Here is a 115,343-nt window from a genome sequence, read left to right on the forward strand (position 1 = left end):
GAACCGTTTTGCCATCTACAGTAGTATCCGGCTTTAAAAGTGCTGGCGAATGTTGTGGCCATTTAACCACTACTCGTTTTTTTGCTTTTGTTTTTGCTAATTGTATTAATTCATCAGTTTTGTCATCGCGCTTAACAAGCTGCTGCAGCACTTGCAGGTCTTTTTTTACCAAAGCAGTTTTTTGCCGTTCAGGATGCATGGGATCAATATAAATTACATCAGGATAATATTCCTGGGTTAAATCCTGCAAATAATTAAAAGCATCAACCGCATGCAATTCAAGTTGCAAAACCTGCTTTGAATGTTCATCACGACGCATTAAAGCATCAGCCAATAAAGTGGCCAAAACAGGCTGTCGCTCCAGCATAATCACGTGTGCTCCAAAACTCGCCAGTACAGCCGCATCACGTCCCCATCCTGCTGTTGCATCAAGAATACGAACGCCAGCCCCTGGTTTGCAAGCACGAACAATCCCTTGCTGCTTACCAGCATTGCGACGTTTCTGCCAGGTTGATGCCGTAAAATCTGCATATAAAGGAGAAAAACCACCTATTTTTAAAGCAAGTTTATCAGCTGTCACTAACAACTGTTGCCGAGCATCATTATTAATTTTTAACTTTAGCAGCTTGGATAGCTCTTCTGCCCGGACTAACTGCTGCTCTCCCTCGTATGCAATTGCGATGTCGTTAGTCATGTTCAGTCAGTAAAAAATCAACACAATCTTCTAATGAAGTAAAAACAGGAACATGCGGATAGTGTTGTAAGCCAATACGATCTGTCATCGGTGAAAGCACAATCATGGGCTTTGCACCTGCAGCTTCAGCTGCCTGAATATCGGATACTCTGTCTCCCACATAAGGAATATTATCTAGAGAACAATTCAGGTGCCTGGCTAACGCCTGTAGCATCCCGGGTTGAGGTTTACGACAGGAACAGCCCTCATTCGGCATATGAATGCAATATTCAATTGCTGCAATCTTTCCTCCAGCCGCATGCACTTCATTGATTAATTTTTGATGTATCGTCGCCAATTCTGCTTCTGTATAATACCCGCGAGACACACCTGACTGGTTAGTAGCCACACCGATGCGGTAACCAGCTTCAGTTAGCCGTACAATCGCTGCAATACTCCCAGGCAAAAAAATAAATTCCTCTGCAGATTTTATGTAGTGCAAGGAGTCTTGATTAATGACACCATCTCTATCCAGCAGAATTACCTTGTTCATCAGTTTAACTGCAATAAAGAAATGTCAGCAACCCCCTGTAGCAGGGCTTGCAGACGGGTCAATAATTGCAAGCGATTTTTTCTAATTGTCTCATCATCAACCATCACCATTACATGTTCAAAAAATGCATCAACAGGCTCGCGCAAACTGGCAAGCTGAGTAAGAATAGTCTGATAATCTGCTGCAGCATAAAGTGGCTCCACTGTTTTTTCCATGGCACAAAGATGAGCAAACAGAGACTTCTCAGCGCCCTCTTCCAATAAGTTTTCATCAATGACAGCAGCATTTAATTGTCCTGCCTGCTGTAATAAATTATTCACCCGTTTGCAAGCCGCAGATAATACCGTGGCCTCTGGCAATAAAACAAACGCTGAAAGAGCGAGAATTCTCTTATTAAAATCATAAAGCCAATTTTCTTGCCGCGCTCGTACAGCATGGAATAAATCAATGCTAATGTTTTGACTATGATAATAGGATTGCATACGTTCTAAAATAAAAGACTGTACTTCTTCAATCAGATCCTCATTTATCGACAATGTATTGGTATAGCTATGAATTGTCTCCGTGATAAGGGCTGATAAATCAAGTCTTGCCGGTGTTGAAATTAAGAGCCGAGCAATAGCCAGGGCATGGCGTCTTAATTTAAAGGGATCTTTTACCCCTGAAGGTTTCTGTCCTATAGCAAAGATACCAACCAGTGAATCCAGTCTATCAGCTAATGACATTGCAAGACCTAAGGGTGTGGATGGTAACTCATCTGCCGCAAAACGTGGCATGTATTGCTCATTAAGTGCAATGGCCACTTCCTTTGCTTCCCCATCATGACAAGCATAATAATAACCCATCAACCCTTGTAATTCCGGAAACTCCCCTACCATACCCGTCATTAAATCACATTTGGATAATTGGGCTGCACGAATAGCTTGCTGCTTATCCAGTGCCAGAGAAGGAGTTAAACTTATCATTAATTTTTCAATCCGTTTAGTCTTGTCACGCAAGCTACCTAGTTTAGCTTGAAATACCACCTTCTCTGTTGTTGAAATTCGCTGACTTAGCGGTTCTTTCTTATCTTGATGAAAGAAAAATGCCGCATCACTTAAACGAGCACGCATTACTTTCTCATTGCCGGATACCACTTGTTTGGGCTCTAAGCTGGTAATATTCGCTACAGTAATGAAATGCGGTAAAAGTTGACCTGACTTATCTCGCAGGGCAAAGCATTTTTGATGAGATTGCATGGAAGCTATCAACGCCTCTGAAGGTACACTCAGAAACTCTTTTTCAAAATTAGCGAGCAGTGCCTGGGGCCATTCGACGATGGAAGTGACTTCATCCAGTAAGTTCTCTGGCATAATGGCATTGGCATTATGTCTTTCCGCAAGTTGCTCAACCTGTTTAACAATTTCTTTTCTACGGCTAGCAAAGTCTGCAATTACATAGGCTTCCTGCAGTAGTGATTCATAGTGGCTAGGCGCAGGGATTTCAATAGCCTGTGGATGATGGAAACGATGTCCATAAGTAACTCTTGCCGTTTGTACTCCTAAAATGGTGGTGGCAATGACTTCATTCCCATACAGCAACACTGCCCAATGCACTGGACGGGCAAATTCAGCATCACCATCACCCCACCGCATAGGTTTGGCAATAGGTAAACTGGCAAGTGCTTGCGTAATTAACTCAGGCAATAAATTTCTGGTTTTAGCGCCCTGAGTCACAGATTCATAAACCAGCCATTCTCCTTTATCCGTTTTACTCACCGATAATGCATCCACTCCCACACCACAAGATTTGGCAAAACCAAGTAGAGCAGGAGTAGGTTGGCCGTTAGCATCATAAGCAGCAGCAACAGCGGGGCCTCGACGGGACACAGTTTGACTAGGTTGCTCATCCTGGAGTTCAGTGATTCTTATTGCCAAACGCCGGGGTGTGGCAAATGAATGAGTAATTCCATAATTAATCTGAGCTTTATCAAGCGCTGCAAGAAGATTAGCTGTTAAGGCCTCGGTTAAAGGCCATACAGCACCTGAAGGGAGTTCTTCACATCCTAATTCGAATAAAAAATCATTGACCATTACACACCTTTAGCATCGGAAAACCCAGCGCTTCACGCGCATCATAATAAGCCTGTGCCACTGCTCTTGATAAGTGACGGACTCGAAGAATATATCGTTGTCGTTCGGTAACTGAAATAGCGCGTCTGGCATCTAATAAATTAAATGCATGGGAAGCTTTCATTACCATTTCATAAGCTGGTAGCGCAAGATTCAGGGCAATTAATTTTTGCGCCTCTTCTTCATAATAATCAAACTGCTTGAATAACGCTTCAACATTAGCATGTTCAAAATTATAGGCAGACATTTCAACTTCGTTTTGATGAAATACATCACCATAAGTCACAATGCCATTAGCAGTCTTACTCCAGGGTAATGCAAATAAATTGTCTACGCCTAAAATAAACATGGCCATGCGCTCAAGACCATAAGTCAACTCACCAGTGACCGGCTTGCAAATCAAACCACCAACCTGCTGAAAGTAAGTAAACTGCGACACTTCCATACCATTTTGCCAAACCTCCCATCCTAAACCCCACGCTCCCAAGGTGGGAGACTCCCAATTGTCTTCAACAAAGCGAATATCATCCGTCAAAGGGTCTACTCCCAAAGCACGTAAAGAATCAAGATATTTTTCCTGAATATCCAACGGGGATGGCTTCAATACCACCTGAAATTGATAATAATGCTGGACGCGATTTGGGTTTTCACCGTAGCGGCCATCAGTAGGACGACGGGAGGGTTGTACATAAGCCGCATACCAGGGTTCAGGGCCTATTGCTCGCAAGAAAGTAGCAGGGTGAAATGTTCCTGCACCTACCTCCATATCCAAAGGCTGCAATACCACACACCCCTGTTCAGCCCAAAACTGCTGCAATGTTAAAATAATCTCTTGAAATGTACTTGGCTTTGTCATATCTGTCTCATTACTGCTAGGTGTCCCGATAGTAACATTTTTGACTTTGTTAAAGAAGAAAATCAGCTTGAGTATATACAGTATAACCTGGATGAGCAGGCCCTAATTCCTCTATATCAGATTTATTGCAAAATAATTCCTGCGCTCATAAAAGCGAATAAACTCTGGACGTACTTACATGGATAATAGCGGCGATTGCATCCAATCGCCGCTTACTATTTAATTGTTAGATGCTTTTTTGATAAGCTCTTGCAGAGATTCTTCACTGGCAGCACCTGGTATAAAGGCCGGTGTACTACCTTCTTTTAAGTGTCCTGCTGGTGTGGCTGCAATAATAAATGCCGGTGTACCCATGAGATGCAGTTTTTCCGCTAACTCCCGATTGGCATCCAGGGCATCAGTCACTGCTTTACTGTCCATATCTGTTTTTAGTTTGGCCATATCCAAACCAATGGATTTGGCAGCATCCATAATCACTTGTTCATTCAAGCGCTTGTCCTGCTTGATTAGAGCATCGTGCATTTCTTTATATTTACCTTGCATCGCTGCTGCTAATGCGGCACGGGAAGCCATGTCAGAGCTTTTTCCAAAAATAGGAAATTCCTTAAGTACGACCCGTAAGTTCTTATCTTTTTTAATCAATTCGCTGATTACAGGCGCCATCTTCTTACAGTGGATGCATTGATAGTCAAAAAATTCAACCAGGGTGACATTCCCCTTCGGATTCCCCAAGACAGTCAAATTATCATTCAGTAATTGATTGGCATTATCTTTAATAGCCGCTTGTGCCTGCTGTTGCATTGCCTGTTGCTGTTTTTGTTGTAATGCCTGAGACGCTTCCAGTAATACTTCAGGATTATTCACCAAATAATCATGGATTACTTTTTCAATTTCTTTCTTTTGCGTTTCAGACATAGTACCAGACTGAGTAGTTGATGAACTTGCTGCAATAGCAAATGGCGATGCTATGGCTGTTGCCAATACCCCGGCTGTTAACAGATTTGTAAATTTCACACCCTTCCCCTTATTATGAATTAACGTATTATGAAATTATTAGGGATCTATCGGTATTGATAGCGTCCAGAAGCACCGAATGCTACTTATTTAATGATCAAAATCAATCATCTCAACCCTTCCTACAGACGACGCGGTTCTGTGTAGAAAATACAGGGACAAGCCGCAGTACGTAGGGACAAGAAGGCTTATTTGCTTTAATCTTAATCATCCGGTGCTCTAGAAAGTGGCCTACCGACCCTAAATTTTTCGCACACAGAAACGTAACACCTGTATGCGCTAAATTCAATATTTAAGTGATTAAAAGAGGGCGTAATCTTTAAGACCTGTTATTATTAAATAAGCTTCTATTAACACACTGCTTTTATGGGGTAAAACTCAAACTCGGTCGTGAGTCTTTGACAATCGTTTGCAAGCTGCTTTTATTTTCAACAGCATTAAACGTGGCTAATTTTTTCTTCCAATAATTAAAGGGGTCTAATAAGTATTTGCACAATGTAGCCTCTAAAAATGAAATTACAGGGTCTCTCTTATGTCTCCAACTAGTTTGCATTTTCAAGATGTACTCAAGAAGGAGCTGGTCCATAGTATGGCTAGATTTAGCTCCTACAGAAGACAATGCCATTTTAATTAAGGCATGATGCACTATATCGGAGTCGTCCCTCCCCAACCGACTATATAAAATATTTACATATTTCTTTACTAAGGATTCTATTAACTGAGGGGAAACGTTTACATTTAATTCTTCGATGGAAACAAGAATCTTAGCCGCATCTATAAAATCAAAATTGTTCTCTCCTGAATTGGTTAGCACATTTAATACCAAATTATAGGTCGTGTTGTTAATTTTTTTAGGCTGGACTTTAGCAAGACACCGAAGGATTACTCTTCTCACTGTTGCTTTGTCAGATAGGGCTAATTTTTTCTCCAATATACCTACTATTCTAGGAGTAGCAACATCTTCTTTGGTTGGAATACCCCAAAACAGTATTTTATGATAGGCTAAAGTACATCGCTTTTCTTCAATTTGTTGAGCTACTTGATGTCTATCAAATCCGTGTTTTTCATAATCTTTAATTATATTGGAGAGGATGAGATCAGTCCTAGCATCTACCCTGGTTTTTAGTTTGTTATAAGTATCTCTATATTGGATGTATTGTCTTTTGCTGCTTAAAAATGATTGATCATGTTCGCAGATTGTCTCGAAACAGCTTATATAAAAATTCATACTTTGCTCAAAACTTGGCTGATGAAAATTCACATATTTATAGTGAAGCAATGGAATTCCCTTATGATAATGAACTGTAATGTACTTATGCACTGCAGCTTCAAACGAATAAGGTAGTTGCTCCTCGAATTTGATGATAGCATTTATAAGCAAACTAAACTCCACCGCTGTATTTAAATCCGTTGTCGTTATAAATGCACAATCTTCCAAATCACTACATAATTTTTCTTCAACCTCTGGCTTAATCCTCTCTTTTTTTACTGAAGGAGGATTTACAAACTGCACCTCTTTCTCCTCTAGGGAAAATGAGACAGCATTTTTTTGAAACTGTTTAGTGACAGCATGCAAATAATCAGCATAGAGATTTAACTCTTTCTCTAACCATGAGACAAAATCAGTGGTGTGAACAGGAATTCGTTGACTCTTTTCCATAATTATCCTGCATAAGATATTACTGACATCCTTAGGTATTCTTTTCCAGGAGAGTGTCAATAACACTGGATTTTTCCGATAGAGACGAAGGGGAATAGGAAATGCGTTTCTAGTGCAAGAAAAATTTTCTAGTCCAGGTGAGTGATCAATAATCGTTTTAATTGTCTCTATACTTATTAAAGGACAGTTTTCAATGATTAATTGATTTAATCTATTGTCTTTTAAATATAAATTGGTTAATTGATTACAGCGATTAATGGTTGTAGATGTAAGTTCTCTGCTGTCACTGATTATCTCTTGTAACATGTGGCAATCAGCAATACCAAGCGATTGCAATCTGGCTGCTTTTAATAATATTTTTCTTAAATTAGGATTATTTCTAATGGTAATAGAACGAAGTTCATTCGCACAAAGTCTTATTTCTTTTATTTGCGGGCAATGGGTAATCGTAAGCGTTTTTAGGCTGCGAAATAAGGTAAAAAACGATGCCAGAAATAAATTACTTGCCTCAGCAAAAACCAAGTAGTGAACGTTAAGGTGGCTTAAGTGAAGGGTCTCCAGCTGAGGGCATTTTTGCGCGATATCAGGAATAATGCGGCCACTAAGATTGGTGCATTCCTTCAAAGATAAAGACATAAGAGTGGACGGTAAATTCCCTAAAACAGTAATTAATAACTCATTCGTTAATAAACTGCTTCTACTCAATTTAAGTGTTAATTTATTATCATCTTGTTTAATTTCATACTTAAACTGCGGCTCCTGCTGGATAATTTCTGCTAAAAGCCAGCTTAGATTTTTTTCAATTAGCGTGATGGGCTGTAAAAAAACCTCCTGCTTTTGTGCTTCTTGCTCGCTTGCAACAGGTATCCCTTCTATTTTTTGCAGTTTAAGGCACCCTTTAATTTTAATATTAATTTCCGCTGATTTTTTAGCGCCTGTGACAATTTCTTCAAGCTCGACGCACTCTTCTACATTAATGTGCGTTAATTCCGGTAACTGAGCATTAATTTTCTTGAGTTGATGACAGTCAGCGATGTTTAAGGAGGTTAATTGCTTTAAATGCAGAGTAACCGTTTTTAATTGCGTACACTGGCTTAAAGATAATGCCTTAAGTCCAGGGCAGTATTTTTCAATCCCCTCAATGCCCTTCTCCGTCACATGCAGACACTGACTTAAATTTAAAGCGTCAAGTGCTTGGCCTGTTGATTTTAACAATGCGAGTAAATGAGAATCTTGCAGCACATGGCGAAATGCACTTAAGTCAAGCACAGGAAAAACAATACCTGAGGCTAACAGTTCTAAAACCGTTTCCAATGTTTCTTGTTTTAGGGCATAGGATGCTTGATTGGCCAGTTTAAATAAATGCGTGATGATGACAACTTGTTGGTTTGCAGCCAACAATTTAAACTGTTGCAAGGAATTGGGAACATTCGTGAGCAACATCTCTGCAAGACGCAGAGAGTCAACTTTCCTCATTGTTTTAAGTTCACTGACAGCAGTTTGAGCTGATTCACGTTCTCCTCGGTACATTGCCAACGCATCATCAACAGTAAGTTTTTGTGCGGGACGCTGTTTAAAGAAATTGGAGTTTTTGGTAATGGCTATAAGCGCTAAGGTATTAGTTTGTCGACGGTTATCAGCTGTTAATAGATAGGCACCTGTGCCTGCAGTCACAAACTTGAATCGCTCTTCTGCTAATTCAGGACGATTAGCATCATAGGGAAAACGATCAAAGGCAGGTAAATAATAGCTGGCAAGCGTTCCTTGAATTTCTTTAAGTAGTTGCATGCCCGTAAGCGTCGGCTCAATTTGGCTAGTTGACGTTTTAGAGGAGCCACTTGAGGCTTGTGCTAGCTTGATTAAAGATTGGGCGGCTTCAATGCGACTCCAAATGCTCCTAATCAATCCTTGGGGCAGAAAAACAGCCAGCAAAGTCATGTCCACATCTCGGCGATTAAAATGCTCTTTTACCTCTTCCGGCGTAAACAGATTACGATAAAATTGTTCTTCGGTTTTGGCAAAATGAAGCCAGCGGCGTAAGACCTGCTCTGTATTCAATTTTGCAAAAGCCATTAAAGTAGCGTTATCCAGAGGCTCTTGCGTCTGATTTAGGCAGTATAAGATACTTTTTACTAATAAAATTTTTTTACTACTGAAGCCAATATACGTTTTTTGTGTTTCATCGGGTTGATAATATTTTCGTTCTCGATCAATCCGTTTTAAAGACAGTGATTGAGTTGTATTGCCACCAGGTGCGTGTGTCAAAAAATAATCACACCCATTATCGTCCTCGGGATTACTTATCAATACACTCAGGAAATGACGAGTAAAGGAAGCCTTATCAATTTGTCCTAACATCGCAGCATGTTGTTTAATATCCTGCGCAGACAAGGTGATACCTGTGACGCCTTCAACCAGTTGCACAATCTCTGTCTGCAGCTTTCCTGTAGTGACCTCTTTGCGAATCACCTTTAAGACCAAGGTATTAGGATGGGCCTCACCAGTTAACAACCAAGTGAGCTCTTCATCCAAGGCTTCAGCAGCGGGCTGTTCAGGAGACAACTTCCAAAAAACGCGGTGCTCTTGCTGCCGCTCATCTTTAGTAACGACTGTCAGAGCTGTATGGCGGCCATCCTGTTGCTTGGCGGAACGAGCCTTAAAATTGCCTTGGTCAAACAACTGGCTATAAGCTTTTTTCGTTAGCTGATAGGTTTGGCAAGCAGTACTTGCAGGGTTATCTAAATTACGGGTTTTGATGAGAGGCAATCCTGCCTCCAATACTGCCGCTTCATCATATACTGGATGAAATAAGGTTTTTACTACTTTGCACCAGGCTTTGCGTTGAATATCACGCAGTGGCCGCCAGCCGTCAGGCTTTGCACGATGTATTAGCTCATGTGTGATGGGTGCCAACTCTTTAAGATTTAGCTCATGCAGATGCATGGCGAATTGGCGTTGACCCTCTTCATTTAAACGCTCGTAAAAATGATAATAAATTTCAGGTGTCGCGTTAGTATAGATAAGATAACTGATGAGATATTTACTAAATTCGGCGATAGAAAGGCTACCTGGATTTGCTAAAACCTGATTAAATAAGGCGTCAAAAGTATCCCTAAGAGGATTGAGTTGCTGTAATAAGAGTGGCTGCATCGATTCTTTGCCCTTTAGTACTAGCAACAAGGGACGCAGAAATAACCATTCAAAGGATGCTAAGTCAAAATAACAATCTGGATGCAAATCATAAATGCTATCAATATCAGGATGCGGAACAATAAATTTAAGCTGCTCGATTAAGCTAGGAGGCTTATAATAGTGATCTTTTTCTCCCTCAAGTCCATGTCCCCACCATCCGGATGGTGCTTCCCAAGTCAAGGCAGTTTTACGCGCTTTAGCTGAAGTAGCCACCAGTTCCGGTTTAAGTTGTTGCTGATAATGCTTCTGTGCCAAAATACGGATTGCCGAACAGTTAGCAAAACCGCGTCGCAAAAAATGAAAGGTGGCCAAATCAATAATGCCGTTTTTCTGCAGGGCCTGCCAGATGTCCAGGGAATGCTGAATAGCATTAACCCCTTTGAGCATTGGCAAATCATAATAGTAGGCAAGCGCAAAGCCTATACAGCTGATTAAATTTAAATAAGTTTCTTTAATGGCAACGACCGACATCGTATCAATAACGTTAACCAGTTTTTTTTCTAGATCCGCACGATGTGACATTAACTGCATCATACCCACAGCTTTACGCATGGATAAATTGTTAATTTTATTGTCCAATGTGATAAGCGCTTTCAACTGTTGATCTAGCTGTATTTGAAAATCTTTAAATAAACTTGCGCTTGTCCAAGGGCTACTTATATAGGGCGATGGGAGGCTATTGCCGCCGATATAGGCAGAATGTAGAAATGAAAATAGTTCAGCACTGACCAAGGTTGCACGCTTGTACTCTGAGCCGATGTCCTGATTACCAAGTGTTTTAAAATTGCTTTTTATAATTTCTGCCGGCGTACCAAAGGTGAATGGGCTAGCCGCTAAGTTTGGATTGACTCCTCTATCAAAATTAAACTTAGGCGAATATCCGCTATCGATCATTAACCCTTTTCCATTGCCTCGCAGAGCAATTTCTCCCAAGCTTCGAATTTTAAAATCAAAAAGTTGTAACCATGCGTCAAAATAGGCATGGACTAAGGGCTTAATTGCTGTATAAGGTTCTACCATTAAAATAAATTCAAGATCAGAGTATTGAGCGGCCTCATCTCGACTAATAGAACCAACGCCCACTACGGCATAAACACAAGGGGCAGGACCTAGTACTTTTTCACAATCGGCAGCTATTTCAGCCAAAAAGCGTCGTAATTTAGTGTTGTAAGTTCGTTGGGCTGTTACTATCTGTTCAATACTTTTCTCATGCACAGCAGGCAATACTGGTAAGGCTTGACAAAGCTCTTCACGAATAGATTGCAATGCTTCACGATAACATTGCCAATCCGGACTTTTGGGTATCGCCTGACCGTAATTATCGTGCCGAATAAGTAAATTCCTTAACCACGCTAAAGCATTTAAGTAATCTTCTTTCCCAGGATTTTCTTCTATGACGCGCAAATAAGTTTTCCAGGCAATTAAAGCCGCTTGGCTCAATACATCAACTTCCAGATTGGTGATTTTCTGCGCGGCTTTCTTGACCTGCTGCTGGTTATCCTGCGAGGGATTGATTTTGCTCAGACGCTGTGCAATCTGATAACTACTCGTGAAATGATGCAATTGATCAACATTAAAATCAAACCCCGCGAATGCTTCCTCTTGCAAGGGTGTACTGCTGCCAATGACACGTAATTTAGATTGCTTAAATTCAGCGATATAGAGCTCTAACTCAGACGTATCCAAACTAATAGGCTGTTGTTCAATAACCGCCTCACACCAATCAATAACCTGTCCTAAAATAATGGGGTCGAGAAGGTTCTTAACTAGAGGCGTGGTCTTTGTGATAAATCTTTTGGAGAGCTCTAATGGCAGAAAGTCCCTTTTCACCGCGAGCCAAAGTGCTTGCCAGATCAGTAACGCTTTTTCAGTTTGCTTTTGCTTGAGCAAATTACAATATAAATCGTTTAGACTCTCAAAAATTTCGTATAACACTGGCTCAGTAAACATCCCACACCTAATTGATTCTATGACAATAGGGTTTAATTTTTCATGCTTCCCTTTTGCTCTTATTAATCAACATACTAGAGCAATGAATTAATCCATTTTTAACTTGACCATTTCCATTCAAATTTGACTTCATCTTGCGTGGCTTTTTCCAAGGACGCCAGCATAACTTCTTGCAGTTCTTCATCTTGCGCATCATCACTTGGAGTACGAGTACCTGGCGAGTGAAAATGCGTCATGCCAGGATATGCCCCACGGTATGAAAATGAGGTAGGCGTCGAGTCTTCACCCGGTTGCACTGTTCTGGGCAAGCAAGTTTCCAGGGACAAAAGCTGTTGATTTAAAAGTTGTTTGATTAATTCAATAACCTCTAAATGACCGCTTTTTTTCCCCTCTTCCATTAATCGCTCCAGATCCTTCCTGGACAGCCAGTAGCCTTGCTCTAAAAATAGTTGGGCTGTGGATAGATGGCCGGCTCGCAAGGCTTCATATAAAGGCGTTTCATTGGCTTTGTTCCGAGCTCCTACATTGGCATTGGCATTGAGCAAAAGCTCTACCACCTGGTTATGTCCCTGGCTAGCTGCTGAATGCAAGGGTGTCCTGCCAGATCCTTCCTGAGTTTCTTGGGCATTGACATAGGCCCCTAAATTTAGCAAACATTCCACTGCGACTGTGTTACCAAAAAAAGCGGCCGTATGTAACGGCGTGATACCGTAGGGCCCCACCAGATTAACATCACCCTCCTTTTTGACGAGCAATTTCACTAGATTGCTCAAATTTGAGTGAGATTGCTCTAGCGCAAAGTGTAAAGGCAAATATCCCTGTTCATCTGGTTTTCGATAATCGGCACCCTGTTGTAGCAAAAACACTACAACTGACAAATGGCCATTGCGACAGGCCGCGTGCAAAGCGTTATAGCCATTAATACCTAATTGATTAATATAAGATTTTTTCTGAAAAATGGATTGCTTTTCAATCAACGATTTCACTAAATTCAGATTACCTTGCGCAGCGGCTTCCGGCAGACTTTGCTCAATACTCTGTCGTTGTTTTTGAAAAGAATTATTTATGCTTACCGAACGTTTACCATAAGTTACCTGACGGTCTTGTAAGCGTTGAGATAGCTGTGCTTTTTGCTGGGATAATGCAAACGCTTGCTCTTGTTTCTCTGTTAATGCGGCTTTTAAAGTGGCTAACTGCTCAGCTAAACTGCGACTGGAATCATAAATAAAATTTGCATAGCTCTGCATCTCTACTTGCATCGCTTTGCAAAACGATTCAAGCAACTCAGTCTGTCTTGGTTTAATATCAAGAAATTGGTTGTTGATATAAATCCGATCGCGAGCTTTTAATAGTGCATGATAGCCTTCGATGAAGATTTGCTCTTGCTTTTTAAGTGCTTGTTGATAGCGCTGATTTAGATCTTCAAGATTATCAGTATTGTTGTTGGATTGCTCACTTGGTCTTTTATGATACTCTTCCAACAATTCGATACGCAAACTAAGAACTTCACCTTCACGTACTAGTCGCTTTTCAATATCATCGATAGGCAGAATTACCTGCATAACAGATAATTCTTCAACCTCTAGACGTTGAGCCAGCGTTTCTAATTCGGCGCTGACCTTATTTTTTTGTTCAATAAGCGCATATTGCTTAAGCATGTTATGAAGCTCCAATAGAGGATGGTTATGCAATCCTATGAATCATTATTGACATTCGAACCAATAAGATTATTTCTTAAGGATTGGGCATTAAACTTAAAATTTGAGCAATTATAGAGCATTGATTTGAATAATTGTATGGGTAAGAATACCCATTTCCTGGTGCTCTCAGAGGATCGCGAACGAGTTATAGGCAGGATAAGAGTGAATGAATAACACCTGAACAATAAATTAAAACATCCTGTTCTAATTTAAATCATAGGGCGCTAGAGAGTAGCGATGACGACTTAAAGCAAATCGTATCATCAGCATATCGTGCTTAATTAAAAGGTACATAATCTTCATGCGGTGTTAAATTGGCGTAAGCCAATACCAGCCATTTAGCACCATGATCAGCAAATTTTACTTGCACACGCGTGTGGGCACCACTGCCTTCCACAGCCAATATGACTCCATGACCAAATTTGGGATGACTAACATTTTGACCAAGCTTCAGGCCCACTTCTTCAGCGGCAACTGAGGATAAAGTCTTAGGCGACAGAGGCGCTTGAAAACGTGCTTTAACCCGAACCTCATCCAGTAACTCTTCAGGCAGTTCACGAAGAAAACGTGAACGACGGTGGTATTCTTCACGCCCATACTGTCTTCGCACTTCCGCATAAGACATGATTAATTTTTCCATGGCACGGGTCATACCGACGTAACAAAGCCTGCGTTCCTCTTCAAGGCGACCAGCCTCTTCCAGACTTTGCTTGCTTGGAAATACACCCTCTTCCATTCCTGCCAGGAACACTAATGGGAACTCCAAACCTTTCGCAGCATGAAGAGTCATCAAGTGCACAGAGCGCTCATGAGCCTCTGCCTGCATTTCGCCCGCCTCCAAAGAGGCATGGGCAAGAAAAGCCACCAGTAAAGGTAATTCTTCGTCAATTTCCTGCTCATAGCGAAATTGTTTGGCAGCATTCACAAGCTCTTGTAGGTTATCCAGGCGAGATTCTGCTTTATCCCCTTTGATTTTTGCAAAATGGGCGTACAAACCACTACATTCAATGACAGTACCAATTTGCTCATCCAATTCTTGATGAACTGTTTGCCTTTGTAAGGTTTCAATCAATTCAATAAACTTTGTCAGAGCAGTTGCTGCACGCTGTGGTAGTTGCTTTGCTTGTAAAACAGCATTTGCCGCTTGCCATAAAGAAATATCTTCTGCTTTAGCAAGATGGCGTAATTCCTCCAGTGTTTTTTCACCAATTCCCCGCGTAGGAAAATTAACTATACGTTCAAAAGCAGTATCATCATAAGGATTGGCGATTAATCGCAGATAGGCGAGCGTATCTTTTACTTCTGCGCGTTCAAAGAAACGAACGCCACCGTAAATACGGTAAGCGATACCTGCGCGTAGTAAGGCTTCCTCAATGACGCGTGACTGCGCATTAGAACGGTAAAGAATTGCAATTTCATCTGCACTGCGTCCATTATTAATTTCCATTACAATGCGTTCACCAAGAAAGCGGGCTTCATCCAGCTCGTTAAAAGCGCTATAAACCACAATCTTTTCGCCTGCTTTACCTGCAGTCCATAAGTTCTTGCCCATCCTGGAATTATTGTTAGTTATCAGGGCGTTTGCGGCATCCAAAATAGTGGAGGTTGAGCGATAATTCTGTTCAAGGCGGATAAGTTGAGTATTCCTAAAATCCTGTGAGAATCGTTGGATGTTTTCCACCTTTGCGCCGCGCCAACCATAAATAGATTGATCATCATCCCCAACGGCCATTACAGCAGCATGCTCACCAGCAAGTAAACGAATCCACGCATATTGAATCGTATTGGTGTCCTGGAATTCGTCAACCAGAATTGCTTGAAAGCGGTGGCGATAATGCAACAAAATATCTGGATTATCCCGTAACAGCTCGTGTGTACGTAGCAGCAACTCGGCAAAGTCAATGACGCCGGCTGTTTGACAAGCCTGTTCATAAGCTTTATAGATTTGCACTAAAGTACGGGTTGGTCCATAGGACAAAACAGGAATGTGCTCTGGTCGTAAACCTTCATCTTTCTGACCATTAATAAATGCTTGCGCCTGCTTAACTGGCCATTGATCTTCATCAAGATTCAGCGATGCTAAAACGCGTTTAATGACTCTTGCCTGATCCTCACTATCTAGAATATGAAACTGCTCAGGTAATTTTGCAGCGTCATAGTGGCGGCGTAATAACCGATGACATAAGCCATGAAAAGTTCCAACCCATAACCCTGTCAAAGGGATTTCCAACATACTAGTTAGACGCGCTTTCATCTCCCCGGCTGCTTTATTAGTAAAAGTCACTGCTAAAATCGCGTGAGGAGAAATATGCTCTTGCTCAATAAGCCAGGCAATACGACTGACTAACACGCGAGTTTTACCACTGCCAGCGCCTGCCAAAACCAGTGTACTCCCTAACGGTGCAGCCACCGCTTCCCGTTGTTTCTCATTTAATTCCTTAAGCAGTGCTGTCATGCATTAAACCCAATAACTCAAAACAAAAAACTATTATCTTAAATTTAGCAGTGAAAAACAAAGCCTGATTTGCAACGGTCTCCACCACAATCGATATAGTATCAAATGTAGCACAATTATCTGGATTTAATAATTAATAAACATGGCATGTTCTATACTCATGGAAGACGATAAATACACACTTATTCCTTCAAACGTCTTTGCTTCTGATTATTGACAGTATAAGATTTAAGAAAAAACGAGGAATTTATGCATTCCCTTTACCCAGCAATTAAACCTTACCAACGTCACGAGTTACCTGTAAGCACACCTCACACGCTTTACATAGAAGAGATTGGTAATCCTCAGGGTAAACCAGTCATTGTTCTACATTCAGGGCCTGGTGCTGGTGGAAACAAATGTCTACGACGTCTTTTTGATCCAATGCTATATCGCATCGTTTTATTTGATCAGCGAGGTTGTGGCCGTTCAACCCCGCACGTTGAGTTGCAAAGCAATACTACCCGCGATTTACTGGATGATATTGACGCTATTCGGGACTATTTGGGCATAACACGATTTGTTTTATTTGGTAGTGGTTGGGGCTCTTTGTTAGCGTTACTGTATGCACAGCAATTCCCACAGCAAATTGGCGCTATGATGCTGCATCAAATTTTTCTAGGGCGAAAAAAGGATATCGATTGGTTTTATCAAAATGGTGCAAACTGTATTTTTCCTGACTATTGGCAAGATTTTATTAGTTTGGTGCCTGAATCGGAACAGGATAATCCTGTAAAATATTATGCACAATGCTTGCAAGGCGATAATGAATTAGCACGAATGGCAGCTGCCAAACATTGGGCATTATGGGAAGCACGTTGTAGCAGCCTGCATCCTCATTTAAACGTTATTGATCAATATTGTAATCCCCATTTTGCTTTGGCATTGGCTAAATTGGAGTCACACTACATCAGCAATCATTTTTTTATCAAAGAAAATCAAATCTTAGAGCACGTCCATAAAATAAGACACATTCCTGCTTATATCATCCATGGTCGTTATAACATGATCTCTCCTATTGGCGCAGCCTGGGATTTACATCAGTCATTACCCGCTTCGAATCTAAGGATTATCCGGGATGCCGGTCATTCTGAGCGTGAAGCAGGAATCATCGATGCTCTGGTATCTGTCAGTAAAGAGATTGCTGGTAAGGATTTGGATGTATGCTAATCGTTATGCAGCGAGTACATGAAGCTCATGTAACGGTTGATGAGAACGTTGTGGGCGCAATTTCTCAGGGACTTTTAATCCTTTGTGGTTTCGAGCAGAACGATAATCAACAAACACTAAAGCGTATGTTAGAAAAATCCTTAAATTACCGAGTTTTCAGTGATGCAAAGGGCAAGATGAATCTTAGCCTAAAGGAGATAAGTGGCGGTTTGTTGCTGGTTCCTCAATTCACCTTGGTAGCAGACACACAAAAAGGATTGCGCCCCAGTTTTTCTGCAGGAGCATCCCCTGTAGCAGGTCAGGCATTGTTTGAAGCATTAATCATGCTTGCACACCAGCAGCATAATAAGGTTGCAAGTGGCCAATTTGGAGCCGATATGCAGGTCCATCTTTGTAATGATGGGCCCGTAACATTTATCCTTCAGTTTTAGTAAGGCAAACTCATACCATCCTGAATGGAGTGAAATTCAATATGAATCGGGGCCTTGTTTGTGGGATCCTTCAAGCAACTTCGCTGCTCCCCAAGACGTACGTCATCCCTGGGGTTCGTCATCCTGAAAACGACGTAGTCGCTTGAAGGAACTCCTGAATATGACACTGTTATGTCTCGGTTTTAGTTTTCAACCGCTATAAACTGGTGTAACATCACTTCATGCAGCAATAAAAAGTTAAAGAATCATGCGCTTAATTGTCACGCTTGCAACAGTAATCGGCTCTTTGATGCTCTCTGCTTGCATAACCAAAGGTTCTAATCCAGCCGACCCTTACGAATCCATTAATCGCAAGATTTATAATTTTAATATGGCTGTTGACGCCACTGTTTTAAAGCCAACAGCCAAATTTTATAAAGTGATTCTACCACCACCAGTTCGTAGCGGAATTAATAATGCGTTTAATAACGTTGCCATGATACCAACGGTCGCTAATGATCTCCTGCAAGCAGAATGGCGCTATGCCATTAAAGATGCCTGGCGATTTATGATTAACTCAACGTTTGGTATAGCAGGTATTTTTGATATGGCAGACAAGCATTTTAGTCTACCTCCGCACTACAACGATATGGGCCTGACTTTTGCCAAATGGGGAGATAAAAAATCACCCTATTTAGTAATTCCTTTGTTAGGCCCTGCAACGATTCGTGATGGTATGGGAATGGTGTTTGATTATACCGTGTTAAGCCCTTATGCCTATATTGACCATGCTGGCGTAATTTGGGGATTAGCAGCCATAAGGTATGTAGACTTGCGTTCCCAAATGTTTGAAACAGAAGCGTTAATGGCGCAAGCTCTCGATAAATATGCTTTTATCCGTGACGCCTATTTACAGCATCGTAATTTCCGTATTACGGGTGAGCAACAAGAAACAGGTTCACTGTACATCGATGATGAAGACAATGAAGAAGACATTGGCGATTACATTGATGATGAGCCTCTACCTGCCAAAAATTCTGAATCGACTGGTACCAATCCGAATGCTTCACATAGCCCTGCATCAGCCTGAAATCCCACCGAATACTGGGAACATCATTCGCTTGTGCGCCAATACTGGTGCACAGTTGCATCTTATTCATCCTTTAGGGTTTACCTTAGATGATAAACGCATGCGACGAGCAGGCCTTGACTACCACGAATGGGCTAACATCATTCATTATGAAAATGAGCAGCATTTCATGGAAAAAAATCAACAGCGCAGAATTTATGCTTGCTCCACGAAAGGAACTCAAGGTTATCATGAAATTAGCTATCAGGATGAAGATATGCTTCTTTTCGGGGCTGAAACCCGCGGCCTACCCGCTCATTTAAGGGAGCGGTATACTGCCATTCGCATTCCTATGTGTCCTCACAGTCGCAGCCTTAACTTATCAAACTCTGTCGCTATTATTTTGTTTGAAGCCTGGAGGCAGCTACAGTTTGATGGCAGTGTTTAGTACCATTGCCCAGCTATTAACAATTAATTAGGTTATTATTTGTCTGTTCGGCATTTTGCTCAACAATCTCGGAAATAAAAACACTTTGACATAAAATTGAATGCCTTATTAAAGGGGATTGAATCTTCTGAAATTGCTGGTTGGCCTGCTCCTTGCGATACTCAACGTCTTCAACATTGACTCCAGAAGTCACTTGACAATAAGCCTTGGCTAAACCTTCATTACTCAAACATGCAAGCTGATAATCATTGTCGTTATAGTTTTCAAGATCACTTTGCAAATTTAGAACTTTATGAAAATGCTTAATTGCCTTTTTTGTTTCCGGATCATCTACCTTCACAACATTCTTCAGATGTTTTTTGGCAGACGCGTAGGTTTTTCCTACTTTTTCTCTAATCTTCTCTTGAGTTGGCATTCTAATTGTCCGTTTAAATTAATACGGACCGAATGATACTTTATTCCTCAAAAGTCTTCACTCTACAATGCTAGTTTTCTCTGGTTACCGATTAAATCGGATTTTCGTTCAAGGTACACCCCATACCGCCGTTCCTGATAAGGCTTAGACCATACATGTAGAATTTATTAGGTTAAACCTGCCGAATCGGCCCAGGATACTGGGCTACTAGGGTATCCGCTGTAAGTAAAGTTATGCCTTCCACGGTAGCTTGTGCTACCAATATTCTGTCAAAAGGGTTTTTGTGTATTGAGGGTAAGCTTTGAATAAATACAGTGTGAGCACTTGTTATTGCTAACTCGTAATAGCCGTTATCCAGTAGATTTCGTCGAAGAACCCTGGTATCCACCTGAAAATTCTCCTTTTGTAAACTACTTTTAATGGCAATTTCCCAAAGGTTTGCAGGGCTAAAAAAAAGCTCATTAGCCTCATCATTGATAAGTTGACATGCCTCTTGAGACAAATCATCAGGGGAGCTGGCTGCCCATAGAATTAAATGCGTATCGAGCAGGAATTTCATGAATTACAGCCAAAAATATCTTCTATTTCTTTACTACCCATTCTATCGAAATCTTTGGGAATGGTAATTTGCCCCTTCATGAATCCTACACGACGTATTTTATTGCTAGCAGAAGATGATAGTGCTGTTACTTTTACAAGAGGTTTACCTGATTTCGCAATGATAAAGGGTTCTCCTCGAACAGCTTCTTCAATTAGTTTGGATAAATTCGTTTTAGCTTCATGGATATTTACTTTATGCATAGTCTTACTAAACTAAGTCTATTTAGCTTAGTTTAACAAAAAACTTACCATTACACAAATAGCCCAGTCGACACGAGTCTTAGTTTCTAATCAACTTCTCTAGACAACGCAAATAATCGCCGGCTATATCCAACCCCGTTTCTTTGGCAATTTCTTGCAAACAAGTCGGACTGGTTACATTTATTTCTGTTAAATAATCTCCAATTACATCTATCCCTACAAAATAAAGTCCTTTCGCCTGCAATGTAGGACCAATCTGTTCACAAATCCAGCGGTCTCTGGCCGTAATAGGTACTACTTCTCCTTTGGCTCCTGCGGCAAGGTTACCGCGTAATTCTCCTTTGACAGGGATACGGGCCAAAGCATAGGGGACTGGTTTGCCATTAATTAATAAAATTCGCTTATCACCGGAATGGACAATTTCAGGAATGTAGTGCTGGGCCATAATACTTACTGTTTGGCCCTTGGTTAGCACCTCCAAAATAACGGACAGGTTCAGGGCTTTTTCATCAACATGAAACACCGAGTTACCGCCCATTCCTTCAAGCGGTTTAAAAATGACATTGCGGTGTTCTTGCCAAAAGGCGCGTAAATGCTCGATATCACGGCTTACCAAAGTTGGAGGGCAACATTGCGGAAAATTTAGAGTAAAAAATTTTTCATTGGCATCGCGCAAGCTTTGCGGTTTATTGGCCACAAGAACGTCTTCTTTTTCCGCCAAATCCAGGGCATAAGTAGAATAGATATATTCCATGTCAAAGGGCGGATCTTTTCGCATGAGCACGATGTCCATTTCACTTAATGCTTGTTCTCCAAGTTCTGCCACTTGCGCCCAATTTTTGCTGGATAAGTCGCCAAGATGAATGGATGATAATCGTGCAAACGCACGTCCTTGCCGGCAAAACAAATCAGCTTGCGTAAAATAAAAACAAGACCACCCCAGCGCTTGTGCTGCCTTTAACATGGCGAGTGTTGTATCTTTATAAGGTTTTAAATGATGCAGAGGATCCATCAATACCGCAAGCTTCATTCGAACTCCTAAATTTTCAGATTGAAATAGCTGCAATTTCCCTTGCAGCGGCCAAGGCTGCAAGACGCGCGATGACGCCATAGGCATAGAATCGATTTGGACAATCAATGGCATCAAGATCCCGTCGCGGTGTATTACAAGCTTGTGCGAAAGCCAGAGGCTCAAAGTGCATGCCCGGGGCATTAAGATTTTCACTTGTCCCTCGTCCCTGATGTACACGGTAGAAACCTCCCACAACAAATTGCCCTATCATATAAACGACAGGTTCAGCAACAGCGCCGTTAGGCATGGTCTCAAAGGTATACACCCCTTCTTGTATCATTACTCTATCCACTTTGCGACTACCTTTACTGGCGGACATACGCGTGCGCTGTTTACGGTTTAACTGTTTCAATTCTTCGGCGCTATAGGCCATCATGACACTCATGCCGTAAGTACCATTATCTGCCTTAACCACGATAAAGGGTTTTTCCGTAATGCCATAGGTAACGTATTTATCGTTTATTTGAGACAGTAATTTATCGGCTTCCTCTGCCAAACTATCCAGTCCCTCCTGAGCCATAAAATCAATGCCGCCGACTGCAGTAAAATAAGGATTAATGAGCCAAGGGTCCATATTCACTAATTTGGCAAACTCCGAAGCAACCTCATTAAAAAAATGAAAATGGCTGGATTTTAATCTTGTTGCCCAACCTAATTTTGCGGTGGGTCGAATCGGTTGCTCCAAATCTTGTAAAATATCGGGTATACCAGAAGACAAATCATTATTGAGCAAGATAATACAAGGATTAAAATCAGAAAGCCCAACACGATTTCCGAAGCGCTTTATAGGTTCTAAGCGTAAGCTGTTACCTTGCTCCAGCACAATCTCTTGAGGTTCTGTTACTTCAGGATCCAAACTTCCAATACGAACGATAAAACCTGCGTGCACAAAGATATCGCGTAATATACTCAGGCTATGTAAATAAAACTTGTTTCGCGTATGACTTTCAGGAATCAATAAAATGCGCAGGCAATTAGGGAGTGCGTCAACCATAACTGACTGCACTGCCTGAACGCATAACGGTAAAAAATCACGATTAAGATTATTAAATCCTGCCGGAAACAGGTTGGTGTCTACCGGAGCAAGTTTAAAACCAGCATGACGTAAATCGACTGAAGAAGTAATCGAAGGCGGCGTTTCCTGCCATTTTTCCCTAAACCAAGATTCAATAGTGGCCACCTGATTTAATAGAATTTTTTCTACATGATGTAGAGGTCCACAATGTGCCGTTATCAAATGAGGTACGGGTACATCACTCGCTTGCATGCTCTCTCTCCAGCAAAAATTATCAAAGGATGGTAACCTAAGGTGTAGTTAGAATCAAAATATGAAACTTCTTGGGTGCATAATTTAAAATCTCTACGTTCTGCGCTTTGTGCACGGCACACAGGTAAAAGATAAATTTACATTAAATACGATCTATTAACATATAAATGATAGACTAACTGAATTAATTATTTAATTAGCTTTTATCGTGAACAAACACACCTTACTTTCTCTGTGGATTCTAATTCTGTTAGGATTTATTTGGGGTTCCGGCTACACACTGGCGAAATATGCAATGACTCATGACGTACCCGCGTTAGGTTATGCCTTTTGGCAATCTGCAGGCCCTGCTTTATTATTAACTTTACTTTGCCTACTCACAGGCAACACCGCTATTTTTCAGTGGAAGTATTGGTCTTATTTTTTAATTTGCGGATTAGTAGGTATTACTATTCCCAACACTAATATGTACTTCATAGCCAGTCATATCCCTGCAGGCCTGCTTGCTGTTTTGGTCAATACGGTGCCTTTGCTCGTTTATCCAATGGCATTACTTGTAAAGCAGGAATATTTTGATAGCTGGCGCATGATGGCTTTAGTTATTGGTGTTTCCGGCATTTTATTAATTATAGGCCCTACCTTTTATGGTCTCTTATCGGGGTGGGCTTTGTTGGCATTACTTAGTCCTTTTGCCTTCGCTCTTTGCTCAATCTACATCACGGCTAAACAACCCTCCTCAATGACAGCCCTTGAAGCAGCAACGGGGATGCTATTGGCATCAACCTTGTTGCTTTTTCCTCTCATTGTTCAGCAACAGTCGTTTTATTCTTTGGCAGGCTCCTTTACCCTGGTAAAGCAGGTCATTTTATTGGAAATCATCTTATCAAGCTTGGGGTATTTGCTCTTTTTTAGCCTTCTTCGTTTAGCCGGCCCCGTTTTTTACAGCTTAACGGGTGGCATGGTGGCCTTAACCGGGTTATTTTGGGGGTTTATTGTTTTTCATGAAATTCCTAATCGTGTACAAGTACTGGCTATCTTTATGATAGTATTTGCCCTTTTTCTGTTATCATGGCGACAATCCAAACAATTGCAGGAGGCCATGTGACATTCACGGAAATTATTAATCAGTATGAAGGGCAGATACTCACCTTGCAGTATTTGTTAATGTTAATTAATGCATTATTGCATGTGCTATTCGCAGGAGCTGTGGCGCGTGACGCAGGGAATTTATATCAACTCGGACAACGTCCTGCTTTGGTATCCGCTGCAACCTGGGCTTTTGCAACCCTCCTTGGTGGTGTAATTACAGCGACTATCTATTGGTTTATTCACCACTCAACCCTTACAAGACCAATGATTCGAGAGGATGCTTATGAGCGAAAATAATATAACTGTTACTGTACAAGAATTAAAGCAACGATGGGATGAAAATCCCTCTTTGTGCCTCATTGATGTCCGGGAGCTCCACGAATGGCAACATAATCGAATTCCTGGTGCCATTCATATTCCTAAAGATGAACTTCTGCAACGCATTGGAGCGCTTGTTGCCGATTTAAATGAGCCTATTTACCTTCACTGTAAAAGCGGAGTTCGCTCACTTTATGCAGCAGGTTGTTTATTGGAGAAAGGGTATAAAAACGTTTATTCAGTAAATGGGGGTATTATTGAGTGGGTAATGTCAGGTTATCCAGTTGAAGAAAAATAACACCCTGCATCAGGCAGGGTGTTGTTATGATTACACAGTCGCTTTATTATCACTACTTAAATCTTCCTCATCATCATACTCTCTTTCTTCTTTTTTGGAAGAACCACCAATCCAATCTAAAAGATTGTAGGGGGAAGAAGTACTTTTTTTGCCTTCTTTACGTTGACGCTCTTCTTGTTCGCGTTCTTCCCGTTCACGTTTCTGAATGTCACGCTCCGTAGTAGTCCGAGCCCCTCTCCTAGACAGCTTACGGTTTGCACTACACATATCATCGCCCCTGTCTTCAAAAGCAGTTAAGTCCAACTTCTCAATTTTAGAAAAGGGATGATTCTCGTGCATTTTTTCCATGTCAGGAGTAAAAACCAAACTCGTATAAAATTTCATCGCTTCAGAAGTCATTTTTACAGCACTTCTAGGATCAATTTCATTTGGGGTTAGTTTTTTTTCTATATTTTGGTTAGTCTTCATAACGACGCCTATTGCATCAAGTAACAGATCACGAAGATAACTGCTATTGGGGGGAAGCCCTTCCGATACGATATATATGAAGCCACTAAGGATACAAGACTTCGATTTTTTTTGAGCCTGAGTTTCTTCCGGCAATTTATTGACTTCGGTGATAACCGCCTTTAGAAATTCAATATGAGGACGACGAGTATCTTTTAATTGCTCAATTCTAGTCTTGCCATAATACCCCATATACTTGATGACCGCTTGCTCGAATTTGGCTGTTATTGTTTCATATGCTGCTAATTCAAAACCCATCTTACTCTCCTTACTCCATGAATAGGTTATTATTGGTGCAATCATTCACCGCCAACCAGTGTAAACTAAATAAAACCTTTCGTCATGTGTTTTCTTTAAACGGTTTAATCAATTTACAATCTACTGATTTGATTTAAAAATTACTGTCTAGCAGCCTACTACTTACTTAATAAGTTTTTGACATTTCGTTTTTCCTGTTTTGGGTAAGGTGCCTCTTTCGCCCGCAATTGTGGTTCCCGGAAAAGCCTGAATATTCTTACATTCTGCCTACACCCACGGCTTTGTTCCTGATATCACAAATTTTATCTCTACGTAGAGATATATGAAATTTGAGGAGCTCTCAGGAACAAAACCGTGGGACGTGAGAAAGTAGAGTTTTTTTGCACAAAATCCAACTATTTTTAAGTAATTTCCATTTACCCATTCATGAATCTGCTTTAGGATGCCACTATTTTATTTTTTATGAGAAAACCATGAAAAAAGCCTTAACTCTCTCTTTGTTATTAATAACTACTCTGGTTTCAGCAGCGACCAAACCCAAATTGGTTGTTCAACTTGTCATTGATCAATTAAGGGGAGATTTAATCAGTCGCTATCAGCATAAATTTGGTCCCGATGGGTTTAATTACCTCTTAAGCCATGGTCTTGATTACCAGAACGCTCACCACCCACACGCCAATACCGTCACTTGTGCAGGACATGCCACGATTGCTACAGGCAGTTATCCCGCCTTGCATGGCATTGTAAGCAATGAATGGTATGACAGAAAAACAAAATCAGAGATTAATTGCGTGGAAGATTTGCAAAGTATCCTCTTACCGACTGCCCGCTCACGAAAACCCTTAGCGGGTCGCTCACCACGCAACTTAATGGCTTCTACCTTAAGCGATGAAATCGTATTGGCACAAATTGGTCAGGCTTTTGCTGTGTCATTAAAAGATCGCGCTGCCATCACTTTGGCAGGTCATGCTGGAAAAGCCTTTTGGTTTGACAAAGAAAATGGTGGATTTATTACCAGTAAATATTACTATTCAACCTATCCTGTATGGGTTAATGATTGGAATAAGCACTATGAAGCCAAAGAGATAACTTGGCAATTAAGTGCTCCTGTGGCCAATTATACTTATGCCAAAACACCTGTGTTTAAAAACCGTTTTCAGGAGTTTGGAACGACTTTCCCACATCATTCAGGTTCTCCTCAATCAGAAACTTATTACAAGTTTTTCTCAATGACCCCTTACGCTGACGAATTAACTGCTGATTTTGCCATTAATCTGCTGGTTAATGAAAAACTCGGCAGAGCTGACGGAAAAGTAGATTATTTAGGCATTAGTTTTTCTGCCGTTGATGTGATTGGCCATCAATTTGGGCCTAATAGCCTTGAGTCGGAGGATAATCTTTTAAGATTGGATAAAACCTTGGCCAAATTACTGGCGGCCATCGACAAACAGGTGGGTCTGGATGATACCTTAATCGTGTTAACCGCCGATCATGGCGTGAGTGATTCTCCCGCTTATTTGGCAGCGCATCATATTAAAGAGAACCATTCTTTAAAGCTGCCACAAATGCAGGAGATTATTGAACAAACACTCGTTAAACATTTTCAACTGCCTGCCAAGGCATTACAAGCTATCTCCTTACCCTATATTTACCTGAATCATGAAATCATTAATGAACATCAATTGTCTAATCGTCAGGTTAGTGCTTATTTGGCAGAAACGTTGCGTCAACACGTGGGCATTTTTCAGGCTTACCCCATGCCATTGGCAAATACCGAACACGATTGGCTCAGTGCGAAAGTGGACAAAATGGCATTTCCTGATCGCTCAGGAGATATTTATCTCGTTCCCCCGCCTTATCAAGCCTTGGCCGATAAAAGTGAGCAGCGTGTAGCCCATGGGACTCCCTGGCAATATGATAGCTATGTCCCTTTATTGTTTGTCAATGGCAAGTTTAAAACAAAACATATCACAAGGCCTGTCAATACCACGGATATTGCCTCTACTTTAGCGGTTATTTTGTCAATTAAATCTCCCTCCGCCTCCGTAGGGCAACCCCTAACAGAGGTGATTGAAACATTCGAAAAGAATGCTTGAAATTCACTCGAAATGCCCCTATTTTTTACCTAATAGGGCATTTTTAAATGGACTTCATCGATGAACAATGTAAAAACTTTTATCTTACTGGCGGCGCTAACGGCCTTATTGTTGGTTATTGGTAATTTATTAGGCGGGAGAGCAGGGTTAATACTGGCTCTAGGCTTTGCCGTTATCATGAATTTTAGTGCTTATTGGTTCTCTGATACTATTGTTTTAAAGATGTACAATGCGCAACCGTTAGATATGAGTCATCCCGTTTATCGCATTGTCAGAGAATTGTCACAACGCGCGCAAATTCCCATGCCCAAAGTTTATGTCGTGGATAATCCCACTCCAAATGCCTTTGCAACGGGCCGCAATCCAGAACATGCAAGTATCGCGGTTACCACAGGTCTTTTAACCCGCTTAACAGAAGAAGAATTAACAGGGGTTTTGGCCCATGAAATCTCTCACGTGACCCATCGTGATACCTTAATTAGTGTCATTGCTGCCACGTTAGCAGGGGCAATCAGCGGGATTGCCAATATGTTTATGTGGACTTCCATGTTTAGTCATGGTGACGAAGAAAGACCCAATGGTTTCGTGGCATTGCTCATGATGATTCTAGCTCCTTTGGCAGCTGCACTTGTACAAATGGCCGTTTCTCGTTCACGAGAATATGAGGCGGATACAGCAGGGGCCAAATTGTGCGGACACCCTTTATGGTTAGCCAGTGCCCTGGGTAAGCTGGAAATGGCTAATCAGCAAGGTCAATTTCATCAGGCTGAGACCCATCCAACAACCGCCCATCTATTTATCGTGAACCCCTTAAGCAGTGAACACTTGTCCAGCTTATTTGCCACGCATCCCCCCATAGGTGAGCGCATTAAACGTTTACAGGAAATGGCTGGGGGTTACCGTTAACTACCCCAGTTACAAGGAGAATTTGCATGGAGAGCAAACGTTATGAAAGAGCATTTGCTTTTGTTAATTTAAAGCAACTGCCACCCAAACCCCGCCGTACCGGGCTCATTGAAATTAGAGGACCTTATTATGAAGCCTTTACTATCAATCAACTTAAAGATCTATTAAACACTTGGGGTTATTATATTGACGGGTTTAAGTTTGCCGGAGGGACGCAAGCCTTATTGGATAAAAAAACTGTTAAATCATTCACCAACCTTGCTCATGAACATCAAGTCTATGTCAATACCGGCGGATTTATAGAACGCATTCTCATTCAAGATGTTTCCCTGATTGATGCATACCTTGAAGAAACCCAACAATTAGGATTTGATGTGGTTGAAATATCAAGCGGTATGTTTCAACATGCTGATGATTTCACGCTTGCTGATCAAATTAAACTGGTAAATAAAATTGAAAAAGCAGGGTTAAAAGCGAAACCTGAAATCACTATTATGAGCGGTGTAGGCGGAGGCGTTAAGGAAATTGGTTATCAACAAAAAGTCAAAGCAATTAAAACTAAAGCTCAACTACTAGAAGAAGCAGAACGTTTTTTTGATGCAGGTGCTTTTATGCTAATGGTTGAGTCAGAAGGTATTACTGAAGGCATAAAAGACGTCAATGATTGGCGTAGCGATATTATTTTTTCCTTAATAGAACGGTTTGGGCACGAGAAATTGATGTTTGAAGTATCCCCGGAAGATGATGAAGCGCGCCAAACATTTAAATGGTATTTAAAAAATGTGAGCCTTGAGATTAATCTAATGATGAATGCTAAAAATATAGTCGAGTTCAATGCCTGGCGACTGCACTTATGGGGTGACCGCGAATTGTGGAACAATAAAAAAATTAATCTTACAGGCAACAGCTGAAGAATTTAGACAGCGTATTTCCTCTCATGCTCAATGAGCCAGCGCTTACGAGCCAAACCTCCGCCGTAACCGCCTAAATCGCCATTGCTGTTAATAATTCGATGACAAGGGACAATGATAGCCAGTTGATTAGCACCATTCGCATTGGCTACTGCCCGAGAAGCGGTAGCACGGTTTAAGGCTATCGCCTGTTCGCGATAACTGCGAGTTTCTCCATAAGGGATAAGGCGTAATGCTTCCCAGACCTTTTTTTGAAAAGGACTTCCTAGCAAGGCTATAGGTGTTTTAAATAATTGCAGACTACCTTTAAAGTAAGCTTTTAATTCTTGTGCAATGCTGTTAATTGGTAATGTCGTTCCTGGAATAACCGCTGCTTTTAGCCGTTGCCTTACTCGTTCGACCTCTCGCTCCAGACCACGCCTATCTACGAACTCTAAAAGATGAAGTACTTCTTCATCGGCTATAGCCAACATTGGTCCTAAAGGGGTATCTAACCAGGATGCTTTTAAAATTTGACATTCTTTCCTGGAAAAAGAAGGAGGCCCCCCCATAATTTTTGTAAAGGCATCCCGAAAACCACTACCCGATTCAAATCCAACCTCTAACTGTGCCTCAATAATGGAATCACCCTGACGAATTTGTTTTAACGCCAAGCCTAAGCGCCTTGCGCGCGCATATTCCACAAAGGTCATGCCAAATCGTTTTTTAAATTGTCGGCGGGCTGTGGATGCGTCAATGGATAATTCATCAAAATCTTTATCTTTCCATCGTTTTGTTGGATTTAGCTCTACTGCCTCGACCAATAATTGAACTGTCGCTGATACTTGATGGGGATGCGAAAGAGGACGGCAGCGTTTACAAGGACGGTAGGAAGCCAACAATGCCTCCTGGGCTGTTTGATAAAATTCACAGTGCTTAAATTTTGGCTTTCTCGCGGGACAGCTTGGTCGACAAAAAATCCCTGTCGTTTTAACCGCGACATAAAAAATGCCATCATACTCGGTATTTTTATCCAGTAAAGCCTGATAATAATTTTTTTTAGTCGTGTCAGTGAGCATAATCATTGCCTTACAAACGTTATAATTCAACTATATCAAACTTTAACGAAGGGCATGACCGAAATTCGAGCATTGTATTTTTATGTGCAACAGAAGCTTATCCCACCTAATTTTTTCTTAATCTTAGTTCTATATAATTTGTAATCAAATTGAACATATAAAGCACAAAATATCAATTTTGAGGATCTATGAAATTATTTGCAAAGCTACTCGAAGCTACCTTACTTCCAGAGAGAAAAGACGGATTTCTTTTTCCTTTCCCACAATCATTCTTATTTTACGATGTAAAAATAGATCACCCGAACCAATTTTTAATTCACGGAGAACCAGTCAGGAAATTAAGATTACTTTATCAATCCCAAAATCAGCACAATCCCCTTCTTCCCTCTCCTGCAGCATGCTATATCCATTATGAACATGGCAAAAAAGAAGTGAGGTCAATCGACCCGGATAAAGTGCAAGAAGTATTGAAATCTTTCAGAAAATATTCGGGTAATTCAATTCAAACCTTCTCTAGGATGAATGAAGATCAGCTGAATTGGCAAGAAAATTCAATGCGATGTGTTTATCAACAACAAACGAAAGACCCAGAGGTATTTTATACAGAGTTACATGAAAAAATTATAACCGGTATTGAAATGATAGCCGCCCGGGAAAGTTTACAAAGATTGAATATTGTCGATGGTGGCTGTGGTGATGGGAAACTTTTAAAAAAAATAGAAGGGAGATTCTCTGGAAATATAACATTTAAAATGAAATTGCTGGGATTTGATTTTAACCAGGAAAATGTTGCAGCATGCCGTCAGAACTATGCAGGTCAGTGCAATTTTATTGAAGGTGATTTGTTACAAATTCAGAGGCTCATCCAGGATTCTAAAGCGAAAGGATGGATTAATCCTGACTGGCCTATCCTCCTAACGTTATCCGGTTCATTAACCCGTCTGGTTTTAAAAAATGGTTTTGATGCCAGTCATGTATTAATGCAAACGTCTGCAAGTCAAGTCAACTACTTAGTAGGGGGCGGTGTAGGTGAACCTTTGACTACTTCCTGGATGCTAAAACAGGTTGGCTACAAGAGCAATCCTATACCTGTAAGCGAAGGCCATCATTTTTTCTCCTATCAACAACAGCAAAGATTAGACTTTCTCGCAGCAAAACTGGCCAGACTACAAAAAACCAATAGGCTAGAGCTGGCGCTTTGCCCGAATCCCGTAGAAGCATTATTGGCGATGCAACCTTATTTACAACATGATTCATCAATAGATTTATCATTCTTGCCTTTAACGAAAGAGCTTATAGAGGCTTTAACCAAGGTTCTCGAATTACGTCCTACATTAAAATTGATTTTTTGGCATCCTCAACAAGAGGCGGTCAAACAATTTTTGGAACATTTTTTTCTAAAAGCAGAAGTGACCGTAAAAATTCTCAAACAAGATGCAACTTTGCTTTCTTCTCATCGATTTTATACGCTTTTAAAAGGGGCTAACCCTACAGATTTCATTGATTATGAAACCATTTATCAATTTATTCTGGGTTATTTTGATAAAGCCCTTTCCATGGAAAGGATAAACTATGAGAAATGCGAAATGGTTTTGATGCATAAAATCATTAAAAGTATCACTGAGCCAAACACCATTGTGCTGAAGGAAACGGATGATGATAGACCACGAGTACTTGTTATTACCAAAAGTGCAGAAGATGAGGAACTTATTAAAAACTATTTTTTTAATTTTATTGCCTCTTGCGAAAAAGAAATCATGGCAAATAATTTAAGGATGCTACCGCTGGTTATATTTTGGTATCAAAAGGGATTTAATTTAGGCTCCCCCTTCGGTGACTATGATGTCCAAGAGGTTAATCGTTTTATACCCGAAATTAATCTTTATGCCTATTTAGCGAAACACCACACTAAAAAATTTGACAATAAAGCAATGGAAATGTTGGCAAAATGGACCATCATGACTAAAACAAAACCCGATTCTGAAGCACGGAAAGCAGGTATGGCAGAATTGGAATTGCTATGGCCTACTGAGAGTAACACATCCTCTTTAGGATATACAGGCTAACTATAGGGCATCTATAATCATCTTTTGCATTTAAAAAATAAGTAGGAGAAAAACCCAGAACAAATCATAAGTACGATGGCAAAGAGATAACCCCATTTCCAGGATAGTTCCGGCATGAATTTAAAATTCATCCATAAATACTGGCGATAAGTGTAGGTGGCAGCAAAATCACAGCTGCGATTAAAATATTTTAATGATTGCGCTTTGATCTATATTGATAAATCCTAAAGTAGCGTCCAGTAGAAAATTTACTTTATTGGCAATAAATCGGCAAGTTAGCTTCTAATATCATGTCCTCCTCCTTGTGCTAATTTTTTTATCGGCAACTTCTGAAAAATCTGTACTAAAAGTGAAAAATTAGTCAAATAATTTACTCCATTCTTATACACCGAATAAAAATATTGTTTATGATAAACCAAGCAAATCATTTAGGCTGATTACTTGCTTTAGATCGGTATTCTTAGGATAATTCGCCAATTTGTTGTTATAATTTGGATAGACGTATGGGGCAGCTCGGGCAATTCATTATAAATCATTGGGTACTTTGGCTTGCGTTAATTATTATTTTACTTTTAATCTTTATTAACGAAGCACAAGCTCAAAAAAAGCGGGCTAAAGAATTGTCACCCCAGGCAGCTGTTGATTACATTAATCATAAAGAGGCAGTTGTTATTGATTTACGTGATGTAGAAACTTTCCGCAAAGGTCATATTGTTGATGCTATCCGTGCCAGCCATAAAGATTTCGATGAGCAACGCATGGATAAGTATAAGGAAAGACCAATAATTCTTGTTTGTGCACGCGGTTTGCAATCAGCTCAGCTGGCAACAAAATTACGCGAGAAAGGGTTCTCAGAGCCGCTAGTATTAGCTGGCGGTATTGCCGCATGGCAAGCGGCTGATCTTCCCATGGTTAAAGGAAAATAAGAAAAAGGAAGGATACTATGGCTGATGTAATTATGTACAGTACTGCCTATTGCCCCTATTGTGCGCGGGCTCGAGATCTATTAGATAAAAAGGGAGTTACCTATACTGACATTCGTATTGATAATGAACCTGACAAACGTGATGAAATGATTACTAAAAGCGGTCGACGCACAGTACCACAGATATTTATTAACGGTCAGCATATTGGTGGTTGTGATGATATATATGAGCTGGAAAGACAAGGGCATTTAGATAAACTTTTACGAGGATAAAAAAACAATGACAGATCAAACAAGTAATACACAACAGCAAGAAGCCCAATTCATGATTCAACGTGTGTACATGAAGGATTCTTCTTTCGAAGCACCCAATACACCAGCCATTTTCCAGCAAAAATGGGAACCGGAATTATCTTTGGATCTAAATACGCAGAATACGCAGCTCGAGCAAGATGTCTATGAAGTAGTCCTTACTGTTACAGCCACTGTTAAAAATCAGGGCACTAATGCTTTTTTAGCTGAAGTAAAACAAGCTGGCATCTTTACTATTCAAGGTCCTTCAAAAGATCAACTCGATCATTTGCTCAATAGTTTCTGCCCCAATATTCTTTTCCCTTATGCACGTGAAGCAATTACATCACAAGTTATTCGTGGCAGCTTCCCTCAGTTAGTATTAGCGCCAATTAATTTTGATGCTTTATACATGCAACAAATGGAAGAGAAACAGAAGGCTGCCAAAGAACAAGTTGAAAAAACACATTAATTATGAAAGCAAAAGCGATTGCCATACTTGGAGCCGGCTCTTGGGGAACTGCCGTTGCAATCCATCTGGCCAATTGTGGTAATCCTGTCATGTTGTGGGCTCATAACCCACAACATGTACAAGAAATGCTAGCAGAACACTGCAATCGACGTTATTTACCGGATGTTTCTTTCCCTGGCTCACTTGTTCCTGTGGCCGACCTGGAACAATGTCTTGAACAAGCAACTGAAGTGATTATAGCCGTTCCTTCTCATGCCTTTGCCAGTTTACTCGCTCAGATTCCCAGACCTTCTCATGGATTATCCTGGTTAACTAAGGGAATAGATCCCGTTACCAATCAATTACCGAGTCAGTTAGTTGCTGAGCGTTGGGGAGAAGAGTTTCCGGTTAATATTATCTCTGGGCCCTCTTTCGCACGAGAAGTAGCTAATTTTCTACCCACCGCATTAACCTTAGCCGGCAATAATAAAGATTATCAAAAAAGGATTCGTTCACTACTGCACCATGAGAATATCAGGGTCTATTTAAGTAATGACGGGGTGGGTATTCAGTTATGTGGGGCCGTAAAAAATGTTTTAGCCATTGCTTGTGGTATTAGCGATGGTTTAGGTTATGGCGCTAACGCAAAAGCAGCTTTAATAACTCGAGGTCTTGCTGAAATGACTCGCCTGGGAATTAAAATGGGAGCCAAGGAAGAAACGTTTATGGGTTTGGCAGGCGTGGGGGATCTGGTGTTAACCTGTACAGATGATCAGTCGCGAAATCGCCGGTTTGGTCTTTTTTTAGGACGAGGAATTAGTGTTTTGGAGGCGACGCAACAAATAGGACAAGTTGTAGAAGGAAAGCATAATGCTGCTCAGGTTTGTTCACTTGCTGCAAAATTTCACACTGAAATGCCGATTTGCGCCCAGGTGAATGCTGTGTTAGAAGGAATGATTACTCCACAACAAGCAACACAGAATTTAATGAATCGCTCTCCACGCGAGGAATAAGTCAGAAATTGAGTAGGTGTATTGAGAATGATGACGCTTTCATTTACATCACTGGATTTTATCTATGCAACAATTGATTGTATACCTCCTTCTGCTTTTTACCACTGCCCCAGCCTTTGCTAATCCTGCAATTTTTAAAACGAAAAAATTCTATACCATTTCAGGAAATAATGAAGAAGAATTACGTCAGCAAATGAATGCGCTAGGACCTAAGATTAATGAGGCGCATTTTGATGCGCAGACCATCTGGCATATTGGATGGCATTATACCTGGCAGATTGATAACCCCTCACAAAATCCTTGTTACATTATCCATAATAGTGTTACCGCCACCATCACCCTTCTGCTCCCTCGTTGGATTAACCAGACCTCGGCTCCAGCAGACTTAAAAAATAAGTGGGCACATTATTTAATTGCCTTGGAAAATCATGAAAAACAACATGAAATTAATGGAATAAACGCAGCAAAGGCGATTGAATATGCTTTATTAAAAATTCCTGCAATGCCCAACTGTAAAGCATTAAAAGAAAAAATTGACGAAACAGCAAAGGCAATTCTGAATCAACATCACCTTTGGGATCAACAGTATGATAGTGAGACTCTCCATGGAAAAAATCAAGGTGCGACTTTTCCCTGATAATGCCCTTTCAGTGTTTAGTTGTCGCTCTTTTTAAAAATAATGGTCGCTTTTAATCTGGCTCTCAGGTGTAAGAATCAGAACAGAGTGAAATTATTCTCCACATCCCCAGGGAGCACCACAACCAAGATCAAATTGTTGCAAGTCAAACTGCTGTTGTTGCTCCTTTTTTTCCTGGTTTAAAGCGCACAATTGTCGTATAGGTTGCTGAAACATGGATTGATGAATTGTTTCTTCGAGCTTCTCTAAACGCTCTATCGATGAAAACTCAATCTGATTAAGCTGTTTTAAGTGCAAATGAATACAAGGGCTGCACTCCAGGCTCGCATGTGATAAAGGGTCAAAACCAGCACGCCTTATTAATTGCACAAATTCTTTGTCTGTCGCTTGCCATAGGGGATTCCACAAGGTTCGACCTTGGTACAACTCATTTTGATAATCAAATTCCTGTAAATCCGCATAGCGTCGTGAATCACAACGGCGCTTTCCAGAGACTATCAAGGCTTCGCAAGAGGGGTCCTGTTCATCCAGATGGGTAAGTATCGTTAATCCTTTTAAGAAACTGGCACACCACTGAAATTTCGGATTGGGAAATTGCTTGCGAGCAGTTACCATTTCCATGAAAGTAGCTTGCGATCTCAACTGATGCACTTCCACACCTTGCGCTTTAGCATACGCTGAACAAGCAGCAACTCGCTTTGGCCAGGAAGCAGCAGCCCATCCCGTATCTACATACACGAAATGCACTTCGGCTAAATTTTTTTCAATAAGAGCCTGCATGGCCGCCAAAGAATGATTACCAAAATTACCGAGGATTACATACATAAAATTATAAATAATGCCCAAACCTGAACCTGAAGACAACGCATTGGTTTTGACTATTAAGAGGTTTAAATTTTACCCAAACGGCATATAATAAACGATTTAAAAAGTTACTAGAAGAGAGTAATAAAAAATTGCTCTGTACATGACAGATTTTTTGTCATATACAAAGAAAAAATTGTTCAAATTCTATGACTTCTGCGAAAAAAAATTCCTCTAACCATGTATTCCTGAAGAAATGATTCACTTGTTTAGCATTAAAAAACTGGATTTTGAGAGAGTTCAGGAAGTTCCTGTTCTAAAAGCCGCTCAAACTCAGAAACACTATGAGGTTCTGACCAAAAATGAAAGAAATTTCGTTTCATTTTGCAAATTTTTCTGACCTCATGAATACATTGTCCCACATCGGAATCGGGATTATTCTTTAAACGGTTTTGCAGGGTAGTTAGCAGCTCTCTTTTCCAGTCACTGTTTCGTACTGTTTTTCGTCCATTCCTTTGATGGGCAATATTTTCTTTAAGTGCTGTTATGATTGTTGTCAATTTAACGGTATTTGCATTCATATCTGATGCTTCAGTGGTTAAATCTTTGTTAGTATTGAGTTGCAATGGTTCTTTTATGTCTTCATCTACACGAATTTCCCTATAGAAATTGTCTTTAGCATCCCATAAATTTTTATCAGCTTCTGCTTCGCCTAACATTCGATAATCATAGAGATAATTGGCAGTATTAATTATATTTTTTGGAGAAGCCTGCACGATTAAAAAACAATACTGCCCTTGAGCATAACCCCATGTTGCGAATGGCGATAATAATCCTAATCCTTGTTGCGTTAGGATAGCACCCTGGGTTAACTGAAAATTATTGACTTCACTTGAATAAATAATCCAGCCTTTCGTTCTATTGAAATATAGAATTTGCCAATGACCGGGACCACCATTGCTGCCTGTGCGCAAAAAATAGACCATCCTTTTATCCAGTTTTTGCAGGTCATGTTCTAAATTTTCTCTCTTATCACCACTGACCCAGTATTGTTTTTCTTCGTCTTCACTAAATAAAAAAGCAGGACTAATATCTACCTGAACATCTTGCGTTACTTTCGAGTACTGAAACTGGACATTTTTCTTTAAAACTAATTGAGCTGCCTTTATAAGCATTGCTTCAGCGCAGTTTTGATTAGTAGCAGGCTTAATAAGGTGTGAATTTTTAATAGCTTTCCCCAAATTAATTAGCAAAGACAAAATTATTGAGAATATTAACAGAAAAAGATTAAGAAAAAATTAGGCTCTACCCCAAATGTAGGGGCACTTTAATCAGATTATAGTAATCTAACTCTTTGATTCCGCAATCAAAAGAGGATTAAAGTGCCAAGAAAAGATATTATCCTAAATTTACCTGGCTATACAATAGTCAAGGTGACAGGAAACAATCCTGTTTATATTGAAGTAAGATATACTCGAGTTGTGCGTTGTATTTACTGCAATGGCAAGCGATTAAGGAAGAAAGATAGTTTTGAACGCAAGATACGTCATGAATCGATAGGATTGCGTTATAGCTATTTACTTATTAAGTCGCATAAGTTTCAGTGCTATGGGTGTAAGCGCTATTTTAATCAGCGTTTTCCGGGGATAGGTAAATACCAGCGAGCTACAGAAAGCTTGCGTAAAGAGGTGTTTCACCATCATACAGAGGGTGTTAGTCAAAAGGATTTAAGCCGTCATTTCCATACAGGCAAATCAACGATAGAACGTTGGTATCATTATGGTTATGAACGGCAAGAGAAAAGGATTACATCACCCTTATGTCCTCGTGTATTGGGTATTGATGAACACTCGTTTACAAAGAAGCAGGGCTATGTAACTACCTTATGTGATTTAGGTAAGCATAAGGTTTTTGATATTGTTAAAGGCCGCTCAGGGCGAGATTTAGAGGCTTATTTTAAAACATTGGAAGGCAAAGAGCGTGTACGTGTCGTGTGTATCGATTTAAGTAGCAGCTATCGGGCTTTGGTGAAACGCCACTTTCCTAAGGCCAAGATTGTGGCTGATCGCTTTCATGTCATCCGATTAATTAACCAACTGAGCATGCAAACCTTTCATCAAATTGATCCCACAATGAAGTATCAAAGAGGCACACTCATGGCTTTGAAGACAAAGCCAGAGAATCTAACGTCATTACGTTTAAGCAAACGCGACCAATACCTGAAACAACAACCCGCGATTGCTGCGATTTATGATTTTAAACAACAGTTGCATGAACTATTAACTAAGAAGCATTGTACAGCAAAAGAGTGTAAACGCTTATTACCGCAATTCTTGGAAATGGTTAAAGAACTAAAGCAAAGCGCTTTTCAATCGCTTAGAACTTTAGGAAATACACTATTTAAATGGAGAGAGGAAGTCGTTAGAATGCTTCGTTTTACTAAGAATAATGGAATAACTGAAGGGTTTCATCGAAAGATGAAATTGATTCAACGCAGGGCTTATGGGTTTAGAAATTTTGAAAATTATAGATTAAGAGTTAGAGTGCTTTGTGGATGAGTAAAGTGCCCCCGGATTTGGGGAAGACCCTTATTATTATGGACCGTAATTGGTGCCCAGGGCCGGAGTCGAACCGGCACGGAGTTTAAGCTCCGAGGGATTTTAAGTCCCTTGCGTCTACCTGTTTCGCCACCTGGGCATTTATCTTGGAGGCTGAGGCCGGAATCGAACCGGCGTACACGGCTTTGCAGGCCGCTGCATAACCACTCTGCCACACAGCCAAAACTAATTTATTAAAAAAAAAGCGACTGCCGCGTCGCTTTAATTTGGAGCGGGAAACGAGACTCGAACTCGCGACCCCAACCTTGGCAAGGTTGTGCTCTACCAACTGAGCTATTCCCGCCTGTCTACGGGTTGCAATTCTACCGTAAATTAAAACGCTGTCAATAAATTAAAATTATTTTTTTTATTACTGTTTAATTAAACTCTAAACACGATGCAAAACGTTTATATTTAACCCAACTTAGCAACCTTCAGGTGTGCCATTACTCCAAAAATTTGCAACCGTTCCTCTCATTCATTTAAAGAACAGTTCATGGTTTCCCTGGAGTAAAATCGAATATAACTGACTTTCATGATCCGACGCGAAATTCTGCAAGAACAGTCCTGATTAAAAATAGACTACTCCATGAAAAATTGCTAGGAAGCTGCGGGTTGTTTATTGACTAACTGCGGCCATGCTATTGTCAAATATATTATCATAGACCAAATGGTTAAAATTGCAGCTACATAAAGTAAAATAAATCCCAACACGCCCCAACCTGATTGAGCAGGCGTAAAAGCAACCAATAGGAAAAGAGCAAACATTTGTAAGGTAGTTTTTATTTTGCCGATGTAACTGACCGTCACGCTAGCTCGGCTACCGATCTCCGCCATCCATTCCCGCAATGCTGAAATTACAATCTCCCGTCCCACAATAACGATGGCTGGGATGGTAATATAATTCATTTCTTTCGCCCCAACGAGTAACAACAAACAACAAGCAACCAGTAATTTATCCGCCACCGGATCAAGAAAGGCACCAAAAGGAGACATTTGCTTCAGCTTGCGTGCCAGATAGCCATCAAGCCAGTCAGTAAAACTGGCTAAAGCAAAAATGGTTGCAGCCAACCCATGAGCCCAACTAAACGGTAAATAAAATGCAATAATAAACACTGGTATAAGCATTATGCGCATTAATGTCAGTAAATTGGGTAAACTGGTTAAGGTACTCACTTGAGCCCTCCCTTTTTAGGCAAATGTAAATAATCCGCTAAATGCTGATAATCATCGAAAACTGCCTTTGCTCCAGCAGCAAGTAAAGCATCTTTCTGTTGATGATAAAAATCAACACCAATTGCATCCACACCAACACTCTCAGCCATTTCCATGTCGGTAATTGAATCACCCACCATAACGGCCTCTTCTGGCGTGATGTCAAAAGCATCTAAAATTTCTTCAAGCATTTGTGGAGAAGGTTTAGCTGCAGTCTGGCCAGCTGAGCGTGTTACCTTAAAAAACACATCCAAACCAGAGATGTGTAAAGCACGTTGTAAAGATTGCTGCCCTTTATTAGTAGCAATTGCTATATCAATCCCCGCCTGGTGTAGTTGATTAACAAACTCTCTGGCACCAGGTATTAAATAAACCTCCGTAGTGCGTGAAATTAGTGAATGCTGTACTGCATTCAATAATTGCTCGTGCTCGCTCTCATTTAAATGAGGAAAAATTTTTCTCAGCGCCTTTATTAAACCTAACTCTACAGATTGACGCGCTAGCTGCTCATCAATTTCACCAAAATTCAAACGCCTGGCTTCCGTTGCAACACTATTGAAAATTTGTCCCAGCGTGTCTCCTAAGGTCCCTTCCCAATCAAACACCACCAGACGATATGATTTACTCATAAGTTAACAAGTTCCTCGCACCTAATTTTTTTAGTGTCTCAATGAATCGCTCATCCAAATCGGCTTCGAACCGATAATTTTTTCCGTTCAGGTTAAATTGAATTGCCCTTGCATGCAAATAAAGTCGTAACTTTATTGTTTCTAAACCTGCTATTGGCTCTGTTTTACCATATTTTTCATCACCAACGATGGGATGTCCAAGAGAAGCACTGTGCACCCTGATTTGATGAGTCCGTCCTGTCTTTGGTACTGCTTCAACCAGACAAGCTTGTTGGTAATTTTCAAGCAATTTAAAAGCAGTTTGAGACGGTTTACCTTCTGAATGTACAGAGACAATGCGCTCACCAGACTTTAAAATATTTTTTAGCAGTGGCACGTCTATCAGAACCCTTTTTTTATCTTGCCATGAACCCTGCAACAAAGCCCAATAAATTTTTTGTACCTGACGTGCCTCCAATAAAGCCTGGATAGCACGTAACATGCTTCTTTTTTTAGCAAGTACCAGGCAGCCTGAAGTTTCTTTATCCAAACGATGCACCAGTTCCAGATAGGAAAGATCGGTACGTGTTTTACGCAATGCCTCAATGACTCCAAGACTTAAACCACTTCCTCCATGTACGGCGATACCTGCCGGTTTATTAAGTACTAAAAGTGTACTGTCCTCAAATAAGATACTATTTTGCAGTTGCTGTTCAAGTCTGGTGCCTACGAAAATTTCTTGAGTTTTGGCAATACGTACGGGAGGAATGCGCACTACATCACCCTTTGCCAAACGTAAGGAAGCCTGCGCCCTTTTTTTATTAACTCTTACTTCACCGGCACGAATAATTCTGTAGATGTGGCTTTTAGGAACACCTTTCAGGACTCTTATCAAATAATTATCCAAACGTTGTCCTTCTTCTTCACTACTAATTTCAGTGTAACGTACATCGCTCATTTATGCATAAACCTATTTGCTGTGGCTGTTTTTTTTGATAATATTAAAAATCGCGTGAATTACTCGCGCGACCGAATTATAACGTATAAACAGAAAGTTTATCAGCCGCCATACGAAAGTCGGCTATATCAGGGCCCGTTAACAATTTACAAATACGCCCAACTAGGTTTGTGCTCTTTACAGGCTCCTTGCTGGAGTTACCAGGCACAACAAATAGTTAAAGGCTTTATTTGTAGTATAATTGAAGATAGGTCCTAAAAATGAAAACGCGCTCCCTTAAGTTTAAGATAAAAGGAAGCACCCAATACCAGAGCAAAATTGAAAAAGAACTCATCAGATACCCACGCATGTCAGACATGCCTTACATCAGTTTCAGTTCGTTTCGCGAATGTCAGGCAAAGGATGGTTTCCTATGAATAAAACCGTCAATACCGCCTTTTTCTCACGAAATATGTCCTTGCAGATGTATTCTTTCAGCATGCGTCGCACTATTTGCAGGCAACATGCGTGTGGTCTGTCCTTACGGTTTTGGGAAATGCTTAAACAGAGTATTTTTTGTAGCGTTAAGAAACGTTTACTTGCGAAGGTTATTTGTTGGTTTCTTGGAAAAAGAAGAACACAAATATGAAAATCGAATATAGTTCAAGCATAACGTTGCTTTACAACAAGAAATAATTCCTTGCACTGTCTAACTTGGGTGGCGCCCTTTATGGGGTGAATTAATGGAAAAAATGTTAATAAATGCAACTCAAACTGAAGAAGTTAGGGTCGCACTGGTTAAAGACAATCATCTTTATGATTTAGACATTGAATGTCCGTCAGAAGTTAAGAAAAAAGGAAATATTTATAAAGCAGTAGTTACTCGACGAGAACCCAGTCTCGATGCAGTATTCGTTGAGTATGGCGCGAAACGTCAGGGGTTTTTGCCACTTAAGGAAATTGCTCCTGAGTATTTAAGCAGGCATCCAGATGAATTCGGCGATGAGAAACCTCCAATTACTTCTCTCATTCGCGAAGGGCAGGAATTACTTATTCAGGTCGATAAAGAAGAGCGGGGTAATAAAGGTGCAGCCTTAACAACCTATATTACCTTAGCGGGCTGTTATTTGGTCCTTATGCCGAATAATCCCAACTCTGGCGGCATTTCTCGGCGCATAGAAGGTGATGACCGGGATGAGTTAAAAGAAACGCTTAATGCACTGGCGTTACCCGATGACATGGGACTAATTATTCGCACCGCAGGCGTAGGCAAAAGCCAGGATGAGCTCCAGGCAGACCTTGATATGCTTTGCAATCAGTGGCAAGCCATTAAACAGGCTTATAACACGCAACTTGCTCCCTGCCTTATTCATCAGGAAGGCGATGTCATTATTCGCTCCATTCGTGACAATCTGCGTAAATCAATTGGTGAAATTATTATTGATGATCAGGTTTCTTATGTAAAAGCCAAGCAATACATTGAGCAAGTTAAACCTGATTTTTTACCGAATCTTAAACTGTATAGCAGCACGGTCCCTCTATTTAATTTTTATCAAATCGAAAGCCAGATTGAAATGGCCTATCATCGAGAAGTGCCTCTCCCTTCCGGTGGAGCGCTTGTTATCGATCGAACAGAAGCATTAGTTTCTATCGACATTAACTCAGCGAAGGCCACCAGCGGTTCAGATATTGAAACCACTGCGTTAAATACGAATCTGGAAGCCGCTGATGAAATTGCACGTCAATTGCGCCTGCGCGATTTGGGAGGTTTGGTCGTTATTGACTTTATTGACATGAGCTCAAGCAAAAATCAACGAGACGTTGAAAATCGTTTGAAAGAAGCGTTAAAGGCCGATCGGGCACGCATTCAAGTCGGTCGTATCTCTCGCTTTGGCCTGCTTGAAATGTCCCGCCAACGTCTTCGTCTGTCGCTGGGAGAAAATGCTCAGGAAGTCTGTCCACGCTGCGAGGGCAGAGGCACGGTAAGAAATATTCAATCGCATGGGTTATCCATTATTCGCCTTATTGAGGAAGAAGCACTTAAAGAAAAAACTGCTGAAGTGCAAGTGCAACTACCACCTGAAATGGCCACATTCATTATGAATGAAAAGCGTGAATTTATTTTCCACATCGAAAAGCGCCATAGTGTTCAGGTACTAATTATAGCTAATCCCTATTTACAACCGCCACACTATGAAATTACTCGCTTAAAAGAAGATAATGTCGGCAAAAATAAAAAACCGAGCTATTCCTTAATTCAGCAGCCTGAATTGGCTATTGTTCGTGCTGAAGACGGTACCAAGCTCGATGAGCCAGCGGTCAAAGCGTTCTCTTTACCTTCACCAGTGAAGGCACAGCACAATGGTTTTATCAAGCGATTATGGAATAGTTTATTTGGCGCTGGAGAGCCCACCGTATCCTCAGCAACTCGCCAGGAAAAAGTAACGCGGGGAAGCTCTCATCCACAAAAACAGGCTCAGACCGAGCGACGCCAGCAGGGCCAGGGAAATAGACGTCGACGTCCAAGTGGTAATCAAGCACGCAATCCCAATCAGCAGCGCAAAAAAAGCCAGGGAGGACAATCAAGCGGCCGAGTTGTCCAGATGAAGCCTGAACAGGCAAAAAAAAAAGCGCCGTCCAATAGGGATACCCAAGAACAGTGATGCTGTTAATGACTAACTACATTTCTCTGTGGGCTGGATCTTTATCCGGCCTACGGGTAAGACCAGTCACCACGCATAATGGCTATAAAAATAATATAAGTCGAAACAATTAACAGAATATGATACAAGTCATTGTCATAGCGGTATTGAATAGGTAATTCATAGCCTAAAATCGCATTGGCTCCTTCTCGTAATCCAATCCAGACAATATTTGATACAACGACAGCAATGAAACCTGTGCGCACCAGACCTTTTGAATAAAAGGCCGTCAACGAATAAATAAAAATAACGGACAGTGCTATATATAAAAAATTATGTTGATTTAAATAAAAAAAAGTAAACATCAAGGAAATTAGCAGAACGATAATACGAACAGGATCAGAAATTTTAATGGCATGAATCAGACAATAGTTTAAAAAGATAACTCCCAGACTTATAACAATCCAAATTTTTAGGATATAACTCCGATCAAACGCATAATGAACCCAGACACCTAGCAGCTTAAGAATTAAAATGGTCAGAAAAAACGTAACAATATAAATTGTAAATTTATGATTGCCTTTTGCCCACTGAACCGCTGCAATTAAAAAGTAGGAGAAAAGAAAAAGAGCATGAAGCGCATTGGTCCATGCATTGGTTGTCATTGCCGTCATGTGCGCCTCCTTCCTTATTGTCATGGCACTTGATAAAGCAACACTGCCTCAGCTCAGATTAAGTTCTGTCTTTTAAACCTGTAGCAATGGGTGTGACACCAATATTGGGATTAAAGCCACAATCATCCAGTAATTTTAATAAATTATTGCCACGGCGCGTTAATCGCTTGATACAATATTCTTCCAGGTAACTATAAAGAATATAATAGTAATCAGGCAATGTCAGAATAGTAAGAATTTTTTCTGCACGCTCAAGGTGATGGGGATTCGCGTAATCACAGGCTTGAAAGAGAACCGCAGCCAGCATGGAGGCAAAACTGGCCTTGCGAACTGGGTTAGCCAAATAAAATCGATGGATACATTCATCCAGGGCCCTATCTTGATCCCACTCTACCCAGGTATCATACAAACTAACGGCTAGAGCTGGATTAAATTCTTCAATCGGTATTGCACTTAATTCCTGCAATGCATAGGCTGCCGGCACAATTGCTTGAATATTAGCCCAGGAGCAATTACCTGCAATTTGTGAACTTATTGGTAACTGCAAAATTGGCTTTAAGCCTAATTTTTGATTGATGACTTCGTGGAAATAACGGCGACTTTGCTTTTTATAAAGAAATTCCAGTAAAAAATTAAGATTGATAACTTCAGGTCGCGTAATGTAGTAAATATTGACACTTCCTTCTTTAAGACTGTTTTCCCCTCTGTCAATTTTTGCCCACCATTGATTATAGCGGACAAAACCAAGCGCATGTCCCCGGCTGGCTGCTGGTAAAATTAACATAGGTGAAGCGACTAACTGCGCTAAACGTGCTTTGTGCTTATCAGTTAGCAAATTGTGTTGCTGAAACTGTAGCAATTCTGCAGCCACGCCAAAAGCATCCATTATCAGATATAAATAGGGAAAATGGCTGCGAAAATGACGGGTTGAATAGCTACTCGTAAACCGGCGTAAAGAATCTTTCACAACAGCGACAGTAAATTCTAAAATGAACCCTTCATAATCAAGTTCAATAAACTCACCCTGCGCGTTAACGATATCAACATCCCCAGTCAGTTCAAAACGGTGTCCCATTAATTTGCCGTTAATAAAATCCAAGGCAAAATCCAATTTTGCGCCATGTTGATACAGCAAATGCTTAAGGGAATCTTGTCCTCTCAGCACGGGATAAACCAATATGGATAAACCTGAGGTGGTATAGGCATTTGGATTTGCCCCGTGCTCTAATAGCAATCGTGACATTTCCATATCATTATTATCGACAGCCCAATGAAGTGGTGAACGACCTGTTACATCGGCTTTATTGACATCGGCACCGCGAGCAAGTAATTGTCTGGCAATTTCTGGCTGTTTGGTAATCGCACATTCGATAAGCGGCGTAAAACCATATTCATCAATATCATCCAATGATTCACCTTGACGCAGATAAAAGTCAAAATCAGGCATACGGCAACTGATGATGTCATTGGCTATGGTCATTTAAAAATCCTATGGCCTAAATTGAGGATCTGTTCGCATCTTCGGCATATTGCCTAAACGCAGTTGCTTTTCCATTTCCTGCTCACGCCGCTCATTATCAAATTCACGACGAGCCTCTGTATTTAAAGGAGGTTCAGGATTTAAACCTGGATCAATGCCGTCGTTACGCTGCGAATCCAGATAAGGATGCTGTAAAATACCATTTTCCATAGCCTCTTCTGGTGAAGATGGTTTATTATCTTCATCACCATGCTCGCGCGCATGTACCTTCGCCAATTTACTATGCTGCTGCTGTTCAGCAATACGCCTTTGCCGCTCCATGGAGCGCGTTTCTTCAAACAATAGGGAGCCCGTCCTCCCCGTAGTACGGGGAGGCCAGGAAGGTGTAGCAATGTCTGGTTTTTTTATATCTGGCATAACAACTAGTATAAATTATAAATAATCTCTCTGCAGAATTTCAGCAATCTGCACCGCATTGGTAGCCGCCCCTTTACGAATATTATCGGCCACTACCCATAAGTTTAACCCATTAGGATGAGAAATATCTTGGCGAATTCGACCCACAAAGACCTCATCCTGTCCTATAGCATGCGTAATTGGCGTAGGGTATTGTAACTTATTGAGATCATCAATTAGTTTAACTCCAGGCGCCTTACTTAACAGTTTACGTGCCTGAGCTGCAGTCATTGGTGCTTTTAATTCCAAATGAATCGCTTCGGAATGACCATAAAGCACCGGCACCCGAACTGTGGTAGGATTAACCAAAATTGAATCGTCCTCCATAATCTTCCTGGTTTCCCATACCATTTTCATTTCTTCACGACTATAGCCATTCTCCTGAAATTCATCGATGTGAGGCAGCACATTAAATGCGATCTGTTTGGGATAAACCGATGGCTTAACGGGTCTGCCATTAAGTAACTCACCAACTTGAGTAATCAGCTCATTAATCGCCTTTTTACCGGTACCAGACACTGCCTGATAAGTGGCCACATTAATACGACTAATGCCTACAGTATCATGTAAAGGCTTTAGTGCTACAACCATTTGAATAGTTGAACAATTGGGATTAGCAATAATGCCACGCTTTTTATACTCACTGATACGAGGTGAGTTGACTTCTGGAACAATCAAAGGAATATCCTCTTCATAGCGAAAGCAAGAGGTATTATCCACAACGATACATCCCGCTGCAGCAGCTTTAGGGGCATACTCTTTAGAAACAGAACCACCTGCTGAAAAAAGCGCAATATCAGCCCTGGTAAAATCAAATTCCGCCAAATCCTCAACATCAAACTGCGTGTTATTAAAGGTAACTGTTTTACCCACAGAACGCGAACTTGCTAATGGATAAAGATTATCGACTGGAAAATCACGCTCTTCAAGAACTGTTAATAATGTTTCACCGACAGCTCCAGTAGCGCCAACGACAGCGACATTTAAACGTCTATTCATTGCTTGCCCTCTTTGAGATGCCCTACAGACATCATTGGTTATATATTTTGTGCCTTGTGTCTTAAATAGTGATCCATTAATACCAAAGCCATCATTGCTTCGGCAATGGGAACTGCGCGAATACCTACGCAAGGATCATGACGTCCTTTTGTAACTACAGGCACTTCTTCTCCTTGTATATTGACTGTCTTGCCTGGTTTAACAATACTGGAAGTAGGTTTAAGCGCCATGCTTACTTCTATGGTTTGCCCCGTAGAAATACCGCCAAGAACTCCTCCTGCATGATTGCTTAAAAAACCGGCTTTATTCATTTCATCTCGATGTTGACTACCGAATTGTTGTACTGCATTAAAGCCAGCACCAATTTCCACGCCTTTAACCGCATTAATTGACATCATCGCATAAGCCAAAGTGGCATCAAGCTTATCAAAAACCGGGTCACCTAATCCTACAGGCACATTGCGAGCTTTCACGTTGATGCGCGCACCGATAGAATCACCTTGGCGACGTAATTGATCAATAGTACTGGCCAAATCTTGAACCTGATGCTCATTAGGACAGAAAAAAGGATTTGTATCGATAAAAGCCTCATCAACAAAATCGATAGTAATTGTCCCCATTTGCTGCAAATAACCCCTTATCTCAATTCCCAAATTCTGATGCAGATACAACCTGGCAATTGCTCCTGCAGCCACTCGCGCTGCTGTTTCCCGTGCTGACGAACGCCCTCCTCCCCGGTAATCACGATGCCCGTATTTATGATAATAAGTAAAATCCGCATGACCAGGGCGAAACAATTCTTTAATGTCATCATAATCGCTGGAACGCTGATCACTGTTCTTAATTAAAAGAGCAATAGGAGTTCCAGTGGTTATACCCTCAAACACGCCTGAAAGAATTTCTACCTTATCTTCCTCACGTCGTTGTGTTGTATATTTTGATTGACCAGGTTTGCGCTTATCAAGAAACGGTTGAATGGCCTCCGCTGTTAATGCCATACCGGGAGGACAACCATCCACAATACAACCAATAGCAGGCCCGTGGCTTTCACCAAAACTTGTGACTGTAAATAATTTACCAAACGTGTTTCCACTCATGAATTAATTACCTTGGGGCGAAAAATAAGTTTTCAACGCTTGCTTCGTCAACAGAAAAACACCGTGACCACCGTGTTCAAATTCCAACCAAGTAAATGGAACATGAGGAAATTCCTCTTCAAGTGCCTGGTCACTATTACCCACTTCAACCACTAAAATCCCTTCTTCCGTTAAATAATCATGGGCTTTTGCCAGAATTTTTTCAACAATAGCCAATCCATTATTTTCTGTTTCCAGGGCAAGCTTGGGCTCATGATTATATTCTGCTGGCAATGTTTGCATTTCTTCAGCGCCAACGTAGGGGGGGTTGGATACAATTAAATCGTAGTGCACCCGGGGAACCTTATCCCAGCAATCAGACTGTATAAGATTCACTGAATCTTGCACACCATGACGTTCACAATTAATGGCAGCTACAGCCAATGCATCGTTAGAAATATCGACAGCGTCAATAGTCGCTTCAGGAAAGGCATAACTGCAAGCAATAGCGATACAACCGCTACCGGTACACAAATCCAGAACGCGATGCACACGTTCTGCAATCAGCCAGGGAGCAAACTGTTGCTTGATAAGTTCTGCGATAGGTGAACGTGGAATCAATACCCGTTCATCGACATAAAAAGGTAACTCGCAGAAATAGGCGGTATGTGTTAAATAAGGGACCGGTACTTTATCTTGAATACGTCGTACCAGTTGTTTAATCACTACTTCTTTTTCTTTTGGACTTAAGCGGGCTTGAAAAACAACAGGATCAATATTCAATGGGAGGTGTAAGGTTTCCAGAATTAATGACAGCAGGTCATCCCAGGCGTTGTCGGTGCCGTGCCCAAAATAAAGATTATTAATACTTGCTTCACTTACACTGAAGCGCAAAAAATCAATGATGGTTTCAAATGAAGCAGTTTCTGTTTTGTAGGTTTCAATCATTATTCGCCTTTTGAGTGCTCACTTTAAGAGCAGTGTCTATAATTATCACAAATTGTACTTGAGTTTAGAATGTTTGTCCTGAATATAATACCGTGGTCTCTTCTATTATCACACCCCATTTACCTATGCTCAAACGCGATAAATAGGTAAGTGGAAGTCAGGAAACAATCTGAGCACAAGCGAGATTGAGAATATTCTTTAATCCAAGCTAAAAGAGGGACTATAATTTTATTGAATTATAAATGTAGAAGTTGTTTATGTCTGATGATTTTTTATCCGAAGAAGATAAAGTGCTATTTCGTAAAATGGCAGGGATAGTAAAACCGCTGCAACCGAATAAAAAAATTAATACCAGTGCAGAAAAACTACGCATACCTGCACCCAAAGTGCAAAAATTAGCTGACACAAAAACCGATCATGGCATTTATTTATCGGATTACTACATTAATGAAGTACAGGCAGATACCTTGCTTTCTTACTGCAGTCACAGTATTCCTGGTAAAAGATTTCGCGAACTAAAAAACGGCCAAATTAAATGGGATTCACGTTTAGATCTGCATGGTTTAAAACCTGAGACTGCTAGAGAAACATTAATTAATTTTATTATTAAACAACATTCTCTGGCGCATCGTTGCTTGTTAATTATTCATGGAAAAGGCAGTCATAACGGCGAAACCCCTGTTCTTAAAAACCTGGTAAATCATTGGCTGCGTCAATTTCCTCATGTTTTAGCCTTTCACAGCGCATTAGGGCGTGATGGAGGTAGTGGCGCATTGTATGTACTATTGAAACGACGGAGGGAAGATAAATAATAAGCAACAAGAACGGCATATAAGGGATTGTTGTATTTTTGGATTGAATTTATCCTTATAAACCCTTACCATTTGCACAAAATTTTGAATGATTGAATCATGAGTAAAAAAGCGATTATTATCGGCATTTCCGGTCCCTCAGCATCGGGCAAAAGTCTTTTAGCCAATACCATTGTTAATGAATTAGGTTCTGAGCAGGTCGTAGTGATATCAGAGGATGCTTACTACAAGGACAATAGTCATTTACCCTTTGCAGAGCGGGAAAAAATTAATTATGATCATCCTGATGCCTTTGATCATGCACTATTATGTGAGCATTTACGCAATTTGCAACAGGGAAGAGCTGTTGATATTCCAATCTACTCACACTCCAAACACATCCGTCTGCCGGAAACACGTCACATTGGTCAGCATGCCATTATTGTTCTGGAGGGAATTCTTCTATTTAGCGACAAAGCACTAAGGGAAATAATGGATATTCGTATTTTTATGTCCACCCCTTTAGATGTCTGCCTGACACGCCGTTTGAAACGTGATGTTGTTGAGCGCCATCGCTCCTTTGAATCCGTTGTGCACCAGTATGAAACGACAGTAAGACCCATGTATTTTCAATTCATTGAACCATCCAGTCGCTATGCAGACATTATTGTACCCCGTGGTGGCGAGAATCGCATTGCTATTGATATGATTCAGGCAAAAATGCGTGAATTACTTGCAACACATAAAAATGATTTGACCACAGCGGACAAAGTGTAGCTCATAACACGTCAATTAGAGGAGAGTAATGTGGGATTTTTAACTGGAAAAAAAGCATTAATCGTTGGTCTTGCAAGCAATCGCTCCATTGCCTATGGCATTGCCAAAGCCTTCCACGAACAAGGTGCAGAACTTGCCTTTACTTATCAAAATGAAAAGCTGCAAAGTCGTGTCGAAACCATGGCAGCTGAATTTAGTTCAACATTAACTTTCCCTTGCGACGTTGCAAATGATGTGGAAATCCAGGCAGCATTTGAACAATTAAATCGTCATTGGGATAAACTGGATATTCTGATACATTCCGTTGCTTTTGCCCCAGCTGATCAAATCAGTGGTGATTTTGTTGAACATGTGAATCGCGACGGTTTTCGCATTGCCCACGACATTAGTGCCTATAGCTTGATTGCTTTAGCAAAGGCAGCACAACCCATGATGCAAGACACTCAGGGCGCTATTTTAACATTAAGTTATTATGGCGCTGAAAAGGCAGTTCCCAACTATAATGTGATGGGCATTGCCAAAGCTAGTCTGGAGGCCTCTGTACGCTATCTGGCAGCGAGTCTGGGTCCAAAAGGCACTCGCGTAAATGCTATCTCTGCAGGTCCTATTAAAACACTGGCAGCCGCAGGCATTAAGGATTTTCGCAAAATGCAGTCAGTCTATGCCAATACTACTCCTTTAAAGCGTAATATTACTGCAGAAGAAGTGGGTAATGCTGCTGCCTTTTTATGCTCTGACCTTGCTTCAGGAATTACAGCAGAGGTTGTGCACGTGGATGCCGGTTATCATGCGGTTTCTATGACTGATCTTGAATAAATAGGAATTCATAATTAGTATCCGGATGTTCGCTAAGCGGGGATCCGGATACTCTCTTCTTGTTAGTTCGACGAAGAAACAGGTTTACTCTCTTCTGAAGAAGAACACTCTGAGGATGTCATTTCTTCAACCACCAGGTCCATCAGTTTATGAGCAATTATTTCGTCCCCTTTACCACGCCTGGAAAATCTCATTGACACATGCTCAATTAAACTTTTATTAAAAAACAGCTCGGTATAATTTTTATAGGAAAATTGACGGGGCCGATTTAAAACAAACTCTAGCGATAGATGCTTCATGGCTTTAAGAATAAGTAATTTTGCATTTTTAACCAATTCTTTTTTCATCGCCATGGTAAAATCAGCACCCAATAAGTTTGCAGCGTCAGGGACTGCGATAAGAATATAATCTTCCGGGTGGGGCTGCTTATTAATCAGATCAATAACCCTGCGCTTTAAAAACAACTCCTTGGCATCTATTTTACTCTGACAGAATCGCTTTTGTTGGCTGGCCCATCCCATTCCATCATTGGCTTTTCGTTCTATCACCGTTAGTTTACCATTACGTATAACGATGCCATCAAATTGTTGGCTTGTATTATTAACAGGATCGACTACTATAAATTCTTTGTAGATACTAACGGCAAGCAGCTTGCAAAAATCACGTTTATTTTTATTATGAGGGCCTAAGGCACTGCGTGTAGGCTCCAGTATTAATTGCGTAATATCAGCAATAGTTTTTTCTTGAGATTCCGTAGCACTCACTACATCAACCTGCCCTGCTTCCGATTGCACCTTTGTTGGTAAATCCTGGGGCATGCCTTCGTTATGCAGCAAACAGTCTGTAAGGGAATGTAAACTTTCTTCTTCATCAGAATCATCATCCAACAGTTCAACTCGCCCCTCAACCGAGTGGTCTGATAATTCATTATCCAGCACTTTCTTACCCCAACTCTTAGTCGCTGATTCCTCTGCAGTAGAAGTTCTATTATTTAGCAGATGACAATGAAAATGAAATGCCACACCCACTCTAAATCCAGATAACTGATTTAACCAGGTTTGAAGTTCTCGTTGGGCCTGCTCATCACTTTGCAGATTATCCATCATTAAATCACGAAGTTGTTGAGCTGCTTGCAGAACCTCGGCCTGCTTGACATTCAGCCTATCCCATTGTCCCTGGCTCGCTAAACGCAGATTATCAAGATAAAGAGCAATCTTTGTAGTGGCATACCTTATTTGTTGCAAACAAGTTTTCAGGATTAATGATTTTTTCTCATCATAATGATTAATTAATTCCATACGAAAATCCCTGTATTTTTTCAGCAAACTCTGTGAGATTTCTTGCTCTCTATTGTCGCTGATAAGCTGGGAAGCTTCATCAATGAATGACTGATAATAAGAATTAAATTCATTAGATGCATGACGTTGACAATGCTCTTTAAGAGCATCCGAAGTTAAAGCGGACACTGGTGATTGTTTTTGCAGATAACCACGATAGTCCAATAGCGCATAATGATAAGCTTTGGCAAGATCACCGTTGGGAGCATGCTGAGGCTCTACATCTGAGGGAATATCTTCCTCTTCCATAAGCGCTGCTTTCTTATTTTCCCCAATATGTTTCAGCGCCTCTAATTGTTGATTCAGAGAGGGAATTTCAGGGAAAGTTGCCGTTTCAATGGGGGTTGATGGAATACATCTTTCGATAATACCGAGAGCAGTTAATACCAAATCCATATTTTTTATTAATGCCTGTGGATCTTTCAACGCAGGAATTTTTTCATTAATCAATAGAATTTCTTCAATTGCAGCCTTTAAAAGTGACATAAGTGCTTTTTTTTCTGCCAGTTTTTCTGCCCTGCAAATGGCATAATACATTTTTTGAAATTGATCTCTTCTTTTCTCAAACACTGCAGAATCTAATCCAGCTAATGCTTTCTCAAGTTGCAATTTTTCCAAAACCTCTGATTGCAAGGCTTCTAAACCATCAAACTGCAAAACATAATTCCAATCATTCCTTGCTGAAGGCTCCAAAATTTTAATTGGATACCCCGCATTTTCATAAGCCTCCTTCGCGATATTAAAGGCCCGATTAGATTTGGCATGTTTACCATCATTATCCTTGAGTAAAACCACGATACAATTGGGTGGGAAATGAGTTTGCACATAACCCAGGGTTTGAGTGAGCCTGTCTACACCTAATCCTGCTAAAATACTAAAACGGTTACTTAATTCTGGTATGGCAGCAATACTAGCGGCAGTTTCAACTCCTTCGGCGATAAACACCATTCTTAAGTCATGCGTCATTTGCAGGACAGCCGCATCTTTGGAGTGGAATTTTGAATAACTGCCTAGATAGCCTTTGGCATAGAATTTGGGATTAGTCGCTTTAGTTGCTTTTTCTCCATGGCTATTCACCTGAATGAAGTGAATACCAACCATAGCATTCTTAAAATCATAGACCGGGATTAATACGTAGTCCTTGTGAGGAGGGTTTTGGTCATAAGCTTTTAGCCCAATCTCTCCCTGATAACTGCGAATATTCATTAGTTCAAGAGACGCTGCAGGAATTTTTCTGGTCTTCACCATGTAGGTCTCGGCAAGGGTACCCTGAATAGGCTCACTTCGTTGCCAAATCTCATTTGCCCTTGCAGCGTTTAATTGATTAGAATCAAGCACCGAGAGACTTTTCCGTGCGCTCATTCCTTTTTCTTTCATTTTTGCTCCAGTTAAAATTAATACATGCAGGTCATTATCTAATCAATATGGTTATATATAAAATATTTTATTTGTATGCCAGGTATAAAAAGAATGTATGCTAAAATCAAAAAGCAGACTTTAGGGTGAGAGAAAAGTGACTTCCTTCAAAAAAATCAATTTAAATTTAATGCTGCATTTAGACGCTTTACTCAAAGAAAAAAACGTCAGTGCTGCTGCCGCCAAGGTTTTTATTAGTCAGCCTGCAATGAGTTCTTCTTTAAAGCAACTTAGAGATCTGTTTCAGGATCCTCTGTTAATTCCCGGGAAGGGGCAATACCTTCTTTCTTCCAAAGCGAAGGAATTACAGCCTCAATTAGAAGAGGTTATGTTAAGTTTAAGTAACATTCTGCAACCCAAAGAAAAATTTGACCCTTTTACATCTAGAAGAACATTTAAAATTGCTTTACCCGATTATGTAGAGTTAATTCTTCTTCCTGCATTAATGACTTCCCTTGAACAATATTCTTACATGGTTGTTGAAACAACCATCAGAGCAATGGCCGATGATCCCTTGTTGTTTATTGAGAATAATGTGGATGTGGCAATAGGCGCTATTGATGAAGATACCCTGTCTCCACACCTCCAGACCGAAAAATTGTATGAAGAAGAAATAATCTGCTTTGCCAGCAAGAAGAATGCTATTATTAAAAAACCTTTATCACTGAAAGATTATTTAACCAATAAACACATTGCTTTTAGTTTTAATGAAGAGCGATTCAGCCACTCAGCAGACTATTTGCTAAAAAGAAAGATGATCCGTAATGACGTATTTTTTGTAAACAATATCCTACCCGCTATTTTTGCTGTCGCACATTCAGATACTGTCATTTCTACTGCACCAAAATTTCTAATTAATATTTTTTCTGAAAGGTTTTCGTTAGGCATGCAACCCTTACCATTTAATCTGGAGCCTACTCCCATTTACCTGGTAACCCATAGCAAGAGCCAATATGATGAAGGTGTAACCTGGTTAATCGCCTTAATACGTCACAGTATTAAGGCGTTAAAAGAACAACACCAGCTTCCTTGATTTTCTCCACATAAGTAATACATGCTCTCAGACTGCTAAGTCTACACGGTATAAATGGCTGATGGCGGCTTTATCGTTGCGCGTAATCACTGCCTCACTCATCGGTTGAGAGCTTACTGCAGCGAGATTACTCATCCACCATGGCCTTTGCTCTCCTTCCCAAATGAATAATAAATCTCCTCCTGGTAAGGTAATGGGCTTCGCTGCATGCATTAAAATCCCATCACTCTTCGGTAACAATAACATTAAACTGCCCAGCAACCAGTGAGAATCAGATACAATGGCTGATATCGAATGACGCTCTTGTTTTATCTCTTTAACAACATCTTTTAGGGGAAATTGAGCAAGATAAGGGGTGCGAAGTATCCATAAGCTTATGAAGGCCAGCTGAACTACCACACATAATCCTAAAAAACGCTTGGCATAGAGGCTGGAATAATTATATTGATCAACCAGCGTAAATAGCCAAAGTGGTGTGAGAAAAAAGAGAGGAAGCACCCAATGGGTTTTCACATTGTGAATCCCTGCACTGATAACAACCACCAGCAGAAAAGGAAGAACTATTAGGTGATAGCGCCATAAGAGTTGATTTTGAGAAGTAACTTTGCGACGCTGGTATGCAACAGGAAAAAAAAGACGAATTACAATCAATGGTATGGCAAAACAAGCGGACACTTCAAACAGCCGCACTATACCATGCCATTGACTTTTTCCTGGAATAGCTAATTTATAAGAGGAGTACAAACCGGTTTTTAGATTATTCACCAACCAGAACCAATATGGGCTTGTCAGCAACAATGCTGCAACAATTGTAATGAGAATAGGCCAATCTAACAATTTATGGCGATACTCTTTAACGGATAATGCGGTTAAAATAAGCCCTGCCAAAAATAGTAAGTAATTAAACTTTGACAAAAGCCCTATACTTACAATAAAACCAAAAATGAGTGACCAATGCCATTTGCTTGCTTGAGAGGGCTTAATCAGCCAATACCAGGTTAAACAGGCTGCCAATAAGGCTAAAATGGCATGCGTGCGGTGTGGGAGCAAATCATAGCTGATATTGGGAATTAATGTCCAGGAAAGGGTAGCGCACCATGTCAGCAATGAATCTTTTATATAGAGATGACAGATTTGATGATAAATATAGACACTAAGAAACAAAAGACTGTATTTTAAGAGAGCAATACTTAATAAACTGACTCCTAGACCCTGAAAGAGCATATATTGCAACCAGGTATAGAGCGGAGGCTGTGAAGGATACCCTGCAGATAATTTCTGAGCAAAAACAATTTGTTCTGCCTCATCCAGACCAAGTGTGGCATTACATAAAAACAAACGCGCAAGGATAAAAAAAGCTGTTAGTAAAGCAAAACACACCATCCCTTGTTGAGAGGGTGTCAAATTTGAAAACTTGAACATTTGTTTTTAAACTCATAGAAAAGTCAGATAGACTAATGGCCTTAAGCCTACCACAAGGAAATAATAAACCAAAGGATTAAAGCACGGCAGAGGAAACGCCTCTCACACACGTTACTGACATTCCTGTTGTAACCAGCATTCATCAGGACTACACACCTCAACAACTTCACAGCGCGGAATATACTGCGGTACATATACTGGTGGCGGCACATAAACTGGAGGTGGAGCAGGTACATTGATAATCACATTAGGACCCCAACCAGGATACCAGCCTCTGTCATAATACCCTCCAGGAGGATAGACATAGGGATTGCGGTGATGATGGTAATGCCTGTGCCCCCAACCAGCCTGACAAACAAAACTTAGGCTCAACGCGAGGAAAAGAAAATAGCCAATGCGGCAGGTAGTTTTCATTTTATGACTTGTACTGTATTTTAGTGCTTAAATTTTAAACGATTTATCACTCAATTAACAATCCTGCTAGAAAAATTATTTTGCTGCTTGCACCACACTGAGTTGCCTTTGAATTACTTTATTATAAGCGAAACAAAGTAATCCGGAGTTTAATAATTAATCATAAGCTGGGGGAGCTGAAGGCTCAGGATAATCATGATATCCTTCAGAAGAATTTACCGAGGGATTGATCTCTTCAACAGGTTGAACAGGTATTGATGGGAGTCGCAAGTTAAAATGTAGTTGATTGGCTCCAGTACCTACAGTAATTAAATACCCGGCCTGACCACTGCGTAAATTTCTAATTTTATCTAAAAGTGCCTGTTTTCCGTCACTATCTGAGAAAATGCGATGCAGACGAGGCGGCATTTCTTTACCAATTTGTTCATGTAAGGCAACAATGGCACATTTTACTTTAATCAGATCAAAGTTGTTTCTAATTAAATGCTGCTCCTGCTCAAGTGTCAATCCGTAACGATGGGGATCCAAAGGATCCAATGCATCCTTATTAGCCTCTTTAATCACATAATTTTGAATTTGATTGGTAATAAAGCACCCTAATGCCCCTCCTAAAAGCGACAAGCAAATCACGCCAAGCACGACAACACCTACAGGATTAGTAATACCAGCAGCTAACGCAAATGCAGCAAGAGGTGCTGAAGCAAATAGGGACGCAAATAAACCTGTAACAGCCATACTACCAATAGCACTTGATAAATTCACAACCGCTTGTAGCCAACCTTCATTAAACGAAATACGTTCCAGATTATCCAAAAGCTCTCTTAGTAAATAGTAAGCTGCAACAAAAGCTGCCGCCACAGCGATGACCATCGCTACCACCAACAGTATTAGTACAAGATCTTCCTTTTTCTTACTGGAGTGACGATGATGATTACTGACCCCAGACCATCGTCCATGGCGATGAGAAATTGAGTCCAGCATTAACCAGGTAAATAAAACATCATTATGTGGACAATAACAAGAATGATGATGCCATCTACTCTCGTGAATAATTATTGGCTGGGGAGCAAATACATAATTAAATGGGACTTGAGAGGGATAACTATTAAGGGAAGTAAAAAAGGTATTTAAAACTGCAAATACTTTAAATTTTTCTTCTTCCGCAAGTTCATGCAGTCTACTTACTGGACTATTAAGTTCGTAATTCAATTCGTGGACCATAGACCAGTAAATTTCCTGAGTATTCGGGTGAAGTTTATCTTCACTCAATTCCCTATATCTGCTGGAAATTTTTAAATATAACGTCGCCAACAGGTTATCGGTGAATTTTTTAGTCATTACTCCCCCTGGTTTAATGCCTATCGATCGTTGCCTTGCTCAATAGACTATTTACATAAAGGTCGTAATCCATCACTCCGTAGCTAGATTCAATTTGCTGAGCAATACTAGCCTGCTGTTCCTTATCCAACAATTTAAACTGGCCATTGCTGATTTTTTTCAAACGAACGATAACAAAATCGCCATTTTTTACACTGCGCCCCGTCTGACTATTCGTGCGGGCCAAACTAAAAGCCAAATCATTGACTGCTGCATCCGCTTTATCAGTATCTCTTGTAGCTTGCTCGACCTGATGCCATTGCAATTGATTGGCTTGCAATAATTTTTCTTGTGCTTCTGTATCTGCTTTTGTTGATAAGAGCGTTGTACCCAACTTTTTAGCGAGCTGTTCCGCGTTTCTTGTGGCCAGTTTCTTGGCAATATAACCCTTAACTTCAGCCAAAGGCTTTTGTGCAGCAGGGAAATGTTGATTTACACGTAAGACCACAACGCTGTCATTATCAAGCTGAATAGGTTCACTGTTATTACCCAACTCTAAAACATCATGACTAAAAGCCGCATTTACCACGTCTTTATTTCTAGTTAACTCTTCATTACCACCTCGTCGTGAGAATGGTGGTGTTTTTTCAATAGTTAACTTTAAAGTCTCTGCTACAGGCTGCAATGAATCAGGGGATTGATAACTTAAATCACTCAGCTGCTCAAGTGCTTGCGCATATTTAGCCTGGGCAAGTTCACCCATTAATTGTTCTTTTATTTCAGCCTGTACTTCTTCAAGAGGTCTTACAGTCGCAGGCTTGTAATTCAACAATTTAAAAATTACATAACCATGTGATGATTTGATGGGGGGTGAAATTTGATCTTTAGTGGTTAAACCGGCTAACGCTTTGTCAAATTCGCTATGGCCAGCAACCATCCAGGGGAGAACCCCGTTATTCATTGCAGCCAATTTGTCGTCAGATTTTGTTCTTGCCCATTCTTCAAATTGAGCAGGATTATTTTGTAAATATTGATAAGCTTCATCTGCTTTCTGCTTGATCTGTTCTTCTGCTTCAGAAGAGGCATCTTCAGGTACAGCAAAAAGAATTTGAGCCACTTGCCACTGAGCAGGTGTTAAAAAACTGCTTTGATTTTCATCATAATAACGCTTCAGCTCATCATCACTAATTTTAATGTGATCTCGTAACTGTTGCATGGATAAACGAACATATTCTATAGAGACTTTTTCCGGCGCAATAAACTCGTTCTGGTGTTTCTGATAGTAAGTATTAATGGCTTCATCAGACACCTGAATATTTTTCATGAACAAAGAGATTGGGATTTGTAAATACTCATAATCTCGCGTTTGCATATAAAGCTTTACAAAACGCTTTATTTCATTGGGTAAGGCAAAAGCACTGCCTATAAATGCAAAACGCTGCTGGTTAAGCAACATTCCTTGTCTGACTTCTTTTTGAAAGGACTCCGGAGTAAACATGGCACCACTAAGAGCTTGTTGATAGCGCTCCGCGGAAAAATGACCATCTTCCTGAAACTGAGGGATGCTAAGAATTGCCGCATTCGCCTGTTCGACACTTACTTCAAAACCGTTGGCTCTGGCAGCCTGAACAGAAACTTCATTAAGTATCATGTCTTCCAGAACTTCTTTTTTTAGTGCTTTTTCAGTAGCAGCTGTCATTTGGGCAGCATCACGTTGCTGACGAGCCCTGCGATAATTAACCTCAAAAGCCTGAGCTGAAATTGATTGCCCGTTTACCTCCACTACCCCATTTGAGACCTGATGCGATTGCATGTAATAGTCAACGCCAAAAAGTGTGAAAGTAACAGCAATAAGAATAATGACTATCCAGGCTACAAGCCCTTGTATGCGTTCGTTCAGCTTCTGCAACATGTTTGATGTTCCATAAATTGGGTAATTCGCAAAAGAAACTCAGACCCAGTTATATAACTGGTAAAAAAAACGCGCCATACGGCGCGTTAATCTGGCGGAGTGGACGGGGCTCGAACCCGCGACCCCCGGCGTGACAGGCCGGTATTCTAACCAACTGAACTACCACTCCAATTCTTGGTGGGTGCTGCAGGGATCGAACCTGCGACCCTCGCCTTGTAAGGGCGATGCTCTCCCAGCTGAGCTAAGCACCCAAAAAACTTACGCTTCTTGTACAGCCTCTTTCAGTGATTTACCAGCTTTAAACTTGGCTACTCTTGAAGCTTTGATTTCGATGGTTTCACCTGTCTGCGGATTTCTACCAGTACGCGCAGAACGATTACCAGTGGAAAAAGAACCGAAACCTGGCAATACAACTTGATCACCACTTCTTAAAGCGTCGGTCACGGTAGTCATAAAAGTATCGAGAACTCGACTAGCGTCTGCTTTAGTTACGCCTGAACCATTTGCAATAGCTTCAATCAATTCGCTCTTATTCATCTTTTCCCCTATCAGTTATTCTTTCCTTACCCGTGGCGATTAAATCAAAATCATCAGCCCCAGTCAAGCAATCACATCCTTGCATTGCCCGCCAGTAGCGGGCAACGGAGTGAAATATACCCGGTATTAATGGGCATGTAAATCCTTATTTTTAATTTTTTTTGCATTTTTGCTCGGAATTATTTCAGAGTGCCCAGAAGTTGCTTCATTTTTGACCGGACTACGCTGCAAGGCCAGTTCGAGAACTTCTTCAATTGTCTTAACTGGATGAATTGTCAACTTCCTTAGGACGTTATCAGGAATCTCTTCAAGGTCTTTACGATTTTCCTCGGGAATGATAACGTGTTTAATTCCACCACGATGTGCTGCCAATAATTTTTCCTTAAGTCCACCAATAGGAAGAACTTGCCCTCGTAGCGTAATTTCCCCTGTCATAGCCACATCTGCACGTACGGGAATTTGTGTTAATACAGAAACTAAAGCTGTACACATTCCTATACCAGCACTGGGACCATCTTTGGGAGTTGCGCCTTCGGGGACATGCACATGGAAATCATTCTTATCATAAAAGTCTTCAGACAATTCAAGAGACTTGGCGCGGCTCCTCACCACTGTCATTGCTGCATGAATAGATTCTTGCATCACTTCACCCAGCTGCCCAGTATGGGTTGTTTTACCTTTACCAGGCATCATGGAGGCTTCAATTGTCAGAAGTTCTCCACCTACACTGGTCCAGGCTAGACCTGTAACCTGCCCTACCTGATCAAACTCTTCGGCAAGACCATAACGGAATTTTTTAACACCCAAATATTTTTCAATATTATTGCGCGTTACTGTTACTTTTTTGACGCGTTTACCCGTTAAAATTTCTTTTACTACTTTACGGCAGATACTGGCAATATCCCTTTCGAGATTACGTACACCTGCCTCGCGTGTGTAGTGACGAATAATTTCACGAACAGCACTTTCAACGATATTAATTTCCTCAGGTTTCAAACCATTCAATACTAACTGCTTTGGTATCAAATAACTTTCTGCTATATGTATTTTTTCATCCTCGGTATATCCTGGCAAACGTATTACTTCCATACGGTCAAGCAACGGTGCAGGAATCTCCAACGAATTCGCTGTAGCAATAAACATCACATCGCTTAAATCATAATCGACTTCCAGATAATGATCACTGAAGGTGTGATTTTGCTCGGGATCCAGAACTTCAAGTAACGCTGAAGCAGGATCACCACGAAAATCCATTGCCATTTTATCTACCTCATCCAACATGATGAGAGGATTTTTAACACCCGCTTTACATAGTTTTTGAATTATCTTTCCTGGCATTGAACCAATATAGGTACGTCGATGCCCACGAATTTCTGCCTCATCCCGCACACCACCTAGAGCGATACGAATAAAAGTACGTCCGGTTGCATTGGCAATGGATTGGCCCAATGAGGTTTTACCCACCCCGGGAGGTCCGACCAAACATAGAATGGGACCTTTTAATCGTTTTACCCGTTGTTGCACTGCCAAGTATTCCAGAATACGTTCCTTGACTTTTTCCAGACCATAATGTTCTTTATCAAGCAAACGTTCCGCTTTACTTAAATCAAATTGAATTTTATTTTTTCTTTTCCAGGGGACTGTTAGCATCCAATCCAAATAATTGCGAATAACGGTTGCTTCAGCCGACATGGGTGACATCATTTTCAATTTATGCAGCTCAGATAGCGCTTTTTCCTTCGCTTCTTTGGGCATTCCTGCCTTATTGATTGAAGCCTCCAGTTGCTCGAGCTCATTTCCTTCCTCGCTTAAATCCCCAAGCTCTTTCTGGATCGCCTTCATTTGTTCGTTAAGATAATATTCGCGCTGGCTCTTCTCCATTTGACGCTTTACGCGACCACGCACCCGTTTTTCAACATGAAGTAGATCAATTTCTCCTTCTATTGCAGCCATTAAACGCTCAAGACGTGCGCCAACATCGAGACTCTCAAGTAATTCTTGCTTATCTTCCACTTTTAACGATAAATGAGCAGCGATGGTATCTGCCAGTCGTCCTGGCTCTTCAATAGTGGCTAAAGAACTTAATACTTCAGGCGGAATTTTTTTATTAAGTTTTATATACTGCTCAAATTGAGACATAAGAGAGCGCATCAGAATTTCAATTTCCTGCTGCTGTATCTGCTCATCAATCTCCTCAACGTCTTCCAGAGTAGCTTCCAAAAAACCTCTTTCCTGAACATATTCTTTCGCTTTTGCCCGTCGTTCACCCTCTACAAGAACTTTGACGGTACCATCAGGTAATTTAAGTAATTGCAAGACACTCGATACAGTACCAACTGTATAGATATCTTCCGGTCCGGGATCATCATGAGAAGATTTTTTTTGAGCAACCAGAAAAATCTGTTTATTATCCACCATGGATGCTTCCAGAGCTTTAATGGATTTTTCCCGGCCTACAAATAAAGGAATGACCATATGCGGATAAACAACTACATCCCGCAGCGGTAAAACAGGTAACAGTGACGTCACTTCTTCATTTTTATTTGGCATGATTTCATTTTCGCTTTCGCTAGACATAATAAGCCCTTATTTAAACGATAATCCTATGAGAAAAAGCACAGCCGCCTTAGTTGAAATTTTGTCCGCACCTTACAAAATAGAAACCTGAACTGTCCTGCAAAAGTGTAGCCAAATTTACAGAACAGTGCTGCCACATTATGTCTTATTCTCGTCCACCAGCAGCAGATTGTTTGCTTTCATCACCTTCATAGATAAGAATAGGTTTGCCAGTGTTGTTGATTACATTTTCATCAATAACCACTTTATTAACACCTTCCATTGAAGGTAATTCATACATGGTGTCTAAAAGTATATTTTCAAGAATAGCACGTAAACCACGAGCACCAATTTTTCTATCCAGAGCTTTTTTGGCAATTAAGTGCAGCGCTTCCTCGCGAAACTCAAGCTCTACACCTTCCATTTTAAATAGCGCGTGAAACTGTTTAGTCAGAGCATTTTTTGGTTTGGTGAGAATATCGATTAAGGCATCTTCATTAAGTTCATGTAGAGTAGTCACCACGGGTAAACGTCCTACAAACTCAGGAATAAGACCGTATTTAACCAAATCTTCCGATTCAAGAGCACTCAATACCTTCTCCATATCCTGGCCATCTTTCTTATTTTTCAATTGCGCAGAAAAGCCAATCCCCGATTTATCACTGCGCTCACGGATAACCTTATCAAGACCTGCAAAAGCACCACCGCAAATAAATAGAATATTTGACGTATCCACTTGCAAAAACTCTTGTTGCGGATGTTTGCGACCACCTTGTGGGGGAACAGAGGCAATGGTTCCTTCTATTAATTTAAGCAATGCCTGTTGTACTCCTTCACCAGACACATCACGCGTAATAGAGGGATTATCAGATTTACGCGAAATTTTATCAATTTCGTCAATATAAACGATCCCTTGCTGGGCTTTATCAACGTCGTAATCACATTTTTGTAATAATTTCTGGATAATATTTTCGACGTCTTCACCCACATAACCCGCTTCGGTTAATGTGGTGGCATCAGCCATGGCAAAAGGTACATTTAAAATTCTGGCCAGTGTTTGTGCCAGCAAGGTTTTACCACTACCTGTAGGCCCAATAAGTAAAATATTGCTTTTACCCAGTTCGATGCCATCCTCAGTTTTATGGTGCAACCGTTTATAATGGTTATATACAGCCACAGACAACACTTTTTTTGCGTAAGGCTGTCCAATCACATATTCATCTAAAAAATTGGCGATTTCTTTAGGTGTAGGTAAACGGGTCTCAGCTTCCTCCTGGGTTTCCTGAGTTTCTTCACGAATAATGTCATTACAAAGCTCAACACATTCATCGCAAACAAATACAGAAGGACCTGCAATTAATTTTTTTACCTCATGCTGGCTCTTTCCACAGAACGAACAATACAAGATTTTATCACCATCGCCGTTACCGGTTTTACTCATCTACAAACCCCTTTCTTACTGTTACCAAAAAAATTGGTAATCTGGAAGATTTGTCCTTAAAGTCTTCAAGATATTAATGGAGAAAATTTAGCTGGAACAGGAACTGACTCAATAGTATAGCCTACTTGTTTCGACTATCCTTGCTCCAATTTTTTCATTTTCCCTGTTATTGCAACTTAAGCACAAGCCTTAGTAAAATTTTAGACAATTGAAAAAATAACACCAAATAAAAACTGCCAGTTATCGAGAAAATAACTGGCGAGGTAAATTTATTTGAATTCAGCTAATGTATCGCGGCTGGAAAGAACCTTATCCACCAAACCATATTCAACAGCCTGTTGGGCACTCATAAAATTATCTCGCTCTGTATCGCGCATGATTTGATCAGGCGTTTTTTTAGTATGAGTTGCCATAATGTTATTAAGACGTTCACGAACCGCCAAAGTCTCACGCGCATGAATCTCAATATCAGTAGCCTGCCCTCGATAACCTCCTAAGGGTTGATGAATCATCACTCGAGAATTTGGCAGGCAGAAACGCTTACCTTCTGCGCCAGCACAAAGCAAAAGTGCTGCTGCACTTGCTGCCTGACCAATACATAAGGTACTCACATCCGGCTTGATAAATTGCATTGTATCATAAATAGCCAAGCCTGCTGTTACTACGCCTCCTGGGGAGTTAATGTAGAGCGAGATATCCTTATCCGGGTTTTCTGACTCTAAAAATAATAGCTGCGCTACAACCAGATTAGCCATGTGATCTTCAACTTCACCCAGCAAAAAAATGATACGTTCTTTCAAAAGCCTTGAGTAAATGTCATAAGAGCGTTCACCACGGGAGGTTTGCTCAATAACCATAGGCACCAAACCGCTGGCATTTCTTATCAAGTTCTCTGAATAGGCTGCCATACTCTACGCTCCCTCTTTTTCGGTCTCTTTCTTAGGATTCATTACATCCTCATAATTCATTTTTTTATCAACCAGTGTGGCGTTTTCGCTGATTTTCTCAGCAACCATTTCTTCCATCACCAACGCTTCGATTTCACCGAGACGTTCTTTACTGCTTTGATACCAGGAACGGAGCTCTTCCGGTTTTTCGTAAGCACTGGCGAATTTATCAATCATAGCATCCACTCGGGCTTTATCCGCTACAAGTTCATGCTTCTTAACGTATTCAGAAAAGAGTAATCCCAAATGCACACGACGCTTGGCTTGTTCTTCAAATAATTCCCGCGGGAAATCAGGGATTTGTTCATTATCTGAATGTTCATGACCAAAAAGTCGATGATACATTTCATGCTTCAAATGCCCTATTTCTTGCTCAACGAGAGAGTTCGGCAAATCAAATGGATTCACAGCCAACAATTTATCAAAAATTTTCTCGCGATTCATAGCGCTAACACGACGTTCTAATTCGCGCTCCATGTTTTCCCTGATATCTTTCTTCAACGCCTCAATGCCACCTTCCTTAATATTAAATTTTTCCGCAAAAGCATCATCCAATTCGGGTAATTTGCCTTCCAACACTTTTTGTACAGTGATTTTGAAGGTTGCTTCTTTGCCAGCTAAATCCTTATGACCATAATCCTCAGGGAAAGTAACCTTAATTTCAAAAGGCTTGCCCTGTTTAGCACCTACCAATCCCTCTTCAAAACCTGGAATCATGGCGCCCGAGCCAACAACAATTTCATACCCTTCAGCGCTACCACCTTCAAAAGCCTTGTCGTCCAGGAAGCCCTGGAAATCAATAACAGCCTTATCACCATTAGCCACAGCACGTGAAACTTCTGACCATTCTTTAGCCTGCTCACGTAATTTTTCAATCATCGCATCAACATCTTTATCAGTGACTTGAGCCTTAATCACTTCAACTTCATCATTATCAAGTTCAACGACATTAATTTCAGGAAATACTTCAAAGACAGCGCTATAAACAAAATCTTTACCAGATTCAACTTGCTCGGGTTCTACTCGTGGTGAGCCAGCTGGTACTAATTTTTTATCTTGCAGTGCTTCATATAACGTAGACTGCACCATTTCTCTGGCAACATCTTCGCGAACACTCTCAGAAAAACGACTTTTAACCACATGCATGGGCACTTTGCCAGGACGAAAACCATCAACCTTTACTTTGCGAGCAAGACTTTTGAGACGCAGGCTCACCTCTTCCTCTACTTTTTCGGTCGGTACCGAAACTGTTACTTTACGTTCCAAACCTTTCAAGGTCTCAACAGAAACTTGCATCTAAGTCACCTCTTGGAAATTGTCATGAAATGGTGCGAAAGGAGAGACTCGAACTCTCACGGGTTGCCCCACTGGAACCTAAATCCAGCGCGTCTACCAGTTCCGCCACTTTCGCAAAACAGGGTGGAATTATCAAACAGTAAGCCATCATTGTAAAGACTCAGAGTGAATCTTAAGCGTAGATGGCTATTATTATCCTAAAAATACATTGTTTCTATCAGTAAGAATCTTAAGTGTACTTTGGATAGGATGAATATGGGGTGAACGATGGGACTCGAACCCACGACAACCGGGATCACAACCCGGGGCTCTACCAACTGAGCTACGCTCACCATAATTATACACTAATCTAAAGGAATTCTGCACACGGCTGGCACGCCCGGCAGGATTCGAACCTGCTACCCTCGGCTTAGAAGGCCGATGCTCTATCCAGATGAGCTACGGGCGCAAATTAAAACTTGGTCGGGGTGGAGGGATTCGAACCCCCGACATTCTGCTCCCAAAGCAGACGCGCTACCAGGCTGCGCTACACCCCGTTTTAACCCGTCCTCAAGGACAGAGCGCATATAATACTCGTAGCAGTGCTGGAGGTCAATAACCCCAGGCAATTAATTTTCACCAAAGATTATTATCTAAATATAGATATCCAGAGCATAACGTACTTGCCTAGTATAGCAGATAAATTAATCTGGCTTGTTAAATGCTACCCGAACGACAAGCAAATCGTATTTTAACTAAATTAAACAATAAGGCGTCACCAGAGCAAAGCGAAGAATCTTCGTTCAAAGCGCGGGATATTATCTGTTGGGGATCTCTTTGCTCAAGCTGATGGTAACTTGTGCAACATAATGATGTTTAACTAATTCATAATTAATCTTGCCCTGAGCCAACGATTATTTATTGCTGCTTTATTTTTTTTTAGATAGCATAAAAACTCGTTGTTTTATTTCTAATGAGCTATGAAGTCTCGGTTATTACCTATTTTTGACAACATCAATTATCTTCACAAAAATGCAGAAAATGTTATTCTGCCGGATTCACGCTTTCAACAAGACTTCAACTTAAGCTTAAATTTTTTAAAAAGTTATGTAGGCAGTCTTGGAACATTTAACAGTTATCGTCGAGAAGCCGAACGTTTGCTGCAGTGGTGCTGGCATATAAAAAAAGTAACCCTTTGTGAGTTAAAGCGTGATGATATTGAGCAATTTGTACATTTTTGCCAAAATCCACCACAAACCTGGATAGGTTTAAAAAAAGTACCTCGTTTTATTGAAAAAGAAGGGAGACGTCAGCCGAATGAAAATTGGCGTCCGTTTGTAGCCAGTGTGAGCAAATCGGCAAGAAAACAAGGGGCCTCTCCTTCCGTTGAAAATTTCAGTTTATCGCAAGGCGCTATTCAGGAAGTATTTGCCATTCTCAGCACTTTCTTTAATTTTTTAATTGCCGAAGAGTATCTGGTAGCCAATCCGGTGGCTTTAATCCGTCAAAAAAGTAAATTTGTGCGTAAGCGCCAGGGTAATGCGCCTGTTCGCCGCTTAAGTTTAAATCAGTGGGATGCAGTTTTGGAGGCAGCAGACAAATTGGCGCAGGAAAATCCGGAAAAGCACGAACGCACACGCTTTATTCTTAGTCTGCTTTTTGGCATGTATTTACGAATTTCCGAGTTAGCTGCAAGTGAGCGCTGGATTCCTACGATGAATGATTTTGCCAAAGATTCGAATGGTCACTGGTGGTTTACTACTGTAGGCAAAGGCAATAAAGAAAGACAAATTGCTGTGAGTGAAGCAATGCTGGCAAGTTTAATACGTTGGCGTCAATTTTTAGGATTAACCCCTTTACCCTCTCCAGCGGACAATACACCCCTTATTCCCAAAATTCGCGGAACAGGTCCCATGAGCGATACTGCACCAATAAGGCGTTTGGTACAACGTTGCTTTGACTTGGCTGTTGAAAATTTACGCCGCAATAATCGTATGGAAGAAGCCGATAATTTAATGGCAGCTACGGTGCATTGGCTAAGGCATACCGGTATTTCAGAAGATGTAAAAACTCGCCCTCGTGAGCATGTTCGTGACGATGCTGGCCACAGCTCAAGTGCGACTACAGACCGTTACATTGACGTGGAAATGCAGGCACGCTACCAATCCGCCAGAAAAAAGAAAATTGCTGTCGAAAATTAAATGTTCAAACCAACGCACAAGCATCCACTAACTCAATATGCGCCTGGCACAAGGGCTCTCCAAGAAAAATTTCACCAACGCTTTGAAAGCGTTTAATGGAATCAGTGACCAAATAACGGATGGTGACTGGAGATAGCGCCTCATTGGCTAAATTGGATGCTACCAAGACTTTATGTAACGCTTTGGCAGTCGCTTCTGCGGAATCCACAATCGTCACTCTAGAGGGTAAAAGCGTTTGTAACAGCGGTTTAAAGACTGGAAAATGCGTACAGCCTAAAAGAAGGGTATCTTCTTCTGCAAATTCGGCTAGATAGTGTTTCAATGCCTCACGAGCCACTGCATTAGCAATCATCCCTTCTTCTGCCAATGCCACCAGAACGCTGCAAGCTTGAGCACTGATTTTCGCCTGTGGCAATTGTTTCTGTATCAAGCGCTGATAAGCTTTGGAAGCAATCGTTGTTTCAGTTGCCAACACGGCAATACGATGGTTTTTAGTGGCCGCAACTACTGCCGATGCGCCTGGAGACACTACACCCAAAACAGGAATATCTGGAAGCATGGTTTGCAAATGAGGAAGCGCTGCGGTAGTCGCTGTGTTACAGGCAATCACCAAGGCTTTAATTTGTCTTTCGATTAAAACCCGGCTCATTTGCACGGCATATTGCTGAACCGTATCTGGGCTTTTGGTTCCATAAGGCAAACGCGCCGTATCGCCCAAGTAAATAAAAGATTCATGGGGCAGGGTCGCTTTGAGGGCCCGAAGTACCGTCAAGCCCCCCATTCCAGAATCAAAAACACCAATAGGCAGATTATTTTTATTCATTATTTCCTATATTATTCAGTCAGTTAGCTTCTAACCACTATTTCCCATTTTAACCCCGGAAAGCGTTGAGGCTTCCTTCTCATCTTTTTTAACTTCAGTTTCTACTTTTTGATAATTTACCGTCTGACGGTAATGTTGAGTGGCAGCTTTTGCAGCGCTATCTGTAATTTTTTGAGCTTTCCTTGTTTCTTCACCAAATTTCTCTTTGGAGAACTGCTTCATCCCACTCAGGTTTCCGTCATAAGCGGTTACCAACTCTTTGTATTTTGGATGAGTAATCGATTCTCCTAAAGGCCCCCAACTTCTCACATATTTAGCTGGATTAAATTTAAAGGTATCACCTACCCTCACAGCACTACTGTCAAATTTCATATCAGGAATCTTCTGCCCGATCACCATTAAAGCTAACCAAACTCCTTCAATCATTTCTGCACTTCCATCATCAAGCCAGATGGGATTTTCCTTAGATGGAGGGCCATTGAGCGTTGATAATAAACTCTTGGCCGCTTCCATATAAACTGAAGGGTGTAATGCTGGATCTTTAGGAAGATTTCCCTTGCCAATAGTTACGGTAACATTAGGCAAATAGACTATTTTCCCATTTTCTGTTTTAACCGTATCGTGACCTTTTTCCACTAAAAATTGGCCACTATCCCGATTCTGATGACTGTCAACAAGTGCAAGAGTATGCAAGCGCACATGCCCTTCAGGGATAGGAGCTTCGGTTATAAATCTCTTGTTATCAGTTCGACTTTTAACTGTAACAGGAGCATCTATTTGCACTGAGCCACGCAATAAAGAATTTTTTTGTTCTTTTGGATAGTCTTGAAAAGTAGAGTCACAGCCGATAAATTGAATATCTCCCCCTTTTTTTGCAGCCTCAAGCGTTTTCAAAATGCCTTCCTTGACTAGAGGATTAGTTATATCAGGATCATCCGGATTTCCTCGTAAAAGCTGTTGTACTCTGATATAACGATCAAGCTCTTCTTCAGTTGATTTAATTTGCTTTTTAAGGGCTGTTCGCGTATCAGCTATTTTATTTTTACGCCAGCGCTCAGCTAGCTCCCTATCCTCAGGCAAACTGGCTAGCTGTTTTTGTAAGAGTGCTTTTTCTCTTTCATAAAAACGCACCATTGTTTCACACGCTTTATCCAGCTCTGTGTAGGTAGTAAGCATTTCACGAGCATTTTGTTTGGCAGAAGATTGAAAACCTGGATTTAACCAATCAATTGCCCTTGTTTCACTTAATTGTTTTAACTGCTTGTGAATTTTTTTGTCAGAGGAGGCAATTTCTTTATGTAAATCTTCGAGTGGTTTACGCTGATTTTTTAAAGAATTAAGTCTTCCAACAACGTTGTCTTCAGGGTAATGAATAAATGCAGCTTTATTTGCCTCTGCCTTTACCTCATTAAACATCTCTGGTGTTAGTTGCTTCTGTAGCTCGTCTAGGTTAAATACCTTCTGTGTTGGTGCAGCTTCTATGTCTTTAATTTTTTGAATAAACTCAGCTACGGTTTCGGAATCAGAAAATGCCTTATACAAATTATTTATCTCTGCATCTGGAAAAGGATTTTCTTTCTTCAAGCTCATTGCAAATTGCAAAATAGCTCGCCGCGCTTCGGTAACATTATCATCGCTAGTAAAATCGTGACTAATATCTTGATTGTGTTTCGCCAATAGATGAGCATTATGCTGTTGTTGTATATCAACTGGGCCATTGGCGCCAACCGGTGGCACCGAAGCTGCATTATAGCCAAACTCAGCCTCTAACGTATTATCTAGAAGACCCAAGGCTTTAGTTATTTCATCAACTACAGCTTTGTAGGCAGCATGATTCGCTACCCCCCCAGATAAATCAGGAGTTGCAAGTAGAATAGCATTGATACTTTTTACCTGCTCAGCGTTTAAGGAGGGCACTGAAGGGCTGTTACCAATAATCCTTGCCACTTCGCTATTAACAATTTTTGCAGCACTAGCATAGCGACTATTTTCCCTAGCTAATTCACTTAATGGATTTGCCTTGGTTATCGGATCTGCTTTTATTCTGACATCAGAACCTAGTACCCGTTGTATTTCTGTTTCGCTGCGTGCATCCATTAAAGAGCGGATAACATCCGGGTTGCCTACAATAGCTTTTTGCTTGACCAAAGGTAATTTTTCAACCACGTTTAGTAAGGCACTGTGGTTTGTAAAATTAGAATAACTGGCAAAATTTGCTTTAATTAGCTGCTTACTGGCTGCAGTTTGTACAGCAGCCATGCTTTCTTTGCTTACCCACTCATTAGAGGTAATGCCTATAGCCCTAAGAGCTTGTTTAAACTGCAAAAAGTCTTTTGCTTCTATAAGACTTTTAAAATCTTTTTTATCCTGGGCATTAAGAGCAGGATAGTTGTTGATTAAAATTTCAACCAATTTGCCGCGAAATTCCTCTTGCTCTTTTACGGGAAGAGTAGCTATTAAAGTTCCAGCATTCAGTCTGTTTAAATTATCACCGTTTAACTCAGTTGCAGCACCAGCAATTGCAGTAGGACTAGCTATAGTATTAAGCTGATTAATATTCGTTTTAAAGGCATCAAGTTTACCATCAGTCAAATCAATATTTTTTGTAATTCGTAAAGTTGCTTCAATAGCAGCATAAGCTCTTAGTTTATCTCTAAAGCTCCTATCTGCATTTTCTATTAAACTATCTGTGGGACTAGGTGCCTTCCCTAGCAAAATATTAACACCTGCTTTTAATGAAGCTTTATTAAGGGGAGTAGCAGTAATTGTGACGATTGCATCAGCAACAGAAGCATCGTCCCCTTTAATTTTAAATTTAACAAAATTTTCTAATGCTTGTTTTTTTATTCTGTCAACATTCGCTGGATTTTTAAAATAATTTTCTATTTCCTTTGTTGGAGCAGAGGGTGCACCAGTAAGAATAGTCAGGAAATCTGTAGCTGTGGGGCCAGGAGGATCAATTAATAGCAATGACTGCAGTTTATTAGGATCACTCGTATTCAATAACGTTTGTCTGACAGAAGCGGCAGCAACAATTTGCTTAATGCAGGCATCATTAATGAAAGCTTCCTGAAAATGGTGAGTATTTTTATACCCTAACACATTATTTGTCGCCAAGAGTCGCTTAATATCCTGCACCCGATTTAATTTCGTTAGTGCGCTTAAAGTATCCACATCAGTTAGCTCAGCTATCTTTAAATTTAAAGCTTGCACAGCTGCAACTTGTCGTAACGAGGGTAAGTTTTTATCAGTAACTGCGGCAGTTAGATAAGCATCATCGCCACCATTCTCTTTTAATAAGGCTCTTACAGCATTAACATCAGGTTGACTCGCAATATTAGTGAGTTTAGCACTATCGATCTCTTTAGAACTGAATAGCTCCGTGAGGTATTTTTTTCCATAAAGCTCTCGAAGCCAGGGAGCATCTGCATCAGTCAAAAGAGCTCTGTATGGAGGCTGAACTAGATTGTTTAAGAATGTGCCTGCATCCGCCTCTCTCAAATTAGCCCGAGCTTGCTCAAAATCAATAATAGGCTGCGTAGAGAGTAATAATTCATAACCTTTTTTGGCAGCTTCAACTTTAATAGGGTTGCCTAGTTGAGCCAGATCCATCTTTTGTACCGTAGTGGCAGGAACACCCAGTGCTCTAGCTGCAGTACGAAAACTATCGTTATCATTAGCATCCCATGCAGTCAATAAACTATCAATTTTATTTTTGTCCGTTGCTGCTGCAATTTTTTTCGAAAGAAAGAGACGTTGGGCTTCTAACTGAATATCATCTATTGCATTCACATCGAGAATATTGACACCATTGGTTTGCCAATCATGAATAATCACAGGAGGTTGACCAACCTGTATCTGTCCATTGTCTCTAACAAGTTTTTTACGAGCCTCTACCTCTACGTCCTCCTCAATGAGAGCCTTAAGATATTGCTCATTCATTTGAGTAAGACCTAGTTTTATTCGTTGGATAGCAGTTTGTTTAAATAATGCTGAAAAATTTAGCGCACCATCAGGACCATGTCCTACATCACCATCCGCTTTCAAAAAGTTAGCATCATCAGTAGGGTTATGACCTGTAGGAGCAAACCCTACAGGATCTAACGCTGATTTTCCCAACCCATTCCAAACTGTATGATGAGCCAGAACTGATTGCCTGAAATTATCTGCAGAAGCAGTGCCTACTTTTAATATTGCATTTAAAGCAGCAAGAGCATTGGGTTTCTCAGCAAGTTTTTCATCAGTTAAAGCAGATAAAAATTTGGCATTTAAGGCAGGCATACTTAACTCCGGCTCGAATTAATCGAATTATAACTTTATTTTAAACATAAATTATTAAGCAGTCCTTAAAACCTCTTAACAATATTTATTAAAACGGTTGATTTAGACGAAACTTTTTCTATGTTATATAGTATAGGCACATGGGTTGGACAAGGGAATGAATAAGCTAATTTATTGTATGATTGCTTTTTTGCCAGGACTACTTTTTGCACAAGGCTGTATTGTGGGAGGCAAGCCAGATCGTCCTCGTTATGTGTGCATGGATGGTCGCTCGTTAAGTCAAACCAGCAGCGGCTTGTTATGGCATGCCAAACGCGGGTGTTTTATGAGCAAAATTCCTTGCTGCGCTTACGATGCTACTCACTACGCTTACTCTGCCAACCCTTCTTATGTGTATTATTCCTATAAAAAATGCCGTGAGGGTTATCCTTATCATTGGGGAGAAATGCAAACTCATTAAATATAGATGCGTTGATTAAGAATAGCTGTAACTTACTGTTAACAGGATAGCCACTAATAACCATATCCCCATGCTGGTGACGAAAGCATATTGAAAAGGCTCAAACCTCTTGTGTTTTATCCAGAAATTGGCAAGAGCAACTGGTAAAACGGCTAATCCCATTAGCAAGATTAAATTGGCAATTAGCGGTGCGAAAGTAGCAGGAAGCCAATTTTCTAGGATTGCAGCCGCATAATGTAAACCCCATTTGATTCTTAACAATCCCCAGGACACCCAGACTTCATAATAAGCCACCAGTAGCGAGACTACAAACAAGGGCAATAATAACTTCATGCCGCGAATGGCAAACATTTTTTTCAAAAAATTGGACCACTCCTGGGAGAAAAAGACCAGAATTGCACAAGAAAAAACTACCAGAGCTATGGTTAAGAGCATGATTATCCCTTAGCCTCCAAAAGTTCCCAGCGTTCATAAAGTTGCATTAGGGTTTGTTCATCAGCGGCAAGCTGTTGATTAAATGCGGCAATCGTCTGTGCCTCTTGCTGATAAAAATCAGCTGCCGTCATTTGTAGTTGAGCTTGGCTTATTTTTTCTTCCAGAGCTTCAATTTTTTGGGGTAATTGTGCCAGTTCCCGTTGCTCATTAAAACTTAATTTCTTCGCATTTTTGGATCGTGATTTTACAGGCTTTACAGTGACCTCACGCTGTTGTTTCTTTTGATTTTGATAGTCCTCATACCCCCCCACATACTCATTGAATTGTCCTTCTCCTTCATAAACTAATACACTGGTAACCACTTGATTAATAAATGCTCTGTCATGGCTGATAAGAATCAAAGTACCAGGGTAATCAACCAGCATGGTTTCCAGCAACTCCAGTGTCTCGATATCCAAATCATTGGTGGGTTCATCCATGACCAATAAATTGACGGGTTTGGCAAATAGTTTGGCTAACAATAAACGGTTGCGCTCTCCACCAGACAATGTTGCAACAGTTTGGTTAAATCGTTCCGGGGGAAATAAAAATTCTCGAAGATAGGTAGCCACATGCTTTTGTTGACCATTAATGGTGACGTGATCAGCACCGTCAGCTACATTGGCCATTACCGTTTGTTGCTCATCAAGTTTGCGCCGTAGTTGATCAAAATAAGCCACTTGCAACGAGGTTCCATGACGAATTGAACCTGAATCTGGAGTTAATTCGCCCAATAACAAACGCACTAAGGTGGTTTTACCGCAACCATTGGGCCCAATAATCCCGACTTTATCACCACGCATTAGCAATAAAGAAAAATCCTCTAACAATTTTTTTCCATCAATACAGTAGCTTACCTGGTTCGCTTCAATAACCAGTGCTCCTGAACGTGAAACATCCATGGAGATAGACTTTACCTTGCCTAGCTGCTCACGGCGGGCTTTATATTGTTCACGCATGGCTTTTAAGGCACGTACGCGTCCCTCATTACGAGTACGACGCGCCTTTATACCGGTTCTTATCCAGACTTCTTCATCTGCCAACCGCTTATCGAATAATTCATTCTGCTTCTGCTCACTTAAACGTCTGGCTTCCCGTCTATCAAGAAAGGTTTCATAATCACAATCGTAGTTATAAAGTTTACCCCGATCTATTTCTACGATACGATTTGCAACCTGATTTAAAAAAGTACGATCGTGGGTTACCAGCAATAAGCTGCCCGTGTAGGATTTTAAATAAGACTCTAACCACTCAATGGCATTCACATCCAAATGGTTAGTAGGTTCATCAAGCAGTAGAAGATCAGGGGCTGCAATTAAGGCTGCAGCCAACAAGGCACGACGCTTCATCCCCCCTGATAATTGGCTCATTTCCGCATGCGGATCAACGCCTAAGCGACTGGCCATCATCTCCACACGAGGCAAAATATCCCATGCCTGTAAAGCATCTATTTTCTGTTGACAGGTCACTAGCCCGGTAATCTCATTGGCTGCTGTTAATGCATGAAACTGAGAAAGCACTTCTCCAACGTCACCTAAACTTTTTACCAAAAAGTGATAAACTGTTTCGTTGGCAATTATCGGTACTTCCTGGGTTAGTCCAGCTACGCGCAAGCCATTGATACGGCTTATTTGCCCGTTGTCAGGTACCAGCTCCCCTTGTAGTAAGCGCAATAATGACGATTTTCCAACACCATTCCTGCCCACCAGTGCAACCCGATCTTGAGGTTGGATTTGCCAGTCAACGTGATTCAGTAAACAATTACCGCCTAAATTTAAGGTGACATTATGAAAGGAAATTATACTCATATTAACCTAATTACTTCATTTATCCTGATAAAACTACTGTTGGAACTGCCACAGAGAGAGTTCAATTCCAGACTGCCTCACTTATCACAAAATTTTGTTTATGCCAACACGTTCCCAGGTCATAGTAGTAAACTGTAGAGCGTCGAATAATTTAATTATATACACTTCTCTTCGTCTCAACGTTCTGCAGCTTAAGAATCCAGCGATGCTGAGAGATGTGAGCAAGAGATAGAAACAAACCGCAGAAGTAGCAGTTATTCATAAATTGCATGTTGCTCTCTATGATGCGGTGCACATTTAAATGCTCTAAAGTGTATTTTCATTCCATTTTTACAATCAAACGCTTGCCTTGTTGTGATAAATTAAATTTACCAAGCACATTCATGCCTAGCAGCACCATGCTTTCATTACCAGGAATAATCACAGCCTTGACATTCTGCAACGTAAAATCAGCAAAGGATAGTGTTTCAAGCCGAGTTAAAGCGCCAGTAACCTCACCACCTGCTGTTTTAATCGTCACGTCATAACGTCCTGCCAATCCCATTTTTTTAGCCAGATTTTCAGGGATTGCGACCAATGTAGCGCCAGTATCCAGCAAAAATTTTACAGGATGTCCATTTATAGCACCATCAAGGTAATAATGACCTTGTCGATCCGGGGTAATTGCTATAACGCCTGGATGAATTTGGTAAGCCCCCTGGTCTGCATTATCGTAAGAATAAAAAAATACAAAGAGCAAAACAAAAAAAATTAGCCAGACGATAAGGAACATAAAACGTCCGACTTTAGTGTATTCCGTATTGTTCACCTGGCTATTCTTACTCGTTTGCAGGTAAAACCATAATGCCTTCAATCTCCACCTGAGCACCACGGGGCAGGGCACTTACGCCGATAGCTGCACGCGCAGGATAAGGCTCAGCAAAATAACGAGCCATTGCTTCGTTTACTAAGGGAAAATGATTTAAATCAGTTAAATACACGGTAAGCTTCACAAGATTTGCCAGACTGCCACCTGCTGCTTCGCATACGGCTGCCAAATTATCAAATACTTGGTTAATCTGCATGCGAATTTCATCACTGCATAATTGCATTGTTTCAGGATCAAGCGGTATTTGGCCTGAGAGATAAACGGTATTGCCACAACGAATAGCCTGACTGTAGGTCCCAATTGCCGACGGCGCCAAATTACTCTGAATAGATTGCATTAATTAGTCTCCTGCTTGTTGCGATAAAGTCGCATGACCACTTTATTTGCACGCAAACGGCGCATTACTCGCGCCAAATGCGTACGATCACGTACACTGATTGAGAAGGTGACCGCATTATGGCGACCGTCTCGTGGATCGACATTAATATTGCCAATATTAGATTCTGCTTCAGAAATGGCAGTGGCCAATGCAGCCAACACTCCACGTTGATTGGCCACTTCCACAGTAATGTCGACCCAATATTCACCCTGTACTTGCTCATCCCAACGTAAAGAAATTAATTGTTCAGGATTACCACGCCCTTGATTGACATTCGCGCAATCACTAGCATGAACAATAATTCCTCTTCCTTGTTGGAATCGACCTACGATACTATCACCGGGAATGGGTTGACAACAATCCGCAAAATGGACCACCATTCCTTCAGTTCCCTTAATAGCCAGAGGACGACTCTTGGTGGTTTTCTCAAGTTCCGGAGTTTCCTGAGAAATAATTAATCGCTTGGCAATGACCATAGGCATTTGATTACCGATACCAATTGCATAGAGTAATTCATCTGCCGACTTATAATTTAGATCATGAAGTAAAGCCTGTAGTGTTTCTGGAGGAACTTTGGCATAGTCACCCGATAGTTCAGCAAGTGATTGCTCCAGCAGGCGCTTTCCTAAAACGATGGATTCAGCATGTTGTTGGCTTTTTAGAAAATGGCGAATATTGCTACGAGCCTTACCAGTAACCACAAAATTAAGCCAGGCTGGGTTCGGGTGTGCTCCTGGTGCTGTAATAATTTCAACAGTTTGTCCGTTGGTTAAAGGAATACTTAAGGGCACGAGACGACGATTTACCTTTGCTGCAACACAACTATTACCTACACCAGAATGTACTGTGTAAGCAAAATCAACCGGGGTCGCTCCTTTAGGAAGCTCCATAATATGCCCCTTAGGAGTAAACACATAGACTTCATCCGGGAATAAGTCGATTTTAACATTTTCAATGAACTCCAGTGAACTTCCGGTACTACGCTGCATTTCCAGCAGTCTTTGTACCCATTCACGCGCTCGCAACTGGGCCTCATTGACTTCCAGACCGGAAGATTTATAAATCCAATGAGCCGCTACCCCATTTTCAGCCACTTTGTCCATATCCCGAGTGCGTATTTGCACTTCCAAAGGCACACCAAAAGGGCCGAACAGGGTCGTATGCAGTGATTGATAGCCATTGGCTTTGGGTATACCAATGTAGTCTTTAAAACGTTGTGGAACAGGTTTATAAGTTCGATGAAGTGCACCGAGTACACGGTAACAGGAATCAATGTCCTCGGTAATAACCCGAAATGCAAAAACATCAGTAATTTCTGCAAAGGAAGCCTTTTTTTGGCGCATTTTTCGATAAATGCTGTATAAGTGCTTTTGTCGGCCAAAAACATGTTCATAAGGAATATTTAATTGTTTGAGTGCTTGCTCCAAATCTTGTTCAATTTTTTGCGTTAACTCACGACGATTACCACGCGATTTATCCACTGCGGATTTAATAGCACGGTAGCGCATAGGATAGAGCGCCTGAAAACCTAAATCTTCAAGACCTGTGTAAATGGCATGCATCCCTAAACGGTTGGCAATTGGCGCATAAATCTCCAGCGTTTCAATCGCAATGCGTCGCCGTTTTACAGCAGGCATAGCACCTAGAGTGCGCATATTGTGATAACGATCAGCCAATTTGACAATGATGACACGGATGTCCTTCACCATCGCCAGAACCATTTTACGAAAATTTTCTGCCTGAGCCTCAGCACGTGACTCAAATTTAATTTTGGTTAATTTGGTAACACCATCTACCAGGGCAGTGACATCTTCGCCAAATTGCTGCGTTAAATCTTCTTTACTGATGGAAGTATCTTCGACAACATCGTGTAGCAGTGTTGCCATAATGGTTTGATAATCCAAACGCATACGAGCTAATATTAAGGCAGCAGCAACCGGATGAGTAATATAGGGCTCACCTGAACGACGCATCTGACCACGATGAGCTTTTTCTGCCACCAAAAAAGCTTGATAACATTTCTCGATAAGCGGCTGCTCTAGGTAGCATTTAAGCTCTTCGTCTAACTCCTTAAAGTAGCTCACGAAATACTCCCGTCCCTCAAACTACCGCTTAAATTGATTGATTCTCTTGGAAAATTGAACTGTTCTTGTGTTATCAAGCACAAAAACCAGACTTTCAGGCATTGTAACAGCAAAAGGCAGCAGCAAATTCTGAAAAATCCAGTAGTTCAAACCATGGAGACGAAAAAAACCCAATTAATCTTTATCCAAAATATCTGGTTTAACCAAACCCGCTGCAATCTCACGTAATGCAATTACTGTCGGTTTATCATTTTCCCATTCAACCAAAGGTTGCTCACCCCGTACAGCGATTTCACGAGCACGTTTCGTTGCTACCATTACCAGTTCAAAACGATTTGCTACATGTTCCAAACAATCTTCTACGGTTACACGTGCCATTACATTTACCCTCCAGAAACTCAAAATAATGTGTCGATGATAGCTAAGGGCTCTGTCATTCACTAGTAACTGATTTTCTATCTTATTCTATATAATATAGCTAATAGGCTGGTAATAAAGCTAGAAAATCAAGGTCTTGCTACTGATAGTTAACAAAAGGCCCAAAAAATAGTCTATTTTACTGCGATGATAACAGGAAAGAAAGTAATTTTCGTTGATGTTGCGATTGTCGCTCTGTTTTCAAACGATTTGCAACCACGATTGCCTGTAATTCTGCGGCTGCTTTTTCAAAATCATCATTGACTATAAGATAATCAAATTCAGTATAATGAGCAAGCTCATCTTGGGCGCGCTTCATACGCTCTTTAATAATTTCCTCATTGTCCTGACGTCTGCCATGAAGGCGCTGCTTGAGAGCATCCAGGGAAGGAGGAACAATAAACACCGAAACAGCCTCCGGAAAAAGACGGCGAATTTGCTGCGCACCTTGCCAATCGATATCCAAAAGCACATCCACACCAGACTCCAAACGAGTCGTAATTTGAGCAACTGAAGTACCATAGTAGTGATTAAAAACACGTGCATATTCAACAAACGCGTGTTCACTAATCATTTTCAAAAATCGCTGTTCATCAACAAAAAAATAATCCACCCCATCTTGTTCTCCTGGACGTTTATTACGTGTCGTATGAGAAACAGAAATAGCGACGTTTTCTACATTAGCAGCCAGTTTTTTAACCAAACTGGTTTTACCTCCTCCAGACGGAGCAGCCACTATAATTAGATTACCTCTAGTAGTAACAGCCATAATTATTACTCTATGTTTTGAATTTGTTCACGCATTTGCTCAATTAAAACCTTCATTTCCACAGCACTTTGAGTCAAAGCAATCGCATCTGATTTTGAACTTAACGTGTTGGCTTCCCGATTGAGTTCCTGCATTAAAAAATCAAGACGTCGTCCTGATGCTTCTGTTTTTTCCAGAATTCTAGCAACTTCCCTGACATGAATCTGCAACCTTTCCAACTCTTCATTTACATCAGCACGAGCTATTAACAAGGCAATTTCCTGCTCAATGCGTGGATTATCTACAGTAAGCTGCATGCCATTCAATCGCGTTAACAACTTATCCCGTGTGTGCTCGGTAGCATTAGCAACCAAGTGTAAACTTGTTTTTATTTCCTTCTCTAACTTTTCCAGTCGAATTGCTATCTGATTTTTCAGGGCTTGTCCCTCTTCCTTTCTTGCCGTAAGTAACTGCGTTAAGGTCTCTTCAAACAGTTGGCTAGCTTGTTGTGCCAGCACCTCAGCATCTGGCTGTGTCAGATCAATAACACCGGGCCAAGTTAAAATGGTACTGACTGATAAATCATTCGCAATCAACTTGCTAGTTGCCAATTTATCCCCTGCCTCAAGCAATTCACTAACCAATTTTTCATTAATAAGGACAGACTGCTCACAACCTACAGTTGCTTGAAATTTCAATTGGCATTCCACTTTACCACGATTCACTTTGTCACGCACCAAAGCTCGCAAGGAAGTTTCTAAAAAACGAAAGGAGTCAGGAAGACGAAAGCTTACATCGAGGTAACGATGGTTTACAGATTTAATTTCCCAGCAGAAAACCCCAACATCAAGCTGGCGTTGCACCCTGGCAAAAGCGGTCATACTGTATGTCATAGTAAATAGTAATTCATCCGAAAACGTGGGCGCGACTATATACCAAATTTGTACAAATGCAAAACTTCTTTAATTCCCCATTGCAATAAAAACGTTTATACTTAGGGTTTTATCGAGGATTTATCATGCGCCCCAGTAATCGTGAACCTAATCAATTACGTCCCATAAAAATAACCCGCAACTACACCCAACATGCCGAAGGCTCAGTACTTGTCGAATTTGGTCAGACCCGCGTATTGTGTAATGCTTCTGTTGTTGAAGGTGTACCCAGATTTTTGAAAGGTAAAAACCAGGGGTGGATTACTGCGGAATATGGCATGTTACCTCGCGCAACCCATAGTCGCACTGAGCGCGAGGCCAGTAAGGGCAAACAAGGGGGCAGAACACTAGAAATTCAACGACTGATTGGTCGCTCTCTTCGTACCTGTGTCGATTTAAAGCTGCTTGGAGAAACTACCATTACATTAGACTGTGATGTAATACAGGCCGATGGAGGTACACGCACTGCAGCAATTACGGGGGCCTGTGTCGCTTTAAAAGATGCCGTAGCGTGGATGGCAGGACGCGAAAAACTTCGTAAAATGCCCCTCTTCAATTATGTCGCAGCAATTTCAGTAGGAATTTATCGCGGCCAACCCGTACTGGATCTGGATTATGCAGAAGATGTATTAGCTGAAACCGACATGAATGTGGTAATGAATGAAGAAGGACATTTTATTGAAGTACAAGGCACTGCGGAAGATCGAAGCTTTACTCGCGACCAGCTGAACAGTATGCTTTCTCTGGCCGAAGAGGGAATACAACAATTGGTTGAGCTGCAGAAAGGTGCCTAACTTTTCCGTTTTCTCGTTAGATTATTATTCCCGTCACAGGCGGGAATTTATCTTAGTAAACCAAGCATTCTCACGGCATCCTAGGTGCTTACATTTTCGCTCTTGGCAATTGCGTCTTTCTATCAAGTATTTCTGTATTTAATTCATTATATCTATTACCTCGATACCTGAATTTTGTTGGATAAAATGAATTCTCCTAGCTAAACTCCCGTTTGGATTTAATGGTTTCCCCTCTGCTAATAAACTATCTTGTAACTTACTAAGAAGGTTTCTTACGCTCATCTCCTCTAAGGAGGGTTCAGTCTGAGGGTGCGTAAATTCAGTAACAACCAATTTAACAGCATCAATGTGATGGCGATTCCAATGTCCTGTACAAGCTAATTTTAACGATGAGAAAAAATTTGGATAGTAGTACGGAACACTCTTGCAATAATCGCCCAGTAACGCAACAGCAGAATGATAATCTTTAAAGGACTGATCAACAGGTACGGAGAATTTTTTTTCATCTCGTCCTTTTGCCCACATCGTTTCGTAGCTTTTAGGAAAAATTTGCTTAGCGTCATTTTTAATTAAGGGCTCAATTTCTCTTAGGACCCTTTTTGCGGCAATTTCAAATACGAGATTAACATTTACATCGTTTTTAGCGCTGGTTTCTACATAATCAATATTAGGGTATCCCTTTAGTAAGTCCTTTACATCGTCTTTTGAAATGAGGCGTTTTTGAGCTTTATCAATCTTCGTAGCTACTAAAATAATTGCTTTAGCGGAACTGTAAGGAGAAGTTAAATTGGTTACATTAGATAACTGAGCCTTTAAATCCTCCAAAGAGGTTTGATTTATGTCAAATGTAACTATTAAAGCCTGTATTCTTTCAGGATATTTATTGCGCTTAGAGTGATCACTGTCTAAGCCATGAAGCATAATTTTTTTATTATTTACCGATACAGAGCGTAAAAAAAAATCCATGCCAACATTATCTATAGCGGATTGAATATAAATTCCTTTAAAATACCTCTTAAACAAACATGTTTTTCCACTTTGTGGAGCACCAACGACCCATAGTCGAAACGTGTGATCAGGCTCCCTATAGGTAGGAACGTCAGAATGTAATGGAGTGAATTGAGAAGTATCAGCGTTTTCTTTTGCTTCTACAATATCTGAAAAAATTATTCTCTGCTCATATTTTTGCTTCATAAGGGTCTCCTGCTAAGGTATAAGAACTATTTATGATTAATATTTGCTTATATTGACCATAATAGCGACATCTTTCGCATAAATAAAATTGATTGTTTATATACTGAATATAATTTTTTTATATCTTTTAGTCATATATTTTATAGTTTTCCAAACAAAAAACATTCATACGGGGGGAGAATCCTAAAAAAGGTTACTTAGATTACGCTAGACTTATGGGTGCTTTGAACCTCATCATCGATTACTAGCGCAGAATTTAATTGAGACAATTGATATTTCCTACCTATCTCTTCAAACAAATCATTTTGGCGCTTGAAAAATACAATTAGCCCGGCAGTTGAAGTATCATTTAAAGGAGGGGATTCATTGTTGCGCTTTGAAAGTTCTGTAATTGCATTTTCTAGTGCTTCATGAAAAGAAATTTTTATGTTTGAGTTAAATAAAGATTTTATAAATAAATTTGCTGCATTGTTAAAATTCCAATAACGTAAAAATCTTATCACCAAATGATCTTCTGGATTCATAAAACCACCTCATATAAAAACATCGTACAACATTGTATCCTGGATTAGGACTTTACCTATGAGGACCTAGAAATCCAGGCTTAAATTCGCAGTAAATTTCTTTTGCGTTTGTAATATTAGCAGAAAACAAAGAGTTAGTCGCTAATACGGAAGAGGACGCAATTTCTGATTTATTTTTAGACCGCTTATTGGAGTATCTCTCAATTAAATCGGCTGCAGCTGTAAATCCCCGACTTCTAGCATATTCAAGAGGAGTCTTATTTTGATAACATCTTATATCAGTTTCTGCTCCATTTTGAAGTAAGCACTCAACTACTGCTACTGCCTCAACAGAGCCCGGCTCTCCAAATGATTTTTTATTATTTATTGCCCAGTGAAGCGCAAGCTTATTCATATTATGATCGGGGGTATCTAGATTTGCACCCATGTTAATTAATGTTTGGACTGCATCAACAGAATAACCATACTCACATGTTACTCCCAGCATTGTATTACCACAGCTATCAAAAGCATTAGCAGTAATAGCAAGAATATATTTAGGCGTCTCATTAGGAGTAAATTCTAAAAATCTATTAATTGACTCCTTTGATTTTAAGGCATGCGGAAAACTGCGTATTATTTTTTGTATCTTATCCAGCTCCTCTTCGGAAAGCTCTATCTCGCTATCTATATAATAACCATAACCTTCAGGATTAAAATTATATCTTTTCATTTCATTACTCCAATTTACAACCTATTGCTTAGAACGATTTAAAATTAAGGGAAGTACCTTTTGTGGCTCAAAATTAGCTGCGTTTATCCTGCTACCACTAGGACAAGCCATAACTTTGAAATTAATTTCACACACTATTATCTTGCACAAGTTACCGTCATCCTTCGCTTCGCTGAGAATAGCGCTTTGTTGCCCCGTGCTACCACTATATTGAAGTTTAAATTTTGCAATAAATTTGCTATCTTTAGCATTTTTCTCAGCTTTAATTATGACCACTATCGCTGAACGAGTGCATTATCTTAAAGAGTTAATTAGCTCAACAGCCCAACATTATCAGCGCTCCCCACAAGAAATTTTATTGCTTGCCGTCAGTAAAGGTCAGTCGACAGAAGCAATCCAGGAAGCTTATGAAGCAGGCTTAAGAGATTTTGGTGAAAACTATTATCAGGAGGCATGGAAAAAAATTCAATCCCTTCACTCTCTGACAATTTGCTGGCATTTTATAGGGCCAATTCAAAGCAATAAAACTAAAGGCATTGCTCAGCATTTTGATTGGGTTCATAGTTTAAGTCGAGAAGAAATTGCCTGTTTGCTTAATAAATATCGACCTGATTATCTTCCGCCTCTTAACGTATGCTTACAAATTAATCTGGATAATGAACTAACAAAATCAGGGATCAATGGAGAACACGCGATTGAATTTGCTAAATTGGTTAATACATTACCTAAATTAAAATTACGTGGTCTAATGGCTATTCCTCTACCTCATCATGAGGAACAACAACAGTACCAAAGTTTGTTACGGTTAAAACAATTATTAAATACTCTTAATAGAAGGCTTGATTTGAGCATGGACACCCTTTCTATGGGTATGAGCGAAGACTTAATAGCAGCAATTCGTGCAGGCAGTACCATTGTACGTATTGGCCGAGCATTGTTCGGCGAACGATAATGCCTGAAAACCAGGCTCTGTTGAGGATATTATGAAGATTAGTTTTATAGGCTTTGGCAATATGGCTCAAGCCATTGCCAGAGGATTATCGGTTAATAAAGGTTATCAAATTCTAGCAGCGTCTCCTTCGCTTCCAAGTGGAGTGAATGAGGAAGGGATTATTACGTCTCCTTCCAATCTGGAAATAATACGAAACGCAGAGATAATTATCTTAGCCGTGAAGCCTGATAAAATTGGAGAAGTATTGCAGGAAATTGGCCAAGAACTACCAACCAACAGTTTACTTATTTCCATTGCAGCTGGGGTTAAAATAGCATCTTTGGAAAAATATTGTCGAAAAAAGCAAGCCATTATTCGCAGCATGCCCAATTTAGCAATTTCTATCGCTAAAGGAGCAACGCCGCTGATAGCTAACTTAAGCTCCAGCTCTCAGCACAAGCAATGGGCCGAAGAAATTTTTCAAAGCCTGGCGCTTATCCATTGGACAGCCAATGAAAATGACTTAAACTGCTTCACGGCATTATCAGGTAGCGGGCCTGCCTATATTTTTCTTCTAATGGAAGCAATGATTGATGCTGCTAAAAAATCAGGACTTGATGAAGAGGTCGCCCAAGCCTTTACCTTACAAACTTTTCGTGGAGCCCTGGGTTTGGCCAATAAAAATAAAAATATCAGTACATTAAGAGAGGAAGTCACTTCACCTGGTGGTACAACAGCAGCAGCACTCGCCGTGTTGAACAATCATGACTTTCACGCTTTAATCCATGAGGCAATGAAGGCTGCTGTCAAACGTGCCGAAGATTTAAGTTTTTAAGCAAAGTTTTCGTTAAAGAACAGGAATGCTTGGCTATTATCTGAAGATTTTATTTATAATAGCCAGCATTCTAAGAGTAATTAATTTTTGAGAATCAATATGTCAGGTTTAATCGCTATTGCTTATTTTTTAGTTAAATTAAGTTTTAATTTATTACTTTTTGCATTGTTGCTAAGGGTTGCTCTGCGTTATTTTCAAGTCAGTACTCTTCATCCAGCAGGACAATTAATTTATCAGTTGACGAGCCCTATTGTTCATCCCATAGAACGCTTGATTTACTCCGGTAAAACCTCTTTAAATCGCTACGATTGGGTAACCTTGGGCCTCATAGTTCTTATTGATTTGCTTAAATTTCTCGTGCTTGGTCTTCTTTTTCACAGTATTTTATTACCTCTACTTTACTTAATATTATTTACCGTCGCTGATCTAGTTACCCTTGTCTGTGAATTATTATTCTTTATGATTCTTATTCGAGTAATTATAAGTTGGATTAATCCTGCACGACAACATCCGGCTTTAGATATCATCAATCTGATTACCGAGCCTTTATTAGAGTTGGGACGATTTCTCATTCCAAATATTTCCGGGTTTGATTTTTCACCAATTATCATCATGATAATTCTAAAAATTATTGCTTTGTTTATGGCTGCAATACTTCCTTTCAATATGTAAAGCAAAACGGATGAGAGAGAGCTATAATTGAAGCAATACTAAACCAATGGAAAACCTTATGAATAAGCATTGGACTGTATTTCTTGGTATTGCCTCAGTAAGCTTCTCCTGCAATATTTTTGCTGTACAATCCATGTATTGTCCGCAAAACCATGGCTACATTAATATAGGAATGTCCCCCGATCAGGTACTCGCCGCCTGTGGTCAACCTTTAAGCAAGTTACAGTCAGACACACCGGTTATGCAAAAGGTTCCGGTACTACAGCTTATTTATAATAATCAAGGTTCTCAGTCTGCCTTTTATGGTGTTTGGTCACTACCCGTCGGCGTCAACAGTGGTGCTCAACTCGAAGTCGATGTTATTGATAACAAAGTGAGTTCCGTGCGTATTAATGGCTCACAAAGCAATGCCTTTTCTATTTGTGGTGGCTCAATGGTGCAGATAGGCGACCCGGTAGCAAAAGTGTATAGTGCCTGCGGCAATCCTTCTATTGTTAATAACACATACATCAATCAACCCATTCAAAGTAACCAGAAACCTGAGATCTGGGTGTTCCAGACCGATAAATTTCAAACACCATTCCGCTTGACTTTTGTCAATGGCAAATTACAATCCATCGATTAATTTTCTTGTAGGGAAATATTCATGAGTGAAACAATTGACGATTTAACCATTGCCTATAGTGAAAATGGCATAGAAACGGTCAAAGAACTGGATAAACATGTTTTATCAAAAGGTGCCTGGACAACCATTTTATTTCGTTATCAGGATTGGGATAATGCCAGGCAAGATTTTGGGCCCGTCAAATACTCTATACGCCGCTATCAAAAGAAAAACAATCAATATTGGATGAAGTCGAAATTTAATATTTCCAGTGAGGATCAAGCGCGTAAAATTATAGAAGTTCTCTCTCAGTGGTTGAGTGTCGAGAAATAAATTATTGTTTAACATGCCTTCCTGCAGAGATTGCCTCAATTACAGCTCGCTGCACTGTAAACTGCAGCGGTATTGGAACAATAAACTTGTCCTGTTGGACCAGAAGTACGCGCATCCGTTCCGAAAAGCGTCCCTCCCACAAACCCCAGAAATGAAGGCAAAAACAATAATATTGCTGCAATGCAAGCCTGTCCAAGCGGCTGCCCAATTGGAATTTGAGTTGGATTATCTTTATGTTGCTTAAATTTTATAATCGCAACAATTGAAAAAGCCAAGCCTCCTATATAACTAAGTGCTGTGATAAGTCTGGCAACACTCGTAAAAGAGTCTGTTATATTAGTAGAAATATTTCCCAATGCTTGTGGAGCAGCAACTGCGCCCCATAACTCAGGAAGAAGCAGTAGTATAAAAAAAATGGCAAATTTCAATTGAGACAATTGTTATCCTGAGTAATTATTTTTATAGCAAAATTATAGTACCTTATTTCACTCATTTGTATTTTTAAGGCTTTTTTTTGAATCCTTTGCCAATCTCCCTTATAATTTTTTATTCTTAAATTCTGACATTCATTCCATGAAATACCGTATACTTGCCTTGCTACTTCCTCTCGTGACTTTTCTTTTTTTGGGTTATGTTGTTTTTATCCCTCGCCATAAACTGCATGAAAGAGTCACTGAACCTAAACCTGTCGCAGTAGAAACAGCTCCTGTTACTGAGAAAATTCTGGCCGACGAATTTGAAACCATAGGAAGCCTTGCCAGTATGGATAATATTGATATTAGTTCTGAACTGTCGGGTCAGATTGCTGCCATTTATTTTAAACCGGGAACTCTTGTTAAAAAAGGAACGTTACTTATTCAACTTGATGCCACTGTTTTAAAAGCGAACTAGCCAGCGCTGAAGCGAATTTGGCCTTAAGTAAAACCAATTACGAGCGCACTCGAGAGCTTGCCAACAAAAAACTCGCTTCAGAACAGGCACTGGATCAAGCATTAGCTAATTTGCAAGAGAAACAAAATACAGTAAAAGCCAAAAAAGCTCAGCTTGAAAAACTTAGTTTGCGCGCACCCTTTACTGGTACTCTCGGCTCAAGACAAGTCAGTGTCGGCCAATATGTGAGAGTTGGGCAGCCTCTGGTACGCCTTATCGCCAATCAAAAATTACGTGTTGAATATACACTGCCAGAACGTTATTTGCCCCGCGTACAGGAAGGACAGCAAGTTACTATAGTATCCGATGCTTACCCAAAACAAATATATAGAGGTTATGTCAACTATATTGATCCTGCCGTAGATAAGGAAACCCGAACTATTGCTATTGAGGCTCTCATTGATAATACAAATAATTTACTGTCTGCAGGTTTGTTCGTTCGAGTGAATCATGAATTTGCTAACAAGAGGAAGCGTCTTTTAGTCCCTGAGGAAAGTTTAATCCCTACAATTAACGGTCAAAAAATCTTTGTCCTGCGTAATGATAAGGCTGTGGCCGTACGAGTTAAAACAGGAGCACATCATGGTGCAATGACAGAAGTTAACAGTGGCTTAAGTGTTGATGATATTGTGATCGTTCGTGGTCAGCACAAACTGAGAGAAGGTAGTCTTGTTATTGACATTCATCAAGGGTAGAACTAATTGTGATTTTTTCTGAACTCTGTATTAAACGCCCCGTCTTTACGATTGTCTTATCACTATTGCTGGTCATTACCGGTGTCTTACACTATCAAAAATTAGCCATAAGACATTTGCCCAATATTGATAAACCCGTGATTCACATCGCTACCGAATATGAAGGAGCAAGTCCTGAACTCGTTGAAAAAGAGATTACCATTCCTATAGAAAATGCCTTATCAGGGATCTCCGGCATTGATACCTTACGCTCTACAAGTTTGTTAGGCAAGAGCCGTATTAATATCGATTTTCAGCTCGGGGTTGATATTAATGAAACAATTAATGATATTCGCAATAAGTTATCAGCATTACAGGCTAAACTTCCGAAGGAAAGTCGCCCCCCTACAGTTAGTAAGAACGATGCTGATGCAAATCCAGTATTAATGCTGGGATTCCATGATGACACTAAAACACCATTAGAGATTACTGATTATGTTAATCGCTTTATTAAACCTGTTTTACAAGAAGTTAAGGGGGTTGGCGAAGTTATCTATCATGGCAGTCGTGATTATGCAGTCAAAATTGCATTAGACCCAGTTAAAATGGCCGCCTATCAGGTAACCGTGGCGCAGGTAAAAAGAGCACTGACTCAACAAAATATTGATGTTCCCAGCGGCCAAATCAAAAGCAGTAACCGCTATTATACTGTAGTTACTCATGCCCGCTTACAAGATGCCAAACATTTTGCCAATTTAATAGTGGCTCAGCCTAACAAACAACCCATCCACCTTGGTGAAGTAGCCACGGTAACGGTTGGTAGTGAGAATGAAGATAATTTGTTGCGGATTAATGGAAAACCGGCAGTAGGGCTCGCCATACTCGCCCAATCCACCGCGAATCCCGTTGATGTCGCAGCCGAGGTTAAGAAAGCCATTACCTCTCTACAGCAGTCTTTGCCACCTCATTTCAGAATTCAAGTGGTTTTTGATTCAACACTATTTATTAAACACTCCATTCACGAAGTGTATAAGACCTTTTTTGAGGCAGTTTTATTTGTGGCTCTCGTCGTGTTTCTATTTATAGGAAATTTACGTGCGGCCACAATTCCCATCATTACTATCCCTATTTGCCTTGTCAGTGCTTTTTGGCCAATGTATTTGTTAGGATTTGAACTCAATATTATTACTTTATTAGCCATGGTATTGGCGATTGGCTTGGTAGTTGATGATGCCATTGTGGTTTTAGAAAATTGCCATCGTCATATGCAAAATGGCTTAAGCGCGACAGCAGCAGCTATCAAGGGCAGTAATGAAATTGTGTTTGTCCTTTTAGCGATGACCATTACTTTGGCTGCTGTTTATGCGCCCATGGGGTTTGTTTCTGGTTTTACAGGAAAGCTGTTTCTGCAGTTTGGTATCACTCTGGCAGTCAGTGTGCTTATTTCTGGACTTATTGCGTTAAGCCTCTCCCCCATGATGTGCTCAAAATTATTAACCTCAAAGGAAGGGCATTACAGCCATTGGCTAAATTTGAAATTTAATAAACTTAGTTCACGTTATGTTCAGAGTCTATATTGGATGTTAAAACATCCTTTAATTTTAAGTCTAGGATTGATTAGCTGTTGTCTGATTGGCTTTCTATGCTATCAACAATTAGGCGCTGAATTGGCACCGGGAGAAGATCAGGGCTATATTATTGGCTCCCTTGCCTCCCCAACCAATGCCAGTACTCACTATACCGATCAGTATACCCGTGAATTAGAGGCTATTTATGAAAAAACTCCTGAAAAAATAGCTTATCTTAGTTCAGTCAGACCTACCTCGGCATTTACCTTATTAAAATTAGCGCCCTGGAGCGAGCGCACTCGCAGCCAGAAAACTATCAGTAATGAGTTGAGTGAGAAGATGCAAAAAATTACAGGAGTCAATGTGTTTCCTGTAAGTCCAAATCCGCTAGGCCAGCGAACAGGAAACAGTCAATTTAGTTTAGCACTATTAGGCAATACTTCTTACGTAAGACTCAATGAGATCAGCAGCGATATTATAAAACTCCTGGATGAGTATCCTGGTTTAAGACATATAAGGAATACGCTTGCTCTTGATAGTGAACAAATCGATATTGAAATTAATCGTCAATTGGCAGCAGATTTGGATGTCAATCTGGCCGACGTTGCTGAGCTACTATCCACCATGTTAGGCGGTAGCAATCCTGTAAATTTCACCTATGAAGGCCAGGCTTACAAGGTTATCTTGCAAGTACAGCAAGCAGAGCGCCGAGATATTGCTGTACTTAATAAGTTATATGTACAAAGTGGCCGAGGAAGAATGATTCCTTTATCCACTTTAATCAATATCACCCATAACATTGGCCCTGACAGTTTACCCCACTTAAATCGAATGCGCAGTGCCGTTATTAGCGCTGAACTCGGACCAGGGGCGCATATGGATAAAGTGGTAAAAGATGTAAAAAAGTTACTTCGCGAAAAACTTCCTGATGACATTCAATACCGTTTTACAGGAGCAGTGAAGGATTATTTAGAATCCGCTGGCAGTAGTCTTTATGCTTTTTTACTTGCACTACTGTTTATCTACTTGGTACTGGCCGCGCAATTTGAAAGTTTTATTGATCCACTGATTGTTCTTTTAAGTGTTCCCTTAAGCTTAGTAGGAGCAGTTTTGACGCTGTTTTTATTTCATCAAAACTTATCCCTGTACAGTAATATCGGCATGCTCACCCTTATAGGTCTGGTAACCAAACACGGCATCATGATTACTGAATTTGCTAATCAACAAATCAACGCGGGTAAAGAGCGTCTTGCAGCTGTTCTTGAAAGTGCTCGTATTCGTTTAAGGCCGATTCTTATGACAACTTTAGCCATGATTTTAGGCGCATTTCCCTTAGCGATTGCCACCGGTGCAGGCAGTGAAAGTCGGCAACAGTTAGGGTTGGTAATTATTGGCGGCATGCTGGTAGGGACTTTATTTTCGCTTTATGTAGTCCCTTTTGCTTATCTGACTATTTCCAGACGACGGGTTAAATTCGCCGCGGTGAACCAACTTATAAAAAAATTGAACCACCAAAATCACTCCCCCCTGGAAGAGAGTCAGTCAGAACTTATTTAAGAATCCAAGCTGTTACGAAAGTGGCATACCCCTGAGACACTGGGGCTACATTGAAGGATAAGGTTCTTCTAAAGTCCCTATAAAATTTCCATTGCTTTTAATGCAAAAGATCGTTATGTTATGTCTTTCGTTTTAGCTTGAAGGTTAATCCTCTATGCACGAAACGCCTGACTTTCTGGATTTCTCTCAACTATCCCCTGAAGAGATTTCCCGCCTGCTTGAAACTTACTCCATCCGCCTGACCTCTAATGAAGCGCTAACTATCCAAAATAAACTGTTAAAACGTCCTCCTACTTATGCAGAATGTATCTTATGGTCAATTCAAGGGTCGGAACATTGTTCTTATAAAAGTAGCCGTAAACATCTTGCCCGTTTTAATACCAAAGCACCACACGTTATTCTTGGTCCCAAAGAAGATGCTGGAATTGTTGCTGTGGCAACCGATAATCAAGGCAAGCGTTATGGGATTGTCGTTAGCCATGAATCACATAATCACCCTTCACAGCTTGTTCCTTATGAAGGTGCTGCAACAGGCGTTGGTGGTAATGTGCGTGATGTCTGTTGTATGGGAGCCGAAGTCATTGCCGTAGCTGATTCATTGCGTTTCGGGGATATTAACCTTGCCAAAACAAAATGGATTCATGATGGCGTAGTTCGCGGTATAGGCGGTTATGCCAATCCTTTAGGCATTCCTAATCTTGCAGGCGATATTTACTATGACAAAGACTACAATGAAAATTGCCTGGTTACTGTAGTCACCCTTGGCGTGCTTCGCGAAGATCACATTATTCACTCCTATGCGCCTCCCAATGCTACAAATTACAAATTTATTTTAATTGGGAAACCTACTGACAACAGTGGATTTGGCGGCGCAGCGTTTGCCAGCTTAAGCTTGAGTGAAGAACGCCAGGAAGCAAATAAAGGCGCAGTTCAGGAACCTAATGCTTTTTTGCAACGTCATTTACTTAAAGCAAATTATGCTTTTTTTGAGTTTTTACGCGAACAACATTTAACCGATAAAGTAGGGTTTAAGGATTTAGGTGCTGGCGGAATTGCCTGCGCCAGCGTCGAATTGGCAGAGGGAGGAGGATACGGCGCTGAGATTGATTTGGATTTAGTTCCCACCAGTATCCCTAACCTCCCTCCCGCCATAATCCTCTGTTCCGAAACTCAAGAACGCTTTATGTGGATAGTTCCAGAAGACCTCGTTAATACTGTTTTAGACCACTATAATAAACGCTTTGCTCTGCCTGAGATATGTGAAGGTGCCGGAGCCACGGTCATTGGCCAACTACGAACAGATGGTTTATATGTAGTCAATTTTTCTGGAAAACAAATTGTTTCGGCCAAAGCCCAGGATATCACGCAGGGAATCATGTATGAACGCCCCTCATCCCGTCAAAAATCAATCCATCAGGAGCCGGCTATTCCTTTTCCTGCCAAGGATTTGAATCAAGTTTTACTGTCGTTATTAAGTCATGAAAATATTGCCTCTCGAGCACCCGTTTATGAAACCTTTGATAAGCAAGTACAGGGGCGTAGTCTCATCGAACCAGGCTGGGCTGACGCTGGACTTCTTACTCCTTTTAATGAAGAAAAATATCCCCCAGAAATTCGCAATACGGCAGTTGCCTTATCTCTTGATCATAATCCTCGCTATTGCAAAATAGACGCCTATTGGGGTGCTGTGAATGCTGTTATAGAAGCTGTACGCAATGTCATCGCCACAGGAGCATGGCCACTGTCGTTAACGGATTGTCTTTGTTTTGGCAATCCTGAAAATCCTATTCATATGGCAGCGTTTATCGATGCCATTGAAGGCATTGTAGATGCTTGCAAGGCAGTAAAAATGTTGCATGAGACCGATGCCACATTGCCCATTATTTCAGGCAATGTGTCGCTGTATAATGAGTCCTCCCAAGGCTCAATACCTCCAAGTCCCATTATTAGCTGTTTGGGAGCAATGCCTGATTTCTCAAAAGCCATGACCTACGACTTTAAAAAACCTAACTCCGTTCTGTTACTGCTAGGTGAACGTAAAGATGAGTGTGGCGGCAGTGTCTATTATCAGCTGCATAATGAATTGGGGAGCCAACTGCCCAGACCTGATTTGACCACATTTAATAGAGAAATTACCGCCGTCTATACCGCCATTCAACAAGACCTGGTGCTTGCAGCCCATGATATTTCTGAAGGAGGAGTTGCTGTTGCTTTAGCAGAAATGAGTTTTAAAAATCATATCGGCGTTAATGTAGTTATTCCCGGTTTACTAGCTGACGATAAAAAATTATTTTCAGAAAGTGGCGGTTTCCTCCTTGAAGTCTCACCCGATAATGTAAGTCGAATTAAGCAGGTTTTTATTTCCCATTCAGTTCCCTTCACCGTCATTGGAGAAACAACAGTCGAGCCAATTTTAATTATTAACAGCGTAATAAGTTTAGCAATTAACGCGGCAAAAACTGCCTGGGAAAATGGGTTACGAGGGAGATTACTATAATGTCGAGTATTGATTACAAAGCTTCAGGAGTCAATATTGAGGCTGGCAATGAAACCGTTCGTCGTATCAAACAAGCGGTGGAAACCACCTTTTCATCGCAGGTTCTCACCCCTATTGGTGGCTTTGGAGCTATGTATGATCTGCAGTCTATCATAGCCGATTACCAGCATCCCGTCCTCGTTCAAAGTATTGATGGTGTAGGCACTAAAATGATAATCGCCAATATGATGCAAAAATTTGACACCATCGGCATTGATTTGGTAAGTGCAACCACTAATGATATTGTGGTGTTAGGTGCCAAACCCCTTACTCTTTTGGATTATATTGCCAATGATCGTCTCAAACCTGAAACGATTGAACAAATTATTCAAGGAATGGTTTTGGCATGTCGTGAACACAGTATTTCTCTTGTCGGCGGAGAAATGGCAGAAATGCCGGGTGTTTATTTTCCCGGTGAGCTTGATTTAGTGGGCGTCATTACCGGTGTTGTTGAAAAAGAAAAAGCAATTCTGGGGCAAACGATAGTGCCGGGTGATCTGATTGCCGCTTTTCCATCAAGTGGCTTACATACCAACGGATATTCCCTGGCACGTAAGTTACTGTTTGATATCGAAGGGTACCCTGTAAATTCCCGTTTCCAAGATTTTTCACATACTATTGGTGAAGAATTATTACTTCCTCATATTAATTATAATAAACCGGTTTCAAGCCTCCTTAAAAAAAACATTCCCATTAAAGGCATGGCCCATATTACAGGCGGAGGCTTAATAGATAACATACCGCGAATTTTGCCCGCCGGTTGTGCTGCAGAAATTAAAAAAGGGAAATTGCCAGAGTATCCAATTTTTAATTTGCTGCAAAAGCTTGGCAATCTAGAGGATGAGCAAATGTATCAAACCTTTAATATGGGCGCCGGCCTGGTGTTGTTCTTTGCACCCAATGAACTTTCTTCCATCCAGGAAGCACTGCTTCCGTTTCCTGATTTTCCCTTATACGAAATTGGACGAGTGATTGCCAGTGAACGTAAAAAGGTAATTTTATTATGATCCGTATCGGCTTAATTCAATTCCCAGGCTCCAACTGCGAGCGTGAAACAGCCTTAGCTGTAAAACGCGCAGGTATGGAGCCGGTAGAATTCTTATGGAATGAACCACTTCGTAAACTGCAAAATTTTGATGGCTATATTTTAGTGGGTGGCTTTTCCTATGAGGATCGTTCTCGTGCGGGTATTATTGCTGCACTTGATCCGGTGATACAAGCTATCAAAGAACAAGGCGCACAGGGAAAACCTGTTTTAGGAATCTGTAATGGTGCTCAAATCCTTGTTGAAGCAGGTTTGGTTCCTGATCTGGCTAACCATCAATCAGGACTAACTCTTACCGAAAATAAACGTATATTTGAAGGAAAAATTCTGGGAACTGGCTTTTATAATTCCTGGGTTAACTTGCGATTATCCGATGAGTATCAAGTTAACGCCTTTACCCGTCATCTTTCTCTGCAACAGATTATTAAGTTACCGATTGCTCACGGTGAAGGTCGTTTTGTTATGCCTGAAACAACCTTAACAGCATTAATACGAGAAGGGTTAAATCTGTTCCAGTATTGTGATGAAAAGGGAGATATTGTCGATAATTTCCCTATTAATCCCAATGGTTCAGTTAGTAATATTGCAGCCATATCCAATCAGGCAGGCAACATATTGGCCATGATGCCTCATCCTGAACGTACAGCTAATGGTGATCCTATCTTTCACTCCATGCATGATTACATCAAGGAAGGGAAAAGGGGACAAAGGTATATTTCTAAATCTGTCTCCAGCTGCATGATACCACAAACTTTTTCTCTCCCCTCCCAGCGTTATGAGTGTTTAACGAGGTTAATTATTGCAGATAATCATGCGTTAACCGTAGAAAAAACATTAAGAAACATGGGATTGCCTGTAACGGTAAGACGTTTTAAACACTGGGAAATCGAGTGTGATTCCGAAGAAACCCTTAAGAAAATTAAACACACGGGTGTTTTATTTTGTGAAAGAAAAGAACAAGAAGTATTATTTATTGAACCTGCAGAACAAGTCTGTTCTTATCTTATCAGAGCAAAAGAAGATTTAATCGGTCAACAAGCTTTAGCAACACTTAAAACACATTACGCCATTGCACTTAGAGAAATTAAACATGGCATTGTTTGGCAGTTTAAAAGCGATAACGGCAATATAGCCGAATTCAAAGATACTATCTTCTCAACTAACATTATGGGTAATCAATATGCACACGAATGTTTCCAGTACGACGAGCTATTATCAGCAACTTCAGGCAGCAATTCCATTTTGTCTAAGACAAACCCATTTGCCCATCAACTATAGAACTGAAGGAAAAGTAAGGGATTTTTACGATTTAGGTGAGCACGTAATGCTTATCACAACGGATAGACTAACTGCCTTTGACAGACCGCTCACCCTTATTCCTTATAAAGGACAAGTATTAAATTTAACCAGCGCCTGGTGGTTTGAACAAACTGCAAAAGTTGTTCCCAATCATTTGGTGGCCATCCCTGATCCTAATGTCATCATTGCTAAAAAATGTACTGTTTTTCCCATCGAATTTGTTGTCAGAGGCTATATTACTGGCACCACCAGCACCTCGCTTTGGACACAGTATAGTCAAGGCATTCGTGACTACTGTGGATTATCTTTCCCGGAAGGGCTTAAAAAAAATCAAAAACTGCCCTCTCCTGTGCTCACACCCACCACTAAAGAAAAAACTCATGATCGCCCTATTTCTCCACAGGATATTGTTACCGAAGGCTGGATGACAGAAGAAGACTGGTTGCAAGCAAGCACACTTGCTCTGCACTTGTATCAGACTGGCGTCGAAATTGCTGAAAAACATGGATTAATTTTGGTGGATACCAAATATGAGTTTGGTCGAGACAGCTCCGGCAACATCATAGTGGTTGATGAAATTCATACGCCTGATTCCAGTCGCTACTGGTTGGCTGACACTTATTCAGCACGCATGGCCGAAGGATTAGAACCTGAGAATATTGATAAAGAATTTTTACGCTTATGGTTCTCTAAAAATTGTGATCCTTATCATGATGAAATTTTGCCAGAAGCACCTGAATCTTTAGTTACCGAACTTGCTTCACGTTATATTCAACTTTATGAAATGATTACCGGAACCGCCTTCCATTTTTTAGAATACAAAGAACCCGTTGAAGAACGCATTTTGCGAAATATAGCAACCTATTTAAGGTAGAACACTATGTGCGGCATTGTCGGCATTTATAGTCACCAACCCGTCGCATCGGAACTTCACGATAGTTTGATTCATCTGCAACATCGTGGACAGGATGCAGCAGGTATACTTACCTGTAATCAACGGTTCTATTCCAAAGGTGGTTTAGGGCTGGTCCAGGAGATTTTTACTCCTAATAAGGTTGCAACACTTAAAGGAAATATAGGGATTGCCCACACACGCTATCCAACTGCGGGAGGTTATACGGAATCCGACATTCAGCCCCTGTGGATTGGCAGTCCACGGGGAATTGCCCTGGCACATAATGGCAATTTATTCAATTATCTTGAATTAGCTGATGAGATACGCATAAAACAGCATCGCCATTTAAATTCTACTCTCGATTCTGAAGTATTATTATTAAAACTGGCGGATGAACTGTCTTCATTTTCCTATGAAGAAACGGACAGTGAATTTTTTGAAGCCCTTTGTCAAGCCGTTGAACACATTTTTAACTGCATTCAAGGTGCCTATTCTGTGGTTAGCGTGGTTATTGGAAAAGGATTGGTAGCCTTTCGTGATCCCTATGGCATTCGTCCTCTGGCATGGGGAACACGGGAAAACGCAGATGGCACAACGGATACTATTTTTTCTTCAGAAACTACCCCTTTTTATGCATTGGGCTTTGTTCCCCAAGGTGACATACAACCTGGCGAAGTGGCTTATGTGGGTCAAACAGGCCAGCTTTTTCGTCGCATAGTTAAGACCAGGCAATTCAGACCCTGTGTCTTTGAGTATGTCTATTTTGCTCGTCCGGATGCAACCCTGGATAATATTAGCGTTTATCGTGCACGACTTAGAATGGGGCAGAATCTTGCTCGTGCCTGGAAAACAAAATATCCTGATTTAATACCAGACGTTGTTATTCCAGTCCCCTTTACCGCAAATACTGCCGCCCTTTCTTTCGCACATGAATTAGGCGTTCGCTATTCTGAAGGCTTATATAAAAATCCCTTTATTGGTCGCACCTTCATCATGCCCAACCAGAAAGAGCGCAAGCGCAGCATTCGCTATAAACTTACCCCCCAGCGCACTGAAATTAAAAATAAAACTGTGCTAATTGTCGATGACAGCATTGTACGAGGCACTACATCTCGGGAAATTATAAAAATGGTCAGAGAATTTGGCGCTAAGGCTATTTATTTTGTTTCAACCAGCCCTGCCATAAAGCATCCTTGTTTTAACGGCATTGATATCCCTTCACGAAAGGAACTCATCGCAGCCAATAAAGATGAGGAAGAAATTGCCCATTATCTAGGTGTCGATATTTTAATGTATCAGGCTGAAGAGGATTTGATTGAAGCAATTACGCGTCGTGGTCGAACGACCATAAAAAAACCTTGTATGTCTTGTATGGATGGCGATTATTTCTGTCATACCATGACAATGACAAAAATGAAGCAGTTAGAGAAAGCACGTCATTTTACTCAGTCTATAACTGATAACCCTTGTGAGACGACATCATGAGAATTCTTGTCATTGGTTCGGGAGCTCGGGAGCATGCCCTATTACGCGCTTTGGCACGCTCATCACAAAAAGTAGAACTTTATTGTTATGGAAATTTTATTAATCCTGGTATTAGGCAATTAACGCTTGATTATGTCCAAGGGGATATTACCCAATGTCCGACAATTGTTGCTCAAGCCAAAAAATGGCAAATTGCATTAGCAATTATAGGACCTGAAGCACCACTTGAAAAGGGTTTAGCCGATGCGCTCTGGGAAGAAAATATTCCCACTATAGGCCCTAAAAAAAGTCTGGCAAAAATTGAAACGAGCAAACATTTTGCACGCCAATTGATGCAGAAATACCATATTCCCGGCTCCCCAAAATGGCAGCAATTTGACGAGACAGATAACATCCTCCCCTTACTTAAAGAATTGGGTGAAAATAATTACGTGATAAAAGCGGATGGTCTCATGGGTGGAAAAGGCGTGAAAGTTGCCGGAGAACATCTACATTCGTTCGATGAAGCTTTGGCTTACTGTCAGGACATTTTTACGCAGGGTCAATCTCTCATTATTGAAGAAAAACTAATTGGCCAGGAATTTTCGTTCATGTGCTTTGCAGATGGTGAACGTCTTATTCCCATGCCTTTGGTTCAAGATCATAAACGAGCCCATAATGGGGACCAAGGTCCAAATACGGGAGGAATGGGAAGTTACAGCGACAGTAACCATAGTCTGCCTTTTTTAACCCGTGCTGACGTAAACGCTGCTTTTGCTATTAATGAGGCTGTTTTTCATGCCTTAATTACGGAATGTCGTGAAAAATACATTGGTATTTTATATGGAAGCTTTATGGCCACTAAAAATGGCGTTTATGTGATAGAATTTAATGCCCGTTTTGGTGATCCTGAAGCTTTAAATGTGTTGGCCATTTTAAAGTCTGATTTTGTCGAACTTTGTAGAGCTATGGTCAATGGTAATTTAAGTGAAAATCAGGTGGTCTTTTATCCTCAGGCAACCGTCTGCAAATATGTAGTTCCCGAAGGGTATCCTGACGCACCCGCAAAAAATTTTCCCATTAATTTTAATAAGCTCATTGAATCTGACCATTTATATTTAGCAGCTGTAAATCAGGTGGAAGAGAAAGTTATTGCCACAGGAGCCAGAACCGCAGCTTATGTTGGTGTAGCAAAGAGTATTTTTGCAGCTGAAAAAATTGCTGAAGATGCCATATCGCTTATTGATGGCCCTTTATTTCATCGTAAAGATATAGGTACCGCATCTTTAATTCAACACCGAATTGATGCCATGGAGAGGATACGTCAATGCTACGTCTAGGAATATTGGGCTCAACACGAGGAACTAATCTCACTAGCCTCATCGATGCCATTCACAACGAGGAATTGGATGCATCGATTGAAGTGGTCATCAGCAATAAAATGGATGCTCCGATTTTAGAGCGTGCAACCAATTTTGGCCTTAAAGCATTATTTGCCAATCCTGCTGATTTAACTCGGCAGTCCTATGATTTTTATTTATCGAATTTATTAAAGCAACACCATGTCGAGCTTGTGGTGCTGATGGGTTATATGCGTATTTTGTCACCGCATTTTGTTCTAAATTGGAAGAATAAAATAATTAACGTCCATCCATCACTTCTCCCTGCATTCTCAGGATTAATGGATTTAAAAGTGCATCAGGCAGTATTAGATACAGCTGCCACCGTAACGGGCTGTTCGGTACATTTTGTGACAGAAGAGGTGGATGCAGGTCCATTAATTCTACAAAAAAAATGTCCTGTTTTGAGTAATGATACCGCTGAAACTCTGAAATTACGTGTTCAACAGCTGGAAGGACAAGCCCTCGTTGAAGCCATCAATAAATTATCCACACTTGAAATTACCTTAGAGGAGTTATAATGATGACAAAGGCACTTGTTTCTGTACTAATGGGTTCAAAATCAGATTGGGCAATTATGGAGGCGGCCAGTCTTGTTCTTGATGAGTTGGAGATCCCGCATCAGGTGCGTGCATTATCCGCCCATCGCACACCCGATGCTCTGTTTACCTATTTAACCGCTGCTCAAGAGGCAGGTGTTGAAGTTTTTATCGCAGCTGCCGGTGGAGCTGCCCATCTACCAGGCATTGTGGCTGCAAAAACGCTGCTGCCCGTATTAGGAGTTCCCATGCCTTCCTCCACGTTTACTGATGGCTTGGATGCACTGCTTTCCATTGTCCAAATGCCAGCAGGCATCCCCGTAGGCACTCTCGCAGTGGGCAAAGCAGGCGCCATTAACGCTGCGATTCTTGCCGCAACCATTCTAGGTAATAAGTATCCTGACTATCGTATGGCGGTGCAGAAATATCGCAACAAGCAAGCGGAAAAGGTCTTGGAAAACGCTGCGATTAAAGGTTAATTTACTTCAAATTATTGGATGGTACATTAAAGTAACTCGTATTTAAACAAAATCTTATGTCGCTATTTTTTATTTTGTTTAACAGTTGAGTTAAACTGTAAGTACCATTTCTTTCGACTGCATTTAAAATTTATAAATCAATAGTTCAGGATTTTAAATCAAGGATGGAATAAATTTTAAAGGGAAATTCAGCCCCAATGAGGCATTGACTTTCAATCAGTTTGCAAATAAGTGATTCACCTATTTCAAACTCATTTTTATGCATTTTTGCCACAGTAATTCTTTAAGTTTCTTTTATAAGTACCAACTGGGCATTTTTTTGTTTGTTTACCTTCATATGTATAAATAATGTAATCAAACTAATTCCCCCAAAAACAATTAAAATATAACTGGGTGAATGATCATGATGCTCACCCAGTTTCAATGCAATCAATGGTGTGATCCCTCCACCTAAGCAGGCAGCTATTGAGTAGATAAGATTAGCAATTGAGCATCTCACGGAATGAGGGAAAATATCTGTAATAAACACAGGAATAACTGCAAAAATGGCAGCACAAGGAATAGCAACTAAACAATGAACCAACAATACTTGAGAAAATATGCCTAATGTTAAACAGGAGAAATATGGTGTGATGAACAGCAATAATGTAATGATGCCTATTAAAATGACACGGATACACCCGTATAAATCTGATATGATCCCCATTAATGGAATGAGCACAGTAACAATCACTAAGCCGAAGGAGTTGATTAAAAATGCTTGTGTATTTGAAATGCTGTTAACTGTTACTAGGTGAATGGGGGCATAAATAAACATCAGCACGGTTGTAGCAACACCAAACAATACCAGCGAAAAAACAATAAAAGAATCAAAGAATCGCTGCTTCAACAGGCCGATTGTATCAACAAAAACATTGCTTAATGATCTCTGTTCGCTTCTCGCATGATTCGAGATAAATTCCTGACTTTCTGGAATGGAGCGACGTATCCAGAATCCAAACGTCATCGTTAGAAAAGCTAGAATAAAGGCTAACCGCCAGCCCCATGGTGGGAGTAGATGAATGTCAATTAAATATAAGACCAAAGCGCCAGTCAGAGAAGATATAAGCATGCCTGCATTAATACCAAACGCAGCCCATGAGCCGAAATATCCTTTCTTATTTTTTTCGCAGCTTTCAATAAGTAAAGATACTGAACTAATGTACTCGCTTCCAACAGAAAATACCTGTATTAATCGAATGAACAATAGAAGAAATACAGAAACAACGCCGATTTGCTCATATGATGGCAGAATGCCGACCAAGGCCGTACAAATTCCCATTAGCAGAATACTTAATGTCAAAACTCTTTTTCTACCGGTTTGATCAGCCAGCATACCGCCAAGTAGACTACCTAGAGGCCTTAGAATGTAGGTAAGTAAGAATAAAAAGAAAATATCAGATAGTTTGGATTGTGGCGGCAAAAATTCTTTTGATAGAAAGCCTGAGAACAACCCCCATATCACGTAATCATACATCTCAAGCGCGTTACCAATAGCACCGCTAATGATAATTTTTTTTGAAGTTTTAAACATGTAATTTTATGCGTCTTTTCTTGCTTTGAGTTCACCTGATCGAACCAGTTCATCACGAAAACCTAGTGAGTTAACATTTGTAACTTTATCCAGAAAAATTACACCATCTAAATGATCGTATTCGTGTTGTAGTACACGGGCATGGAGATCTGAGGCTTTTCGCTCTATCAGCTGGCCATTCACATCATAACCGCGATAACGGATATGTTTATACCTTGATACTTTACCGCGAAGCGTACCTACACTCAAACATCCCTCATAATCTTCAACACATTCATCTGATAATGGCTCATAATAAGGGTTAAATAAGATTGTAAAAGGAATTGCTGGCAGGTGCGTATGAACAGGGTGTTTATTCATGCCAAATACTAGCGCCCTTTTGCTAATGCCTATTTGTGGAGCAGCGAGACCCAAACCATTTTCAGCTTCTAACATTGCAAATAACACTTGCTCCATTTGCCGAAGTGAAGGTGTACCAAACTCTTCATCCGCAATAGGCTGAGATATCTGTCTTAATAGTGGGTTTCCTAAAAGAATAATGTTGTTTTTATCCATGATGCATCACCTTATTTTTCATGCTCGCACCAGACTTAGGAAGGGTCTAATACCAAGTCCTGTTGCTTTAGAGTTGAATTCATTTAAATTAGGCGGTAAATGCTTTGGAGAATAGCTACTATATAATTCTCTAAGCGACTTATAAAAGTAATCGCCCATATCAATCAAGCCAAATAGGTTGTCACGATAGAATTTACGCAATCCTTCCACTTTTTCATCTGTTGCGAAGGAATACATAAAGCCAAAATTACCAATGGGTCTATAAATTGTCATTCCCACTGTAAAATGGTTGTTTTTTAGTTTAACTTTTTCAATTTTTTCGTTTTGATAATCCCACCATAACAGTGAGTTTTTATCCTCAAGTTTTGAATTAAAACAATGGTCATCAAGCCATAAATTTTGATGGAAGAGGTTGTATTCAATATTGGGTGTAGTCGAAAAAGCGACTAATTCATGAGAAGGGTCTATACAAGCCATCCCCATATGTGTAATCCCATGCAATCCCTTCAGGTTTGAGAAGACATTTTTTATATATCGCCTGTTCTCAAACAGAATCTCTATAACTTTTGGATGCAACTTAATATTGTGCTTTTTAAGAGGCAAACACTCAAACTGTTTTAACTCGTACATCATCATTAATTCCATGAAAGCGTGTAATGGAGTTTATAGACAGGTCTATAACTTTTAAAATTTCCTTCGGGTCTGCCTCAATGTGCGTCGCATCATGAATGATGTCCATAATATAGCTGATAAGCTCTTGTTTGTTTTTTGTAATATCAAAAAGGGTAGCGCAATTTGAAAGAATATATTCGAGTAAGCCAGGTTCTATTTGGATTAGATTTGTATGGCCAATATTATTAGGGATATCTCCTTCTTCGCCATATAGCAGCCAACCTGGAGAAACTTTCAGCCATTTTGCTATTTTATAGGTAACATCAACATCAGGCAATGCTTCGCCTAAGACATAGCGCCTTGCCATTTGATGAGAGCAACCGCTAATTTCAGCCAATTTACTAATTCTGACGCCCGCTTTGGATTTGGATGAGCCTAAATTTGCTTGTTGCATTAAAGCTATCAGCCTTCGAGCAAATCCACGAACAAAATGTTCTCTTTCCAACTGAGTCTCCTATCCAGTATAGAGTCCGTCCAGTATATCTTCATTGTTTATTGTGTTCAATAAATTCCATATTTATAAGACTGAAAATACAATGTTATTTTAAATTTAATTTTTTCAACTTTAAGTTGATATTTAATGCAACTTAAAATAACATTTTATTTTACATGATGAACAAAGGAGGCTGCAGCACGATTCAGATAACGGTAATAGAGGCGTGATTGCTCTGTATATGAGCAAACAATAACAATAAAGGATCAATGGAGTTTTAAAATTTGTTGTTCATGACGACCTCAATTTAAGAATTAATGGAAAGAAAACTAGTATCATAAAGGGAGCAATAATATCTATGAAAGATGTACCGTATATTTTAAGCCTGGCTTATAAAAAACAGATTGATGAAGTATGCAAACCACTGGGAAGGATGGGACTTAAGCATTTTGTGATGTATTTAATCTTCAATGATGGCACTCCCTTAATTCTGTCAAATGTCTATCCAATCATCCTCTCCTACTATCAAGAGGCCCTTTATAAAGAAGACTACACCTACACAGCAAGGCTTATTGACGCTGCTCGGGAAGGGTTTTACCTGTGTAATGAAGTGCAATCTATTTCACCTCAATTTAAAGAGTTACTTGCAGAAAAATATAACATCCATCCAAATTATAATCTCGTAAGACGTTGTGCGGAATGTACTTTTATTTTTAGTGCGATACGAGACACACCTACCGAGGCAAGTCATCTTTTTTACAAGAAAACAATTGCTGCTTTTGAAAATTTTTGCGTTAATTTTGTGGATGCCTTTTTGGAATTAATCACTTTTTGTAACCCTAAGTACAAACTCTCCTTCATTTTGACCAATAAAAGCTTTCGGCATGCGGTGATTAAGGGCGGGTATGCTGAAAATAACTTACTGTCTATGCGGGAACAGGAATGTTTATGGCTGACAGCCCAAGGAAAATCCGGTAAGCAAATTGCTCAGACTTTAAAAATTAGTCCTTACACCGTCGAAAAATATCTTAAAAATATCAGGCAAGTATTTAATTGTCATACAATCACGGAGGCCGTCGTTGAGGGTATACACCGAGGGATGATTGGGCGGATGAATTTAAATAAAAATACCTTACATACCCTTAGTAGCAAACTAAATTTCGCCAGACCAATTATTGAAATAGAAGCAGCGTAATGTATATTCATTCCCGCGGAAAGAAGAACTTATTGTCAAATAGGCTTCTTCACTTCGATGATTGGATCCCCGCTTTCCTTTTAAAGAATTGGGTGAAAATAATTATATGATAAAAGAGGATGGTCTCATGGGGGGAAGGGCGTGAAAATTGCCAGAGAACATCTACACTCGTTCGATGGAGCTTTGGCTTACTATCAGAACATTTTTACGAAGGATCAATCTCTCATTATTGAAGAAAAATTAATTGGTCTGGAATTTTCGTTCATGTGCTTTGCTGATGGTGAGCGTCTTATTCCCAGCCTTTGGTCAGGATCATAAACGGGCCCATAATGGGGACCAAGGACCAATACAGGAGGAATGAGAAGTTACAGCGACAGTAACCATAGTCTGCCTTTTTGACCCCGTGCTATGGTAATTGAAGTGAAAATCAGGTGGAAGAGAAAGCTATTGCCACAGGAGCCAGAACCGCAGCTTATGTTGGTATAGCAAATAGTATTTTTGCAGCTGAAAAACTTGCTGAAGATGCCATTACTCTGTTTACCTATTTAACCGCTGCTCAAGAGGCAGGTGTTGAAGTCTTTATCACAGCTGCCCATCTACCAGGCATTGTGGCTGCAAAAACGCTGCTGCCCGTATTAGGAGTTCCCATGCCTTCCTCCACGTTTACTGATGGTCTGGATGCACTGCTTTCCATTGTCCAAATGCCAGCAGGCATCCCCGTGGCACTCTGGCAGTGGGCAAAGCAGGCGCCATTAAGGCTGCGATTAAAGGTTAATTTACTTCAAATTATTGGATGGTACATTAAAGTAACTCGTATTTAAACAAAATCTTATGTCGCTATTTTTTATTTTGTTTAATAGTTGAGTTAAACTGTAAGTACCATTTCTTTCCACTGCATTTAAAATTAATGAATCAATAGTTCGGGATTTTAAATTAAGGAATGTGGCAATTTCTTTTCTTGAGTATCCTTGAATCAAGAAACAGCATACTTGATATTCCCGATCTGTTAAATAGTCATCTCTTTTCACTAAGTCGAAATAGTATTTATTGCTCCGGAGCATAACTGGGTTTAAATTTGGAGGATCACAATTGTTTATTCTTAGACCTTGAATTGTAATTGCTTCTTTTTCTGCTCTTATAATCAATTTTTCAGCTTTTTCATAATAGTAAAATATGAAATGCTCCAAATATGGTATAAGGTTTATATAGGTACTCTTTTGGAGGTTATTTTTTTCATTTGTCCCAAACACAAACGCCTCATAAATTCCATTTTTAACACTTACTATCTGGAATAGATTTCTTATATCAAAATTATCTCTAGAATCAACAAGTTTATTGAAGGCGATTTTATACATTTCAGGATTTTTTATTGTGCTTACAATATCTTCTGCAAATAAATGTCTTTCATATTGCAATTTACTGAAATCAAAATTGAGGGCTCCAGATATCTCCTTTTCCAATATAGATCTAGCTCGATTATCATCTGTAGAAAGCCATGCGATTTTTCCACAATCATAAAGTCTTACATGTTCAAAATAAGAAAGACCTCTATCTAACAAGGGAGCAGCAATTTTTAACATATCTTGAGAACAAGAAATAGATATGTGACCTTTGGATATTACTCTAGTCATCAATGAACGTATATTGTAGCATTCAGGTTTTTTAAATCATACATTATCATTAAATTGCCGACAATCATCCATTAGGGAAAGAGAAATGATATCAACCATTGCAGTTGTTGGACTAGGACAGATGGGAACTTCTTATACTAGACATGCCAGTACAATCGCAGACAAAGTCATCTGTTTCGATTACGATGAAAATCAGCGCGCGACATTTAAAGACAGGATACAAAGCTTTCATAATCCATTTGATGGATTAAACGAATGCAATGTAAATACAGAAACTATAAGAATTGTTGATGACTTAGACTTAGTTTGGAAATATGATCCGGATCTCACCATTATAACAACGCATAAAGATAGCCATTGCTTTTATTCCTGTTTAGCCATGAAGAATAATAGTCATGTACTCACAGAAAAGCCATTATGTATGAATTTAGAAGAAGCAAAAAAAATACAGGCTATATCTTCTCAATTAGAGAAAAAAGTATTTATAGGTTTTTCCTTACATGCTACCCCTGCCTTTATAAAGTTAAAAGAACACTTATCAGTTAATAAAAAAGGGAAAATTAAACTCTATCAAGTCTATAGAATAGGAGCAGTACCAGAAGATTATATGGATAGCGTTTCAGTTCGATTTGACTTGCTATCTCATGATACCGATTTTTGTCTACAATTGTTCAAGTTTCCGCAGCATACACGGGTTAACGAAGTGGATGCCCGCTCTTGTAATAAGCTATGGCAATATGATGGATTTGAGGTAGAAATGATCGGTAGAATGCCTATTACACACCCTAATGGATTCGAATATGGCTATAAACTTATTTATCAGGATGGGAATTATCTTGAATTTTCAAGTAAACAATCAAATTCTCTGTTTATGAAAAACGTTAGGAATAACATCATCGACATCATACCGCTCGAAATTACATCACCCTGTAAAATGATTTTAGAAAAATCAGTTAATTCAATTATTAAGGACAGCTATGAATGCTACTTAAATCATGAGCTATCCATTCTGAAAGGAGTGAACTGTATGGCGATGCTTAGTCATGATCATAAGTCTGGAATAGATGATTAATTTAATTACTGCTGTTCTCTTTTTATTTGCCTTTGTGTATATTTCGCAAGCAAAAAAAGCAAACACTCAAATTGAATATGTTACTGCCGGGAAAAAAACTAAATTATTGCCATTAATCGCAACCTTGGTAATGACAGAAATCAATCCCATGGCGTTAATAGCCATGTCTGCATTAGGATATATGGCAGGGTATTGGGCTTTATCTATGGCGTTTATTGCATTTTTAGCTCCACTACTCGCTTCACTTACCACATCTAAAAAATGGAAAAATTTTAATTCTACGTGTATATCAACATTATTTGATAGATATTTAGGTTATACAATAGGGAATATTGTTCGTTTTATTCTTATAATATCATTAATTATTTTGAATGCTACTTATGTTAAAGGCATTATTATCTTTTCAAAAATAATTTTGCCTGAACTTTCAATTTATATATCAATATCAACCATACTATTGTTTTGTATATTCTCAGTTTTAAAAAAAGGCTTAAGTGGAATTATTCGCATGGATATAATTGGATTTGTACTCACAGTCATTTTTTTATTGATTTGCTTAATATTCAGTTATTACTATAGTCATCTCACATTCAGTGAGAATGAGATTAGACATTTTAATGATTTAAGAGTTTTACCAGTTAAATATTTGATTGCCATTTTCTTTTTACAATTGATTATGTACAGCATTGCTCCCTGGTGGGGGCAAAAGATATTTTCAGCCAACAGTACAAAAACTGCTTACAAAGCAACCATTTATTCAGCTTTCATATTGTTTATATTATATTCCTCCATCATCTTATCGGCAATTTATCTAAAAGAATATGGAGTTATTTTAAAAGATTCCGATTTTGCTTTTCCTATGATAATAACTACATTTACTCCTACAGAATTCACTTCCTTTTACGTGCTTACATTTTTTTATATCGCTACGACAACAATTTGTGGAGTATGGAGTGCAATGTCAGGAATGATTACTTCAGGATTCCTTAGAAAAAATAATGAAGAATCCCCTAAGCTTAACTATATTATTTGGGTAATACTCGGTGCTATCACTTATTATATAGCAATGAATAATATAGACAGCGTTTTACATGCTGCCGTGTTAGCTGTTATGCAAATATGTAGTATCTATTTTTCAGTAATTGCAATATTTTATTTTGAAAGAATATCTAAATCTGGCTCTCTAATCAGTATATTTCTAAGCATTTTTATAGGCTATACATCATATATATTATTAGGAGAAGAAGGAAATTATCTTTGGTTTTGGGTAATTATTGGAATCCCTACTATGTTTATTTCGGGATATATAGCCTCAGGTTTTTCAAATGTTTTCAGCTCAGAAATTATTAAAAAAATATAAAAATTTTATTGTATAAAATTACCATTGAACTTGTAAATAGTATTTTTTGACAAAGTAATACATCGAATAAAATCTTATAATTAACTTGAAACCCATTTTTTATAAATGTTTTTTCAAAACCATTCGTTCAAATATTACTAAGTATCTCAATAATAAATTTGGCGACTTCAATTAAGAATTAATGGAAAGAAAACTAGTATCATAAAGGGAGCAATAATATCTATGAAAGATGTACCGTATATTTTAAGCCTGGCTTATAAAAAACAGATTGATGAAGTATGCAAACCACTGGGAAGGATGGGACTTAAGCATTTTGTGATGTATTTAATCTTCAATGATGGCACTCCCTTAATTCTGTCAAATGTCTATCCAATCATCCTCTCCTACTATCAAGAGGCCCTTTATAAAGAAGACTACACCTACACAGCAAGGCTTATTGACGCTGCTCGGGAAGGGTTTTACCTGTGTAATGAAGTGCAATCTATTTCACCTCAATTTAAAGAGTTACTTGCAGAAAAATATAACATCCATCCAAATTATAATCTCGTAAGACGTTGTGCGGAATGTACTTTTATTTTTAGTGCGATACGAGACACACCTACCGAGGCAAGTCATCTTTTTTACAAGAAAACAATTGCTGCTTTTGAAAATTTTTGCGTTAATTTTGTGGATGCCTTTTTGGAATTAATCACTTTTTGTAGCCCTAAGTACAAACTCTCCTTCATTTTGACCAATAAAAGCTTTCGGCATGCGGTGATTAAGGGCGGGTATGCTGAAAATAACTTACTGTCTATGCGGGAACAGGAATGTTTATGGCTGACAGCCCAAGGAAAATCCGGTAAGCAAATTGCTCAGACTTTAAAAATTAGTCCTTACACCGTCGAAAAATATCTTAAAAATATCAGGCAAGTATTTAATTGTCATACAATTACGGAGGCCGTCGTTGAGGGTATACACCGAGGGATGATTGGGCGGATGAATTTAAATAAAAATACCTTACATACCCTTAGTAGCAAACTAAATTTCGCCAGACCAATTATTGAAATAGAAGCAGCGTAATGTATATTCATTCCCGCGGAAAGAAGAACTTATTGTCAAATAGGCTTCTTCACTTCGATGATTGGATGGATTCCGTCTGCGCGGGAATGACATTAATTAATAGTAAAAAGACAGGAGACTATTACCTAAAATAATGGTCTGCGAACTAGTCAAAAACGGTTAAACCTTTACCCAATTCACATCGAATTTGATAGTTACTCACTTTCTTATAATTTTTGGCTTTCATAACAGTGATATCAAGCAATGCCAACCCATTGTCTTGTAAATTATATTTGCTAAAGGTAGAGGTCGCTTTATTAGGTAATGAGGGCTCATTTAACGAGAAATGATTATCTGATGCAGTAATGCGTTTTCCACCGATAAGCATCACGGCATTTGGTTTAATGGCTGTAACAATATCGGGTAAATTAATTTCTGAACTGCAGTGTTTGATTGTCCAAACAAAAGTTAACTGTTTTCCATTTACCACGGCATTGGCAATCTCTGAGAATGAGCTTAACTCTCCTGCATAACTTCCAATGCTTATTATAGCAAGTACGGTAATAAGAAATTTCTTCATGGTGATCCTCTTCTAAATTATCCTTTCTTGAATACGCTGCAGTATTGCAGCGTTTGTATTGTAATCTTAACTGTACAAAAAATCTCTGACTTATCAGCATCCTTATTTATCTGCTACACTCAATAGTTCAACCGTTAGATAAAGGACTATCTATGCGTAATATTCTATATTTCATCCTCTTGTTATTGCCTTCTCTTTGCCTGGCAGAGCAAGTACGCGAAATTGCCATTACTATTGATGACTTGCCATTGGTAGGTGCGCGTATGGATACACCAGGTAATCAACAACGTGCAACAGAGCGCTTTGCAAGGATTATGAAAGCACTCACCGACTACAATGTACCAGCAACTGGTTTTGTGATTGCAGGTTCTATCGCAAAAGGACAAATGGCTTTTTTGGAACAATTTCGGCAGGCTGGCTTTATGTTGGGTAATCACACTTACTCGCATTACAATTTAAACCAAATGAGTGCTGAGAAATACATTACCGATGTTGATCGGGCCGATAAAAAGTTGACTCCTGTATTAACGGAGCCTAAATATTTTCGTTATCCTTATTTAGCGGAGGGAAGTAATCAGAAAAAGCAAAAAGTGCTTGATTACCTGGCTGCTCATAATTACATCATTGCACCGGTCACTGTAGACAGCCTGGATTTTCGGTTTAATGAA

At 40.2% G+C, this 115,343-nt stretch carries 105 protein-coding genes, 9 tRNA genes and 1 pseudogene (2 of these 115 cut by a window edge); 49 read left to right on the forward strand and 66 right to left on the reverse strand.

Features of this window, described 5'->3' with window-relative positions; genetic code table 11:
* The 8 genes from clem_RS10890 to uvrD form a co-directional block, all read right to left on the reverse strand.
* A protein-coding gene (locus clem_RS10890; RefSeq protein ID WP_094091586.1) for a class I SAM-dependent methyltransferase crosses the window boundary here: on the reverse strand, window positions 1-694 show its 5' portion. Its footprint begins 35 nt before the window's first position; 694 of the gene's 729 nt are visible here — the first part of the coding sequence; it begins with the start codon at window positions 692-694; its stop codon lies off the left edge, out of view.
* Complete coding sequence (gmhB, locus tag clem_RS10895) at window positions 687-1,226, reverse strand: D-glycero-beta-D-manno-heptose 1,7-bisphosphate 7-phosphatase (protein ID WP_094091587.1); 540 nt, start codon at window positions 1,224-1,226, stop codon at window positions 687-689. The genes clem_RS10890 and gmhB overlap by 8 nt, the downstream gene beginning before the upstream one ends.
* Window positions 1,226-3,298, reverse strand: coding sequence for a glycine--tRNA ligase subunit beta (gene glyS / locus clem_RS10900; RefSeq protein ID WP_094091588.1), 2,073 nt, complete (start codon window positions 3,296-3,298; stop codon window positions 1,226-1,228). The genes gmhB and glyS overlap by 1 nt, the downstream gene beginning before the upstream one ends.
* A complete protein-coding gene (gene glyQ, locus clem_RS10905) occupies window positions 3,288-4,193 on the reverse strand; it encodes a glycine--tRNA ligase subunit alpha (RefSeq protein ID WP_094091589.1) in 906 nt (301 codons plus the stop codon). The genes glyS and glyQ overlap by 11 nt, the downstream gene beginning before the upstream one ends.
* Before the next feature lie 219 nt (window positions 4,194-4,412).
* Window positions 4,413-5,207, reverse strand: a complete 795-nt coding sequence (locus clem_RS10910) for a DsbA family protein (protein WP_094091590.1) — start codon at window positions 5,205-5,207, stop codon at window positions 4,413-4,415.
* A gap of 364 nt (window positions 5,208-5,571) precedes the next feature.
* Window positions 5,572-12,009: a hypothetical protein gene (locus tag clem_RS10915; protein ID WP_094091591.1), complete on the reverse strand. Its 6,438-nt coding sequence runs from the start codon at window positions 12,007-12,009 to the stop codon at window positions 5,572-5,574.
* Between the two features lie 98 nt (window positions 12,010-12,107).
* Window positions 12,108-13,667, reverse strand: a complete 1,560-nt coding sequence (locus tag clem_RS10920) for an ankyrin repeat domain-containing protein (RefSeq protein WP_094091592.1) — start codon at window positions 13,665-13,667, stop codon at window positions 12,108-12,110.
* Window positions 13,668-13,986: 319 nt separating this feature from the next.
* Window positions 13,987-16,164 carry a DNA helicase II gene (uvrD, locus tag clem_RS10925; RefSeq protein ID WP_094091593.1) on the reverse strand — a complete coding sequence of 726 codons (2,178 nt, stop codon included), beginning with the start codon at window positions 16,162-16,164 and terminating at the stop codon, window positions 13,987-13,989.
* A 249-nt stretch (window positions 16,165-16,413) separates the two neighbouring features.
* Here uvrD and pip point away from each other — a divergent pair, with 249 nt between their 5' ends.
* The 4 genes from pip (at window position 16,414) to trmL (ending at window position 19,300) form a co-directional block, all read left to right on the forward strand.
* Complete coding sequence (gene pip, locus clem_RS10930) at window positions 16,414-17,373, forward strand: prolyl aminopeptidase (RefSeq protein ID WP_094091594.1); 960 nt, start codon at window positions 16,414-16,416, stop codon at window positions 17,371-17,373.
* On the forward strand, window positions 17,367-17,804 hold the full coding sequence (dtd, locus tag clem_RS10935) for a D-aminoacyl-tRNA deacylase (RefSeq protein ID WP_094091595.1): 438 nt from the start codon (window positions 17,367-17,369) through the stop codon (window positions 17,802-17,804). The genes pip and dtd overlap by 7 nt, the downstream gene beginning before the upstream one ends.
* 247 nt (window positions 17,805-18,051) lie before the next feature.
* The gene (locus tag clem_RS10940) at window positions 18,052-18,873 is read left to right on the forward strand and encodes an MlaA family lipoprotein (protein ID WP_094091596.1); all 822 of its coding nucleotides are present in this window, start codon (window positions 18,052-18,054) and stop codon (window positions 18,871-18,873) included.
* Complete coding sequence (gene trmL / locus clem_RS10945) at window positions 18,845-19,300, forward strand: tRNA (uridine(34)/cytosine(34)/5-carboxymethylaminomethyluridine(34)-2'-O)-methyltransferase TrmL (protein WP_094091597.1); 456 nt, start codon at window positions 18,845-18,847, stop codon at window positions 19,298-19,300. Before clem_RS10940 ends, trmL begins: the two co-directional genes overlap by 29 nt.
* A 16-nt stretch (window positions 19,301-19,316) precedes the next feature.
* On the opposite strand, the gene clem_RS10950 is transcribed toward trmL, so the two are convergent.
* From clem_RS10950 to gshA, 5 genes are all read right to left on the reverse strand, one after another.
* On the reverse strand, window positions 19,317-19,715 hold the full coding sequence (locus tag clem_RS10950; protein ID WP_094091598.1) for a hypothetical protein: 399 nt from the start codon (window positions 19,713-19,715) through the stop codon (window positions 19,317-19,319).
* 172 nt (window positions 19,716-19,887) lie between these two features.
* Window positions 19,888-20,274, reverse strand: coding sequence for a type II toxin-antitoxin system VapC family toxin (locus tag clem_RS10955; protein WP_094091599.1), 387 nt, complete (start codon window positions 20,272-20,274; stop codon window positions 19,888-19,890).
* On the reverse strand, window positions 20,271-20,516 hold the full coding sequence (locus clem_RS10960) for a type II toxin-antitoxin system Phd/YefM family antitoxin (protein WP_058450627.1): 246 nt from the start codon (window positions 20,514-20,516) through the stop codon (window positions 20,271-20,273). The genes clem_RS10955 and clem_RS10960 overlap by 4 nt, the downstream gene beginning before the upstream one ends.
* Window positions 20,517-20,595: 79 nt before the next feature.
* Entirely contained in the window at window positions 20,596-21,546 is a 951-nt protein-coding gene (gene gshB / locus clem_RS10965) for a glutathione synthase (protein ID WP_094091600.1), read from the reverse strand.
* Window positions 21,547-21,562: 16 nt separating this feature from the next.
* Window positions 21,563-22,855, reverse strand: a complete 1,293-nt coding sequence (gene gshA / locus clem_RS10970) for a glutamate--cysteine ligase (protein ID WP_094091601.1) — start codon at window positions 22,853-22,855, stop codon at window positions 21,563-21,565.
* Between the two features lie 208 nt (window positions 22,856-23,063).
* On the opposite strand from gshA, the gene clem_RS10975 reads away from it, so the two are divergent.
* Genes clem_RS10975 through clem_RS10985 form a run of 3 tightly spaced genes read left to right on the forward strand, consistent with a single transcriptional unit; the run spans window position 23,064 to window position 24,560 of the window.
* Window positions 23,064-23,960, forward strand: a complete 897-nt coding sequence (locus clem_RS10975) for a DMT family transporter (protein ID WP_232505457.1) — start codon at window positions 23,064-23,066, stop codon at window positions 23,958-23,960.
* Window positions 23,961-24,019: 59 nt separating this feature from the next.
* The gene (locus tag clem_RS10980) at window positions 24,020-24,241 is read left to right on the forward strand and encodes a hypothetical protein (RefSeq protein WP_232505621.1); all 222 of its coding nucleotides are present in this window, start codon (window positions 24,020-24,022) and stop codon (window positions 24,239-24,241) included.
* Window positions 24,228-24,560, forward strand: coding sequence for a rhodanese-like domain-containing protein (locus clem_RS10985; protein ID WP_094091604.1), 333 nt, complete (start codon window positions 24,228-24,230; stop codon window positions 24,558-24,560). The genes clem_RS10980 and clem_RS10985 overlap by 14 nt, the downstream gene beginning before the upstream one ends.
* A gap of 30 nt (window positions 24,561-24,590) precedes the next feature.
* Here clem_RS10985 and clem_RS10990 read toward each other — a convergent pair whose 3' ends face one another.
* Window positions 24,591-25,325 (reverse strand): hypothetical protein, encoded by a 735-nt coding sequence (locus tag clem_RS10990; protein ID WP_157698235.1) that lies wholly within the window; start codon window positions 25,323-25,325, stop codon window positions 24,591-24,593.
* A gap of 473 nt (window positions 25,326-25,798) precedes the next feature.
* Between clem_RS10990 and clem_RS10995 the strand changes: the two genes are divergently transcribed.
* The 3 genes from clem_RS10995 to clem_RS11005 are packed head-to-tail and all read left to right on the forward strand — an operon-like array spanning window position 25,799 to window position 29,238.
* Complete coding sequence (locus tag clem_RS10995) at window positions 25,799-27,421, forward strand: alkaline phosphatase family protein (RefSeq protein WP_094092340.1); 1,623 nt, start codon at window positions 25,799-25,801, stop codon at window positions 27,419-27,421.
* 60 nt (window positions 27,422-27,481) lie between these two features.
* The gene (gene htpX / locus clem_RS11000) at window positions 27,482-28,327 is read left to right on the forward strand and encodes a zinc metalloprotease HtpX (protein ID WP_094091606.1); all 846 of its coding nucleotides are present in this window, start codon (window positions 27,482-27,484) and stop codon (window positions 28,325-28,327) included.
* A 26-nt stretch (window positions 28,328-28,353) separates the two neighbouring features.
* Window positions 28,354-29,238 (forward strand): phosphosulfolactate synthase, encoded by an 885-nt coding sequence (locus clem_RS11005; RefSeq protein WP_094091607.1) that lies wholly within the window; start codon window positions 28,354-28,356, stop codon window positions 29,236-29,238.
* A gap of 5 nt (window positions 29,239-29,243) precedes the next feature.
* On the opposite strand, the gene clem_RS11010 is transcribed toward clem_RS11005, so the two are convergent.
* Window positions 29,244-30,296, reverse strand: a complete 1,053-nt coding sequence (locus tag clem_RS11010) for a bifunctional transcriptional activator/DNA repair enzyme AdaA (RefSeq protein ID WP_094091608.1) — start codon at window positions 30,294-30,296, stop codon at window positions 29,244-29,246.
* Between the two features lie 188 nt (window positions 30,297-30,484).
* On the opposite strand from clem_RS11010, the gene clem_RS11015 reads away from it, so the two are divergent.
* On the forward strand, window positions 30,485-32,362 hold the full coding sequence (locus clem_RS11015; RefSeq protein WP_094091609.1) for a class I SAM-dependent methyltransferase: 1,878 nt from the start codon (window positions 30,485-30,487) through the stop codon (window positions 32,360-32,362).
* Between the two features lie 17 nt (window positions 32,363-32,379).
* Here the strand turns inward: clem_RS11015 and clem_RS15140 are convergent, their stop codons facing one another.
* The gene (locus tag clem_RS15140; RefSeq protein WP_332460228.1) at window positions 32,380-32,493 is read right to left on the reverse strand and encodes a CorA family divalent cation transporter; all 114 of its coding nucleotides are present in this window, start codon (window positions 32,491-32,493) and stop codon (window positions 32,380-32,382) included.
* A 372-nt stretch (window positions 32,494-32,865) separates the two neighbouring features.
* On the opposite strand from clem_RS15140, the gene clem_RS11020 reads away from it, so the two are divergent.
* The 5 genes from clem_RS11020 to clem_RS11040 all read left to right on the forward strand — a co-directional run bounded on the left by clem_RS11020 (window position 32,866) and on the right by clem_RS11040 (window position 35,679).
* On the forward strand, window positions 32,866-33,288 hold the full coding sequence (locus clem_RS11020) for a rhodanese-like domain-containing protein (protein ID WP_094091610.1): 423 nt from the start codon (window positions 32,866-32,868) through the stop codon (window positions 33,286-33,288).
* Window positions 33,289-33,305: 17 nt separating this feature from the next.
* Complete coding sequence (grxC, locus tag clem_RS11025; protein WP_094091611.1) at window positions 33,306-33,560, forward strand: glutaredoxin 3; 255 nt, start codon at window positions 33,306-33,308, stop codon at window positions 33,558-33,560.
* Between the two features lie 7 nt (window positions 33,561-33,567).
* Window positions 33,568-34,050, forward strand: a complete 483-nt coding sequence (gene secB, locus clem_RS11030; protein ID WP_094091612.1) for a protein-export chaperone SecB — start codon at window positions 33,568-33,570, stop codon at window positions 34,048-34,050.
* 2 nt (window positions 34,051-34,052) lie between these two features.
* Entirely contained in the window at window positions 34,053-35,042 is a 990-nt protein-coding gene (locus clem_RS11035; RefSeq protein ID WP_094091613.1) for an NAD(P)H-dependent glycerol-3-phosphate dehydrogenase, read from the forward strand.
* Window positions 35,043-35,106: 64 nt separating this feature from the next.
* A complete protein-coding gene (locus clem_RS11040) occupies window positions 35,107-35,679 on the forward strand; it encodes a DUF922 domain-containing Zn-dependent protease (RefSeq protein WP_094091614.1) in 573 nt (190 codons plus the stop codon).
* 93 nt (window positions 35,680-35,772) lie between these two features.
* Here clem_RS11040 and clem_RS11045 read toward each other — a convergent pair whose 3' ends face one another.
* Both clem_RS11045 and clem_RS11050 read right to left on the reverse strand, forming a co-directional pair.
* Window positions 35,773-36,504 (reverse strand): phosphoadenosine phosphosulfate reductase domain-containing protein, encoded by a 732-nt coding sequence (locus clem_RS11045; RefSeq protein ID WP_232505458.1) that lies wholly within the window; start codon window positions 36,502-36,504, stop codon window positions 35,773-35,775.
* Window positions 36,505-36,758: 254 nt separating this feature from the next.
* Window positions 36,759-37,724 (reverse strand): hypothetical protein, encoded by a 966-nt coding sequence (locus tag clem_RS11050; RefSeq protein WP_094091616.1) that lies wholly within the window; start codon window positions 37,722-37,724, stop codon window positions 36,759-36,761.
* A gap of 141 nt (window positions 37,725-37,865) precedes the next feature.
* Here clem_RS11050 and clem_RS11055 point away from each other — a divergent pair, with 141 nt between their 5' ends.
* Complete coding sequence (locus tag clem_RS11055; protein WP_094091617.1) at window positions 37,866-39,041, forward strand: ISL3 family transposase; 1,176 nt, start codon at window positions 37,866-37,868, stop codon at window positions 39,039-39,041.
* 50 nt (window positions 39,042-39,091) lie between these two features.
* Here the strand turns inward: clem_RS11055 and clem_RS11060 are convergent.
* From clem_RS11060 to clem_RS11085, 6 genes are all read right to left on the reverse strand, one after another.
* Window positions 39,092-39,180: transfer RNA gene (locus tag clem_RS11060), tRNA-Leu, on the reverse strand.
* A gap of 8 nt (window positions 39,181-39,188) precedes the next feature.
* Window positions 39,189-39,262, reverse strand: a tRNA-Cys gene (locus tag clem_RS11065).
* 46 nt (window positions 39,263-39,308) lie between these two features.
* Window positions 39,309-39,384: transfer RNA gene (locus tag clem_RS11070), tRNA-Gly, on the reverse strand.
* A 296-nt stretch (window positions 39,385-39,680) separates the two neighbouring features.
* Window positions 39,681-40,256, reverse strand: a complete 576-nt coding sequence (pgsA, locus tag clem_RS11075; protein WP_094091618.1) for a CDP-diacylglycerol--glycerol-3-phosphate 3-phosphatidyltransferase — start codon at window positions 40,254-40,256, stop codon at window positions 39,681-39,683.
* Complete coding sequence (locus clem_RS11080; RefSeq protein ID WP_094091619.1) at window positions 40,253-40,924, reverse strand: HAD family hydrolase; 672 nt, start codon at window positions 40,922-40,924, stop codon at window positions 40,253-40,255. Before clem_RS11080 ends, pgsA begins: the two co-directional genes overlap by 4 nt.
* The gene (locus clem_RS11085; protein ID WP_094091620.1) at window positions 40,917-41,861 is read right to left on the reverse strand and encodes an RluA family pseudouridine synthase; all 945 of its coding nucleotides are present in this window, start codon (window positions 41,859-41,861) and stop codon (window positions 40,917-40,919) included. The genes clem_RS11080 and clem_RS11085 overlap by 8 nt, the downstream gene beginning before the upstream one ends.
* Window positions 41,862-42,273: 412 nt before the next feature.
* On the opposite strand from clem_RS11085, the gene clem_RS15145 reads away from it, so the two are divergent.
* Window positions 42,274-42,489 carry a hypothetical protein gene (locus tag clem_RS15145; RefSeq protein ID WP_232505459.1) on the forward strand — a complete coding sequence of 72 codons (216 nt, stop codon included), beginning with the start codon at window positions 42,274-42,276 and terminating at the stop codon, window positions 42,487-42,489.
* 94 nt (window positions 42,490-42,583) lie between these two features.
* Complete coding sequence (locus clem_RS11090; RefSeq protein WP_094091621.1) at window positions 42,584-44,503, forward strand: Rne/Rng family ribonuclease; 1,920 nt, start codon at window positions 42,584-42,586, stop codon at window positions 44,501-44,503.
* 50 nt (window positions 44,504-44,553) lie between these two features.
* Here clem_RS11090 and clem_RS11095 read toward each other — a convergent pair whose 3' ends face one another.
* The 6 genes from clem_RS11095 to prmB are packed head-to-tail and all read right to left on the reverse strand — an operon-like array spanning window position 44,554 to window position 50,115.
* Window positions 44,554-45,156: a hypothetical protein gene (locus clem_RS11095; RefSeq protein WP_094091622.1), complete on the reverse strand. Its 603-nt coding sequence runs from the start codon at window positions 45,154-45,156 to the stop codon at window positions 44,554-44,556.
* 58 nt (window positions 45,157-45,214) lie between these two features.
* A complete protein-coding gene (ankH, locus tag clem_RS11100) occupies window positions 45,215-46,636 on the reverse strand; it encodes a Dot/Icm T4SS effector AnkH/LegA3 (RefSeq protein ID WP_094091623.1) in 1,422 nt (473 codons plus the stop codon).
* A 9-nt stretch (window positions 46,637-46,645) separates the two neighbouring features.
* Entirely contained in the window at window positions 46,646-47,053 is a 408-nt protein-coding gene (locus tag clem_RS11105) for a hypothetical protein (RefSeq protein ID WP_232505460.1), read from the reverse strand.
* 15 nt (window positions 47,054-47,068) lie between these two features.
* A complete protein-coding gene (locus clem_RS11110) occupies window positions 47,069-48,091 on the reverse strand; it encodes an aspartate-semialdehyde dehydrogenase (protein WP_094091624.1) in 1,023 nt (340 codons plus the stop codon).
* 38 nt (window positions 48,092-48,129) lie between these two features.
* Window positions 48,130-49,188: a chorismate synthase gene (gene aroC / locus clem_RS11115; RefSeq protein WP_094091625.1), complete on the reverse strand. Its 1,059-nt coding sequence runs from the start codon at window positions 49,186-49,188 to the stop codon at window positions 48,130-48,132.
* Between the two features lie 3 nt (window positions 49,189-49,191).
* Window positions 49,192-50,115, reverse strand: a complete 924-nt coding sequence (gene prmB, locus clem_RS11120; RefSeq protein ID WP_094091626.1) for a 50S ribosomal protein L3 N(5)-glutamine methyltransferase — start codon at window positions 50,113-50,115, stop codon at window positions 49,192-49,194.
* Between the two features lie 257 nt (window positions 50,116-50,372).
* Here prmB and clem_RS11125 point away from each other — a divergent pair, with 257 nt between their 5' ends.
* The 3 genes from clem_RS11125 to clem_RS11135 all read left to right on the forward strand — a co-directional run bounded on the left by clem_RS11125 (window position 50,373) and on the right by clem_RS11135 (window position 52,499).
* Window positions 50,373-50,927, forward strand: a complete 555-nt coding sequence (locus clem_RS11125; protein WP_094091627.1) for a Smr/MutS family protein — start codon at window positions 50,373-50,375, stop codon at window positions 50,925-50,927.
* 99 nt (window positions 50,928-51,026) lie between these two features.
* Entirely contained in the window at window positions 51,027-51,683 is a 657-nt protein-coding gene (udk, locus tag clem_RS11130; protein WP_094091628.1) for a uridine kinase, read from the forward strand.
* Between the two features lie 30 nt (window positions 51,684-51,713).
* A complete protein-coding gene (locus clem_RS11135; protein WP_094091629.1) occupies window positions 51,714-52,499 on the forward strand; it encodes an enoyl-ACP reductase FabI in 786 nt (261 codons plus the stop codon).
* A 62-nt stretch (window positions 52,500-52,561) separates the two neighbouring features.
* On the opposite strand, the gene clem_RS11140 is transcribed toward clem_RS11135, so the two are convergent.
* Entirely contained in the window at window positions 52,562-55,213 is a 2,652-nt protein-coding gene (locus clem_RS11140; RefSeq protein ID WP_094091630.1) for a toprim domain-containing protein, read from the reverse strand.
* Window positions 55,214-55,349: 136 nt separating this feature from the next.
* Here clem_RS11140 and lelA point away from each other — a divergent pair, with 136 nt between their 5' ends.
* Window positions 55,350-56,285, forward strand: coding sequence for a LysR family transcriptional regulator LelA (gene lelA, locus clem_RS11145; RefSeq protein WP_232505461.1), 936 nt, complete (start codon window positions 55,350-55,352; stop codon window positions 56,283-56,285).
* Between the two features lie 27 nt (window positions 56,286-56,312).
* On the opposite strand, the gene clem_RS11150 is transcribed toward lelA, so the two are convergent.
* The 15 genes from clem_RS11150 to clem_RS11220 all read right to left on the reverse strand — a co-directional run bounded on the left by clem_RS11150 (window position 56,313) and on the right by clem_RS11220 (window position 68,663).
* Window positions 56,313-57,707, reverse strand: coding sequence for a glycosyltransferase family 39 protein (locus clem_RS11150; RefSeq protein ID WP_094091631.1), 1,395 nt, complete (start codon window positions 57,705-57,707; stop codon window positions 56,313-56,315).
* A 111-nt stretch (window positions 57,708-57,818) separates the two neighbouring features.
* Window positions 57,819-58,121 (reverse strand): hypothetical protein, encoded by a 303-nt coding sequence (locus clem_RS11155; RefSeq protein WP_094091632.1) that lies wholly within the window; start codon window positions 58,119-58,121, stop codon window positions 57,819-57,821.
* A gap of 156 nt (window positions 58,122-58,277) precedes the next feature.
* The gene (locus clem_RS11160; protein ID WP_094091633.1) at window positions 58,278-59,459 is read right to left on the reverse strand and encodes a hypothetical protein; all 1,182 of its coding nucleotides are present in this window, start codon (window positions 59,457-59,459) and stop codon (window positions 58,278-58,280) included.
* Between the two features lie 13 nt (window positions 59,460-59,472).
* The gene (locus clem_RS11165; protein WP_094091634.1) at window positions 59,473-61,350 is read right to left on the reverse strand and encodes a SurA N-terminal domain-containing protein; all 1,878 of its coding nucleotides are present in this window, start codon (window positions 61,348-61,350) and stop codon (window positions 59,473-59,475) included.
* Between the two features lie 92 nt (window positions 61,351-61,442).
* Window positions 61,443-61,519 (reverse strand) — tRNA-Asp (locus clem_RS11170).
* 6 nt (window positions 61,520-61,525) lie between these two features.
* Window positions 61,526-61,601: transfer RNA gene (locus clem_RS11175), tRNA-Val, on the reverse strand.
* Window positions 61,602-61,608: 7 nt separating this feature from the next.
* Entirely contained in the window at window positions 61,609-61,887 is a 279-nt protein-coding gene (locus clem_RS11180) for an HU family DNA-binding protein (protein ID WP_045105272.1), read from the reverse strand.
* A 126-nt stretch (window positions 61,888-62,013) separates the two neighbouring features.
* Entirely contained in the window at window positions 62,014-64,464 is a 2,451-nt protein-coding gene (gene lon, locus clem_RS11185) for an endopeptidase La (RefSeq protein WP_094091635.1), read from the reverse strand.
* Window positions 64,465-64,609: 145 nt separating this feature from the next.
* Complete coding sequence (gene clpX, locus clem_RS11190) at window positions 64,610-65,884, reverse strand: ATP-dependent Clp protease ATP-binding subunit ClpX (RefSeq protein WP_094091636.1); 1,275 nt, start codon at window positions 65,882-65,884, stop codon at window positions 64,610-64,612.
* A gap of 269 nt (window positions 65,885-66,153) precedes the next feature.
* A complete protein-coding gene (gene clpP / locus clem_RS11195) occupies window positions 66,154-66,792 on the reverse strand; it encodes an ATP-dependent Clp endopeptidase proteolytic subunit ClpP (RefSeq protein ID WP_094091637.1) in 639 nt (212 codons plus the stop codon).
* A gap of 3 nt (window positions 66,793-66,795) precedes the next feature.
* The gene (gene tig / locus clem_RS11200; RefSeq protein WP_094091638.1) at window positions 66,796-68,127 is read right to left on the reverse strand and encodes a trigger factor; all 1,332 of its coding nucleotides are present in this window, start codon (window positions 68,125-68,127) and stop codon (window positions 66,796-66,798) included.
* 30 nt (window positions 68,128-68,157) lie between these two features.
* A tRNA-Leu gene (locus tag clem_RS11205) sits at window positions 68,158-68,242 on the reverse strand.
* A 141-nt stretch (window positions 68,243-68,383) separates the two neighbouring features.
* Window positions 68,384-68,459 (reverse strand) — tRNA-His (locus tag clem_RS11210).
* 39 nt (window positions 68,460-68,498) lie between these two features.
* A tRNA-Arg gene (locus clem_RS11215) sits at window positions 68,499-68,575 on the reverse strand.
* 11 nt (window positions 68,576-68,586) lie between these two features.
* Window positions 68,587-68,663 (reverse strand) — tRNA-Pro (locus tag clem_RS11220).
* 423 nt (window positions 68,664-69,086) lie between these two features.
* On the opposite strand from clem_RS11220, the gene clem_RS11225 reads away from it, so the two are divergent.
* A complete protein-coding gene (locus clem_RS11225) occupies window positions 69,087-70,307 on the forward strand; it encodes a tyrosine-type recombinase/integrase (RefSeq protein WP_094091639.1) in 1,221 nt (406 codons plus the stop codon).
* A 4-nt stretch (window positions 70,308-70,311) separates the two neighbouring features.
* On the opposite strand, the gene murI is transcribed toward clem_RS11225, so the two are convergent.
* The gene (murI, locus tag clem_RS11230) at window positions 70,312-71,130 is read right to left on the reverse strand and encodes a glutamate racemase (protein ID WP_094091640.1); all 819 of its coding nucleotides are present in this window, start codon (window positions 71,128-71,130) and stop codon (window positions 70,312-70,314) included.
* A gap of 30 nt (window positions 71,131-71,160) precedes the next feature.
* Window positions 71,161-75,411 carry a hypothetical protein gene (locus tag clem_RS11235; protein WP_094091641.1) on the reverse strand — a complete coding sequence of 1,417 codons (4,251 nt, stop codon included), beginning with the start codon at window positions 75,409-75,411 and terminating at the stop codon, window positions 71,161-71,163.
* A 157-nt stretch (window positions 75,412-75,568) separates the two neighbouring features.
* Between clem_RS11235 and clem_RS11240 the strand changes: the two genes are divergently transcribed.
* Window positions 75,569-75,871, forward strand: a complete 303-nt coding sequence (locus clem_RS11240; protein WP_094091642.1) for a hypothetical protein — start codon at window positions 75,569-75,571, stop codon at window positions 75,869-75,871.
* Window positions 75,872-75,886: 15 nt separating this feature from the next.
* On the opposite strand, the gene clem_RS11245 is transcribed toward clem_RS11240, so the two are convergent.
* The 8 genes from clem_RS11245 to clem_RS11280 form a co-directional block, all read right to left on the reverse strand.
* The gene (locus clem_RS11245; RefSeq protein ID WP_094091643.1) at window positions 75,887-76,306 is read right to left on the reverse strand and encodes a hypothetical protein; all 420 of its coding nucleotides are present in this window, start codon (window positions 76,304-76,306) and stop codon (window positions 75,887-75,889) included.
* A gap of 2 nt (window positions 76,307-76,308) precedes the next feature.
* On the reverse strand, window positions 76,309-78,153 hold the full coding sequence (locus clem_RS11250) for an ATP-binding cassette domain-containing protein (protein ID WP_094091644.1): 1,845 nt from the start codon (window positions 78,151-78,153) through the stop codon (window positions 76,309-76,311).
* A gap of 319 nt (window positions 78,154-78,472) precedes the next feature.
* Complete coding sequence (locus clem_RS11255; RefSeq protein ID WP_198333116.1) at window positions 78,473-78,961, reverse strand: retropepsin-like aspartic protease family protein; 489 nt, start codon at window positions 78,959-78,961, stop codon at window positions 78,473-78,475.
* Window positions 78,962-78,971: 10 nt separating this feature from the next.
* On the reverse strand, window positions 78,972-79,358 hold the full coding sequence (locus clem_RS11260) for a RidA family protein (RefSeq protein ID WP_094091646.1): 387 nt from the start codon (window positions 79,356-79,358) through the stop codon (window positions 78,972-78,974).
* The gene (gene spoT / locus clem_RS11265; protein ID WP_094091647.1) at window positions 79,358-81,484 is read right to left on the reverse strand and encodes a bifunctional GTP diphosphokinase/guanosine-3',5'-bis pyrophosphate 3'-pyrophosphohydrolase; all 2,127 of its coding nucleotides are present in this window, start codon (window positions 81,482-81,484) and stop codon (window positions 79,358-79,360) included. The genes clem_RS11260 and spoT overlap by 1 nt, the downstream gene beginning before the upstream one ends.
* A gap of 174 nt (window positions 81,485-81,658) precedes the next feature.
* Window positions 81,659-81,862 carry a DNA-directed RNA polymerase subunit omega gene (gene rpoZ, locus clem_RS11270; protein ID WP_094091648.1) on the reverse strand — a complete coding sequence of 68 codons (204 nt, stop codon included), beginning with the start codon at window positions 81,860-81,862 and terminating at the stop codon, window positions 81,659-81,661.
* Between the two features lie 178 nt (window positions 81,863-82,040).
* Window positions 82,041-82,670 (reverse strand): guanylate kinase, encoded by a 630-nt coding sequence (gene gmk, locus clem_RS11275; protein ID WP_094091649.1) that lies wholly within the window; start codon window positions 82,668-82,670, stop codon window positions 82,041-82,043.
* Window positions 82,671-82,675: 5 nt separating this feature from the next.
* The gene (locus clem_RS11280) at window positions 82,676-83,542 is read right to left on the reverse strand and encodes a YicC/YloC family endoribonuclease (RefSeq protein WP_094091650.1); all 867 of its coding nucleotides are present in this window, start codon (window positions 83,540-83,542) and stop codon (window positions 82,676-82,678) included.
* Window positions 83,543-83,667: 125 nt separating this feature from the next.
* On the opposite strand from clem_RS11280, the gene rph reads away from it, so the two are divergent.
* On the forward strand, window positions 83,668-84,375 hold the full coding sequence (gene rph, locus clem_RS11285) for a ribonuclease PH (protein ID WP_094091651.1): 708 nt from the start codon (window positions 83,668-83,670) through the stop codon (window positions 84,373-84,375).
* 138 nt (window positions 84,376-84,513) lie between these two features.
* On the opposite strand, the gene clem_RS11290 is transcribed toward rph, so the two are convergent.
* From clem_RS11290 to clem_RS11300, 3 genes are all read right to left on the reverse strand, one after another.
* Window positions 84,514-85,569 carry a DUF5617 domain-containing protein gene (locus clem_RS11290; protein WP_094091652.1) on the reverse strand — a complete coding sequence of 352 codons (1,056 nt, stop codon included), beginning with the start codon at window positions 85,567-85,569 and terminating at the stop codon, window positions 84,514-84,516.
* A 197-nt stretch (window positions 85,570-85,766) separates the two neighbouring features.
* Window positions 85,767-86,093, reverse strand: coding sequence for a hypothetical protein (locus tag clem_RS11295; RefSeq protein WP_094091653.1), 327 nt, complete (start codon window positions 86,091-86,093; stop codon window positions 85,767-85,769).
* Between the two features lie 52 nt (window positions 86,094-86,145).
* On the reverse strand, window positions 86,146-86,805 hold the full coding sequence (locus clem_RS11300) for an ankyrin repeat domain-containing protein (protein ID WP_094091654.1): 660 nt from the start codon (window positions 86,803-86,805) through the stop codon (window positions 86,146-86,148).
* 268 nt (window positions 86,806-87,073) lie between these two features.
* Here clem_RS11300 and clem_RS11305 point away from each other — a divergent pair, with 268 nt between their 5' ends.
* The 5 genes from clem_RS11305 to clem_RS11325 all read left to right on the forward strand — a co-directional run bounded on the left by clem_RS11305 (window position 87,074) and on the right by clem_RS11325 (window position 90,180).
* Window positions 87,074-87,757 (forward strand): YggS family pyridoxal phosphate-dependent enzyme, encoded by a 684-nt coding sequence (locus clem_RS11305; RefSeq protein ID WP_094091655.1) that lies wholly within the window; start codon window positions 87,074-87,076, stop codon window positions 87,755-87,757.
* A gap of 31 nt (window positions 87,758-87,788) precedes the next feature.
* The gene (gene proC, locus clem_RS11310; RefSeq protein WP_094091656.1) at window positions 87,789-88,571 is read left to right on the forward strand and encodes a pyrroline-5-carboxylate reductase; all 783 of its coding nucleotides are present in this window, start codon (window positions 87,789-87,791) and stop codon (window positions 88,569-88,571) included.
* A 99-nt stretch (window positions 88,572-88,670) separates the two neighbouring features.
* A complete protein-coding gene (locus clem_RS11315; protein ID WP_094091657.1) occupies window positions 88,671-89,243 on the forward strand; it encodes a YggT family protein in 573 nt (190 codons plus the stop codon).
* A gap of 58 nt (window positions 89,244-89,301) precedes the next feature.
* A complete protein-coding gene (locus clem_RS11320; protein WP_094091658.1) occupies window positions 89,302-89,868 on the forward strand; it encodes a DUF2845 domain-containing protein in 567 nt (188 codons plus the stop codon).
* 21 nt (window positions 89,869-89,889) lie between these two features.
* Window positions 89,890-90,180: a hypothetical protein gene (locus tag clem_RS11325; protein WP_094091659.1), complete on the forward strand. Its 291-nt coding sequence runs from the start codon at window positions 89,890-89,892 to the stop codon at window positions 90,178-90,180.
* Window positions 90,181-90,215: 35 nt separating this feature from the next.
* Here clem_RS11325 and clem_RS11330 read toward each other — a convergent pair whose 3' ends face one another.
* Window positions 90,216-90,617 carry a hypothetical protein gene (locus clem_RS11330; protein WP_094091660.1) on the reverse strand — a complete coding sequence of 134 codons (402 nt, stop codon included), beginning with the start codon at window positions 90,615-90,617 and terminating at the stop codon, window positions 90,216-90,218.
* 136 nt (window positions 90,618-90,753) lie between these two features.
* On the opposite strand from clem_RS11330, the gene clem_RS11335 reads away from it, so the two are divergent.
* From clem_RS11335 to purE, 11 genes are all read left to right on the forward strand, one after another.
* Window positions 90,754-91,071, forward strand: coding sequence for a biotin/lipoyl-binding protein (locus tag clem_RS11335; RefSeq protein WP_094091661.1), 318 nt, complete (start codon window positions 90,754-90,756; stop codon window positions 91,069-91,071).
* Window positions 91,072-91,088: 17 nt separating this feature from the next.
* On the forward strand, window positions 91,089-91,805 hold the full coding sequence (locus clem_RS11340) for an efflux RND transporter periplasmic adaptor subunit (protein WP_094091662.1): 717 nt from the start codon (window positions 91,089-91,091) through the stop codon (window positions 91,803-91,805).
* 8 nt (window positions 91,806-91,813) lie between these two features.
* Complete coding sequence (locus clem_RS11345) at window positions 91,814-94,909, forward strand: efflux RND transporter permease subunit (RefSeq protein ID WP_157698237.1); 3,096 nt, start codon at window positions 91,814-91,816, stop codon at window positions 94,907-94,909.
* A gap of 154 nt (window positions 94,910-95,063) precedes the next feature.
* Complete coding sequence (gene purL / locus clem_RS11350; protein WP_094091664.1) at window positions 95,064-97,406, forward strand: phosphoribosylformylglycinamidine synthase subunit PurL; 2,343 nt, start codon at window positions 95,064-95,066, stop codon at window positions 97,404-97,406.
* Window positions 97,406-98,452 (forward strand): phosphoribosylformylglycinamidine cyclo-ligase, encoded by a 1,047-nt coding sequence (gene purM / locus clem_RS11355; RefSeq protein ID WP_094091665.1) that lies wholly within the window; start codon window positions 97,406-97,408, stop codon window positions 98,450-98,452. The genes purL and purM overlap by 1 nt, the downstream gene beginning before the upstream one ends.
* Window positions 98,449-99,768 carry a phosphoribosylformylglycinamidine synthase I gene (purQ, locus tag clem_RS11360; RefSeq protein ID WP_094091666.1) on the forward strand — a complete coding sequence of 440 codons (1,320 nt, stop codon included), beginning with the start codon at window positions 98,449-98,451 and terminating at the stop codon, window positions 99,766-99,768. The genes purM and purQ overlap by 4 nt, the downstream gene beginning before the upstream one ends.
* The gene (locus clem_RS11365) at window positions 99,671-100,663 is read left to right on the forward strand and encodes a phosphoribosylaminoimidazolesuccinocarboxamide synthase (RefSeq protein WP_094091667.1); all 993 of its coding nucleotides are present in this window, start codon (window positions 99,671-99,673) and stop codon (window positions 100,661-100,663) included. The genes purQ and clem_RS11365 overlap by 98 nt, the downstream gene beginning before the upstream one ends.
* 6 nt (window positions 100,664-100,669) lie before the next feature.
* Window positions 100,670-102,169, forward strand: coding sequence for an amidophosphoribosyltransferase (gene purF, locus clem_RS11370; RefSeq protein WP_094091668.1), 1,500 nt, complete (start codon window positions 100,670-100,672; stop codon window positions 102,167-102,169).
* Window positions 102,166-103,488 (forward strand): phosphoribosylamine--glycine ligase, encoded by a 1,323-nt coding sequence (purD, locus tag clem_RS11375; RefSeq protein ID WP_094091669.1) that lies wholly within the window; start codon window positions 102,166-102,168, stop codon window positions 103,486-103,488. Before purF ends, purD begins: the two co-directional genes overlap by 4 nt.
* Window positions 103,476-104,069 carry a phosphoribosylglycinamide formyltransferase gene (gene purN, locus clem_RS11380; protein ID WP_094091670.1) on the forward strand — a complete coding sequence of 198 codons (594 nt, stop codon included), beginning with the start codon at window positions 103,476-103,478 and terminating at the stop codon, window positions 104,067-104,069. The genes purD and purN overlap by 13 nt, the downstream gene beginning before the upstream one ends.
* Before the next feature lie 2 nt (window positions 104,070-104,071).
* The gene (gene purE / locus clem_RS11385; protein WP_094092342.1) at window positions 104,072-104,566 is read left to right on the forward strand and encodes a 5-(carboxyamino)imidazole ribonucleotide mutase; all 495 of its coding nucleotides are present in this window, start codon (window positions 104,072-104,074) and stop codon (window positions 104,564-104,566) included.
* Between the two features lie 283 nt (window positions 104,567-104,849).
* Here the strand turns inward: purE and clem_RS11390 are convergent, their stop codons facing one another.
* Genes clem_RS11390 through clem_RS11405 form a run of 4 tightly spaced genes read right to left on the reverse strand, consistent with a single transcriptional unit; the run spans window position 104,850 to window position 107,811 of the window.
* Window positions 104,850-106,139, reverse strand: a complete 1,290-nt coding sequence (locus clem_RS11390) for an MFS transporter (RefSeq protein ID WP_094091671.1) — start codon at window positions 106,137-106,139, stop codon at window positions 104,850-104,852.
* 6 nt (window positions 106,140-106,145) lie between these two features.
* Complete coding sequence (gene def, locus clem_RS11395; protein WP_094091672.1) at window positions 106,146-106,694, reverse strand: peptide deformylase; 549 nt, start codon at window positions 106,692-106,694, stop codon at window positions 106,146-106,148.
* Window positions 106,695-106,712: 18 nt separating this feature from the next.
* The gene (locus tag clem_RS11400) at window positions 106,713-107,339 is read right to left on the reverse strand and encodes a hypothetical protein (RefSeq protein WP_232505463.1); all 627 of its coding nucleotides are present in this window, start codon (window positions 107,337-107,339) and stop codon (window positions 106,713-106,715) included.
* Entirely contained in the window at window positions 107,302-107,811 is a 510-nt protein-coding gene (locus tag clem_RS11405) for a helix-turn-helix domain-containing protein (RefSeq protein WP_094091674.1), read from the reverse strand. The genes clem_RS11400 and clem_RS11405 overlap by 38 nt, the downstream gene beginning before the upstream one ends.
* A gap of 346 nt (window positions 107,812-108,157) precedes the next feature.
* Between clem_RS11405 and clem_RS11410 the strand changes: the two genes are divergently transcribed.
* From clem_RS11410 to clem_RS15465, 3 genes and pseudogenes are all read left to right on the forward strand, one after another.
* Window positions 108,158-108,994, forward strand: a complete 837-nt coding sequence (locus clem_RS11410) for a response regulator transcription factor (protein WP_094091675.1) — start codon at window positions 108,158-108,160, stop codon at window positions 108,992-108,994.
* 85 nt (window positions 108,995-109,079) lie between these two features.
* Window positions 109,080-109,390, forward strand: a pseudogene (locus tag clem_RS15440) (phosphoribosylamine--glycine ligase); the annotation flags it as partial.
* Window positions 109,391-109,425: 35 nt separating this feature from the next.
* Window positions 109,426-109,815, forward strand: a complete 390-nt coding sequence (locus clem_RS15465; RefSeq protein ID WP_456298570.1) for an AIR carboxylase family protein — start codon at window positions 109,426-109,428, stop codon at window positions 109,813-109,815.
* On the opposite strand, the gene clem_RS11425 is transcribed toward clem_RS15465, so the two are convergent.
* Window positions 109,771-110,625 (reverse strand): helix-turn-helix transcriptional regulator, encoded by an 855-nt coding sequence (locus clem_RS11425; protein ID WP_094091676.1) that lies wholly within the window; start codon window positions 110,623-110,625, stop codon window positions 109,771-109,773. The genes clem_RS15465 and clem_RS11425 overlap by 45 nt on opposite strands.
* Window positions 110,626-110,710: 85 nt before the next feature.
* Here clem_RS11425 and clem_RS11430 point away from each other — a divergent pair, with 85 nt between their 5' ends.
* The 3 genes from clem_RS11430 (at window position 110,711) to clem_RS11440 (ending at window position 114,116) form a co-directional block, all read left to right on the forward strand.
* The gene (locus clem_RS11430; protein WP_094091677.1) at window positions 110,711-111,697 is read left to right on the forward strand and encodes a Gfo/Idh/MocA family protein; all 987 of its coding nucleotides are present in this window, start codon (window positions 110,711-110,713) and stop codon (window positions 111,695-111,697) included.
* On the forward strand, window positions 111,690-113,057 hold the full coding sequence (locus tag clem_RS11435; RefSeq protein ID WP_094091678.1) for an SLC5/6 family protein: 1,368 nt from the start codon (window positions 111,690-111,692) through the stop codon (window positions 113,055-113,057). The genes clem_RS11430 and clem_RS11435 overlap by 8 nt, the downstream gene beginning before the upstream one ends.
* A gap of 222 nt (window positions 113,058-113,279) precedes the next feature.
* The gene (locus tag clem_RS11440; RefSeq protein WP_094091679.1) at window positions 113,280-114,116 is read left to right on the forward strand and encodes a response regulator transcription factor; all 837 of its coding nucleotides are present in this window, start codon (window positions 113,280-113,282) and stop codon (window positions 114,114-114,116) included.
* Window positions 114,117-114,261: 145 nt separating this feature from the next.
* Here the strand turns inward: clem_RS11440 and clem_RS11445 are convergent, their stop codons facing one another.
* Window positions 114,262-114,675, reverse strand: a complete 414-nt coding sequence (locus tag clem_RS11445; RefSeq protein ID WP_094091680.1) for a VirK family protein — start codon at window positions 114,673-114,675, stop codon at window positions 114,262-114,264.
* 152 nt (window positions 114,676-114,827) lie between these two features.
* Between clem_RS11445 and clem_RS11450 the strand changes: the two genes are divergently transcribed.
* On the forward strand, window positions 114,828-115,343 hold the 5' portion of the coding sequence (locus tag clem_RS11450; protein WP_094091681.1) for a polysaccharide deacetylase family protein. 339 nt of this gene lie beyond the right edge of the window; only the first 516 of its 855 coding nucleotides appear in the window; its start codon is at window positions 114,828-114,830; the stop codon falls past the right edge of the window.

It is taken from the genome of Legionella clemsonensis (genome assembly GCF_002240035.1).
GTDB classification, from domain to species: Bacteria; Pseudomonadota; Gammaproteobacteria; order Legionellales; family Legionellaceae; genus Tatlockia; species Tatlockia clemsonensis.

What these genes read in the sequence shown, in the direction of transcription:
- clem_RS11225 (WP_094091639.1), top strand. Translation starts at nt 69,087, where the DNA reads ATGAAGTCTCGGTTATTACCTATTTTTGACAACATCAATTATCTTCAC.
- gmhB (WP_094091587.1), bottom strand. Translation starts at nt 1,226, where the DNA reads ATGAACAAGGTAATTCTGCTGGATAGAGATGGTGTCATTAATCAAGAC.
- tig (WP_094091638.1), bottom strand. Translation starts at nt 68,127, where the DNA reads ATGCAAGTTTCTGTTGAGACCTTGAAAGGTTTGGAACGTAAAGTAACA.
- trmL (WP_094091597.1), top strand. Translation starts at nt 18,845, where the DNA reads ATGCTTCACATAGCCCTGCATCAGCCTGAAATCCCACCGAATACTGGG.
- htpX (WP_094091606.1), top strand. Translation starts at nt 27,482, where the DNA reads ATGAACAATGTAAAAACTTTTATCTTACTGGCGGCGCTAACGGCCTTA.
- clem_RS11235 (WP_094091641.1), bottom strand. Translation starts at nt 75,411, where the DNA reads ATGCCTGCCTTAAATGCCAAATTTTTATCTGCTTTAACTGATGAAAAA.
- clem_RS10915 (WP_094091591.1), bottom strand. Translation starts at nt 12,009, where the DNA reads ATGTTTACTGAGCCAGTGTTATACGAAATTTTTGAGAGTCTAAACGAT.
- uvrD (WP_094091593.1), bottom strand. Translation starts at nt 16,164, where the DNA reads ATGACAGCACTGCTTAAGGAATTAAATGAGAAACAACGGGAAGCGGTG.
- purQ (WP_094091666.1), top strand. Translation starts at nt 98,449, where the DNA reads ATGATCCGTATCGGCTTAATTCAATTCCCAGGCTCCAACTGCGAGCGT.
- clem_RS10950 (WP_094091598.1), bottom strand. Translation starts at nt 19,715, where the DNA reads ATGCCAACTCAAGAGAAGATTAGAGAAAAAGTAGGAAAAACCTACGCG.
- clem_RS11295 (WP_094091653.1), bottom strand. Translation starts at nt 86,093, where the DNA reads ATGAATCCAGAAGATCATTTGGTGATAAGATTTTTACGTTATTGGAAT.
- clem_RS11165 (WP_094091634.1), bottom strand. Translation starts at nt 61,350, where the DNA reads ATGTTGCAGAAGCTGAACGAACGCATACAAGGGCTTGTAGCCTGGATA.
- pip (WP_094091594.1), top strand. Translation starts at nt 16,414, where the DNA reads ATGCATTCCCTTTACCCAGCAATTAAACCTTACCAACGTCACGAGTTA.
- clpP (WP_094091637.1), bottom strand. Translation starts at nt 66,792, where the DNA reads ATGGCAGCCTATTCAGAGAACTTGATAAGAAATGCCAGCGGTTTGGTG.
- gshA (WP_094091601.1), bottom strand. Translation starts at nt 22,855, where the DNA reads ATGCAAGCGAGTGATGTACCCGTACCTCATTTGATAACGGCACATTGT.
- clem_RS11035 (WP_094091613.1), top strand. Translation starts at nt 34,053, where the DNA reads ATGAAAGCAAAAGCGATTGCCATACTTGGAGCCGGCTCTTGGGGAACT.
- clem_RS10990 (WP_157698235.1), bottom strand. Translation starts at nt 25,325, where the DNA reads ATGGGTTTTGAATTAGCAGCATATGAAACAATAACAGCCAAATTCGAG.
- clem_RS11095 (WP_094091622.1), bottom strand. Translation starts at nt 45,156, where the DNA reads ATGACGGCAATGACAACCAATGCATGGACCAATGCGCTTCATGCTCTT.
- clem_RS11425 (WP_094091676.1), bottom strand. Translation starts at nt 110,625, where the DNA reads ATGACTAGAGTAATATCCAAAGGTCACATATCTATTTCTTGTTCTCAA.
- clem_RS11365 (WP_094091667.1), top strand. Translation starts at nt 99,671, where the DNA reads ATGCACACGAATGTTTCCAGTACGACGAGCTATTATCAGCAACTTCAG.
- clem_RS15145 (WP_232505459.1), top strand. Translation starts at nt 42,274, where the DNA reads ATGAATAAAACCGTCAATACCGCCTTTTTCTCACGAAATATGTCCTTG.
- clem_RS11240 (WP_094091642.1), top strand. Translation starts at nt 75,569, where the DNA reads ATGAATAAGCTAATTTATTGTATGATTGCTTTTTTGCCAGGACTACTT.
- prmB (WP_094091626.1), bottom strand. Translation starts at nt 50,115, where the DNA reads ATGATTGAAACCTACAAAACAGAAACTGCTTCATTTGAAACCATCATT.
- udk (WP_094091628.1), top strand. Translation starts at nt 51,027, where the DNA reads ATGAGTAAAAAAGCGATTATTATCGGCATTTCCGGTCCCTCAGCATCG.
- clem_RS11040 (WP_094091614.1), top strand. Translation starts at nt 35,107, where the DNA reads ATGCAACAATTGATTGTATACCTCCTTCTGCTTTTTACCACTGCCCCA.
- def (WP_094091672.1), bottom strand. Translation starts at nt 106,694, where the DNA reads ATGGATAAAAACAACATTATTCTTTTAGGAAACCCACTATTAAGACAG.
- clem_RS11260 (WP_094091646.1), bottom strand. Translation starts at nt 79,358, where the DNA reads ATGCAATCTATTCAGAGTAATTTGGCGCCGTCGGCAATTGGGACCTAC.
- clem_RS11280 (WP_094091650.1), bottom strand. Translation starts at nt 83,542, where the DNA reads ATGACATACAGTATGACCGCTTTTGCCAGGGTGCAACGCCAGCTTGAT.
- clem_RS11325 (WP_094091659.1), top strand. Translation starts at nt 89,890, where the DNA reads ATGAGTGAAACAATTGACGATTTAACCATTGCCTATAGTGAAAATGGC.
- rph (WP_094091651.1), top strand. Translation starts at nt 83,668, where the DNA reads ATGCGCCCCAGTAATCGTGAACCTAATCAATTACGTCCCATAAAAATA.
- purM (WP_094091665.1), top strand. Translation starts at nt 97,406, where the DNA reads ATGTCGAGTATTGATTACAAAGCTTCAGGAGTCAATATTGAGGCTGGC.
- clem_RS11140 (WP_094091630.1), bottom strand. Translation starts at nt 55,213, where the DNA reads ATGAAAGAAAAAGGAATGAGCGCACGGAAAAGTCTCTCGGTGCTTGAT.
- clem_RS11105 (WP_232505460.1), bottom strand. Translation starts at nt 47,053, where the DNA reads ATGCCAGATATAAAAAAACCAGACATTGCTACACCTTCCTGGCCTCCC.
- proC (WP_094091656.1), top strand. Translation starts at nt 87,789, where the DNA reads ATGAAGATTAGTTTTATAGGCTTTGGCAATATGGCTCAAGCCATTGCC.
- clem_RS11335 (WP_094091661.1), top strand. Translation starts at nt 90,754, where the DNA reads ATGAAATACCGTATACTTGCCTTGCTACTTCCTCTCGTGACTTTTCTT.
- clem_RS11440 (WP_094091679.1), top strand. Translation starts at nt 113,280, where the DNA reads ATGAAAGATGTACCGTATATTTTAAGCCTGGCTTATAAAAAACAGATT.
- clem_RS11125 (WP_094091627.1), top strand. Translation starts at nt 50,373, where the DNA reads ATGTCTGATGATTTTTTATCCGAAGAAGATAAAGTGCTATTTCGTAAA.
- clem_RS11430 (WP_094091677.1), top strand. Translation starts at nt 110,711, where the DNA reads ATGATATCAACCATTGCAGTTGTTGGACTAGGACAGATGGGAACTTCT.
- clem_RS11150 (WP_094091631.1), bottom strand. Translation starts at nt 57,707, where the DNA reads ATGTTCAAGTTTTCAAATTTGACACCCTCTCAACAAGGGATGGTGTGT.
- clem_RS10920 (WP_094091592.1), bottom strand. Translation starts at nt 13,667, where the DNA reads ATGCTTAAGCAATATGCGCTTATTGAACAAAAAAATAAGGTCAGCGCC.
- purF (WP_094091668.1), top strand. Translation starts at nt 100,670, where the DNA reads ATGTGCGGCATTGTCGGCATTTATAGTCACCAACCCGTCGCATCGGAA.
- glyQ (WP_094091589.1), bottom strand. Translation starts at nt 4,193, where the DNA reads ATGACAAAGCCAAGTACATTTCAAGAGATTATTTTAACATTGCAGCAG.
- lon (WP_094091635.1), bottom strand. Translation starts at nt 64,464, where the DNA reads ATGTCTAGCGAAAGCGAAAATGAAATCATGCCAAATAAAAATGAAGAA.
- clem_RS11400 (WP_232505463.1), bottom strand. Translation starts at nt 107,339, where the DNA reads ATGGAATTAATGATGATGTACGAGTTAAAACAGTTTGAGTGTTTGCCT.
- clem_RS11110 (WP_094091624.1), bottom strand. Translation starts at nt 48,091, where the DNA reads ATGAATAGACGTTTAAATGTCGCTGTCGTTGGCGCTACTGGAGCTGTC.
- clem_RS11445 (WP_094091680.1), bottom strand. Translation starts at nt 114,675, where the DNA reads ATGAAGAAATTTCTTATTACCGTACTTGCTATAATAAGCATTGGAAGT.
- gshB (WP_094091600.1), bottom strand. Translation starts at nt 21,546, where the DNA reads ATGAAGCTTGCGGTATTGATGGATCCTCTGCATCATTTAAAACCTTAT.
- clem_RS11410 (WP_094091675.1), top strand. Translation starts at nt 108,158, where the DNA reads ATGAAAGATGTACCGTATATTTTAAGCCTGGCTTATAAAAAACAGATT.
- clem_RS11250 (WP_094091644.1), bottom strand. Translation starts at nt 78,153, where the DNA reads ATGAGTATAATTTCCTTTCATAATGTCACCTTAAATTTAGGCGGTAAT.
- clem_RS11020 (WP_094091610.1), top strand. Translation starts at nt 32,866, where the DNA reads ATGGGGCAGCTCGGGCAATTCATTATAAATCATTGGGTACTTTGGCTT.
- clpX (WP_094091636.1), bottom strand. Translation starts at nt 65,884, where the DNA reads ATGAGTAAAACCGGTAACGGCGATGGTGATAAAATCTTGTATTGTTCG.
- clem_RS10995 (WP_094092340.1), top strand. Translation starts at nt 25,799, where the DNA reads ATGAAAAAAGCCTTAACTCTCTCTTTGTTATTAATAACTACTCTGGTT.
- clem_RS11155 (WP_094091632.1), bottom strand. Translation starts at nt 58,121, where the DNA reads ATGAAAACTACCTGCCGCATTGGCTATTTTCTTTTCCTCGCGTTGAGC.
- clem_RS11290 (WP_094091652.1), bottom strand. Translation starts at nt 85,569, where the DNA reads ATGAAGCAAAAATATGAGCAGAGAATAATTTTTTCAGATATTGTAGAA.
- clem_RS10985 (WP_094091604.1), top strand. Translation starts at nt 24,228, where the DNA reads ATGAGCGAAAATAATATAACTGTTACTGTACAAGAATTAAAGCAACGA.
- grxC (WP_094091611.1), top strand. Translation starts at nt 33,306, where the DNA reads ATGGCTGATGTAATTATGTACAGTACTGCCTATTGCCCCTATTGTGCG.
- clem_RS11080 (WP_094091619.1), bottom strand. Translation starts at nt 40,924, where the DNA reads ATGAGTAAATCATATCGTCTGGTGGTGTTTGATTGGGAAGGGACCTTA.
- purN (WP_094091670.1), top strand. Translation starts at nt 103,476, where the DNA reads ATGCTACGTCTAGGAATATTGGGCTCAACACGAGGAACTAATCTCACT.
- ankH (WP_094091623.1), bottom strand. Translation starts at nt 46,636, where the DNA reads ATGACCATAGCCAATGACATCATCAGTTGCCGTATGCCTGATTTTGAC.
- clem_RS11390 (WP_094091671.1), bottom strand. Translation starts at nt 106,139, where the DNA reads ATGTTTAAAACTTCAAAAAAAATTATCATTAGCGGTGCTATTGGTAAC.
- clem_RS11435 (WP_094091678.1), top strand. Translation starts at nt 111,690, where the DNA reads ATGATTAATTTAATTACTGCTGTTCTCTTTTTATTTGCCTTTGTGTAT.
- clem_RS11245 (WP_094091643.1), bottom strand. Translation starts at nt 76,306, where the DNA reads ATGCTCTTAACCATAGCTCTGGTAGTTTTTTCTTGTGCAATTCTGGTC.
- purL (WP_094091664.1), top strand. Translation starts at nt 95,064, where the DNA reads ATGCACGAAACGCCTGACTTTCTGGATTTCTCTCAACTATCCCCTGAA.
- clem_RS10955 (WP_094091599.1), bottom strand. Translation starts at nt 20,274, where the DNA reads ATGAAATTCCTGCTCGATACGCATTTAATTCTATGGGCAGCCAGCTCC.
- clem_RS11005 (WP_094091607.1), top strand. Translation starts at nt 28,354, where the DNA reads ATGGAGAGCAAACGTTATGAAAGAGCATTTGCTTTTGTTAATTTAAAG.
- clem_RS11300 (WP_094091654.1), bottom strand. Translation starts at nt 86,805, where the DNA reads ATGAAAAGATATAATTTTAATCCTGAAGGTTATGGTTATTATATAGAT.
- clem_RS11015 (WP_094091609.1), top strand. Translation starts at nt 30,485, where the DNA reads ATGAAATTATTTGCAAAGCTACTCGAAGCTACCTTACTTCCAGAGAGA.
- aroC (WP_094091625.1), bottom strand. Translation starts at nt 49,188, where the DNA reads ATGAGTGGAAACACGTTTGGTAAATTATTTACAGTCACAAGTTTTGGT.
- clem_RS10960 (WP_058450627.1), bottom strand. Translation starts at nt 20,516, where the DNA reads ATGCATAAAGTAAATATCCATGAAGCTAAAACGAATTTATCCAAACTA.
- clem_RS10940 (WP_094091596.1), top strand. Translation starts at nt 18,052, where the DNA reads ATGCGCTTAATTGTCACGCTTGCAACAGTAATCGGCTCTTTGATGCTC.
- clem_RS11320 (WP_094091658.1), top strand. Translation starts at nt 89,302, where the DNA reads ATGAATAAGCATTGGACTGTATTTCTTGGTATTGCCTCAGTAAGCTTC.
- gmk (WP_094091649.1), bottom strand. Translation starts at nt 82,670, where the DNA reads ATGGCTGTTACTACTAGAGGTAATCTAATTATAGTGGCTGCTCCGTCT.
- clem_RS11160 (WP_094091633.1), bottom strand. Translation starts at nt 59,459, where the DNA reads ATGACTAAAAAATTCACCGATAACCTGTTGGCGACGTTATATTTAAAA.
- clem_RS11180 (WP_045105272.1), bottom strand. Translation starts at nt 61,887, where the DNA reads ATGAATAAGAGCGAATTGATTGAAGCTATTGCAAATGGTTCAGGCGTA.
- rpoZ (WP_094091648.1), bottom strand. Translation starts at nt 81,862, where the DNA reads ATGGCACGTGTAACCGTAGAAGATTGTTTGGAACATGTAGCAAATCGT.
- clem_RS11085 (WP_094091620.1), bottom strand. Translation starts at nt 41,861, where the DNA reads ATGAGCGATGTACGTTACACTGAAATTAGTAGTGAAGAAGAAGGACAA.
- murI (WP_094091640.1), bottom strand. Translation starts at nt 71,130, where the DNA reads ATGAATAAAAATAATCTGCCTATTGGTGTTTTTGATTCTGGAATGGGG.
- dtd (WP_094091595.1), top strand. Translation starts at nt 17,367, where the DNA reads ATGCTAATCGTTATGCAGCGAGTACATGAAGCTCATGTAACGGTTGAT.
- clem_RS11045 (WP_232505458.1), bottom strand. Translation starts at nt 36,504, where the DNA reads ATGTATGTAATCCTCGGTAATTTTGGTAATCATTCTTTGGCGGCCATG.
- purD (WP_094091669.1), top strand. Translation starts at nt 102,166, where the DNA reads ATGAGAATTCTTGTCATTGGTTCGGGAGCTCGGGAGCATGCCCTATTA.
- glyS (WP_094091588.1), bottom strand. Translation starts at nt 3,298, where the DNA reads ATGGTCAATGATTTTTTATTCGAATTAGGATGTGAAGAACTCCCTTCA.
- clem_RS11090 (WP_094091621.1), top strand. Translation starts at nt 42,584, where the DNA reads ATGGAAAAAATGTTAATAAATGCAACTCAAACTGAAGAAGTTAGGGTC.
- clem_RS11305 (WP_094091655.1), top strand. Translation starts at nt 87,074, where the DNA reads ATGACCACTATCGCTGAACGAGTGCATTATCTTAAAGAGTTAATTAGC.
- clem_RS11315 (WP_094091657.1), top strand. Translation starts at nt 88,671, where the DNA reads ATGTCAGGTTTAATCGCTATTGCTTATTTTTTAGTTAAATTAAGTTTT.
- clem_RS15140 (WP_332460228.1), bottom strand. Translation starts at nt 32,493, where the DNA reads ATGAATTTTAAATTCATGCCGGAACTATCCTGGAAATGGGGTTATCTC.
- secB (WP_094091612.1), top strand. Translation starts at nt 33,568, where the DNA reads ATGACAGATCAAACAAGTAATACACAACAGCAAGAAGCCCAATTCATG.
- clem_RS10980 (WP_232505621.1), top strand. Translation starts at nt 24,020, where the DNA reads ATGTTAATTAATGCATTATTGCATGTGCTATTCGCAGGAGCTGTGGCG.
- purE (WP_094092342.1), top strand. Translation starts at nt 104,072, where the DNA reads ATGACAAAGGCACTTGTTTCTGTACTAATGGGTTCAAAATCAGATTGG.
- clem_RS11010 (WP_094091608.1), bottom strand. Translation starts at nt 30,296, where the DNA reads ATGCTCACTGACACGACTAAAAAAAATTATTATCAGGCTTTACTGGAT.